Genomic DNA, 115,343 nt, shown 5'->3' on the forward strand with positions numbered 1-115,343 from the left:
GATTGTCCGCTCACTTGTAATTCCGACTCACGAGGCACGATGGCCGAAGGATTCTCAACCGTATTATCCGCATCCGGATTGGCAGACGATAGCTTGATACAGCGTCCGGCAGAAAGCGTTTCTTTCTTTTTCAACCCATCGAACTTCAACGTCAAAGGCTGAACCTTGTCCGAAGTATTTGCAACCTTGACAATGATTTCATCTTTCTGTTTATCATATACCGCACTGGCAAAAAGTCCGTTCTGCCCTTCGGCACCCGTGACGGGTACTTTGTTCATGGTCAGCGGCAGAACGTTCGTTCCTTTGTAAAGGGCATAAAGCTGTTGCACGTAGTAGCTTGCCGTGCGTACCGAATTCAAGTTATCGAACCAAATCATGTCCGGACGCCACTGCCACCCTTCCACATGCGCAAATAATGGCGCATAAGTAGCCATGTGTACAATGTCGGCGTTGCGTTCCAAGCCTGTCATGAAAGCTGCTTCCAACAAAGAAGCGTGGAAATGATTCCATTTTTTGCCTTTACCGTGACAAGCATATTCTCCTGCAAAAACCTTCGGCCCTTTGCGATCATAATTGTCATACCGCGCTCCCTGACTGAGAAACCATGTTTCCGGACGATAAAAATGTTCATCCACCAAGTCTGCTTTCAGCCGCTTCATTTCCGGCCAAAGATAATCGAACTGTTTCCCTTCGGAATCGGGACCCGAGCTACCCACAATCTTCATCTGCGGATATGCTCTACGAATAGCCGTTATAAACGGCTCCAGATGTTCGGGATATTCCTTGCCCCACTGTTCGTTGCCAATGCCAATGAACTTCAGATTGAAAGGAGCCGGATGCCCCATTTCGGCACGCACCTTACCCCATGGAGTATCTACACTTCCATTGGCAAATTCTATCAGGTCGAGTGCATCCTGAATGTAGCTTCCCAAGTCGCACACCGCCACATGGGCGTCGGCATCACTATTCTGAAATTGGCATGACAGACCGCAGCTCAATACCGGAAGCGGCTCTGCACCAATCTCCTCCGATAGTAGAAAGAACTCATAGAATCCCAAACCATAACTTTGATAATAGTCAGGAAAGAAACGATGAGAGAAGGTATATTGCCAACGATTTTCGTTCAACGGACGGTTCTCCACAGGGCCTACCGACTTCTTCCAGTCATAACGTGTAGCCAAATCCGTACCTTCCACGATACATCCACCGGGAAAACGGAAAATGCCCGGTTTAATATCCGCCAAAGCCTGTGCCAAATCCTTCCGCAATCCGTTCTCATGTCCTTTCCAGGTATCTGAAGGGAAAAGAGAAACATGCTCCAAATCCACAGTCGCACGAGAAGCAAGAAAGATGCGAAGCACCGCATTTGCGTCCGTAGCGGTAGGTTTCAGCAGTACCTGATATTTTTTCCACTCCTTAGAGTCTATCATCACAGTTTCTGTAGCAAAGGCTTGCTGTTCGCCCTTCGAAGCCGTATTCACCAGTTCCACCCGAATCTTTCCGGTTTCACCTCCCTCGGGTATGCGCGCCCATACGGAAAAGCGATATGCTTCCCCTTGCTTCACGCCGATACCGAAGAAACCTTCGTTGTCCAATCCCGTATGTTTGTGCGGATGGCCGGCATAGGACAGACGTACATAATGCGGATTTCTCTCAAAAGGCCCATCGTCTTTCAATGCAACCTTTCCGAAGCTTTTCCATCCCATCAAGTTCTGCGGAAACTCAAACGAGCGATTCTTCACAAGTTCGGCATACAAGCCACCGTCGGCGGCATAGTTGATGTCTTCAAAAAAGAGGCCATACATGGTGGGCTGAATTTCTGCCCCCACTTTCTTGGTCTGCACCACCAGTTCGTTGGTCTGTGCCCGAAGCCCCACACTCGCTGCAAAAGTAAATGCAGCCAATAGTCCGGTGTATCTTTTCATGGTCAAAACAAAATATTTAAATGTATCATTTGATTCTTTTTCCCCATACGGAACGTCCCCGACTGTCAAGTCCCGTGAAGAGTATCGTTTCCTTTTCATTCTCCCAGTCATGTCCCGCAAAGATAATCAATCCTTTCAGTTCCTCACCATCGAATGTGAAAGAAAGAAGTTGTTTTTCTTCCGTAAAGTTCCAATATCCTTTTTCATCAGTTGTCTTATTTCCTTTTTTGAAAGAAACCGTGCAAGATAAATTCCACTCTTCGTTCTTCAACTCCCCTTCGCCCCATAAAATCTGACCGGCTTCCAACCGGCGTTCATACAATGGCTCCCGCACCCGTAATACCTCCCATTCACCCAACAAGTCGGCCTCGGAAAACTTCTGCGGCTTGCTGCCGGCATAGCGTTGGGGCGAAACAACGGGCCAGCCCTCTTCCGTGAAAAAGACTTGACGCACATGTAAGTCCATCATCAGATTTTGTGGCGACAAACGCCCCTGATGCACCATGAAATACTCCCCTTTGTCCGAGGTCAACATGCCGCAGTGAGCGGTTCCCGCCCATCCTTGATGATTCTGAAAGCGATAGGGAGCTGTCAGGATGGGGAAGTTGTTTGTCGTATCTTTCAGTTCCTTTCCCCGGAAATCGGTAAACGGCCCTTCCGGCTTATCCGAACGTCCCACACGCACATTATAGGTAGTCATCAGGGGATCGTAAGAAACGAAAAGATAATACTGCTTCAAGTCAGCATTATAGATAATTTCAGGAGCTTCCAGGTTGTCTTTCCGATAATTGGCACGACGGGCGATCAGATGTCCCTTGTCTCCTTCGATGGCAGGAAAGCCGGTCAATGGATTCAACTCCACACAGTACAAACCGCCGAAGAATGATCCGTAGTGCATCCACCACTTGCCATCCGTACCGGCCACCACGCTGGGATCTATGGCATTCATGGCAGTGGTTTCGTCAGTCTTCACTACACAACCGGCTTGTGTCCAAGGGCCTTCAGGAGAAACCGATTCCGCCAATCCGATGTAAGAAGTTTTGCGCCCAAAGGCCGATACACAATAGTAAAGTCTGTAATTATCCCCGAAAGGAATGATGTATGGAGCCCAAATGTTCGTCGCTCCTTCTCCTCCGGCATGAGAGCGCACCCACTCCACCGCCTCTTGCGGAATCTCGGGGAACGCCCATCCACGAAATTCCCAATTCACCAGATCTTTAGAACGCCGCACCTGTATATATCCAAGGGGCACGCCTTTCTCCTCTGCCTCTTTCCTATTCTCCCGATAAATGGCATCCGTGGAATACATGTAATAATAGTCACCCAATTTGCGACAAGAAGGATCGTGCACATTATAAGTGCCCCACGAACGATAATTCTCCATCGTTGAAAACGAAGCATAATCATCTGCCCAAGGGTTTGGGAAAGGTGTCGGAGAAAAAGATGAAGCTGCCCCACAGCCGGACAACCACATCAGTACACAAAAAGCCGCAAACAATGATTGTAACGATTTCCTCATATTATCAAATTAAACAGACAGAAGACCTGAGCCTATTCATGCCCCCGATCATCTCTCAATGAAATTAATATGTATTGAAAGACATTGCAAATATACGCCCAAAGAATTTCGACGAGGTGTACAAACGAACAGACATGGTGGACAAACGAACAAAAAAGCAGATTTTGCATAGTAAAATCTTGGCTAATCGAACCATGGGCACTAACTTTGTCTCCGTAACCCAACAGTCATGCAACATGAGAAAATTCTTTATTGCCCCCTTACACTTTATCATGATACCTCTTTGGCTTTTTTTATTTCCCGGCTACGCACCGGCGCAAGAAGCGTTTGCCAAACACTACAATGCCACATACATCACCATGGACGAAGGCTTACCCGCCAATTTCATCGAAGATATTTTTCAGGACAGCCAAGGCTTCATCTGGCTTTCCTTGTCGGGTGGCGGCTTGTCGAGATACGATGGATATGAGTTTATCCACTTCAACTCCAATACCTCTCACCGCAAGCTGAAAAGCAACTTCGTGCATTGCGCGCGCGAAGACCGCTTCCATCGTCTGTGGGTTTCCTCCGAGGGGGGAGTGGATTTTATCGACCTCCGCACTTTGCAGGCCACTCGCCCCGACAAGCTGAAAGGATTTCCGGCCGCACTGCTGAATTCTCCTGCCTCGCACATAGAAGTGGATGCAGAAGGATGCATCTGGATGCACGACGGCAACCGGCTTCATCGCATAGCTTTTACCTCTACGGGAAATATCGAAAGTATTCACTCGCTCAGCCATACAGGGCTCCAAAAAAGCAAGCTCGTATTCAAAGATATTGAGCAAAAAGGAATGGTATGGATCAGCCTGAACGGACAAATATGCCGTGTAAGCCCGCAAGGAGAAGGCCGCCTGCAAGCCGCACCGGTGTCTCGCTGCCTGAACTTCGGCCCGAACATCACTTTCTCCGACTTCATAATCAAAGAACACGAAGTATGGATAGCTTCCGGTCAAGGGCTGTACAGATATGACCGTAACAACGACGTGGTGAAACATTATGAACACGTACCCGGCGACCCGAATTCCCTCTCTCAGAATTTCCTGACAGCACTGGCCGTCACCGAAAACAAGCAACTGATAGTGGGCACTCTGTGCGGATTGAATATATACAATCCACTGAAAGATAATTTTGAGCAAATCAGAAACGACTTGCCCGGCAACCGAACGACTCTGCTGAACAGCAACTTTGTGAATTGCATTGCCACGGAAGGAAGACACATCTGGATAGGTACTGAAAGCGGCGGCATCAATCTGTTGTCTCCCAAACGGTTGGCCTTGCAAAACTTCCGGTACGATAAGGAAAATACCGGCAGCCTAAGCCATAACCCCGTAAATGCCATCTACGAAGACGAAGCCGGCACTCTGTGGGTGGGAACTGTAGAGGGAGGCCTGAACCGCAAAGCAAAAGGCAGCCACAACTTTCAACATTATACGAACGAAAACGGCAGCCTGAGCCACAACTCCGTCAGTGCGCTCACCGCCGATACCAAAGGCCGCTTGTGGGTTGGTACCTGGGGAGGAGGAATAAACCTGCTCAACAAGAAAGAGCCGCAACGTAGGCTGCAAACACTCACGCCGGACAACTGCGACAACTATCCCATCTTCTTCATCGGCTCGCTGACCTACGACTCCATCAACAATGGCATCTGGGTGGGAGCCAACGAGGGACTCTACTTCTACGACTTGAAACAAGAAAAGATGACCACTCCCCTGCCCGATTCCATTTCCCGCAACATACACGGATGCATAGGCTCCGTCATAGACCATAGCGGTCACCTGTGGATAGGTTGTCTGGAAGGAACATACATCATCGACCTGCACTCGCCGCAAAGAAGCACACATGACAGGTTCCGATACCGACACTTGAAGTATAAGCTCGACCAACCTGAGTCGGGACTTGTTGAGAAGATTGTCTGTTTCCATCAGTCCGAAGACGGAACATTATGGATCGGCAGCAATGGATGCGGATTCTATCGACGTATCGTCGAAACCGATGGGAAGGAACGTTTTGAAGCTTATACCACCGATGACGGACTGCCCAACAACATGGTACGCACCATTTTGGAAGATGATAAAGGACATCTTTGGCTGGCTACCAACAACGGACTTGCCTGCTTTCTCCCCGAAAAAAAACATTTCATCAATTTCACGAAACAAGACGGCCTCGACTGCACTCAATTCTATTGGAATGCAGCCTGCCATTCGACCGACAACCTGCTGTACTTCGGACACGTGACCGGCATGGTGGCCATCCATCCCGACCTTCCTTCTTATTTCCCCACGCAGCCTGCCCCTCTCCGCTTTACCCGCTTATGGGCAGGCAACGAGGAAGTACACCCCGGCAAGGGAGTGTTGCCGCAAGATTTGCCTTTCATCCGCGAAATCAGCATACACGAAAGTCTGCAGTCTTTCTCGCTCGAATTTTCGGCACTTAACTACGAACCGGAACATGCAGGCAACTACAGCTACCGCCTCATTGGTTTTGACAAGCAGTGGATACCCGCTCCCGCCAACCATCGCTTTGCCCGATACACCAACCTCTCGCCGGGCAAGTATACCCTGCAAGTGAAGTACACCCCTTATCAAGAAGGAGGCAAAGAGCAAACTACGGAACTGGGCATTTTCGTCAAACCCTATTTTTACAAGACCGCCTGGTTCATACTGCTGGTCATTGCAGCGACGGGTATAATCGTGTGGCAATTCTACCAATGGCGTGTCCGCAACTTGAAACGCTACAGCGAACTGCTGCACCGCAAAGTGGAGCATCGCACCCGCGAACTGGAAAAGCAGAAACTGCTGCTGGAAGGGAAGACCGAAGAGCTCTCCCGCCAAAACAAATTGCTGACCGAACAGAACGAGAAAATCTCCATGCAGAAAGCCAAACTCGCGGAACTGGCACACAAGGTACACACGCTGACACTGGACAAGATTGCTTTTTTCACCAACATCACACATGAGTTCCGTACTCCCATCACACTCATCATCGGGCCCATAGAACGTGCCTTGAAGCTGAGCTATAATCCGCAAGTCATCGAGCAACTGCAATTTGTGGAGCGCAATTCCAAATACCTGCTGTCGCTCATCAATCAACTGATGGACTTCCGAAAGATAGAATCCGGGACATTGAAAATAGTCAACGTTCCCGGTGACTTCGGCAAATTTGTCAACGAACTGGCAGCGCCTTTCGCCGTTTTCGCCCGCGAACGTAACATCGACCTGAGGTTCTACAGCCGTCTCTCCGAAAGCAGACTGAACTACGATGAAGAAGCCATGCAGAAGGTGCTGACCAACCTGTTAAGCAACGCCATCAAATTTACTCCCGACGGTGGCAGCGTGTCGCTCTTCATTGCCCGAATTCCAAAGACGGAAAAGCGTGAGGAATCGCTCTACATCAGCATCAGCGATTCGGGAAGCGGCATTCCGCCCGAAGACCATGAGAAGATATTCAACCGTTTCTATCAAGTGCGAAACCAGCCCCAATATCCCATGTACGGACAATCAGGCAGCGGCATCGGACTTTACTTGTGCCGGCGCATCGTACAAGCCATGAACGGTGACATCGAAGTGCGAAATAATCGCACCGCCGGCTGCACATTCCGCCTGCTCATTCCCATATCGTCTTCTCCAACCGCCGGCGTACTTTCCTCCGACGGAAAGCCAAACACCTCCGACGTGCTGATACGACAGGCCGACAGTGCCCCCAAGCGCTTCAACATACTTGTAGCGGAGGATAATCCCGATATGCGCGGATACATCCGCTCCATCCTCCGCGAAAAATATCAGGTGACAGAAGCGGCCAACGGAGCAGAAGCCCTGAACGTACTGACTTCGCAACACGTGGACTTCATCGTCAGTGACCTGATGATGCCCGTAATGGATGGCATCGAACTGTCTCGCCGCATAAAAGAGAATCTCTCCATTTCGCACATCCCGTTCCTGATGCTGACCGCCAGAACCTCACAGGAAGCGCGCATAGAAAGCTACCGCATCGGTGTGGACGAGTATCTGCTGAAACCCTTTGACGAGACATTGCTCCTGACACGCATAGAGAACATTTTGGAGGCTCGGAAACGTTATCAGCGGAAATTTGCCGCCAGTATGGATCCTGAAGCCTTGCACATCAGCGAAGAATCGGGCGACAAAAAATTCATCTCCCGCATCATGGAGGCGATGAAAACGCGCTACAAAGACCCTACTCTGGAGGTCGGAGACCTTAGTGAAGCGGCAGGGGTCAGCAAGTCGCTGCTCAACCAAAAATTGCAAAGCCTGATGGGGCAATCGCCTAATCAGTTCATCCGCAGCTATCGCCTGAACCTGGCACGTGAACTGATTCTGAAAACTCGCGAAACCAAAAGCATGAACATTGCAGAAATAGCCTACGAAGTAGGGTTTAACGATCCGAAATACTTCAGCCGCTGTTTTGCCAAAGAGTTTAATATCAGCCCCGGAGCCTTGCTGAGCGAGCAGTCTCGCTCTTGAAAAAGCATCTCTCTGCCGAAACACACGGTCTTCAAAGCCACACTTCAACGCCGCCAACTCAATCGCAGTCGTCCGGGCGCCCTGTAGATAGTAGCTTTACTGTTTCCCTCATAATCCCATCTCTATGTCAAGGCCGTATCAACGCCCTATCTCCTCCGTACCCATAGGAGCGAAGGATATACGGAGATGATACGGAGGTGATACGGAGTTGATACGGAGATGATACGGAGATGATACGGAGATGATACGGAGGATATGCGGAGCAGGCAGAGCTTTCCTGATGTAAAATACACACTTGTTTACTCGTTTGTCCACCTCTAATGTTCATTTGTCCACCTCTATCAAAAGCCAATGTCATATCTTTGCATTGCTACTTAAAGCCTGCTTTGATTTTATCCGGCAAGTTTCCGGAATTCTCTTCAAAAGAAATTTTCAAACAGGCATCTTGTGAGTAGAGATAATTTGTTAAACTATTAATATCTGTATTATGAAGAAGACAAGAAAGAGTTCGTCTCTTATCATGGCGGCAATGGCCATTCTTTCATTTTCAGCTTGTGAAGATTGGGGACAGATGGATCCACCCGCCGGCACGGATGTCTACCCTAAACTGGAGCAGGTGGGAAACATTGACTTTGAAGCGCCCAAGAAGGAGGGTGAAGCCGGCTTCGACCCCACAAGTTTCAATTACTATGCTTACGAGGGAGGTGACATCGCTGTGGTGGAGCAAGACGAAGTGCACGGACAAGTATTGCATTTACCCAACGGTTATGCCCGTACTCTCAATCCGCTCGCCAAGTACAAAGCACAAGACGGTGTGTCACTGACTTTCTGGGTAAAACAAGCACTCCGCATCGACAAAGAAACGGAGAAAGAAATGGAACCGGACTTGAGTGGCGCACTATTCTCTTTTCAGAACAGCAACGGAACCCAGCGCATGTTTCTCACCGCCAATGGATGGCTGAAATATGAAGGCGCGGACGGCAAATATGAAGCCAATAATCCCGAAGCAAACAAAGTTGCTAAAAATCCGTTACTACTGCCTGCCGGAGAATGGCACTACATGGCAGTCACCGTGCGTAGCGACGGATACAGTATTTATGTAGACGGCAAGCAACGCATTGACAAGACCGTATTGAAATCAGACTTTGATTTCAACAAGATAGTACAGTTCATGGCAGCCACATCTTTTTTATATATAGGTAACGGTTCGGACACTCCCACACAAGAGATGTGGATAGACGACATCAAGATTTTTCGCAACCGGATAACCGACAGCGAATGCCAGATACCGAATGTAGGAGCCGAAGAAAATGCATTCGAATATATCATCGGCGCCCCCATCCTCACCGTAGGCGCGGAAAACAACTCGGCTGCCTGGTGGAGTGCATTCTCCAACTATTTCAGGATACCCGCTGAAGGACAGATGAAGTTCAAATTCACCAACCATACCAACGGAGCGAATAACTGGAACAACTGGAACCTTTGCCTCTGCACCGATGCCGACCGGGGCGGAAGCGGTTATGCCGAGTACTTCGTCATCCGTTCAGACCGCTTCGGATGGGGAAGCAGTTATGATGCGGGAACTTGGACCAGTGAAGGCTACGATGACTGGGGTGCTTTCCGCACCGACATGGAAGGCGCCGACGTGACGGTGACCATCCGCCGCAACAAAGCCACAGTGGTTGTAGAAGCCGTGGCCAAAGCCATTAACGGCAATGTGTATAAAGAAACTTTCACCAGCACATGCGATGACGGCGCACAAGTAATCAGAGCTTTCTTCGTGATGGATGGTTCACACATCGTATTCGATACCCAAGAAACCTCTGCTTTTACTCCACAGCCCGTAGCGAAAACCGCCATCGGATCCGAAGACTGCTCGACCGGTTGGTGGAAAGAATTTTCAGACTATTTCCTGATTCCCTCGGGACAGAATCTGCACCTTGAATTCGAGAACCACACCAACGGAACAGGCAATTGGAACAACTGGAATCTCTGTCTCTGCAACGATGCCGACCGAGGCGGAAGCGGTTATGCCGAGTACTTTGTCATTCGGTCCGACCTCTACGGTTGGGGTGAGAGCTATGCCGAAGGTACATGGAGCAATGAAGGCTATGGCGATTGGGATGCTTTCCGTGTTGACATGGAAGGAGCCAAAGTGGCCTTGGATATCCTACGCGAGGAGAGTAAAGTGACAACCACGGCAGTGGCCACCGCCCAAAACGGGAAGATATACAAAGAGACCTTTGTGACAAACTGTGGTGATGGCAACCAATCCGTAAGAGCCTTCCTTATCGTAGACGGCTCGCATCTCAAAATGGACAGTTCAAATTGCTATCTGTTCACTCCGTTACTCAAGTAATAATCTTTATAAATTCCAAGAATAATTATGAACAACAAAACAGTCACAATATCAACCGCCCCTCGCTTGGCGGGTATGGTGTTGGCCTTCGCCTTCCTGCTGACGGGACAATTTCTATTTGCCCAAAGCAAACAGGTGAGCGGTGTAGTGAACGATGCTTTCGGGCCCGTCATCGGTGCCAGTGTAGTAGAAAAGGGCACGGCCAATGGAGTGATTACCGATTTGGAAGGTAACTTCAAACTTACAGTAAGCGGAGAAAGTGCCATACTGCAAATCTCATACGTAGGGTATCAAACCCAAGAAATTCCCGTAGCCGGCAAAGCATCTTTCAGCATCTTGATGAAAGAAGACAGCGAAATGCTGGAAGAAGTAGTGGTAGTGGGATACGGTGCCCAGAAAAAAGAAAGCGTGGTGGGAGCCATCTCGCAAGTATCGAGCAAAGAATTGCTTGCTTCGCCTGCGGCCAACGTATCGCAAGCCATCGCCGGTAAGATTTCGGGCGTAATAACTTCACAAACTTCCGGTGCGCCGGGTTCGGACGATACAAAGATTTATGTACGCGGTCGCGCCACATTTGCCGGCGACGCGCAGCCATTGGTGTTAGTGGACGGAGTGGAACGTTCGTTCGCTCAGATTGCTCCGGACGACATCGAAACCATCTCGGTTCTGAAGGATGCTTCGGCCACAGCCGTCTATGGTGTACGCGGTGCCAACGGAGTAATGCTGATTACTACCAAACGAGGTAAGGAACAAAAACCGGAAGTCAGCCTGACCGCCAACTTCCAAATTCAAAGTCCCACACGCAAGGATACTTATTTGAACTCCTTCCAGTCGTTGACACTGCTGGAAGAAGCGTTGGCTAACGATGGCTTACCCTCGCAATTCTCCGCCGCCGACATGGAGATGTTCCGCAAATCGAGCGCAGGCCAGCTAAGCGGTATAGATGCTATGCTCTACCCCAATGTAGATTGGTATGACGAAGTGCTGAAAAGCAGTGCGCCGGCCCAACGCTACAACGTGAGTGTACGCGGCGGGACGAAACGCATGCGCTACTATGCATCGGCCGAATATTACAATCAGCAGGGATTGGTGAAAGACTTAAGCAATGATAAGTTTGGAAATTCTTCCAGCCCGGCTTTCACACGATATGCCTTCCGGGCCAATATGGACCTTTTCCTGACCAAAGATTTGACCTTCTCCGTCAACTTCGGCACACGTTTCGAGGAGCGCGGCGGCTCGAACAGCAACGAAAGCGCCACCTACAGCGAAATCTTCTATGAAATGAATCATACGCCGGGATGGCTCTTTCCCGTGAAAACCGAAGTACAGAACGGAGAAAAAAGACAAATCATCTACGGTGGCAGCTCGCAATATCAGAACAATATCGTGGGACGCCTGGCCGAAGCCGGTTTCTACCGTTCCACCAATACCATCAACGAAACCAATTTCATTGCCGACTACAAAATGGATTGGCTGACCGAAGGGCTCAGTGCCAAAGCAATGGTTTCATTCGACTACGACTCGTTCAACAAAAAGCTTTACAGCAAGTCGTTTGCCACCTACGAGCTGAATGACCGTAACAACCATGATGACATCGATGCTTACAACCGCTTCAATAGTGACGGTGAGCTGGCCGGATCACAGGAACGCAATGCCATCTACAAACTCTACATGGAGGCGCAAATCAACTATGCCCGCAAGTTCGGCAAGCACGATGTGACGGGTATGGTGCTCTACAACCAGAACGACTATCGCGTGAACGACGAACTGGCCAAACGCTATCAAGGCTTGGTGGGTCGCGCCACCTACGGCTACGACGACCGCTATCTGGCTGAAGTGAACTTCGGTTACAACGGTTCGGAAAACTTCATGAAAGGCAGACGATTCGGTTTCTTCCCGGCCTTCTCTTTGGGATGGCGCATCAGCAATGAAGAGTTTATGAGAAACACCTCCGGATGGTTGAACAACCTGAAACTACGCGCCAGCTACGGACAGGTAGGTAACGATGTCTATCAGGTGGGGGGAGTGACGCAACGCTTCCTCTACGAAGAGAACTGGCAGCAACATGGAAACGCTTACTACTTCGGAAATACCGGCATGAGCGGTATTTATGAGTCGCAATACCCCAACTACGGCGTCACTTGGGAACGTGCCCATAAATACAACGCGGGCATCGAATTCGGCTTGTGGAACGGACTGCTGAACGGTAACATCGACCTCTTCTACGAAAAGCGCAACGACATCCTGACCCAATTCCTCACCCGTCCGCAATGGGTAGGAACCACCATGGCTGCCGCCAACTTGGGAGAAACTGCCAATAAAGGCTTTGAAATAGAACTGAAGCATAGCAATCGTATCAACAAAGACTTCACCTACAACGCAGGCCTGACCTTCTCACATGCCAAAAATGAAATCAAGAACATGGACGAGCCTGCCCTGAAGACGGATTATCGCAAACGCGAAGGACATCCCATAGGCCAATACTTCGGCCTGGTCTGTGACGGATTCGTGACACAAGCCGACATCGACGGCGGACGGCTGCCCGTTTCTACTTTCGGCAACGTAAAAGTCGGCGACCTGAAATACCGCGACATGAATCAGGATGGATTCATCGACGAACGCGACGAGACCTTCATCGGCTATAGCGACATACCCGAAAACACGTATGCACTGACTTTGGGAGCCAACTACAAAGGTTGGGGGTTCAGCGTCATGTTTCAAGGTGTGGACCACGTAAGCCGCTATTACGACGCAGAGGCCATGTACGCCTTCGTCAATGGCGGTAAGGTGAAAGAGCACCATCTGCAACGTTGGAATCCGGCAAAAAGCGAAAACGAGAATCTGAGCAATGCCCGATACCCTCTGCTACACTATGACAGCTATGGCGACCACAATCAGCGCCAAAGCTCTTTCTTCCTGAAAAACGGCGCCTTTGTCCGTTTGAAGAACATCGAACTGAGCTATACGTTGCCCGAAAAATGGTCGAAAGTTGCAGGTATGAGTGATTGCCGTCTCTACGTCAATGCCAACAATCTTGTTACATGGGATCATTTGGACGACTTGGTAGATCCGGAAAGTAACGGTTCCAATCGCTATCCTATTATGAAGACAGTAAACTTTGGTGTAAACATTAAATTCTGACAGAGAACATGAAAAAGAAATTATTATACGGCATTTTCGCCTTGGGCATTGCCGCCACTACCCTCACCTCTTGCGAGGATATGTTCGGCGATTTCCTCGACAAACAGCCAAGCGGCGAACTGACAGGCGAAGAAGTGTTCGGCGATTGGGGAATGATGACACAATTCCATAACGATACATACAACTTCCTGCGTCACGGAGCATGCCGCATCAACCGTTCTTGGCTGGATGCCGCCACCGATTTGGGTGAGACCAGCTATGCCAACGGAGGCGTACGTACCACCTTCAACATCGGCAACTACTACGGCGGAGGCGGTGCAACCGAGCTCTCTGATACTTGGGAAGTATTCTATCGCGGCATTCGTAAGTGCAACATGATACTGACCCGCATAGAAAGCGTTCCCAGAGGAGCTGAACTGTCCGAAAGCGACTATTTAGTGAAGAAACAGAACTACATTTCGGAAGCTCGCTTCCTGCGCGCATGGTTCTATTGGGAGCTCTTCCTGCGCTACGGCCCTATTCCCGTGGTGACCGAAGTACTTGACCCGAACGGCGACCTGCTGGGCAACTACACCACCCGCCCCACCCTGAAAGAGTATGTAGTGGACTTCATTCTGAAAGAACTGAAAGAGTGCGAAGACGGATTGCAGCCCAATGATAAAAACTACAAAGAATACGGACGCATCAACCGACCTATGGCACGCGCGCTCCACAGCCACATCATGCTCTATATGGCCAGTCCGCGTTACAGCGCCGAATCGAGTATCACATGGCAACAGGCTGCCGATGCCAACAAGAGCTTTATCGACACTTACGGAGGCCTTTATTCGCTGATGCAAGGCGTAGACGCCAAAACGGCACTGACCAATGCCTGGCTGTTAACACCTGCCGAAGGAAACAAAGAAATGATTTTCTACCGCAACGACAATACGATAACCTGGAGCGGCATTTCCAATGACACTCCGGTAGGAGAAGGCGGAAACGGCGGTCTCTGCCCTTCGCAAAATCTGATAGACATGTATGACATGATAGATGGAAACGCCCCATTCCAAAGTTACGACGAAACGGGAGCACCCGTATATAACGGTATGCAGCCGATTGTCAACCCGAACGGGGGCTACAGTGATGCCAACATGTGGAGCAACCGCGACCGGCGTCTGAATGCTTCAATCCTTTTCCATGGGGTCATATGGGGAAACGGAACCATCAACGTAGTGAAAGGACAACGAGACAATCCGCTGGGAAATGCCAATGCCACTCCAACCGGTTATTATGTGCGGAAGCTGATTCCGGAATCCATTTTGAGCAACAATCATGGAGGTAAAGCTTACCGTATCTGGTCTTTCATCCGCTATTCGGAAATTCTGCTGAATTATGCCGAAGCCGTGAATGAAGTAGAAGGACCTTGTGAGGAAGTGTACAAAGCGCTCGATCAAATACGCCACCGCGCCGGTATAACGGGTAATGTGGCCGATCGCACCGACCTTGACACGAAAGAAAAGATGCGCAACTTCATCCGCAAAGAGCGCACCATAGAGCTGGCATTTGAAGAACATCGCCCATGGGATGTGCGCCGATGGAACGTAGCCGAGAAAGCGTTGGGACGCGACATCATAGGAATAGATGTAGCCGCCGACGGCAGCATCACCCGCAAAGTGGCGCAAAAACGCGTATTCAGTGAGAAAATGTACCTTTATCCCATACCCGAAGGCGAATATTGGAAAACCGGCATCAAGAACAATCCCGGTTGGTAACCTTAAACATGATAACAGCATATGTATAAAATGAATCATATCATAAAAAGAATGGCAAAAGCAGGCAAAGCCCTGCTGCCGGCAGTTTTGCTCTTTGTGGTCAGCACCATGTGGGCACAAAGCGAGCAAACATTGAAAGGCCGTGTTATAGACAGCGAAGGCAATCCTATTGTCGGTGCGGTAGTGAACATAGCGGAACAGAGTCGCATCGTCCTGACCGACAAAGAAGGGAACTTCATCCTGAAGGGTGTAAAACCAACCGATGAAATCTGCATCAGCAGCATAGGTTACAAAAATGCGCAAGTAGCCGTAGAGTTCAGTGATGACTTCAAAGTGGAACTGACATCCGATTTGGATGAGTACCTGCATACCACACCGGTGCCCTTCGGACGCAAGGCCAAGAAACTGTTGACGGAGGCCACCTCCGTGGTGACGGGAGAAGAACTCCAGAAGCACCCCATCACCGTGTTGCAGAATGCATTCACCTCCACCGTGAACGGTGTGCAGACCTATGAATGGTCCAGCGAACCGGGATGGACGGAATCGGCCATGTATATCCGCGGTATCCGCACCATGAACAGTAATGCCCGCGCACCGTTGGTGATGGTAGATAATGTGGAACGTGACCTCTCGTTTCTCGATGCGTTCCCCATTGAAAATATCACGATACTGAAAGATGCGGCCGCAACAGCCATCTACGGAATGAGAGGCGCTAACGGCGCCATCATCGTGACGACCAAACGAGGCGAGGCCGGCAAAACACGGATAGACTTTACTCAAGAGGCAGGCTTCCAGATGCTGAGCAACAAAATGGAAAACCAGAACGCTTACAACATGGCTCTGACCCGCAACCGGGTGAAGTATCTGAATGGTGACCAGCCGATGTATACGGACGAACAAATTGAGAAGTACCGCCGTGTATGCAACGGTGAAGAATTGGAGGGTATGGACAAATACAAATACTTCAACACCAATTGGTTTGACGAATTGTACCGGGAAACTGCACCTACTTACAAAACCAACTTGCAGGTAAGCGGCGGAAACGACCGTGCCCGCTACTATGTGTCGTTCTCATACCTGCGTCAAGAAGGTATGTGGAATGATAAATGGACAAACTATAACAAAGATTACAACACGGGGCATACACTAAACCGCTGGAACCTCCGTTCCAATCTGGACATCGATGTGACCAAATTCCTGAATGTGTCGCTGGACTTAGGCGGACGTATCGACAACATCCAACAACCACTGACCGGTGTGTTCAGCCTTATCACTTTCGGTGCCGTGGAGTGTGACCCCACCGCGCCTGTATTCTGTCCCAACGGAGAAATCTTCGCCAAAGCCGGCGTGGAAAATGCAGGAAAGCTGCTGGCCGCTTCCGGTAAGGAAAGCAACCGACGTCGTAACCTTTACTCTACCTTGAACGTCAATGGTGACCTGAGTGCCATTTTGAAAGGATTGAAAGTGAATGCTACCGTGAGCTTCGACTCTTACGAGGTATTTGAGACTTCTCAAGCCAACAACGTGAATTCATATAATTACGATTACCTGAATCTGGATGTGAACGATGTATCAGAAATCAAGTACAATAAATTCAGCTCATATCAAGCACTACATTATACTTCCGGAGCAAAAGGCAATCAGCGTGCTCATTACTACAACCTGAATCTGGCGGGCGGATTGAGTTATGAGAAAAGTTTGGGCAAGCACCATATCGGAGCCCGTGCTTTTGCGCGTGCTTATCGCAACCAAATCAACGTGCAAGAAGCCAACAACCCTCAGTATAACTCATCGAACCGCTATTTGTCATACAACGGACAAGTGAATTATAACTATGATAATCGTTACCTGCTCGCAGGCAACATCTCACGTATGGGTAGTGACAATTTCCGTGAAGACAACCGGTGGGGCACTTTCTATGGAGGCTCGCTCGGCTGGGTGGCTTCCGAAGAACCTTGGTTGAAAAACAACAAACACATCGGCCTCTTGAAACTGCGCACTTCTTACGGACGCTCGGGACAAGCTAATACCGGTTCAGGCCGCTATCCCTACCAAAACACGTATGGCACAGCCACGGGATACGGATTCGGCTACAACAACAGTACATCCATCAATGGTTTTGCAGAGACAAAAGCCGGAAACGCTAACAACATCTGGGAAATCTCCGACATGCTAAACATCGGTTTGGATTTCGACTTTTGGAAGAAAAAGCTCTATGGGCAGATAGACGTCTTCAAAGAATGGCGCTCGAACATCCTGGTGACACGCTCCGGCGTTCCCGGCATCTTGGGTATCTCCGTGGCCCAAGATTCTTATGGAAAAGCAGAGACTAAAGGTTTTGAAGTGACTTTGGGACATCGTAATCATATCCGCGACTTCAACTTCTACGTGGAAGGTATGCTGACATACAACACCAACAAAATCACAGAAATGGACGAGACGGAACCTAACGTGCCTTGGCAACGAAAAACAGGTAATCGCATTTTGGATTACACATCAGTGGCCAGTCTTTATGAAGCTCCGTTCAATAATACCATCGGTGGTTGGAACCGTTACAAATTTGTGCAATGGGCTGCTGACCCTAACCTGATAGCCACTAACCAACAAGATGCCATTGACCATCCGGAGAAGTATCCTTATCATACCTCTTCCAACGGCAACCAACGATTGGGAACCGCCGTGTTCAAAGACTTGAACGGTGACCGTCAAATTGATTCCAATGATATGATTCCGGATACCTATACCATCATTCCGGAACTCATCCCGACACTGAACTTCGGCTTTGAGTGGAAAGGCTTCGATGCCCGCGCCGTACTGACCGCATACCTGAACCGCGATGTATTTTTCTCGCCTGCCATCTCTTGGTCCGGATGGGGTAATCAAGGCACGCACGAGGTTGTGAAAAGTTGGGGCTATTACACCGATGACCCGTCAGACCCGCGCAACGTCAACGCCACTTATCCTCGCCCGGTATACGGCGGATACAATGCCATAGACTCCGACCGTGACAGCGGCACCTATCAGAATGACATCTGGATTGTGAATGGCAACTTCCTCTCACTGCGCAACATCGAGGTGGGATATTCACTTCCCAAAAAGCTGATAGCCAAAGCCAACCTCACGAAGTGCCGAGTTTACTTCAGCGGCTATAACCTCTATACGTGGGATAGCATGCCGGCTGGCATTGACCCGGAGAAACCGATGAGTTACTGTTGGTGGTATCCGAAGACTCGCACATTCACCTTCGGCATCAATGTGGGATTTTAAGTATTTGTTGATAACTTTAAAAAGAAACGACGTATGAAAAGATACATTAAATATATGACAGCCATCCTGCTGACAGCAAATTTCAGCGCTTGCAGCGACTTCCTCGACAAAGAGGTGGATTTAGCTCTGGGGCCGGAAGATGTATTCAATAAGTTTGAAAATACCCGGGGAAATCTGGCCAATATTTACAGCTACCTACCCGATGCCTTTGCGGGATATGGCGACGGACAGTTTTTAGGCGCATCACGCGATTGCATGACAGACAATGCCATCTCTTTCTGGAATGTACACCGTTATCATGCAGTGCTTGCCGACAGCTATTCGGCCACCAACCACTGGTTCGCCCAAAATTATTGGGAAAAGAATTTCAAGGCCATCCGTGCAGCCAACACTTTCCTGACGTATGCCAAAGAAAGCGTTATAAAAAACAAGGAAACAGACAACGACGATAATCGTTTGTACGACCGTTACATCGCTGAAGCCAAATTGCTCCGAGCCATCTTTCATTTCGATTTAGTGAGTTACTTCGGAGCTATTCCCGTATTGGGTGAAAATGAAGAGGGAAAGCCCATCATCTTTGATTACACTAACTCGGAAGCCATGAACCAGCCGCGTACGGATGCCGCCGAAGCCTTACAATGGATAGCCGACGAGTGTGACAAAGTGAAAGACGTACTCCCTTTCCGCTATAAGCAGGAAGACTTGAACTGGGGACGCCTGAACGGTGCCTCTGCATATGCATTGAAAGCAAGAGTCCTACTCTACAAAGCATCTGCTTTGAACAACCCCGCCAATGACAAAAGTCGATGGCAAGCAGCCGCTAACGCTGCAATAGCTTTTATTGAAAAGAATAATCAGCAGAGCAATCCGTATCGTCTGTATACAACGGCTGACAACAATCCGAAAAAGAATTATTACGAGTGCTTCGTATCAGACCCTACTCCCCCGCACCTGAACAATGAGTTCATCCTCTGCCGGTCGGAATGGACAAATACGCGAGAAATCGAATTGTTCTTAACTCCCTGTGGATTCAGTGGCTCTGCCAATGCCGTAGGACGCACCAACCCCACTCAAAATCTGGTGGACAGCTACGAAACAATCAATGGCAAGCCCATTGATCAAGATGCTTCTTATGACCCGCAGCATCCTTATGACAATCGTGACCCGCGTTTGGAGCAAACCATTCTGCATCATGGTTCGATATGGGGAGATGCCAACGAATCGGAGGAGCGTGCCGTAGATATCACTTATGGCAGCGGTAAAGACTACAAGGCACTGCATGGAGGTACGGTGACCGGATATTATACAAAGAAATTCCTGCACAACATGTCATTCAAGAGTCCCAAACTCTATACACATGCCTGCCCTATCTTTCGTTATGCCGAGATTCTGCTGAATGCTGCCGAGGCTATCAACGAAGCCGAAGGACCGGCTAATGCCTATCAGTATGTGAATCGGGTACGTGCCCGAGTGGATATGCCTGCCTATAAAGGCATGACACAGGAGCAACTGCGCGAACGCATACGCAACGAACGACGTATCGAGCTGTGCTTTGAAGACCACCGCTTCTTCGACGAACGCCGCTGGAAGCTGTTTGAAGGAAAGAACGCATCGAGCGAACGTAACGAGCCGCGCTATAAACAAGTGTATAACATATATGGTGTGCAGGTAAATCCGGGCAGCTCGAATATGTACACTTACGGAAGTTCCGACTTATACAAGGCTCGTGCTTTCAGCAGCCCGAAGAACTATTATTTCCCGATACCCGATGCGGAAATTAAGCGTCTGCCAAGGCTAAAACAAAACTCTGGCTGGGAGCTGACTACTTCTGAAACAGAAAGCACAACGACTAAACAATAAAAACAAGAAATTATGAAACTTATAAAATGGCTCAATCTCTTCACGTTGGGATGCACACTGTTTATAAGCATGGCATCCTGCGATGACGATGATAATAACTCCGGTGAACTGAAATTGGGCACACCCACTGTGACCGATATTGCAGTTCCCACGGCAACGGTTCTCTCGGAAGTAACAGCTTGCCGGGAAGATATTGACATGGGTAGAACACGGATAATGTCTTACGGTTTTTGTTATGGTACAACCGGCACTCCCACCATCCATGACGCTACTGTGAAAACAACTCCCGACAACGGAAAGATGACAGCAAGCTTAACAAGTTTGAAAGGTAATACAGAATATCATGTACGTGCCTTTGCCACCCTCTATCCAAATGGTATCATCTATTCCGATGACGTTTCATTTACAACCAATGCCCAAAGTACAATCTCCGAATTGAACGATTACGTTCCTCCGACTTATGCAGATAACTATACAGACATAGCCGACTGGAACCAACGCAATAAATGGAATTTGGCCAACGTACATGACCCCGGCATTGTTTTAGCTGAAGATGGTTATTACTATATGTATCAGACAGATGCTTCCTACGGCAACACGCACATTGCGGGCGGACACTTTCACGGACGGCGTTCCAAAGATCTTGTGAACTGGGAATATTTAGGAGGAACCATGAAGTCATTGCCGGCATGGATTATACCCCAACTAAATGAAATACGCAAAGCCATGGGATTGGTAGAAACCACTCCCGCCGAGAAAGACTTCGGTTACTGGGCACCCTGCGTACGTAAAGTGAAAGACGGGCTCTATCGTATGTACTACTCTATCGTGGTTCCCGGATATATCAATGGAACCGGAAGCTGGGGTGAACGCGCTTTCATCGGCCTGATGGAAAACAACAATCCGGCAAACAACGACGGTTGGGAAGATAAGGGCTACGTCATCACCAATGCTTCGGATAAAGGATTGGACTATATGGTAAAACCAGATGACTGGGCTAACTGCTACTTCAAATGGAACGCCATCGACCCCTCTTACATTATAGATAAAGATGGTAAACATTACTTGATTTACGGCTCTTGGCATAGTGGCATCGCTTCCATAGAAATAGATGCCAACACCGGAAAACCGGCAACGGTACTGCCCAAACCGTGGGGAACAGCGAATGAAATTGCACCTTACGGAAAACTGCTGGCAACCCGCCGGATGGGAAACCGTTGGCAAGGCTCGGAAGGGGCGGAGATAATCTATAATGCCCAAACCGGATATTACTATTTGTTTGTGGCTTACGATGCTTTGGATGTACCTTACAACACACGTGTATGTCGTTCGAAAGACATCAACGGCCCCTACATCGGCATTGATGGCACAGACCTCACCAACAACGGAGGAGACATGCTCCCCGTGGTTACGCATCCTTATAAATTCAGCAATAGCGAGGGATGGGTAGGTATTGCACATTGCGCCATCTTCGATGATGGCAAAGGTAATTGGTTTTATGCATCACAAGGCCGATTTCCCAAAGATGTACCCAACATCAATGCAAGTAATGCCATCATGATGGGGCATATCCGCTCCATCCGCTGGACAAAAGACGGATGGCCGGTGGTGATGCCCGAGCGCTACGGAGCGGTGCCACAAGTACCCATCACAGAAAAAGAGCTGGTGGGAAACTGGGAGCACATAGACCTCTCCTACTCTTATGGAAAACAAAAGACATCTGACAACATGACACTCTCTGCCGATCACAAAGTGACGGATGGAAGTTGGAAAGGCGCCACTTGGACGTATGATGCCGTCAACGAACGAATCAGTTTCAGCAATGGAGTGGAAGTATGTCTGCAACGCGAAGTAGACTGGGAAGCCAATCCAAGAACACATACAATTGTATATGCCGGATATGGCAGCAGTAAAACATACTGGGGCAAGAAGTCCCGCTAAGCATATTTTCCTATAGATGTCTTATTAGCTTCCTTACATCTCCCTTTTGAGGCTGTTTTTCTATCTTTGCCACATGGTGTGCCATGTCCTCCACCCAAATAGAAAAACAGCCTCAAATATAAATCAAAAGGAAGTTGCACAAACATAAGCCCGCACTTGAGAGAATGCAATCTCACACTCCAGGAAAGATAAGCCCATACTTTAAGGAAGATTCTTCAAGAGGGAATATAAACAGTAATACGAACTTTCCAAGCAACCTTATACTTTCAGCGTCAATAGATAAAACGTCCAGTCTTTCTGCAAAAAGATAGTTTTTAACAAGAAAAAACAGCTTTTATGTTGTATAACATGTGATGGTGTATATTGAACACCGGAACAAAGTGTTACTTTTACACCCCAAGAGAAGACAGATAACTTATTTACACCAAAACATTAAGTCATGAACAAACAAATCTTACTTACGGGAATAGCCGCTTTAATGCTGGCGTCCTGCAACCAGAAACCGGAGACCAGGCTAACCTTATCCGGCCTTAACCCCGCGGCTTTTAAAACGACCGTAAACAACGCCCAAACAGACCTTTACACTTTGAGAAACAAGGCCGGCATGGAAGTTTGCATCACCAACTTCGGAGGACGCATCGTTTCCATCATGGTGCCCGATAAGAACGGAACCATGCAAGATGTAGTATTGGGGTTCGACAGCATTGCCGACTACATCAACATTCCCAGCGATTTCGGCGCTTCCATCGGCCGCTATGCCAACCGCATCAATCAAGGTAAAATAGTGTTGGACGGCGACACCATCCAATTGCCGCAAAACAACTTCGGGCACTGCCTGCACGGTGGACCACAAGGCTGGCAATATCAAGTTTTCGAAGCTAAACAGATGGATGAAACCACATTGGAACTGACACGTTTCTCTCCGGATGGTGATGAGAACTTCCCGGGAAACGTTACGGCAAAAGTTCTTTTCAAGCTGACCGAAGAGAATGCCATCGACATCAAATATAGCGCTACCACGGATAAGAAAACGGTCATCAACATGACTAATCACTCTTACTTCAACTTATCCGGTAATCCGGCACAAGCCGCCACCGACCATATCCTGTATGTCAATGCCGACACTTATACACCGGTGGATAATACTTTCATGACCACCGGAGAAATTGCCCCGGTAAAAGATACGCCTATGGACTTTTCCACTCCCAAGGCCGTGGGGCAAGATATAGCCAACTTCGACTTCGACCAATTGAAAAACGGAAATGGATATGACCATAACTGGATACTGAATACACAAGGCGACCTCACCCACATGGCAGCCAAACTTACTTCTCCCGTAAGCGGCATCACATTGGAAGTTTATACCAATGAACCGGGAATTCAAGTTTACACCGGCAATTTCCTTGATGGAACAGTGAAAGGGAAAAAAGGAATCATCTACAACCAACGCGCTTCCGTATGCCTCGAAACACAACACTATCCGGACAGTCCTAACAAACCCGAATGGCCTTCGGCTATTTTGGAACCGGGACAGACCTACAACAGTGAATGTATCTTTAAATTTTCAGTAGAGAAATAAAACAACAACATTAAATCATAGTAGTATGGAAGTATTAGATTGGATAGTCATTGGAATTTTCTTCCTGGCTTTAATCGGAATTATCGTCTGGGTGGTCAGACAAAAACAAAATGACTCGGCAGACTATTTCTTGGGGGGCGTGACGCCACATGGATTGCGATAGGAGCATCTATCTTCGCCTCCAACATTGGTTCCGAACATTTGATAGGTTTGGCCGGTGCCGGCGCATCAAGTGGTATGGCAATGGCGCATTGGGAAATACAAGGCTGGATGATTCTTCTTCTCGGCTGGGTGTTCGTACCTTTCTACTCACGAAGCATGGTCTATACAATGCCCGAGTTCCTGGAGCGCCGTTACAATCCTCAGTCACGCACCATCTTGTCCGTCATCTCATTGATTAGTTATGTACTGACAAAGGTGGCAGTTACTGTATATGCGGGCGGACTGGTATTTCAGCAAGTGTTCGGAATTGACACCCTTTGGGGTATCGACTTCTTTTGGATTGCCGCCATCGGATTGGTGGTATTGACCGCTCTATACACCATCTTCGGCGGTATGAAGTCCGTGCTTTATACCTCGGTACTTCAAACACCTATTCTGTTATTAGGTTCACTGATTATTCTTGTACTCGGTTTTAAAGAGTTAGGAGGATGGGAGGAGATGATGAGCATTTGCGGTGCCGTCACAGTGAACGAATATGGAAATACAATGACCGAACTTATCCGCAACAATAACGACCCCAACTTCCCTTGGCTGGGTGCATTGGTAGGCTCTGCCATCATTGGTTTCTGGTATTGGTGTACAGACCAGTTTATCGTACAGCGTGTACTTTCCGGAAAAAATGAGAGAGAAGCGCGCCGCGGTACTATCTTTGGCGCTTACCTGAAATTGCTGCCGGTGTTCTTGTTCCTGATTCCAGGCATGATTGCCTTTGCCTTACATCAGAAATACATCGGCACCGGTGAAACAGGTTTCCTACCCTTATTAGCTAACGGAAACGCCAACGCAGATGCCGCCTTCCCGACATTGGTGGCAAAACTACTTCCGGCAGGAGTCAAAGGTCTGGTGGTCTGTGGCATTCTTGCTGCATTGATGAGTTCGCTCGCATCCTTATTCAACTCTTCAGCCATGCTCTTCACCATCGACTTCTACAAACGCTTCAAGCCGGATACATCTGAAAAGAGATTGGTAACTATCGGTCAGATGGCCACCGTCGTAATAGTGGTACTGGGTATTCTTTGGATTCCCATCATGCGCAGTGTAGGCGATGTACTTTATACTTATCTGCAAGATGTACAGTCGGTATTGGCACCCGGCATTGCAGCCGCATTCCTGCTTGGCATCTGTTGGAAACGGACATCTGCCAAAGGCGGTATGTGTGGACTGATTTCCGGTATGGTGATAGGTCTCACCCGCTTGGGAGCCAAGGTATATTACAGCAACGCCGGTGAGGCTACCGACAGCTTGTTCAAATATTTGTTCTACGACCTTAACTGGTTGTTCTTCTGCGGTTGGATGTTCTTATTCTGCATCATCGTTGTAATCCTTGTCAGCTTGATGACAGAAGCACCCAATGCAGAAAAAATACAAGGACTGGTATTCGGCACTTCCACTCCGGCACAACGAGAAACCACACGGGCAAGCTGGAACAAGTGGGATATCATTCACACTGTCATCATTTTAAGTATTACAGCTGTTTTCTACTGGTATTTCTGGTAACAGAAACATAGCGATAAAGATTATTAATCAACAAGCAAAATAATATGAGTAATTATTATGATTTAAATCCAAAGTTCCATGTAGGGATAGATTGCATTATCTTCGGTTTTTACAAATGGGAACTTCATTTGCTCTTATTAAAACGAAACTTCAAACCGGCAATGGGAGAATGGTCGTTGATGGGCGGTTTTGTACAAGAAAATGAAAGTGTGGACGATGCAGCCAAACGAGTTCTGTGTGAACTCACAGGATTGAAAGACGTCTATATGGAACAAGTAGGTACCTATGGTGCTGTAGACCGCGACCCGGGCGATCGGGTCATTTCCGTTGCCTACTATGCATTAATCAACATCAATGAGTATGACAAAGACCTGGTGCAGCAGCATAACGCCTTTTGGGTTGACATCAACCACTTACCCCCGCTTATTTTCGATCATCCTCTGATGGTGGAAAACGCCCGGTCACTGATACAACAAAAAGTATCGTCCGAGCCTATCGGGTTCAACTTGTTGCCCAAGCTGTTCACCTTGACACAACTACAGCTCTTGTATCAAGCCATCTACGGTGAAGAGCTCGACAAACGTAATTTCCGCAAACGCATAGCCGAAATGAACTTTGTGGAGAAAACAGATAAAATAGATAAAACCACTTCCAAACGAGGTGCGGCATTGTATCAATTCAATGAGAAAGTATACCGCAAATCTCCGAAGTTTAAATTATAAATCAAAAATCTTCTGATTATGCTGGAAACACTGAAAGAAGAAGTTTTTCATGCCAACCTTGAGTTGGTGAAGCACGGTCTGGTCATCTTCACTTGGGGAAACGTATCGGCCATTGACCGCACAAGCGGACTGGTGGTCATCAAACCCAGTGGAGTGAGCTACGATGAGATGAAAGCGAAAGATATGGTCGTTGTAGACCTTGATGGCAAAGTAGTGGAGGGAAAGCTGAAACCTTCTTCCGATACCCCTACTCATGTGGTACTCTATAAAGCGTTTCCCGAGATAGGAGGAATAGTTCACACACACTCCACCTACGCCACCGCTTGGGCGCAAGCGGGGTTGGACATTCCAAACATCGGAACGACCCATGCCGATTACTTCCATGATGCCATCCCCTGCACTGCCGATATGACTGAAGCTGAAGTAAAAGGAGCATATGAGCTGGAAACAGGCAATGTCATAGTAAAGCGTTTTAAAGGACTGAATCCGATACACACGCCGGGAGTTCTCGTAAAGAACCATGGCCCTTTCTCTTGGGGAAAGGATGCGCACGATGCCGTACATAATGCCGTGGTGATGGAGCAAGTGGCCAAAATGGCGAGCATAGCCTATGCAGTGAATCCTAAGCTGACCATGAACCCGCTGCTGGTGGAAAAGCACTTCAGCCGCAAGCACGGGCCGAACGCTTATTACGGACAGAAATAACAACTATTCAATTATTAAACCATTAAAAAGGAATTTGTATGAACAACTTATTTAATCAATACGAAGTATGGTTCGTCACCGGAGCACAGCTCCTATATGGAGGCGACGCAGTTGTAGCGGTAGATGCACATAGCAATGAAATGGTAAAAGGCCTGAATGAATCAGGCAAACTTCCCGTTAAAGTAGTATATAAAGGAACAGCCAACTCCTCAAAAGAGGTGGAATCAGTATTCAAAGCGGCCAACAACGATGAGAAATGTATAGGTGTCATCACTTGGATGCACACATTCTCACCTGCCAAAATGTGGATTCATGGTCTGCAGCAGTTGAAAAAGCCGTTGCTGCACCTGCACACCCAATACAACAAGGAAATCCCCTGGGACACCATGAACATGGACTTCATGAACCTGAACCAGAGCGCACATGGCGACCGCGAATTCGGACACATCTGCACTCGTATGCGCATTCGTCGCAAAGTGGTAGTGGGTTACTGGAAAGATGAACAAACACTGCACAAAATTGCCGTATGGATGCGTGTCTGTGCCGGATGGGCCGATGCTCAAGACATGCTGATTATACGCTTCGGCGACCAGATGAACAATGTGGCCGTGACCGATGGCGACAAGGTGGAAGCCGAGCAGCGCATGGGCTACCATGTGGATTACTGTCCCGTAAGCGAACTGATGTTCTATCAGAAGCAAGTGAAAGATGAAGAAGTAGAGGCGATGGTAGCCACATACTTCAAAGAATACGACCACGATGCCGAATTGGAAGATAAAGCATCAGAAGCTTACCGCAAGATATGGAATGCCGCCAAAGCCGAAGTCGCCTTGCGTGCCATCTTGAAAGCCAAAGGAGCCAAAGGCTTTACTACCAACTTCGATGACCTGGGCGATGTGGATGTTGACAAGACCGGTAACGGATTTGACCAGATTCCCGGATTGGCTTCGCAACGTTTGATGGCCGAAGGCTACGGCTTCGGTGCAGAAGGTGACTGGAAATCGGCCGCTCTCTATCGCACGGTATGGGTGATGAGTCAGGGACTGCCCAACGGATGCTCTTTCTTGGAAGACTACACACTGAACTTTGACGGTGAAAACAGTTCCATTCTTCAGTCGCACATGCTGGAGATCTGTCCGCTTATTGCCAATAGCAAACCCCGTTTGGAAGTACATTTCCTCGGCATCGGCATACGCAAAAGCCGGACGGCGCGCCTTGTCTTCACCAGCAAAGCAAAGAAAGGCTGCACGGCCACCATTGTCGACCTGGGTAATCGTTTCCGTCTCATCGTGAACGATGTGGAATGCATCGAGTCGAAGCCCTTACCCAAACTGCCCGTTGCCAGTGCACTTTGGATTCCGCAACCCAACTTCGAAGTGGGTGCAGGCGCATGGATTTTGGCAGGTGGTACGCACCACTCTTGTTTCTCCTACGACCTCACAGCCGAATATTGGGAAGACTATGCCGAAATCTCCGGCATCGAAATGCTACATATCAACAAAGACACCACCATCAACGAGTTCAAGAAAGAACTGCGCATGAATGAGGTGTACTACATGCTCAACAAGGCTCTTTGCTAATTATCCAATCAGCCTCATAAATAAAACAGGAAGTGCCGGTGGCGATGAACCACCGGACACTTTCAATTCCATGGATTTATAATAATTGTTGTATCTTAACATATTTGGTTCCAATGAAAACAGATGCAAAAACAACCATCGAAACAGGCAAAGCCATTCTTGGCATCGAATTCGGCTCAACACGCATAAAAGCTGTTCTAATCGACCAAGAAAACAAGCCCATTGCACAAGGAAGCCACACTTGGGAAAATCAGTTGACCGACGGACTTTGGACTTACAGCGTAGAAGCCATCTGGCATGGACTGCAAGATTGCTACGCCGACCTTCGCTCGAATGTAAAAAAATTATATGCCACAGAAATAGAGTCTCTGGCCGCCATAGGTGTCAGTGCCATGATGCACGGCTATATGGCATTTAATAAGAAAGAAGAGATTCTCGTTCCTTTCCGCACTTGGAGAAATACCAATACAGCCCGGGCGGCAGCGGATCTATCAGAACTATTCGTATATAATATTCCCTTGAGATGGAGCATTTCCCATTTATATCAGGCAATACTCGATAATGAGGAACATGTGAAGGAGATTGATTTTCTGACGACTCTTGCCGGTTTTATCCATTGGCAGATAACGGGACAAAAGGTACTGGGCATAGGCGATGCTTCCGGTATGCTCCCTATAGATTCCACCACCAAGAATTATTCGGCCGAGATGGTGGATAAATTCAATCGCCTGATTGAACCCAAAGGATATGACTGGAAATTATCGGACATTCTGCCTAAAGTATTGCTTGCCGGCGAAAATGCAGGCTTCCTCACAACAGAAGGAGCTGCGAGGTTGGATGTATCGGGACACCTGAAAGCAGGAATACCGGTTTGCCCTCCCGAAGGGGATGCAGGCACCGGCATGGTTGCTACCAATGCCGTGAAGCAACGTACCGGAAACGTATCGGCCGGAACATCTTCTTTCTCGATGATTGTTTTAGAGAAAGAATTATCAAAACCATACGAAATGATTGATATGGTTACTACTCCGGATGGAAGCCTTGTAGCCATGGTACACTGCAACAATTGCACCTCCGACCTCAATGCGTGGATCAACTTATTCAAAGAATATCAGGATTTGATGGGTATTCCCGTAGATATGAACCTCATATATGAAAAGCTCTATAACCATGCACTGGAAGGTGATGCAGACTGCGGAGGCCTCATATCCTATAATTATATCTCCGGCGAACCTATAACCGGGCTTGCAGAAGGAAGACCATTATTTATACGTTCGGCAAACGATAAGTTCAGTCTTGCCAACTTCATGAGAGCACATCTGCATGCTGCAGTCGGAGTACTCAAAATCGGCAATGACATCCTTTTCAAAGAAGAGAAAGTTGAGGTTGACAGAATCACGGGGCATGGAGGACTGTTCAAGACGAAAGGTGTAGGCCAAAGAATACTTGCAGCAGCCATCAATTCACCAATCTCTGTGATGGAGACGGCCGGTGAAGGAGGCGCTTGGGGCATTGCTTTGCTTGGTTCGTTCCTTGTCAACAATGAGAAGAAGCAATCTCTTGCCGACTTCTTGGATGAAAAAGTCTTCGTTGGCGACGCCGGCATTGAAATATCACCGACAGCCGAAGATGTGGCGGGCTTCAACACATACATCGAAAACTACAAGTTCGGATTACCTATCGAAGAAGCGGCTGTCACGTATAAGAAATAAGAATATTCACAACCAATAAAAAATTCTCATGAGAAACAAACTTATTATCAGCGGTCTTATGCTTGCCGCTTCGCTTACCGCATCAGCACAAGAAAGTGCCACTCTTACCTTGCAAGCCGATAAAGGGGAACAAATCATTCCAAAGGAAATCTACGGACAGTTTGCCGAACATTTGGGCACCTGCATCTACGGCGGACTTTGGGTGGGTGAGGCTTCTGACATTCCAAACATCAACGGTTATCGCACCGATGTACTCAATGCGCTGAAAGAGCTGAAGGTGCCCGTTCTTCGTTGGCCGGGCGGCTGTTTCGCCGATGAGTATCACTGGATGGACGGCATCGGTCCGAAAGAAAATCGTCCCAAAATGGTGAACAACAACTGGGGAGGAACGATTGAAGACAACAGCTTCGGTACGCACGAGTTCCTCAACCTCTGCGAAATATTGGGCTGCGAACCCTACATCAGCGGCAACGTAGGTAGCGGAACCGTGGAAGAACTTGCCAAATGGGTGGAATACATGACCTCGGAAGGCGACTCTCCGATGGCGCGTCTGCGCCGGCAAAACGGACGCGACAAAGCATGGAAGGTGAAGTATCTTGGCGTAGGTAACGAAAGCTGGGGTTGCGGCGGAAGCATGCGCCCCGAATACTATGCCGATCTTTATCGCCGCTACGCCACCTATTGCCGCAACTACGACAGCACCCGCCTCTTCAAGATAGCCAGCGGTGCCAGCGACTACGACTACAACTGGACCAAGGTGTTGATGGATCGCGTAGGCAGAGGGATGCATGGACTTTCTCTGCATTATTACACCGTCACCGGATGGAGCGGAAGCAAGGGGGCTGCCACTCAATTCAACAAGGATGATTACTATTGGACGCTCGGTAAGTGCCGTGAAATAGAAGATGTTCTGAAAAAGCACATCGCCATCATGGACGAATATGACAAACAGAAGCATGTTGCGCTGCTTCTTGATGAATGGGGTACCTGGTGGGACGAAGAACCCGGCACCGTACGCGGGCACCTCTACCAACAGAACACCTTGCGCGACGCTTTTGTGGCTTCTCTCAGCTTCGATATCTTCCATAAATATACCGACCGCCTGAAGATGGCGAACATTGCCCAGATAGTGAACGTACTTCAATCCATGATTCTGACCAAAGGCAAGGAAATGGTACTTACCCCAACTTACCATGTATTCAAAATGTACAACGTGCATCAAGACGCCACTTATATCCCTCTTGACGGAAGTTGCAAGATTATGAACCTGGAAGGTAAACGCAACCAAAACCGCAAGTTGCCTATGTTGAGCGCCACTGCTTCACGAGACAAGAATGGCAAGATACACATCTCCATGTCCAACATTGATGCCGACCAGGCTCAGGAAGTAACCATCAACCTGTCGGGTACAACTGCTAAAAAAGCGGTCGGAGAAATTCTGACAGCTCCCAACCTGACGGATTACAATTCTTTCGAGAAGCCCGATAACGTAAAGCCAGCCCCGTTCAAAGAGGTAAAAGTCAATAAAGGCGTACTCAAAATAAAACTGCCTGCCAAGTCTATTGTCACCCTCGAATTGCAATAAAGCACAACCGGGTTGCAATAAGGCAAGCCTGTTTAATGTGTTTTTGACATGAGGCAAACAAGGAGGTCTTCAAAAAAGGCCTCCTGACAATGTTGCCAATTGCACATAAAGAGTTATCTTTGCCCTTATTAAAATCCAGTAAGCTAAGAGCTGTCTGTTTCCGACATTCAAAAAAACTAATTATAAACGATATGAACGACAAAAAACTGATGAACCGTGCAGCGGATAACATCCGCATCCTTGCCGCCTCTATGGTTGAAAAGGCCAACTCCGGACACCCCGGTGGCGCCATGGGCGGTGCCGACTTTGTGAACGTACTGTTCTCCGAATTCTTGGTATACGACCCCGAAAATCCTGCTTGGGAAGGTCGCGACCGTTTCTTTCTCGACCCGGGACATATGTCGCCGATGCTCTATTCCCAATTGGCGTTGACCGGGAAGTTCACGTTGGACGAACTGAAAGAGTTTCGCCAATGGGAAAGTCCCACGCCGGGACATCCCGAACGCGATATCATGCGCGGCATCGAGAACACTTCCGGCCCGCTGGGACAAGGCCACACCTATGCCGTAGGTGCAGCCATTGCAGCCAAATTCCTGCAAGCCCGCTTCGAGGAAGTGATGCCGCAAACCATCTACGCATATATTTCGGATGGAGGCATACAAGAAGAGATTTCCCAAGGTGCGGGACGCATTGCCGGCACGCTGGGACTGGACAACCTCATCATGTTCTATGACTCCAACGATATACAGCTATCCACCGAAACAAAAGATGTTACCATCGAAGATACGGCCAAGAAATACGCAGCTTGGGGCTGGAAAGTCATCACGATTAACGGTAACGACCCCGACGCCATCCGTGGCGCACTGAAAGAAGCAAAGGCCGAAAACGAACGACCCACACTGATCATCGGTCAGACCGTGATGGGCAAAGGCGCCCGTAAGGCCGACGGTAGCAGCTACGAAGCCAACTGTGCCACTCATGGCGCTCCTTTGGGCGGTGACGCTTACGTCAACACCATCAAGAATTTGGGCGGTGATCCCACCAATCCGTTCGTCATCTTCCCCGAAGTGGCCGAACTATACGCCAAACGCACTGCCGAACTGAAGAAAATCATGACCGAGAAATATGCAGCCAGAGCCGCTTGGGCCAAGGCCAACCCGGAAAAAGCCGCCAAACTGGAACAGTTCTTCTCCGGCAAAACCCCTGAAGTCAATTGGGCTGCCATCGAGCAGAAAGCCGGCTCGGCCACACGCGCCGCATCGGCCACCGTGCTGGGTGCTCTTGCCACTCAGGTGGAGAACATGATTGTAGCATCCGCCGACCTCTCCAACTCCGATAAGACCGACGGTTTCCTGAAAAAGACCCACGCCTTCAAGAAAGGAGATTTCAGCGGCGCATTCTTCCAAGCCGGTGTGGCAGAGTTGACCATGGCATGTTGCTGCATCGGTATGGCATTGCACGGTGGTGTTATTCCGGCATGCGGTACATTCTTCGTATTCTCCGACTACATGAAACCTGCCGTACGTATGGCGGCTCTCATGGAAGTTCCCGTTAAGTTTATCTGGACACACGACGCATTCCGTGTAGGTGAAGATGGACCTACGCATGAACCGGTGGAACAAGAAGCTCAAATCCGCCTGATGGAGAAACTGAAGAACCACAAGGGACAAAACTCCATGTTGGTACTCCGTCCCGCAGATGCCGAAGAAACCACTGTAGCATGGAAACTGGCCATGGAGAACACCACCACTCCTACCGGACTTATCTTCTCTCGCCAGAACATTGCCAACCTGCCCGCCGGAAACGACTACGAACAAGCAGCCAAAGGCGCCTACATCGTGGCGGGCTCGGATGCCAATCCCGATGTAATCCTTGTGGCCTCGGGGTCGGAAGTATCCACTTTGGTGGCAGGAACCGAATTGCTCCGTAAAGACGGCATCAAAGTACGTATCGTGTCCGCCCCGTCCGAAGGTCTGTTTCATAGCCAGTCCCCGGGTTATCAGGAAAGCGTCATCTCACACAAAGCAAAAGTGTTCGGCCTGACTGCCGGATTGCCCGTAACGCTGCAAGGGCTGGTCGGCCTTCATGGCAAAGTATGGGGCTTGGAATCGTTCGGCTTCTCGGCTCCCTATAAAGTGTTGGACGAGAAACTCGGATTCACGGCCGAGAACGTTTATAAACAAGTGAAGGATCTGCTGCGATGAAGACAATAGGAATCTGCTGCGACCACGCAGGCTATGAACTGAAGCAGTACGTCAAGCAATGGTTAGAGGCCAAAGGTTGGGAGTACAAGGACTTCGGGACTTACTCTCCCGAAAGCGTTGATTATCCCGACTTCGCCCATCCGCTGGCATTGGCCGTCGAAGCCGGAGAATGCTATCCCGGCATTGCCATCTGCGGCAGCGGAAACGGCATCTGTATGACGCTGAACAAGCACCAAGGCATTCGTGCCGCTTTGTGCTGGCAGTCGGAAATCTCCGCTCTGGCACGTCAGCACAACGATGCCAACATTCTGGTCATGCCCGGCCGTTTCGTCACCAACAAAGAGGCGGAAGAAATCATGACCCGGTTCTTCACCACCCCGTTCGAGGGTGGACGCCATCAGCGGCGAATCGAGAAGATACCTGCCGAATGAAAGTACACATAAGAAGCTGCCAATAAAAAGGCCCACTTCAAAGCAGCTTCCAATCTTAGCATATCGAGGACTTGCAAATGTTTTCCATAATGTTTTGCAAGTCCTCGTCGTTACTCATGGTCACTTACCGTTATCGTTTTGTCTTTTCATTTCCCGGCATATATTTGTGCCACCGCACACTGCGAAACGTGCGGTTACATCTGTTCTTGCTTTTAAGTTTTAAACTGTAAGCATTTTGAGATACTCCTTTGTTTCGATGGTACTTTTTAAAGGTGACTCAAAGTTTGTTTTTGGAGGATTTATTTGTAACCTTGTCATTTGTTTCATTGAGGCCTGCCAATTTACAGTTCACACCGTACATCCTCCGCATCAGCTCCGTATCAACTCCGTATCAACTCCGTATATCCTCCGCTTCTATAGATACGGAGTTGATACGGAGAGGACACGGCTTTGATAAGGCCGAGGTATCAACAAGGGATTGAGCGCCTGTTTAAATGTTTGCCCGCAACATCGGCATCATCCGAGCCAAAGCTGTTACGGCTCTCACTTGTGTGGTATATACAACATATTCAGATATGTGCAAATCAACAAATACCGGCCGCAACTTATCGCCTCTTTGGGATAACTGTGTCACAACGTCAATAAATAAACTCAAATAAGTGGGTAAACGAACACTATAGCAATCCGGATCATACAGACATCCAAATCTGTTTGAAGTATCAGCCAGTTTGCAAAACAGATTGTTAACACCACAAAGATATCGACCTTACAACAAACTGTATATATAAGATTCTTTGCGGAGAATTATGTCATAAAGTGAGGAAAACATTACCGAAATTCATGCAAATGATGTATATTTGCAACGAAGAAGGCTACTTTCTCCTTACTCATTAGAGCCCATTTATTAGAGAGCTTAGTACACTCTAAAGATACAAATTATAATTGAACTTCGAGTCCGGAACAAGGCTAAAGTGAGGGGAGCGGTCTTCTTTTTTTATTATACAGGCATTAAAAACGCAGATATTTATCTAAATTTGAATGCTAACGCCAAGCGTCCGCCAAGACAGCTGCAAGCCGCCTTGGCGGTGCAAATTCACATACTTTGCCCGCAATGAAAACAGACTCATGACAAAGAAAAACGGAAACATCCTGATTGTCGATGATAATCGAGGCGTACTCACCGCCTTACAACTTCTGCTGAAGCCTCATTTTGAAGAAATCACCGCCCTTTCTTCACCCGTCACCCTGCCCGGTGCGTTGCGCGAAAAGAAGTGGCAGGTGGTGTTGCTCGACATGAACTTTACTTCAGGCATCAACAGTGGCAATGAAGGTCTTTACTGGCTACACGAGATAAAAAAACAGTGCCCCGCCTTGCCGGTGGTTCTTTTCACGGCTTATGCCGACATTGACCTTGCCGTGAGGGGCATCAAAGAAGGCGCCGCCGACTTCATTGTGAAGCCTTGGGACAACCGGAAGCTGGTGGAAGCACTGCTGAATGCCGCGTCCTCCCCGGAACAGAGACCTTCGGCAAACGGCAGGCACACGGGAAGCAAGGGCACCGCACCGGCCGACAGCCCCGGCATGTATTGGGGCAACAGTGGCGCCATGCAGCAACTGCGCCGGATGGTGCAGAAAGTAGCTTCTACCGACGCCAACATTCTCATCACCGGCGAAAACGGCACCGGCAAAGAGATGCTGGCCCGCGAGATACACCGCCTCTCGACACGCAGCGACCAAGAGATGGTAAGCGTGGATATGGGTGCAATCACCGAAAGCCTTTTCGAGAGCGAACTATTCGGCCATGTGAAAGGCTCTTTCACCGATGCCCATACTGACCGTCCCGGCAAGTTCGAAGCTGCCGGACACAGCACCCTTTTCCTCGACGAGATAGGCAACCTGCCTTACCACCTGCAAGCCAAACTGTTGACGGCCATCCAGCGCCGCTGCATCGTACGCGTGGGCAGCAACATCCCCATTCCCATCGACATCCGACTGATATGCGCCACCAACCGCAACCTCTCTGCCATGGTGGCCAAGGGGGAGTTCCGGGAAGACTTGCTATATCGCATCAACACGATACACCTTGAAATCCCTTCACTGCGCGAACGTCCCGAAGACATCCTTCCGCTGGCCGATCGTTTTATCCGGCGCTTCTGCAAACAGTATGACAAACCATCCCTCAGGCTGACGGACGACGCCTGCGAAAAGCTGAGGCTACATCCTTGGTATGGCAATATCCGCGAGTTGGAGCATGTCATCGAAAAGGCTGTCATCATCTGCGACAATGAGCTTCTTCCGGCCGAAATGTTCCAGTTGACCCGGCGGATGGAGCAACCCGAAGCCGCAGCATCCACATTGGAAGAAATGGAGATGCAGATGATAAGAAAGACCCTCGGCACATGCAACGGAAATCTTTCTGCCGTGGCATCGCAGCTGGGCATCACGCGGCAGACGCTTTACAACAAAATGAAAAAGTACGGACTTTGAAAAAGAATTTGCCATACACCGCATGAAATATAGAGATCCAAGACAATATTATTCGTTTCGTGTGACCGTCAGTACATTGACGGCACTCCTTGCGGGTGCAATGTGGACGTTTGTCTTTGTTGACTCTCCGAGTCTGACAGGGCTGCACGTCCCATTGTTCGGGGCCGTTCTGGTCAGCGCGCTTCTTCCCGCAACCATCCATTGGCAGAGGAAATTGTATCGCCGTCACGTACAGAAGGTGCTTTTCATGCTCGATGCCATCGAGAACAACGACAATGCCGTTCACTTTCCTGAAAAAGAAGTACCGGCAGAGACGCAACTCGTAAACCATGCCCTGAACCGAGTGACCCGCATGCTTTATAACGTAAAAAGCGAAACCGCCCAACAGGAGAAATACCATGAACTGATTCTCGACTGTGTAAATACCGGTATCTTGGTCTTAAACGACCAAGGCGCCATCTATCAGAAGAACAGTGAAGCCCTGCGGTTGCTGGGGCTCGACATCTTTACCCACATCAGCCAGTTGAACCGCATCGATGAGCAACTGTGCTCCCGGCTTGCCAACAGCCGTCCCGGCGAAAAACAGCAAGTGACATTCCACAACGAGCGGGGAAGCGTGAACATATCCATCCGCGTCAGCGACATCAGCGTGCGCAACGAGCACCTGCGCATCCTTGCCCTCAACGACATCAACAGCGAGCTGGACGAAAAGGAAATAGATTCGTGGAGCAGGCTCACCCGTGTGCTGACACACGAAATAATGAATGCCGTGACCCCGATAACCTCACTGAGCGACACCCTTCTGGAACTGACCGAAGGGCAAGCCTCGCATGACGAGATCAGGGACGGACTGCAAACCATCAGCAGTACGGGCAAGGGTCTGCTGTCTTTTGTAGAGTCGTACCGAAAGTTCACGCGCATCCCTACCCCCGAACCCTCTTTGTTCTACCTCAAGAGCTTCATCGAACGCATGGTAGAGCTTGCCCGCCATCAGCATCCCGATGCCCGAGTGATATTTCACACCGACATCGTGCCGGACGACCTCATTCTGCATGCCGACGAGCACCTGATATCGCAAGTGGTCATCAACCTGTTGAAAAACGCCATACAAGCCATCGGGTCGGACAACGACACGGACAAAGAAGGACGCATCGACATCCGCGCCTACAGCAATGAAGTGGAGGAAATACTGATAGAGATATCGAACAACGGTCCTGCCATCCCCGATGCCATCGCCGAACATATCTTCATACCGTTTTTCACCACAAAAGAGGATGGGAACGGCATAGGTTTGAGCATTTCGCGGCAAATCATGCGGTTGTCGGGCGGCAACCTTTCATTGCTACCCGGCAAAAAGACCACTTTTTCGCTAAAGTTCAATTGAACCTTTTTCAGAAGATGTTTGTTTGACACATAGCGATTTATGTACAGATATTTATCACAACTTTAACCCCAATAATACTCCGATTATGTTATTCACGGCAGGCAACATTCTACTTGTAGGTTCCGTCCTACTCTTCGTCAGTATCATCGTAGGCAAGACCGGCTACCGTTTCGGTGTTCCCGCCTTATTGCTTTTTCTCGTCGTCGGCATGCTGTTCGGCAGCGACGGATTGGGTTTGCAGTTTCACAATGCCGAAGAAGCGCAATTCATCGGCATGGCGGCTCTCAACATCATCCTGTTCACCGGCGGTATGGACACCAAATTCTCCGACATAAAGCCGATTCTGGCCCCCGGCATCACCTTATCCACCTTGGGGGTATTGCTCACGGCCTTATTCACCGGTCTTTTTATCCGGTGGCTGTCGGGCACGGACTGGAGCAACATTCAATTTCCGCTCACCACTTCTCTTTTGCTTGCCGCCACGATGTCGTCTACCGATTCGGCTTCCGTATTTGCCATTCTGCGTTCCCAAAAGATGAACCTGAAACATAATCTGCGCCCGATGCTGGAGTTGGAAAGCGGCAGCAACGACCCCATGGCCTACATGCTCACCATCGTACTAATTCAGTTTATCACTTCGTCCGCAGTCGGAGTTCCCCAGATAATAATCTCGTTTGCCGTACAATTCATCGTGGGCGCCGCCATCGGCTACTTCCTCGGAAAGCTTGCCGTGATAATGCTGAACCGTTTGAACATAGACAACCAGGCCCTCTACCCCATCCTGCTGCTTTCTTTCGTCTTCTTTATCTTCTCCATCACCGACCTGCTGAAAGGCAACGGCTACCTGGCCGTCTACATAGCCGGCATGATGGTAGGTAACAACAAAATCATGTATCGGAAGGAAATCTATACGGTGATGGACGGCCTGACATGGCTTGTTCAAATCATCATGTTCCTTTGCCTCGGCCTGCTTGTCAACCCCCATGAGATGCTGGAAGTTGCTCCCATTGCATTGCTCATCGGCATCTTCATGATCATCATCGGCCGTCCTTTGAGCGTTTTCCTCTGCCTGCTTCCTTTCGGCAAGAAAATAACGCTGAAGTCGCGCCTGTTCCTATCGTGGGTAGGGCTACGCGGTGCGGTTCCCATCATCTTCGCCACCTATCCCGTAGTGGCCGAAGTGCCCGGCGCATCCGCCATCTTCAACATTGTATTCTTCATAACGATTGTCTCTCTGCTCGTTCAAGGCACCACCATTTCCCGAGTAGCCCGCCTGCTGGGCCTCTCCACCCCCTTGGAAAAAACCGGTAATGAGTTCGGAATAGAGCTGCCCGAAGAGATAGATTCCAACTTGCACGATATGACCATCACGCAAGAAATACTGGACAAAGCCGACACCCTGAAGGATATGAACCTGCCTAAAGGAACATTGGTGATGATCGTAAAACGAGGTGATGAGTACCTCATCCCCAACGGCACACTGAAACTGCATCTCGGCGACAAGCTTCTGCTGATTTCGGAAAAAGGAGAGAAAGAAACTTTCGCTTGATTTACGCCACAACCGAATATATTGAAACATTCAAAACAAAAGAAGCAGCATCCGGCTAAAATGTCCACTAAAAAAGGTTACAGGGCTTGCATGGCATTGCTATAAGTTCTATCTTTGCGCAGTTTTAACTAAAGTGTGCATATTGCGAATGGAACAAGAACGCGGGTTCATTGATTATATAGAACAAAGCATTATAAACAACTGGGATAACAACGCCCTGACAGACTACCAAGGAATCACGCTGCAATATAAAGACGTAGCAAGAAAAATAGCAAAATTTCATATTGTACTGGAAAGTGCCGGCATACGGCCGGGCGACAAGATTGCCGTTTGCGGACGCAACAGCGCACATTGGGCGGTGACTTTTCTGGCTACGGTTACTTACGGTGCCGTCATTGTGCCCATCCTGCACGAATTCAAGGCCGACAATATCCATAATATCGTCAACCACTCCGAAGCCAAACTGCTGTTCGTGGGAGACCAAGTATGGGAGAATCTCAACGAGGAGGCAATGCCCTTGCTTGTGGGCATCGCATTATTGACAGACTTCAACCTCACGGTTTGCCGCAGCGAACGATTAAGAGAGGCTTCCGAACATCGCAATGCCATATACGGAAGACGCTTCCCAAAAAACTTCAGACCCGAGCATGTGAATTACCGCAAAGAGCGGTCATCCGAAGAGCTGGCCGTCATCAACTACACTTCGGGCACAACGGGCTATTCCAAAGGAGTGATGCTCCCCTACCGCAGCCTTTGGTCCAACCTGGCCTATTGCCACGAGATGCTGCCTGTGCGCCCCGGAGACCGCATGGTGTCCATGTTGCCTTTAGGGCATGTCTTCGGCATGGTATATGACTTCCTGTACGGCTTCTCGGCCGGTGCGCACCTGTTTTTCCTCACCCGCATGCCGTCGCCCAAAATCATAGCCCAATCGTTCTCGGAAATCAGGCCACGCGTCATATCGTGCGTGCCGCTCATTGTGGAGAAGATTATCAAAAAGAACATTCTGCCACGTGTGGACAATAAGATAGGCAAATTGTTGCTGCACGTACCCATCATCAACGACAAGATAAAAGCTTCCGCCCGCAAAGAGGCCATGGAAATATTCGGAGGTGATTTTGACGAAATCATTGTGGGTGGCGCCCCGTTCAATGCCGATGTAGAGCGCTTCCTCAAGCAAATAGGATTCCCCTACACCATTGCATACGGCATGACGGAATGCGGCCCCATCATCAGCTCGAGCCGCTGGGACACGCTGAAGCTTGCCTCGTGCGGTAAAGCCGCCAGCCGCATGGAAGTCAGGATAGACTCTCCTGACCCTGCAAACACTGCCGGTGAAATTATTTGCAAAGGCACCAACCTGATGTTGGGCTACTACAAAAACGCCGAAGCGACTTCGCAAATCATCGACATAAACGGATGGCTGCACACGGGCGACCTTGCAACAATGGATGCCGAAGGATACATCACCGTAAGGGGGCGCAGCAAAAACATGCTTCTCACCTCCAGCGGACAGAATATCTATCCTGAAGAAATCGAAAGCAAACTGAACAACATGCCCTATGTGGCGGAATCGCTCATCGTACTTCAGAAGGAAAAGCTGGTGGCACTTATCTATCCGGACTTTGACGATGCTTTTGCGCACGACATGAAACAAGCGGACATTGAAAAGGTGATGGAAGACAACCGTCGTGAGCTGAACCTCCAACTGCCTGCCTACTGCCAGATAACAAAAGTCAAGATACACTTTGAGGAATTTGAAAAGACTGCCAAGAAAAGCATCAAGCGGTTTATGTATCAAGAAGCAGACAAACCGGTTCAACAAGAGGGGTAGAAACAGGAACATCTTCTCACGCTACGCATAGGAAGGAAAGATTTTATCTACGCAGGCTTTTGCCCGTCCGTTCAATTTCCTAACTTTGTAATCTAAATCAAAATCAGGCAACCATGAATGATAAACCGTCGGTATGTACCACCGAAATCTCGCTTGAGCAATGGAACGAGCAGGCAAGCCACTCATTGATGGGCAATTTGGGCATTCGATATACCTACGCCGATGAAACCCGCATAGAAGCCACAATGCCCGTAGACCACCGCACGCGTCAGCCTTTCGGGATGTTGCACGGAGGAGCCACCCTTGCGCTGGCCGAGACGATTGCCGGACTGGGCTCCACGATACTTTGTCAACCGGACGAGGTTGCCGCAGGGATGCAGGTCAGTGGAAATCACATCTCTTCGGCACGTGAAGGAGACACTGTGCGTGCCGTGGGAACAATCATACATAAGGGGCGTTCGTCTCACGTGTGGAATGTGGACGTCTTTACTTCAACCGGCAAGCTGGTATCTTCCGTACGGGTGGTGAACAGTATCATGAAAAAGAGATGATTGACAAAGAAACTAATAAATTGCAAGCTGTCGATGCACTTATTGAGCGTAAACAGCCGTTCGCCGTCTTCCGCCTTCCGGAAGAGACTGTTCCCCGTCTGCTGACGCAGGAGGAAGGAACAGTGCGCCTGATATACGATTTGAAGGACTTGAATGGACAGAAAGGATTTGTCATCGCTCCGTTCCATGTCAGTGAGACATGTCCGATTGTGTTAATACGCCCCGACCGGCAAGAAGCATTGCCTGACGAAGATCGGAAAGAAAGCAAGGAAAGAGTGCTGGAAATGCAAAGACAAGAAAGGTTTCAGACTTCGCCCACAGAGGAATATACAGCCTGCTTTCAGTCTTTCATCGGTGCTTTGTGGCATAGGAGGTTCGACAAATTAGTACTTTCGAGGCACTTCACTATTGAAAGTCCACCGGGCTTCTCCCCCTCATCGGCTTTTCAGGCTGCTTGCAGGCAATACGTCCATTCATACATCTATTTATGCTATACTCCACAGACCGGCATATGGTTGGGAAGCACCCCGGAAATCATTTTATCGGGCGAAAGAAATGAATGGAACACGGTTGCCCTGGCGGGTACGCAACCTCTGCAAGACGACAAATTGCCACAGACATGGGATGAGAAAAACAAGAAGGAACAGGAGTATGTCACCTCTTACATTCGTCGGCAGTTCCGTTCATTGAATATCCGGTTTACGGAAAACGGCCCTTACCCCGTCTATGCCGGCACATTGTCGCATCTGAAAACGGATTTCGGGTTTTCTTTAAAAGACAACAAAGGATTGGGCGATTTGTTGAAAGTGTTGCACCCCACGCCTGCCATATGCGGATTGCCGAAAGAAGAGGCTTATCGGTTCATTTTGGAAAACGAAGGATATGACCGCCGCTACTATTCCGGTTTCATCGGTTGGCTGAATCCCGACGGTAAGACCGATCTATATGTGAATCTACGCTGCATGCATATCGAAGACGAGCAACTGACCCTGTATGCAGGCGGCGGACTGCTGGCTTCTTCAGAATTGAACGACGAATGGATAGAGACGGAAAAGAAGATGCAAACCATGAAACGGCTCACAGTGATGCCTCTTAATTCATAAACGACTAATCATTATCATCATCATGTACACAGACAAGAAGAACATACTTCAACTGGTGGCGTTGCTCAAAGCACACGGAATAACAAAAGTGGTTCTGTGTCCGGGCAGTCGCAATGCTCCCATCGTGCATACGCTGTCCAACCACTCGCATTTCACTTGTTATGCGATGACGGACGAGCGAAGTGCCGGCTACTTTGCCATAGGCCTTGCCTTGAACGGAGGCCAACCCGCCGCCATCTGCTGCACCTCGGGCACTGCATTGCTGAATCTTCATCCGGCCGTGGCGGAAGCCTATTATCAGCATGTTCCTTTGGTGATTATCTCTGCTGACCGACCGGGGGCTTGGATAGGACAGATGGACGGACAAACCGTTCCACAGCCGGAAGTGTTCCGGACGCTGGTGAAAAAATCAGTCAACCTCCCGGAGATTCATACCGATGAGGATGAATGGTATTGCAACCGCCTGATAAACGAGGCCTTGCTTGAGACCAATCATCATGGGAAGGGGCCTGTACATATCAACATCCCGATATCGGAACCCCTGTTCCGGTTCACAACGGAGCCCCTGCCGGAAGTGCGCGTCATCACCCGCTATCATGGATTGAATATCTACGACCGTGACTACAACACCCTGATTGACCGGATGAACAAATACAGGAAACGGATGGTCATTGTGGGACAAATGAACCTGATTTATCTGTTTGAAAAGAGATACACCAAGCTGCTATACAAGCACTTCGCGTGGTTGACCGAGCATATCGGTAACCGTACGACCCCGGGAATTCCGATAAAGAATTTCGATACGGCAATTTATGCCATGTCCGAAGAAAAGGCCGTTCAAATGGCTCCCGAACTGCTGATCACCTATGGCGGACACATCGTTTCCAAACGGCTGAAGCAGTTTCTCCGCCGCAATCCGCCCAAAGAACATTGGCATGTATCGGCCGATGGTGAAGTAGCCGACCTCTATGGTGCACTGACCACCGTGATTGAGATGGATCCGTTTGAGTTTCTGGAAAAGATAGCCGGATTGCTGGACAACCAAACTCCCGAATATCCTCGTATGTGGGAGAATGATTGCAAAACGATTGCCGAACCGGAATTTGCTTATTCGGAAATGGCGGCTATCGGTGCCCTGATAAAGGCTTTGCCCGAATCGTGCGCCCTGCATCTGGCAAACAGTTCGGTGATTCGTTATGCCCAGTTCTACACGCTGCCTTCCACGGTCGAAGTTTGCTGCAACCGGGGCACGAGCGGTATTGACGGTTCGCTTTCCACAGCCATCGGCTATGCGGCAGTTTCAGACAAGCTGAACTTCGTGGCCATAGGAGATTTGAGTTTCTTCTACGACATGAATGCCTTGTGGAATACCAACGTCCGCCCCAACCTGCGCATCCTTCTGCTGAACAATGGCGGAGGGGAGATTTTCCGGACATTGCCCGGACCGGATATGTCGGACTCCTCGTATAAATATATCACGGCCGCTCATGAGACATCTGCCAAAGGTTGGGCAGAAGAGTGCGGTTTTCTTTATCTGCGCGTGGACAACGAAGAACAGTTGCCGGAAGCGATGAAGACCTTTGCACAACCGGAAGCCATGGAGCAGCCTGTTCTGCTGGAAGTATTTACTGACAAGAACGAAGATGTCCGGATGTTGAAGGATTATTATCACCAATTAAAATAAACAGATTATGTCAACAAAAAGAGAATGGACAACCATCAGAGAATATGAGGATATCCTGTTCGATTACTATAATGGAATTGCCCGCATCACAATTAACCGCGAACGTTACCGAAACGCGTTTACACCGACCACTACCGCCGAAATGAGCGACGCTTTGCGCATTTGCCGTGAAGAAACGGATATTGACGTGATTGTCATCACGGGTGCCGGAGACAAGGCATTCTGTTCGGGTGGCGACCAGAATGTGAAAGGACGTGGAGGTTACATCGGCAAAGACGGCGTGCCCCGCCTGAGCGTACTGGATGTACAGAAGCAGATTCGCAGCATCCCGAAGCCGGTGATTGCAGCCGTGAACGGCTATGCCATTGGCGGTGGACATGTGCTCCATGTGGTTTGCGACTTGTCTATTGCCTCCACAAATGCCATCTTCGGTCAGACCGGCCCTCGCGTGGGTAGTTTCGATGCCGGATTCGGCGCATCTTATCTGGCACGTGTGGTAGGTCAGAAAAAGGCGCGCGAAATCTGGTTCCTATGCCGTAAATACAATGCGCAGGAAGCATTGGAAATGGGATTGGTGAATAAAGTGGTGCCCCCTGAGCAATTGGAGGATGAGTATGTGCAATGGGCGGAAGAGATGATGATGCTCAGCCCGCTGGCACTACGCATGATTAAGGCCGGGCTGAACGCCGAATTGGATGGACAGGCAGGTATTCAAGAGTTGGCAGGTGACGCCACATTGCTTTATTATCTGACAGACGAGGCGCAGGAAGGCAAGAATGCTTTCTTGGAGAAACGCAAACCGAACTTCAAACAGTATCCGAAGTTTCCTTAAAAGTCCTTCTGAGTTTATTTCAGTTCCTTTGCATTTGTAGATGTTCTGTCCGGTATCATCCGGACGTTTCTCTTCAAGGTTGCTTTTTGTTTTACCATTTATAAGCCATGGATTGCAGAATTAAAATAATCCCCCGGGTGCTTCATTTCAAAGAACCTGCCGGTACTTCGCGAGGGACGTATTCTACCCGCAAAGTATGGCATCTCCATTTCACCTCTTCCGCGTTTCCGAACCGGGTGGGAATAGGAGAATGCGCTCCTCTGCCCCAACTTAGTTGCGACGATGTACCCAATTACGAGGATGTGCTGCAAGATGCCTGCCGGCAAGTGGAAGAGCGAGGCGGCATCCTCGATACCGACGCTTTGCGCGATTATCCTTCCATCCTTTTCGGACTGGAGACAGCCATCCGCCATCATCACACGGGCAATTGGGGCTTATGGGATACCGCCTTCTCTCGCGGTGAAGCGGGAATACCCATCAACGGACTCATCTGGATGGGGAATTTCAATGAAATGCTTGTCCGGATAGAAGCGAAAATGAAGGCGGGGTTCCGTTGCATCAAACTTAAGATCGGAGCCATCGATTTTGAAGAAGAGCTGGCTTTGCTTCGCCATATCCGCACTCATTTCTCGTCCAAAGAGATAGAACTGCGCGTAGATGCAAACGGCGCCTTCTCTCCCACCGACGCCACGGAGAAACTGAAACGACTTTCCGAGCTGGACCTGCATTCCATTGAACAACCCATCCGGGCGGGACAATGGGAAGAGATGGCCCGGCTGACTTCCGAATCTCCTTTACCTATAGCCTTGGATGAAGAGTTGATAGGATGCAATACCCCGGCTGAGAAACGGAAACTACTTGCTGCCATTCAGCCTCAATATATCATCCTCAAGCCGTCTCTTCATGGTGGAATAGCCGGTGGAAACGAGTGGATTGAAGAAGCCGGAAGACAACAAATCGGTTGGTGGATTACATCGGCTCTGGAGTCGAACATCGGGTTGAATGCCATTGCCCAGTGGTGCGCCACCTACGACAATCCGTTACCTCAAGGATTGGGCACGGGATTACTCTTCACCGACAACGTGGAAATGCCTCTCGAGATAAGGAAGGATTGTTTGTGGTTCTGTACACAACAAGATTCTCAAAAAAAGATTCAATGATATACGACCGGAAAAAACAACATTTACTGCTCGATGGAAGCGTGTACACTCCTGAAGAAATAAGCAGGCATGTGGCTGAAGGAACTGAAAAAGACCCTTCTGCCATACGAGATTTATTTCTTTTCTTGAACGAATGGTTCAATGACTCTCCCGTCATTACGGTTCATACCTCCGGCTCTACGGGTACGCCCAAAGAACTGGCTGCAAACAAAGACCGGATGATGCAAAGCGCACGCCTGACTTGTGAATACCTGAACCTTCAACAGGGCGACACCGCTCTGCTGTGCATGAACCTCCGCCACATCGGTGCCATGATGATGGTGGTACGCTCTCTGGTGGCAAGCTTGAATTTGGTGGTGCGCCCTGCTTCTGCTCATCCGCTGGCCGCGGAAATACCGGGCTCTTTGAAGTTTGCCGCCATGGTACCCTTACAAGTTTATCATACGCTTCAAATCCCCGAAGAAAAGGAACGATTGGAAAGGACGGAAATTTTAATTATAGGAGGTAGTGCAGTCGATGAAGATCTGGAAGCAGAAATAAAGTCACTTCCCACAGCAGTCTATTCCACCTATGGCATGACCGAGACGTTATCGCACATTGCTCTGCGCCGCCTCAACGGTAGTTCTGCCTCCGGCCATTATCACCCCTTTTCATCAGTGAAGCTCTCTCTCTCCAGTGAAGGCACACTGATAATCGAAGCCCCCTTGGTCTGTAATGAAATCTTACAAACCAATGATATCGCCCACATCTATCCCGACGGAAGTTTCAGCATTTCGGGACGGAAAGATAATGTGATAAACAGTGGCGGAATCAAGATTCAGACAGAGGAAATAGAAAAGAAGCTACGTTCCCTGATTTCTGCCCCATTTGCAGTCACTTCTATTCCCGACCGACGTTTGGGGCAGGCTTTGGTCTTACTGGTTGCAGGTAGCCCGGATGTAAAAGAGATAAAAGATAAATTGCCGGCAATGCTCGAATCCTACCATCGCCCCAAACATATCTTTATGACAGCCTCCATTCCACAAACCGAGAATGGGAAAACGGACCGTGCCGGATGTCGCACTTTGGCATTACAAGAATTTGAACTGATGGAGCAGAAAGCAATTATTCAATCCCCAATAAATTCATAAAATATACTGATTACAAAAATATTTAAATCTTTTTATGGAACAACAAATTCAACTTAACGAGCATAATAAGCAGAAGCACCCTCCCATGCACACAGCCGAACATATCATCAATCAAACCATGATAAGGCTATTTGGGTGCGGCCGCTCTGTATCGGCACACATCGAACGAAAAAAAAGTAAACTGGATTATCAGCTTGCGGTATGCCCCACCGAAGAAGAGGTGAAGAGGCTGGAAGATGCCGTCAACGAAGTAATCACCAGACAACTGCCCGTGACGACAACATTCATCACGCAAGAAGAGGCACAAGGACGCTTCGACATGCAACGGCTGCCCGACCATGCCTCAGAAACAGTGCGCATCGTAAAGGTGGGCGATTACGACGAATGCCTCTGCATAGGCACGCACGTGGCAAATACGTCAGAAATAGGTAGATTTAAAATCATCAGTCACGACTGGGACGAAGAGACCAAACGTTGGCGAATGCGTTTCAAATTAGTATGAACGGCACTGCCACCGCAGTTTTTCGTCAGTCGATAATCTCAGCATCTTCTATATCGGCCGGCTTCTTTATGGAAGTCCCCGGCTCTTTAGGACGGCGGCGCATGAATTTAAACCAGTTCAAGAGTTCCGAAGCCGCATATACCAAACTGCTGACACCGATGATGATAAACGCCGTGGAGCGCACCCCCGTGGGGTTGAACAATGCAATCAGCCCGGCAAGCAGAATCAATACGGGCACCGCATAGAATCCTCCCGGCACGGGCATCCAACGGCGGGCGGTGAAAAGCGATGCTATTTGCTGTACCCCGCCCATCACGAGGATGAACCCCAACACAAAAGTCAGCAAATCTGCAAAGAAATCGGGCATGATGATGAGCCATGCACCGAACAGCAGGCTACCCACTCCTTCAATCGGAAAACGGAACCGCATCTCGGCCGACTGCACAAAATAGCCTATGATACTGATGAGCGAAGGCACCAAAAAGACCACGCCTATCGTAATCACAAGATAATCTCCGGCCTTATCGGGAAACATCACCAATATCAGGCCAATCACCAGCGCGCATATCGCACGCAAAAAAGAATAACTTAATCCTTTCATGAACCTCTCTGTTTTTTTGCGAAGATACATTTTATCCCAATAATTCTGAATAAAAAACGTAAAAAATATCTCCGTTTCTCCCTCTCCCCCTTCATAAAACAACGAATCAGGAAAAAACATGTTTTGAGGAAAAAGTAGGGGATATTTGGGAAGTAAACACAAAGTGATTATATTTGTCCCTACAAAAATCGAAGAGCCTTGCCGCACCAAGCGACGGGGCTTTTTTCCGTTTCACCGCCAAGAAGGGATTTATATTCAATGAAAATAGTAATCATAGACAATTATGACTCTTTCACCTACAATCTGGCACATCTGGTGAAAGAACTCGGCACAGAAACATACGTGCTGCGCAACGACCGATTCCGCCTCGAAGAATTACAGCCGTATGACAAAATCATACTCTCGCCCGGGCCCGGCCTTCCCCGCGAAGCCGGATTGCTGCCCGACGTCATCCGCACATACGCCGGACAAAAACCGATACTCGGCGTCTGCTTGGGAGAACAAGCCATCGGGGAAGCGTTCGGAGCAAAGCTCATCAATCTGAGCAACGTCTTTCACGGTGTGCAGACCGAAATAGCGGTCAGAGGAGAAGATGCTCCCGAAGAAAACTCATCGTTCATCACTCACCGTTCATTGCCGGCTCCCGATTATCTCTTTAACGGCCTGCCCTCCACCATCTTTGTGGGGCGCTACCATTCTTGGGTGGTTCACACCGAAGATTTTCCCCAAGAACTGGCCGTCACTGCCATCAGTCCCGAAGGGCAAATCATGGCGTTGAAGCACCGGAAATATGACGTCCGTGGCATCCAGTTCCACCCAGAGTCCGTGCTGACACCCGATGGCAAAAAAATCATGGATAACTGGCTGAAAAAGGTATAAACCCGCACTTCGTAGGAAACAAATCAGCAAACGAGAATGTAAAACTTCAAAGAGGGTGTTCAGACAGATTATTTCATAGGAACAAGATAAAAAATCAAAATATACAACTACTAATTGAATATTTTATTCTATCTTTGTGCCGACTAAGAGTAAAATAGCTCCTGAGGCAAGAAAGATTACAGATTAAAATAAACAACTTTATAAGCAAGAAGGGAGATGAGAGGAATCGGGTATAATTGCCCATCCCGACAAAAAAACTTGATTTATTCATCCAAACAAAACGGTTAAAAAAGGATAATAATTAAGCTTTTGCGACCTATTGATGAGAACATTAACTTTATTAATGTATATTTGTTCATAATAAGAAACAATACTGCAAGCATGGGAAAGAAAAACAAATACACATATCCTCCGCTTTTAATCTTATTCATCACGGTAGGATTGCTTTTTCAAGGATGCAAAGAGGACGTCTTCAATCCGGAAAAAGTAAAGGCTACTTATCAAGACAGATTTCCGGTAAAGGACATCGACCCCGAAATGGACTGGAAAACGACACGTGCCGTCCAGGTAGATGTGGCAGTCAATCTGGATGCCGATACAGATTACTCCATCCGTATTTATGACGATAACCCATTGACTGAGAACTCTGCCGCCCATCTGCTCTCTGAAGGAACAGCAAACAATAAGATGGCTTTTCTTTCGACCATGGACTGCCCCATCGATGTGACAGATGTTTATGTCTGCCTGACCGACGCCTCCAACCGCAGTGTCGTAAAATTATGCTCCATCGAGGACGGAAACCTACAGACATTGTTCGGCCTGTCACCATCGACCCGTGCCGCAACCCGAGCCGGCAATAACGGTATCACCATTTATACCCCCGACCGCACGGAAGCCGAAATCAAAGTGCTTGCCGCAACGGCCAAAGAACTAAACGAGAAAGTTGTCATCAAAAAGGGTGATGTGTATAAGATTTCCAAAGGCACTACCTATCAAGGAAAGATAACGAATCACGGAATCAACAATGGTACAGCCACTATAATAGTAGAAGGCACTTGGGAACCTAAAGGCAATATGTCCAAAATAAATACCGGTATAGACTTGATAGTGGCCGGTGACGGCAAGATTATTCTTCCAAAAGATGGAAACAGAAACAACGAAAAAGCATTATATCTTGTCGGTAGCAGCCGATTCATTGTTTTTCAGGGAGGTTCAATCGTTGGAGAAACGACCGGAACAGGCTGCATCTACCTATCCAATGCTTCGGGCGGCCGTTTCAATTATAATGCAGGCACCATCCAAGTCCACACACTCGAAATGAGTGTGGCCAACGGGACGTTCTATAATAGCGGGAAAATAGACGCAAATGAATTGATAATCAATAACAACGGCAGCAAGCTCATAAATCAAGGGGAAGCAAATTTAGTGACAGTTCCTCACTCCAATTGTCTCATTGAGAACGGTTGCCGTCTCACCGTCTCCCAAGATTTTTACGGAAGTTTGGTGCTGGGCGACAACTGCTCGGCCACCATAGGCAATTACGCTCCAAACGGAAACTGGGGTGGTAAATATATCACTATGGGCAGTAACTCCATGCTCACCATCAACGGAACGGCCAAACTGGCCGGTATAAAAGTCACCGGTCCGCAGAACGGCAACGCCTTGATAAAGATAGGTACACTGACCGATTTAAATGGATTCAAACACGAGAACGGGCATATCTATTACGAAGTGCAAACAGACCAAATAACCGATGTATGGATGCGCAAAACTTTTCTACACTACCTTCTCAACACAAACGGTACGCTCTCCAAATGGGGAGAAGCCCCCATCCATATTCCCGCCGGCGACTGTACCGGCAAAGGAAACATACCGGCTTCGGGCACCGGAACTTCCACAACAGACGAAGCCATCACCTACACCTATGCTTTCGAAGACAATTTCCCCATGGTGGGCGACTATGACTTCAACGACATTGTGCTTGACGTAAAAACCTCTTATAAGCGAGAGAAGCAAAGCAATGCCATAAAATACATACAACTCGACGTCACGCTGGTAGCCGCAGGTGCCGGTCACACCTTAGGCGCAGGATTGCGTATTGTCAACATTCCCAAATCCGCTATCCGAAGCATCCGTACCGGTGGAGACGACCGCCGTTTCCAAGAAACACTGACCTCGCCACGCACGGGCAAACTTTTTTTCGCCTATAACCCTTCCACCCACATGGAAAACGGTGACAATGACATCGTCATCCCCTTGTTCAACGACGAACATCAAGTATTCGGCGTAGAGCAAGGTACCCACGTCAACACAGCCAGTACAGCCGGTCTGCATGCCGATGGAAAGAAAGCCTACACTTACGAAATCATCATCGAATTGGCTGACCAAACCAAACAGTCTCCGCTCTTCTCCAAAGACAACCTCGACTTCTTCATCTGCTATCAATATCAGCAGATGCCGAAGCGCGTGGAAGTGCACCTTTATGAGTTTTGGAAAAACAAAACCACTGCCGGCGGCATGGCCATGGACACCAATCTTGATTTGGCAGGAAACAACACGTGGGCCATCTGCGTGCCCAATTTCCGTTATCCAAAGGAATTGGTCAATATCTCCATCTCTTCCAATCCCTCGGCCGGAGCTTACCCCTTGTTCCTTAATTGGGCAAAAAACCGCAACGCCAATACAGACTGGTATCTGTCTCCCAACGAAAATAAAGTATACAGATAAACAAAAAAGAAAAAGCATTTAATGGTTTAACTTATAGACGAGATAAGAAGAAAATGAAAAAGATATTGTTAGTAGATGATAAAGCAACCATCGGAAAAATACTTTCGCTATATTTAGAGAAAGAGTACGACTTCACTTATGTTGAAGACCCTTTGAAAGCAATCGAGTGGCTGCACGAAGGCAATGAGCCGGCTCTGATCATTTCAGACATCCGTATGCCCAACATGAGCGGAGAAGAATTTCTCCATTACCTTAAAAGCAACGAGCTGTTCAAACAGATTCCCGTCATCATGCTCTCCAGCGAAGACAGTAGCAGCAACCGCATCAAACTGCTCGAAGACGGAGCGGCAGATTATATCCTGAAACCTTTCAACCCGATGGAGCTGAAAGTAAGAATCAAAAAATTTATTTGAAACACTCATACTGCATAAAGGAATGTTCTACTACATCTATATAGGTCAGAATCGTACAGCCATCGCTCATTTACAACAAATGATCAAAGGAATGTTCATGGTTGTATCCGAAGCTACCAAAGCTCCCAAAATACTCGACGGCATCCGCGAGCGTTACAGCACGACCATCCTTTATGAAAAAATCTCTGCAGAAACCGATGTTCCTGCCATCACCCGCCTTCACGAACACTTTCCAAGGGTATACATCACATTGGTCACGGACAATATAGCTCCCGAAGAACGTATGCTCTACGTCAAAGCCGGAGTACAAAACACCCTCCCGCCGGAAACATCCGAAGAAAGCATCCAACAGATGTGCGACTATCTCAAGATACGTGAAGCCGCCAAACTACAGGAATTCCAAAAGCAACGGAGCCGGGACGAAATCTTTCACCTACCATTGTGGAAACGTCTTTTCGACCTGTTTTTTGCCGGCTTTGCACTCATGGCACTCTTGCCCCTGCTGATTATCACAGCCATTGCCATCCGTTTGGAAAGCAAAGGCAGCATCATCTACAAGTCAAAACGTGTAGGCACCAACTATAATATCTTTGATTTTCTTAAATTTCGTTCCATGTACACTGATGCCGACAAGCGCTTGAGAGAGTTGAGTAATCTCAATCAATACCAATCAGAAGAGCCGGAACAAGCGCCAACAGAAGAGACCAAAGACATTATCGGCGATAAGGCCGACATTCCCATTTCCAATGATTTAGTCATCTCCGATGACTTCATATTGGCGGAACAAGATTTCCGCAAACAGAAAGAAAAGAAAAAAAAGAACGCCTTTGTCAAGATAGAGAACGACCCGCGTGTCACACGTGTTGGCCGCATCATCCGCAAATACAGCATTGACGAACTGCCTCAGCTCATCAATGTGCTAAAAGGCGATATGAGCATCATCGGCAACCGTCCTCTCCCTCTCTACGAAGCTGAACTGTTGACCAGCGACGACGCCATCGACCGCTTCATGGGTCCTGCGGGACTGACCGGGCTTTGGCAGGTAGAAAAGCGCGGTGATTCCGGTCGTATGTCCGCCGACGAGCGCAAGCAACTGGACATCAAATATGCCAAAGAATTTTCTTTCGCATTAGACATGAAAATACTTTTAAAGACCTTTACGGCATTCATCCAAAAAGAAAACGTATGAAACAAAACAGACATATTCCATTTATCCTTTGCAGCATAACTCTTCTGGCACTGTTTTTACTGCCTTTTAAAACTGCCGCACAAGAAATGTCACGCGAAGACCGCCTTAAAATTTTGCAGGCATTGAAAGAAGGCGACGCCGCCTTGGAAGCAAACACCCTCGGACGGATTGACCAAGACATACCGGAAGAAATCACCTCAATGACACTTCCTCCACTTTCCATTTTTCTGGATGCGGTATTGGAAAATGCAATGGTGAAAAGTGCGCAGTCACAAGTGGCACAACAAGAAAATGCACTTCGGATGGAAAAAAGAAATTGGTGGAACTACATCCGCTTGAACAGCAACTATTCGTATGGGCGATTCAACACCCTGAACCAAAACAGCGACACGTATATAGACTGGTATCAAGTCACTTCCACAGGAACGCGTAGCACTTTTAATGTGGGAGCCAGCCTCAGTGTAGGTTTGGGCGATCTCATCAACCGCCCCCTTAAACTGAAAAATTATCGATACAACATCGAGCAATTGAAATATACACAAGAACAAGTGATGGAAGAACGAAGACTGAAAGTGATGGATGCCTACAATAATGTCACCGCACAGCTGGCCACCATCAAGGCCAAAGCCGAAAACGCCGCTCTATACAATGCGCAGATGAAGATATCGGAGAACAACTTCATTCAGGGAAAGATAGACATCATTGCACTGTCATTGGAACGTGCCCGCCGTTCGGGAGCCGTAACAACCTATGCCGAGGCACGCGTATCTTTGCACAATGCCATCACTTTGCTTGAGATGCTTACCAACGTAAAAATAGTAAAAGAAAAATAAGGTTCAAACAATTATGGATATCGTACAGTTCATTTCACAGTTCTTCTACCGCATACGCTATTGGTTGGTATGGGGCAGTCTTCTTGTAACCGGAGCTGTGATTTACTTCACACAGTTTCTGCCTTTCACCTATACAGTGAACAGCCAGATCTATGCAGGCGTAACCAACGAAACCAATCTTGACGGTAGCAGAGTGGTGAACGTGGGCAGCACCTTTGACAACCTCATAAACATAGCCAAGTCTAAAAGTACCTTGGAGAAAGTATCGTTGCGACTGCTTGCCACCAACTTGGTGCACGGCGAGGAGTGGAATGACAACCAATATATCAAGGCCAAACACTATCGTCAGTTGCTGCGATCAGCCCCGAAAGAAGTATTGTCTCTGGTAGACCGCAATTCCGTAGAAAAAACCACGGAAAATCTGCAAAAATACCGAAAGGAAAACGGTAGGAATTTTGTCTATGGCATGTTCAGCCGCCCCGTACCTTTCTATGGGCAAAATGCGCTTAAATCTATTGACATAAAACGATTGGATAACAGCGACCTGCTAAACATATCTTATACTTGCGAAGACCCGGGAATTGCCCAGCATACGGTAAAACTTGTGGAAGACGAGTTGCTGAAAGCATATGAAATTCTCCGCTTCAGTGCCACCAACAACGTGATAGCCTATTTTGAGGAACAGGTTAGGCTTGCCAAAGAGTTACTCACCAGAGAAGAAGATGATTTGATGAACTATAATGTAGCAAAACAAGTCATCAATTATAATGAACAAACTAAAGCACTTGCCATAACAAAATATCAAGTAGACGACCGTGAAGAATTAACCACACGTACTTATGAGAGCGCTGTGGCACTTCGCCAAATGTTGGAGGATAAAATGGATATACGGGCCAAAATAATCCGTGACAACACAAACTTGCTACAGCAGTTAGAAAAGGTTACCAACTTGAATCAAAAGATCTTGGAAGAAGAAATATTTACATCCGACAAAAATTACAATAACAATAAAAACTTAATCCAAAATAAAGCCGAACTTAAGAAAACGGAACAAGCTATTAGTCATTTATCTGACAATCTTAACGAATATAATTTCACAAAAGAGGGAGTCGGTATTGAAAATATGGTAATAGAATGGCTTTTAGCATGCGTCAATGAGGCAAAGGCAAAGGCAGAGTTGAAAGTTCTTCAAGAACGTAAAAATGATATAACTGACCAATTTCAAACATTTTCTCCCGTAGGCACCCAAGTGAAGCGCAAGGAGCGCGCCGTGGGCATAGCCGAGGATACCTACCGCCAGCAACTTCACGGTCTGTCAGAGGCTCACCTTCGCCTGCAGAATATCAAAATGACCACCGCCAACCTTCAGATCATCGCCCCACCCGATTTTCCACTTGAGGACAATGGGCGCAAACGCATGTTCTACATCATCGTGGCCTTTGTGAGCAGCCTTGTGTTCATCAGTGCCTATTTTCTTATTATAGAGTTGCTGGATCGCACGTTGCGCGACGCCGAACGCAGTCACCGGCTCACAAGACTTCCGGTCATCGCAGCTTTCAACGGCATCAGCAATCTCAAGTTCCGTGGCTTCCTGAAGGCTTGCAACCGGCGTGCGGCAGCCTATTCGTGTCGTCAGCTCAATAATTATCTGGCAGTGGGTCGTCCCACGGTCATCAACCTGCTCAGCATGGAAGAGCGAGAAGGGAAATCTTTCCTCGCCAAATATTTCATTGACTATTGGAGAACAGAAAACCTCAACGTGCGGTTGGTGAAAGCCGGGGTGGACTTCGAGACCAACACGCAGACCTACATACAGGCGCGCCGTTTGTCCGACTTCTGGCAGCTCAATGGTGCGGAACAAGCACCCGATATTATCCTTGTAGAATATCCTGCGGCCTCTGTCGCCACCCTTCCGTTGGCAGTGATAAAGCAGGCTGACTTTAATCTACTGATAGCCAATGCCGCCCGGTTATGGGGCAAGGACGACAACGTTCGCCTAAAGTCCATACGAGAGGCTTTGGATGAAACCCGCATGGCATTGTACCTGAACAACGCCGACCGTGATGTGGTTGAGAGTTTCACTGGTGAACTTCCACCGAGAACTCCGCTTCACAGTTTCTTCACTCGTCTGGCTCAATTGGGTCTGACCTCAAAACGTGCGGCTGTAAAATAAATAAAGCATGTTGACTTCAAACCGAGACATACCCATAGGGACAATCAGTTCCGCCATCGTAGCGGTCGGGTTGTTTACCATAGCCTACCATTGCATGCGTGGTCAGACTATCGGTGCCCTTGCCGTGGCAGGCATTCCGCTTGCCGCATTATGGTTCAGCGTATCGGTCCGCTACCCCATCATCAGCCTTTTCACCTATGGAGCCACAGCATGTTTTTGGGGAGCCATAGCCCGTAGGTTAGAACGCTTCACCAACATCAGCGCACTGCTTGAGGTGACATTGATCTACTTCTTCGCCTGCATGTTGTTTCATGCCCTCACCACACGCGATTTTCAGTGGAAACGGGCGTTCAATCCACTCACGGTTGGCTTTTTTGCATGGTTCGTATACTGTTTCGTCGAACTCATCAACCCCAGCGCACTAACCGAAGCTTGGATAAACTCGCGCAGTTTCTATCCTAATATGGTGCTTTTGGCCATATTCTGCTCCGTATTGTTCACCAAATACAATCACCTGAAGTATTTAGTAAATGGACTGGCCATATTCGTGATAATCACTTTCATCAAGATGATGATACAGAAAGAACTTGGTTTTGACGAATACGAAATCAGGTGGCTGATGGCCGGCAGCTACCGCACCCACCTGCTCTCGTCGGGTACGCGCTATTTCTCCACTTTTTCCGATGCGGGCAACTTTGGGTCAAACATGGGGGGCTTCGCATTGATGTATGCCATTCTGGCGATCTATACCGGTAGCAGGCGATTCAAACTATTCTATTTGTTAGTGTCCGCTCTTGCCATTGTAGGCATGTTCATGTCGGGCACCCGTGGAGCCATGATTGTACCGTTGGGAGGGATGATACTCTTCACCATCATTGCCAAAAACATAAAGATGACAGCCATTGTCGGTGTATGCGCCATCGTCATCTACCTCTTTTTCGCCCACACCTACATAGGCGAGGGCAACCAGTATGTGCGCCGCATGCGCACGGCTTTCAAGCCTTCGGAAGACGCTTCGCTCAACGTGCGACTCGAAAACCAGAAGCTCATAGCTGAATACCTTAAGGACAAACCTTTCGGCGAGGGCATGGGACTGGCCGGTGTGGAGTCGCGGAAATACGGCGAACGCTACATCACCGAAATCCCTGTGGACTCTTACTACGTGAAGATATGGGTGCAGACCGGCATCGTGGGTATACTGTTACACGTGGGCATATTCGTGCTACTCATCCTATGGGGCTGCTATGTCATCATGTTCAAAGTGAAAGACAAAAAGATACGATACATTCTTTCGGGAATGATTTGCTCTCTGTTCGGATTGATGCTGAGCGCCTACGGCAACCAGTTCTTCGGACAGCCCAACACGCAGTTCCTTTTGTTCACTTTCATGGCCTGCATACTTAACGGCTCCTACATAGACCGCGATTTTTCAGAAAGCAGGCAAAAAAAACAATCAGTTAAAACCCTAAAAACAATATCCGTATGATGGACATTTTTTCCATATTCAATCCCGACTGGTGGATGGACGAGAACAACAATGCACTGCAAATTGCCGACGCTGTGCTGTTTCTATTTTTATCTATTCCGGTAATTTATTTGTTTATATGTTCTCTTTTTTCCTTGGGCAAGTATAAGAACCCCTATCCCAAAGCTGCAATAGAACATCGCTTTCTGGTATTGTTCAGTGTATTACGCAATGGCAAAGAAGTGATTGAGTCCATCAACTATTTTTTGGATACGCAAAATTATCCGCGCGAGAAATACGACATAGCCGTGGCTGCAACACAATTGTCCGAAGAGGATTTGATTACCTTACTGCAAATGCCGGTCAACATCGTTGTGCCCGATCGCGAGCAATGTACTAAGGTCTATGCCATCCAGCAGGCCATGGAACGTTATTCTCCGAATGAATACGACATGGTAGTCATCTTCAATTCAGATAACCGCATTGTGCCCAATGCGCTCAATCTGTTCAACAACGCATTTTATTCAGGTTGTGATGCCATTCAAGCGCATCGCATGACGGAGAACCTCACCACCAGCATTGCTATTCTCAATGCCGCCAGTGAGGAAATCAATAACAACCTTTTCCGTAAGGCACATACCCGCATGGGATTCTCTTCCGCACTGATCGGTTCGGCCATGGCATTCGAATTCCAGATGTTTCATGGAATTGCGCCCACCCTATCCGGTTCGGACTTGACAAAATCCATGGAAACGGCCCTGCTAAAGCAAAACATCTATACCGAATACATGGAAGAAGTAGTGTGTTACAGCAAGAAAGAAGATAATGCCGATAGTTATGAGGCACGCAGGCAGGAATGGATCGAGACTCAATACAGCACTACTTTCCATGCCATAAAGAAGCTTCCTTTGGCCATGCTGAAAGGAGAGTGGGATTATGTAAACAAGCTGTTCCAATGGTTGCTTCCTTCGCGCTTCCTGCTCATTGCCCTTATTACTTTCTGTACCTTCATCGTGACCATACTCGATTGGACTATAAGCCTAAAATGGTATATGCTGTTAGCTTGCATCACATTGACATTTATCATGGCCTTGCCAGAAGGTGAAATAGCCCGGCGCTTCAAAAATGCTTTCTGGGCATTACCTGTCCTTATTTTTGCCTCTCTATTCAGTCACATTAAACAGTTTAAGAAGAAAAAAAATAATAATAACGTTTCAGCAGATACAAAAACTGAAAAAAAATGAGAATAGCCATTGAAGCACAGCGCATCTTCCGATGCGACAAGCATGGGATGGACTTTGTTATTTTAGAGGTTCTGAAGGAGCTTCAAAGCCGAAAAGGTGACAATGAATATTTTGTGTTTGTTGCACCTGGCGAAGACCGTTGCCTGCACGAATCGGCCAATCTTCATATCATCGAATTGAAATGTCCCATCTATCCACTATGGGAACAGATAGCTTTGCCCTTAGCCGTCAGACGTTTAAAGGTCGACATGCTACATTGCACCTCCAACACAGCACCATTGTATTCGGACGTACCCATTGTACTGACACTTCATGACATCATTTTTTTGGATAAAGAGAAGCCTGGAGGGATGTCACGTTATCAACAATTAGGTCGGTACTACCGTCGTTGGAATGTTCCGAAAATTGTAGGGCGTTGCCGTCACGTCATTACAGTGTCTGAAACGGAGTGTAGCAATATTTTAAAAGAATTCCCCATGTTGGAAAACCGTCTCAGTGTGGCATATAACGGATACAGCAATCAGTACCGCACATTGTCGAAAGACGAGACGGTTTCCGTCACCCGCAAATACATAGCGGAAGACGAATACCTTCTGTTTCTGGGAAACACCGATCCGCGCAAGAACACAAGGGGCGTATTACGCTCCTACCATGAATATCTGAATCGGTCGCAAAGAAAAATGAAACTTATTGTAACCGGAACGGAACAGGCTTACGTAGAAAGCATGTTAATCGATATGGGCATTGACAGTTGTGCGCCCAATATCATTTATACGGGTTATGTGCCCGGTGAAGATTTACCGGCCCTATATAACGGTGCCTTCACCTTTCTTTTTCCTTCAATCAAGGAAGGATTCGGCATTCCCATACTCGAAGCTATGGCATGCGGCACGCCGGTTATCACAGGAAACGCCTCTGCCATGCCCGAAGTGGCAGGGCCGGGTGCCATTCTCGTCAATCCGCAGAAACCGCAAGAGATAACAGACGCATTGCTGCGCTTGGAAACCGATAACCTCTTCTACAAGCAACAAGTACATTACGGTTTGAAACGCGTGGAGCAATTTTCTTGGAAAAACACAGCTGAAGAGTATGTAAAAATTTATAATGATATATTAGTAAAATAGCAACAAACTTGTATGAGATAATCATGTGTGCATACTTTAACTTCAAAAGGCTATGAAAGACTTCATCATTACCAGCCTGCAATCGTGGGACATTGAGATAGGAAGCACCATTAAAAACACCGCTTTGGAGATTTCAAAGCAGAATCGAGTGATCTACGTCAGCACACCGCTTGACATTACCTCTCGCTTGAAAGGCGACAAGCAATCAGCCGCTTATCGTCACCGGATGAAGGTGCTTAAAGGAGAAACATCCGTCTTGCGGAGAATCAATGAAAACATGTGGATATTGGATTGTCCCTTTACGCTACTTCCCGTGGGACAGCTCCCTACTCCGTTGTTCAATCTCTTCAACCGGATGAACAACAGAAAGCTGGGACACTGGATAGTGAAGATGGCCGACGAATTGGGATTTAAAGACTATATCCACCTGATTGACACCGATATTTTCCGCAGCCGCTATCTGAAAGAGTACATCCACCCCACCATCAGTATCTATTACCGGCGCGACTATGTCATCGGCGAAAGCTATTGGCACAAACATGGTGCACGGTCGGAATACGCATTGGCGGCATCCGCCGACATTGTATTGGCCAATTCCACCAATTTTGCAACCGAGCTGCAAGCCTATAACCCCAAAACCTACCCGATTGAAACCGGTGTAAACCTGTCTCTCTACGATGCCTCTAAAAGATATGAAACGCCGGAAGACATAAAAAACATCCCCCATCCCATCATCGGATACTTGGGTACCGTGAACAGTACACGCCTGGACGGAGACTTACTCCTGACTTTGGCCAAGCAACGCCCTCAATACAGTTTTGTGTTCACCGGCCCCGAAGATGCAGGTTTTCAAGCGCACCCCATCCACCATGTGCCTAACGTGTATTTTCTCGGGAAGAAAACGGTGGACGAACTGCCGGCCTATTTACGTGCCTACGATGTGTGCATCAATCCGCAAATGGTCAACCCGATAACTGATGGTAATTACCCTTTGAAGATTGACGAGTATCTGGCTATGGGCAAACCCACAGTAGCTACCGCCACCCATACCATGCGCGATGTCTTCGCAACCCACACGCATCTTGCCGGTAATCAAGAGGAGTGGCAGGCTGCCATCGATACCGCCGTGAAAGAAATCGGCAACAAACAGCTGGAACAGAAACGCGTGGCCTTTGCCGAGACGCATAGCTGGGGGCACAGCGTACAGAAAATTTATGGAATCATCAAAGACTATCAGGAGGAGAAAAAATGAACTATCGCAACATAAACGACCTGAACGAAATCATTCTGAAGCGGCTCTACATCCTGCCGCGCGATTTCGACCTCATTGTGGGCATTCCGCGCAGCGGCATGTTTCCAGCCAATCTGCTGGCACTTTACCTGAACCGTCCAGTAACAGATTTAGATTCTTTCCGGAACGGCCATATTTATAAGTCGGGAGAACGTGGCCGTTTTTTCGACATGCATCAATTCAAAAAAATTTTAATAGTAGACGACAGTCTGGCAACCGGATCGGCCCTGAATAAATGCAAGGAGTTGCTGAAAGAGCTGCAAGGAGACTTTGATATCAGCTACTGTGTGGTATATGCTGCTCCGGAGAAGACAAATATGGTGGATTACTATTTCGAGGCAGTTCCTCTTCCGCGCTATTTTCAGTGGAACATCATGAATCATACCGGCATCAGGAAAGCTTGTTTCGATATTGACGGTGTGTTGTGCGTAAACCCCACTCCAGAAGAAAACGATGACGGCGAGCGCTACCGTCATTTCCTGCTCCATGCCAAGCCCCTATTCATTCCCGGCGCTCCCATCGGCACATTGGTAACTTCACGGTTAGAGAAATATCGCCCCGAAACGGAAACATGGCTGTCCAAGCACCATGTGAAATACAACAAACTTCTGATGCTCGACTTACCCGACATGGCCACTCGCCAACGCACCAATTGCCACGCCGCATTCAAAGCTGAAGAGTTTGCTTCGTCTATAGACTATATGCTGTTTGTAGAAAGCAACCTCCGACAAGCTATTGAAATAAACCGTATCACCAAGAAACCGGTGCTCTGCACTGAGAATTTCCAAATGATTTACAATTCCAAGTCATTGATATACAACCTAAAGTCGGGACAAAGCCTACCCCGGCTGCGCAACTTTCTTTTAGATATCCGCAATTACATCCGGCGAACGATGAGAAAGGAATAGGATAACAGATCGAAAATAAGCTCGGCAGGTGCCAATAAAACTTTAAAAAGAAGATCAAAACAATCTCTTAATGTTTAAAATGCACCCACCTCCTGATCCTCTTTTTCACTTGCAAGGCCTTTCCTAAAGTCACTACACCGTATTTCAGTGTCATGGGCAGGGAAAAAAAGGTGCGAAGAAAAAGGTATTTGGCTGTCCGTTTTCCTCCGTGCAGGCGAGTGGGAGAGGCAAAATGTGCCGACAAAATCTGCCGTATCAGCTCTTTCCTCAATGCAGTAGATAGCAGATGCGAGTCTGCGATGCGATAGGCATGGTAGAGACTCATCTCCATGATGTCCACCAACAGACTGCAATAGAATGTCTCAGCAGTGAGGGGACTGATATAATTACTCTTCAACTGCTGTATCTCAACGTATTGGCGCGCTATTTTCTCCGTATATCCCCGTGAGGCCGAGAGACCGGACACGGATTCGGGATTGTAAGTGTAGTACAGCGTAGAATCGGGAATGAGGTGGCAGGAACGGGCATTCAGGATGACTTGATAGGTGAACCATGGGTCTTCATTGCAGTGTCCAGGTTGGCAGCGTATGTTATGTTTTTTCAGGAAGTCAAGCCGATAGAGTTTATTCCACGAGGCCACAAACAGCTCTTTGCCCTCTCCGTAACGATAGCGCGCCACAGGATAGGTGCCACCTTCTACCAGTGTGTCTTCATAGCGGCAACCTTTGTAGGTCTTTCCGTTCATGTCCACACGCACAAACGAGGCGGCCACGAAGTCCACCGGATGGTTCTGCATTTGGTTGTAAAGAATTTCTATGCATTCAGGCACAATCACGTCGTCGCAATCCATCGTGAAGAGATACACACCCTGCGCATGGTCCAAAATGGTGTTCCGGGCCACGGCTATACCCCGGTTGCGTTGCTGGTCGATGATGTGTACGGCTCTGCCGCGCGGATGCCCGGCCACCACACGACGCACGATATCCATGCTGTTTCCTTTGTCATCTACAAAAAGATATTCAATGTTCGGATAGGTTTGGTTCAAGGCAGACAGCAGGGTGCGTTCTATCAAGTCTACGGCATTGTATACAGGTATTCCGAAAGATATCAAAGGATAGTTGTTCTGATCCATTTTCATAGGGTAATTACGCTTCCAATATTGAAAACACAAAGATAGGTTTTTTGAGCGAAAAACGGCATTCTTTAGTACAAAAACAAAGGAGTGGGGGTCTATAAAGACAAGGCAAGACAAGGCTGGTTCTCCACTTTCAGACACTGATGCCGCTGTAACACAAATTCATCTCTTCATCCCTTGACGAGTGAGGAGGAGAATTATTATAAATCCTTATTCAGGAGTCACATTAAAAGGTAAAAATTCTTTCTCCGCACGACAAATAGATAGAATCTCATTAAAAATATCTATCTTTGCATCAGGATACTTTCAAAGTATCAGGAAATGACAAACCAAGCACTCGGATAATCCTATGCCTGAAGCCTCGCGACTAAAAAAATCATTGCTCAATGCCCGGGTCAACCTCATCTTCTACTTTTTGAATCTGGCTTTGTCTTTCTTCTCAAGAAAGATTTTTCTGGATACGCTGGGAGCCGATTTCATGGGACTGATAGGCACCATGAACAACCTGCTGGGTTTCCTTAACCTTGCCGAACTGGGCATCAGCACCGCGATAGGCTATGTGCTGTACAAACCACTTTTTGAACACAACGAGCCTAAAATCAATGAAATAATCTCCGTATTCGGATTCATATACCGCCGCATCGGATTCATCATTCTAAGCGCAGGCTGTGTGCTTGCGTGCTTCATGCCACTTATCTTCCCCAACAATGTATTCGACTTGGAGAGTGTCTATTTTGCTTTCTTTTCATACCTCACCACCTCGCTGATAGGCTATTTTGCCAACTATAAACAAACGTTGTTGGGAGCAGACCAAAGAAATTATGTGGTGACAGCTTATTACCAAAGTGCCATAATTGTGAAAACACTCTTGCAAATGGCATTGGTGTATTATACAGGCAATTATTACTTATGGATAAGCATGGAACTTCTGTTGGGAGTCACCTACTCCATCATTCTGAATTGGAAAGTGAATCAAGTATATCCTTGGTTACGAAGTGAAATAAAGCAAGGAAAGCTCCTTTTCAAGAAATATCCGGAGGTGATAAAATATACCAAGCAACTGTTTGTACACAAAATAGGCGGCTTCGTACAGTTTCAAACCACTCCTTTTTTAGTGTACGCCTTCGTCTCATTGAAAACAGTGGCCTACTATGGCAACTATACGCTCATCATTGATAAAATCAGCATCTTCATCAGCAACCTGCTGGGAAGCACCAATGCCGGTGTGGGAAACCTTATTGCAGAAGGCAACCCTAAACGCATCTTACAGGTTTTCTGGGAACTGATGGGAATACGTTTTTTGATAGCCGGGACGATTTCGTTCGCTCTGCTCCAACTGACCGACGCCTTTATCTCACTGTGGTTAGGAAATGAATATATCATATCAAGACATATATTATACCTGATAATCCTGAACTCCTTCATCGGCTATACGCGCGGCGCCACAGACCAGTTTATCTACGGATATGGATTGTTTCAAGACACATGGGCACCTGTCGCAGAGGTAAGCATCAATTTGATTGTAGCCATCGTAAGCGGCTACTTTTGGGGATTGCCAGGAATATTGATGGGCAATATCACCAGCCTGCTGCTGATTATCGTTTTGTGGAAACCTTATTTTCTTTACTCGAAAGGCTTCAAAATGCCTATTGTACATTATTGGATAGGCTACATCAAACATTTGATAATCATATCGCTGCCAGCCATAGCGTGCTATTTTCTCTTGCCAAGCAGTAGCTTTACTCCCGAAAAATCATTTGCGCATTGGATTATCTACGGAGCGGCGATAAGCTCCGCCTACGGGATTATGACCTATGCCCTGCTCTTTTTCCTGACCCCAGGCATACGTGCGTTTACTTACAGAGCCATAAAAAGAAAGCGTTAGTGACCCTTATCTTTCAATCGATTGAAAACTTCTTCCCATTTATCCGCAACATTCTGTATGTCAAAGCATTTTACATACCGAGCGCATGCCTTGGACATGCTTGAACGCAGTTCCTCGTCTGCCATCAATACTTCCAGCTTCCGGGCAAACTGTTTGCGTGAGAAAGGCGGAACCAGCATACCGGTCTTCCCGTCTTCTATGATATCCGTCACAGAGGCAAACGACTCGAAAGCCACCGGAATAGTTCCAAACGTCATGGCCTCGGTCAGCACCATTCCCCATCCCTCAAAATCACTTGTCAGGCACAAAATACTTGCATTCCGATAGAACGACTCGGGATCTTGCCAACCGGTAAAGATAATCCGCTCCATCCTCAAAGCTTTCTTCTCCAAGTCTTCTCTGATAGGGCCATCACCCACAATAACCAATTCCCAGTCCGGAAACTTTCTATATACACACCTCCAAATATCTATGAGACGGCCGACTCGCTTTTGATACCATTCTATACGTCCGACATACAACAGTTGCTTCTTTTTTGAATATCCTGTCTCCTTTTGGACCGGGTATGTATTCGGATTGGGAACGGCAATCACACGCTCCAAATTCTTTGAACAAATTTGCTTCAAGTCCGGAATGAACTTAAGCGAAAGCAGACAAAGCAAATCTGTATAAGCAAAAATATTCTTATAATCAGCTTTTAATGTCCGTTTAAAATTATACTTTATGAAAGGCGCCTTTATGATACGGGCTCCCCTTCTGAGTTTTCCCATCAAGGTGTTTTTACCCTTTTTCCACATTATAAGCTCGAACAAATGGTTATAAATGCCAAGAGGATATTGATGAATCACCGATATGGTATGTACCCCGCAAATATCTTTAGAGTAATGGCATAATTTGTTATAAGCCAACGGATCCTGATTTATGACTATATCGATATGATGCTCATGTAGAAAATCGCGATAAAACAATCCATTTTTTTCTGTTTCCTGAATAGAGTTAGGGAAAAAATGCAATGGGGTAGGATAAGCGTAATCCATGCGGGTTTCATCCCGCACATTGTGCAGGCAAAGCACATGATGCCCTCGCCTCAGAAATTCGCGGGATAAGAGGTCGCTCACTCTTTCAATTCCTCCTCTTTGGGGATGGAACATAACGGGATGTAAAAACAATATATTCATGATACCCTCCTCTATTTCCCTCCAAACCTTTTTTTAAATTTTATACCCGACAAAAAAAGCATCCATACATCAAAAACAGATATACTTATATTGCAAAGCAAGAACTTACCCAACACATCTGCCTTATATTGCGGAAAGAAATGCTTCTTTATCCATTCCTTATCCGATGAAAGTACTCGGCGTAAAAAAGCGATGCGTTCCCTATGGATATAATCATTCTCCGCCTTATATATGGCCAAAACTACTTTGTGAAAAAAAATGGTCAATGAACTCCATGTCTTATTCAGAGAATCATCCTCCAAATCAAACTTCTTTTGATACGTATGTACTCGTTTTAGATAATTGGAAAAAGCCGCATATTCCGCATCAAAACTATTTATCCGCACAGACAACGCATCAGTAGAATATCCTACTCTATATATGTAGTTATTATAATCACGGATAAGCATAAAATCAGCATAAAGAAGATAGTCTAACAAAAACAACATATCCTCCAAACCCGAAACGAAAGGAATAAAACTTATTTTATGCTGTTTAATGATTCGGTTATCATAGAGCTTATTACCGGCATAGGTAACGTATTTATCTATCAAATCTGTCAATATAAGAAAGACTTTCTCTGACGTAATTTCCTTTTCGGGCACATGAAGTATTTGAAAATCCTTATTCGGTAAATATCGTTCAAGCGAGCCTGCAATGACTCCCATCAACGTTTTATCAGAAGGCAATGAATCGTATAAGTCTTTCAGGTAGTTCTTTTTCACATAATCATCAGAATCGACAAACGTCACATATCGTCCATAAGCATTTATCAGGCCTATATTCCGGGCGCAACTCAAACCGGCATTCTCCTGATGAAACACCCGTATTCTTTTATCTTTCCGGGCATATTCCTCGCATATTTCTCCACAATTATCAGGACTTCCATCGTCTATCAGCAACAATTCAAAATCGGTGAATGTCTGCACAAGAATACTTTCAACACATTGTGATAAGTGCTTCTCTACTTTATAAACGGGTACTATTACTGATATTCGGGGAATATTATTCATTTTTCTTTATTTTATGTGTAAAAGCCTTTTTACTTTTATAGGTAAAACTAATAAATAATAGGAGAACTTCACAAAAAACTTAAAATATAAATATCCCAAATGAATAGGAAAAGCATAATGTAAATTACGTAAAAATAAACTCAAATGTAGATGAAAACAAAGAAAAGCCTTTAAATTCGATATGTATCTCCGTTGTCGAAAAGATTGATAGCTTTTATAACGGAAAGATTCATCTTTCGTAAAATATAGAATACGATCAAAATATTTTGCTTTTGTTTCTTCAAATGTTACATATACATATTTATTTCTCATCAACTTGGCATCAGACAAAATATAATTATACATCAAGTCAACAATAAAGACTCTGCATTGCAAATTCCACAACGAAGGGTTTCCTGTTATGGAATTGGAATGAGTATAATAATAGTAGGTCGTTTTATTACAAAAGTAAGCAGAACCGGCTTTACAAGCCAATTGAAAAGTCCATAAATCATCTTCATGCACAATTCCTTCCTTAAAAAAAAGTTCTTCAGAAAGAAGAAAATTTCTGTTTACTAGAATATTACATGCCATTCTTGGCCAAAGAAACATTGAGTAAGATGACAATATTTCCTCATTTGAATGGAGTCCTCTTTTCCCCATCTTATGAGAATGAAGAGAACGTGACTGGCCGGTTATCTCATAATCACCAAGCACAAAATCATATTTCTTAGTTTGTAGCTCCAAAGATAGAATAGCCAAACTATCTAAAGGCAAATAATCATCACTATCCAAAAAAAATAAATAATCACCTGTTGCGGCATGTATTGCTAAATTTCTTGTTGCAGATAATCCTTTATTCTTTTCATTAGCTCTAAAAAGGACATCTTTTCCACGCGGATGTGCTTTCACCACCCTCTCCGCTATCTCCATCGAGTCATCTGGTGTGCAATCATTCACCAAAATCACCTCCAAATCTTGCCAGGTCTGGTTCAAGACGGAGAGTAAACAACGTTCTATGTATTTGGAAACGTTGTAAACGGGGATGATGACGGACACTTTCATAATTTCACCTCTCTATTTTCTACAAACTCTTCCCACCACGTGACAAGCGTCAACAGATTGAAATATTGCAATGCCTTGTTTTGACGATGCCAGAACCAACTATTTTCCTGCCCTACCTCGCGGTCATAGCCAGTAAGAAACTTCTCCACCACGTCTTGACGAAGGAATGTACAGTATATACCGGAAGAGAGAATGAACTCCTTGAAGCGGGCACGTTGCGCATTGTCACGGAAGAACAGGGGCATGGGAGCAAAACCTCCCTGCTTTTTACACGAGGTGACGGCTTCGGGTAGCAAAGGCTTGTAGTGATGCTTCAGCAGGAATTTCGACGTGCAACGCCCACGGGCAATATCCGTCACGCTATCGCCCTTGCACTTCAACTCCACCGGCAAGTTTTGCAAGAAGCGGTAGAGTTTCAAGTCCATAAAAGGAAATGTCAGGTTGTTATGAAACATACGAGCCATGCGAGAGGCTTTGAATAGGATGATGCGATCGATGACAATCTCCAAGTCAGAAACTCTTGCATGTTGCGTGTAAAGATGTCTAAAACTGCGAAGGTCCGACCGGGGGGGGGCTGCCGGATGAAAATCAGAAGGACGGTACATAAAGGTACGCAATGCCGAGTTAGAAAATCCGAAACGCTCGCCCTCCAAAATGTGGACTATCTTGTCCAGATGGAAACGGATGCGCGAAAACTTGCCTCCGGTATCGAAAAACTCGCATTCCAGCAAGCGCCCCACTCCCTTCATCAATGGGAGCAACCCTGCACGTGCGGCAAGATAGTGCAACGCCACTTCACGACCGGAAGTTCCGAAATACTGATCGTTGCCATCGCCGCCCAGAATGACGTCGGGCTTGTCATCGCCTATCATGCGCATGGCGCAATAGTTCACCATCAGCCCGCCTTCAACAAAAGGTTCGCCTAGAAAACGAACGATATCGGGCAATGCACGGATTTCCGTACCGTCAATCTCGTACTCATGGTGCCGAGTACCAAAAGTCTCGGACATCAAACGGGCCATGGGGAGCTCCGTCCACGCATCGCCTTTGAATCCCACTGAATAGGAGTCGATCTGTCCATCGTAGATGCTGCGCAGAGCAGCAAGGTTGGAACCGGAATCATAGCCTCCGCTTAAAAGCACACCCACACGGCGACTGTCTCCAATGCGTCTTCTAATGGCCTCTACATGCAGTTCTCCATACCGTTTAGAAAGAGCTTCCACATCCGAATCCCTGTCCCAGACAACTTTATAGTCAGTGGAAAAGGGCGAACCCGCATTCAGAATGCCGATTCTTTCCTTCACTTTTTCATACAGAGAAGGAAAAGAATGTTTCAGCATCTCCAAAGTGGGAAAAGAGTCGTTTATGTTTTGGTTGTATTTAACTTGTATTATAAAAGATCTTATAACTCCTGCCTCTGTCATCAGGCAGATTTTCTCACCTGCAGGCAAAGAATACATCTCATACCAACAGCTTTTTCCGTATCCCAAAATGCCTCGCTGAAGAAAGCCTATCAATGCGGCATCGTCATAAGATAGGTATTTCCTGGTATTCATCCTCCTCCGCTTTTCCAATTCCTGCCAGGAAGAGGAGAAGCTTCCATCAGCCATGCAGTATATAGGATAATGCGTGCCATGATGATCACGTACCACTCCACACTCGTTTTCAGAGTAGTAAACGATTGTAAATGAACCGTCCAAGAGGGAAAAAGCCGACCTTTGATCGCGCAGAAAAGCATCAGCGACAAGCTTGGCATTGGTGTCATCGGGGGTTGCCTGAAGTGTATCCCGATTATACAGCGTGCCATAGAAGAAAACCCGCAGATTGCAGCTCTCAAAGGAAGATTCCGGTTCTTCACCCTCTAAAAGGATAGTGCGCCAATTTTCTAATGTAATTTTTCCGTATATCATAATTCTCAATATACAAGTTTATTCTTCATTTCCCTATCACTCCATGTTTGGTATGGATAAAACTCTTGTTGGCTCCACGCAGTTTAAAGAGATTTCCCACCATCAGCCAGAAAGTATGGGGTAACTTCTGAAGAGCCATGCCCAGACGGCTGGTGCACAGCCTGCGAGGAACAGCCAGCAACAGTGCCACAAGCAGCAACGTCAGCAACAGCCACCATTTCATCCCCCATTGCCAACTGTAAAAGGTGACAAGTACAGACAAAAGAAATGTGAAGCCCAACAGCAACAAGCGGGGGATGGAAAGCTGCTGGAAGAATTTGTCACAGAAATCCCAGTTGCGGTCGATGATAGCTTTGCCCAAATGGCCTGAAAACTTCCGGCAATAGTGCCATTGCGCCGAAAGCCAACGACGGCGCTGACGGGAAAAGTCATCGACGTTTTGAATCTTTTCATCGAACACAAACGTGTCAGGCAAATAGTGAAAACGCTTACCTCTATAGAGCAAAGTCAGCTCCAGCTCACGATCGAAACCACCCACCGCCTTAATACGAGTCATGGTGTCGCAAAATAAGTCGTAACGAAAAGCCATACCCGACCCTATCAGGGCTGCGGAGAGTCCCAGATTGGCGTGTCCGAGACGAAAGATGGAGTTATTTATCTCTTCACTGATGGCATCCAGAAAAGCCATGTCGCTGTTCAGGTTCTTGGCAATGCGATGCGTCTGCACCACCTCCACCTGCGGTTGGGCAAAGAGATCGTTGATGTCACTCAAATAGTTATAGGGGATTACATTATCGGCATCGAGCACGAGAGCAATGTCATATTCGTTGCCAATGGCAGCCATACCGGTATTCAAAGCTTTGGACTTGGTGCTATGCTCGAAATTGACTTCAATCAAACGAATGGGCATCGAGGCGAGGGAAGCATTGGTTTCGGGCTGCATGCGATCGGAAATGACCACGATATCGAAACTCTCAGGGGGATAATCTTGCTCCAAACAGGAATGAACACATTCGTGTATCACTGCGTCTTCGCGATAAGCGGGAATGAGGATGGCAAAACGCTTCCACAGCGACGCTTTGGAAGATAAAGGAAAGGAGCGACGACAAGAAGCCACGCTGTAGACTAATAAATACAATACGTTTATTCCAAAAACTATGTATAGAAACCAATCTATTATATGCAGAATGTATGCCAAATTATATACAAATTAAACTGTTCAGAGGAAATTAAAAACCCTTGTCTATATATTAGGAAACAAATATAGGGAAAAGAATGCAAACACCACTCAAACATTCAAAGAAACTTCATGTATATAATAAAAAACGAGAAAATTCTCACGAACTCCTCGCCACTATAAGAAAAGCCTTAAAGGCTTTTCTTTTTTATTACATCAAAAAATGTTACCTAAAATCAATCTTTCTTTTTACCTAAAAACAAACTATACAACCTATTCAAAAAAACAAAAGTCACTTTCTCTTTACCTTAACTAATTACCTGTTACAAAACTAAAAATCATTACTTACAAATTTTAAAACAATACAGTTTCCCAACTGCATTGCAAAAGTAAGATTATTTTTCGTGTGCGGAAACGACAAACATGCTTTTCATTCATTTTATAACATTGTTTTACGCATAAATATCACTATTTACACTTATAAACATTTTCAGTAAAAAAAGCAACTCTCTCTCATCAAAAAACGAACCACCGAAATGCCGAAGCACTTCGATGGTCGCCTCCCTTTAAACACCTTTAAACAAAATGATTCTCATTCAATCACGGAAACCCTGTATCTCCGGATTATTTTCTTGCTTCGGCAATATATCCCAGCGCTTCCCTGCATTTTTCCGTAACATAAGTCCAATCTTCGGCTGCCACCTTTTCGTTCGGGAAAAGTTTGGAACCCATACCTACACAAAACACACCGGCCTTCACCCATGAAGTGAGATTTTCCCGCGTGGGTTCCACACCACCGGTCACCATCAGCTTGCTCCATGGCATCGGAGCCAGCAGTCCCTTCACCAGTTTGGCGCCGAGCACATCGCCGGGGAATATCTTGCAAACATCGCAGCCCACTTCTTGAGCAAATCCCACCTCAGACACGCTGCCGCATCCCGGAGTGTACGCCACCAGACGACGGTTGCATACTTTAGCAATCTCCGGATTAAACAGCGGGCCTACCACAAAACATGCCCCCAATTGCAAATACAGGGCTGCCGTTGCAGGATCGACGATGGACCCGACGCCCATAGCCATTTCGGGACATTCTTTTGCCGCGAACTTAACAACTTCCGCAAAGACTTCGTGTGCAAAGTCACCGCGATTGGTAAACTCGAAAGCGCGAACACCGCCATCATAGCAGGCTTTCACCACTTTCTTTGCTACTTCCGCATCTTTATGATAGAAAACGGGCACCATTCCGGTAGAGCCGATTTTATTCAATACGGCTATTTTGTCAAATTTTGCCATCTTATTTATATTTTTAAGGATTATCTTTGCACGCGTCCACTTGCATCTCCATCCGCCAATGCCTCTACTTCCTCAATAGAAACAAGATTGAAGTCTCCGTTGACGGTATGTTTCAAGGCCGAAGCAGCTACGGCGAATTCAAGAGCCGCACCTTGATCGGCTTTCGTCAGCAGGCCGTGGATGATGCCGCCGGAGAAAGAATCGCCACCGCCTACACGGTCGATAATCGGATTGATATCATAACGTTTCGATTCATAAAAGTTTTCTCCATTGTATATCATGGCCTTCCAACCGTTGTGCGTGGCCGAGAACGATTCTCGTAAGGTGGAAATGACGTACTTAAAACCAAATTCCTTAGCCATTGCCTTGAAGATTCCTTTGTAACCTTCGGCATCGGTTTTACCGCCTTCCACATCAGCATCGGGTTTGAAGCCGAGACAGAGTTCGGCGTCTTCTTCGTTGCCGATACAAACATCGACATATTGCATCAATGGTTTCATGATGGACTGTGCTTTTTCTTTCGTCCAGAGTTTCTTACGGAAATTGAGGTCGACAGATACCATGACGCCATGACGCTTGGCAGCTTCGCAAGCCAGACGGGTCAGTTCGGCAGCCTTATCGGAAATGGCAGGTGTGATGCCTGACCAATGAAACCAATCGGCCCCTTCCATAATGGCATCGAAATCAAAATCCGTCGGCACAGCTTCGGCGATAGCAGAGTGAGCACGGTCGTATATCACCTTGCTGGGACGCATAGAGGCTCCGGTTTCAAGATAATAGATACCCACACGGTCACCGCCGCGCGCAATAAAGTCCGTCCTCACGCCATACTTGCGCAATGCATTCACGGCCGACTGACCGATTTCATGCTTCGGCAACTTGGTTACAAAATAAGCGTCATGTCCGTAGTTGGCACAGCTGACAGCCACATTGGCTTCGCCACCGCCATATACTACATCAAAAGAATCGGACTGCACGAAACGAGTATTTCCCGGTGTGGACAGTCTCAGCATGATTTCACCCAATGTAACTACTTTCTTTCCCATAATCTTTTTATGTTTTTATTTTAATATGAATTTATTTCATTTCCTTCCAGATTATCATTTCAGAGCCGTATAACAGCTTAAAGCACTGTAAACATGAAGAATAAACTAAAACATATACCTGCTGTACATACTCTTCGTGTGCGAGCACAAAGATACAACAATTTTTGAAATACAAAAAATTATCATATATTTGTCTCCAGAAGTTACGAAAAGAGTGTAATTTATTGGAACTGAGCGTAGGTTAATTGCTCATGATAGTAATAGGTTACGATTTAGTTAGTTATCTACTGCATCATCCTTCTGCGCGTTGCGTAACCTTCAAAGAACTCTTCGTATGCAAAAGTAACAATAAAACGGGAGATTTTGAAATGAATCTCCCTAATTTTTTCTTCTCATACAAGTTTTTCCGTAAAAGCGGTTTTGTCCGTCGGCACACCATCGCCCAAAAGGATTTTGGTCGAACGTATGCCGACTACGCATAAGCGGAGAAAAGGGCTTTGCCTCACGCCTAAACAACAGTTTAGACTAATGATGCAAGGCCCATTTCTTTTGTGCTTATGCCAAAGAGGTGCTTTTACGGGTTTCTGACGATTTTTCTTTTTCCACTGTTCCTTTGAGCCGTAAGCGGAAAGCCGTGTCTGACCGCCCGATCCATAAATGGAACAAGCCGTCACACACGGCAGGCAAACCGGGAAGAATGATTTTATCCGTCCGACCGTACACGCTCGGCCAGACATATAAAATCATACTTCCTTGCCGGTGGTTTGCCCGGTTTCACGCCTCCGGCTATGTCCCTTTTCCTTTTGGCGTTTTCCCTTTTTTACGGATTTCTCTTTTGAAGTTTTCCTGTCCAATCTGCCTCCACTTCCGTTTACCTCCATTTTCGCGTCTTTCAGTGAGCCGCATCAGATAGTCATTTCCGTTCTGGGCGCAAAGGTAATTCCGGGATTGGACGGGAATGCAAGGTCAAGCCTCCTGTTTTCGGAAAAAATCTCCAGCCCTGCGGGTAGTATTTTTCCCGAAAAACCTTGCATTCCCTAATCCCTACCTTTTCAAGCACCCGAAACGAAAACGACCGATGCGACAGAAAGACGCATAAAAAAAATGTCGGATAAACGAGAGGCAGATAAGATAGTTTGAAACTCAACTCCCTCAGCTCTTGAATCCGCATTAAAAAACAAAAAAATCAAAAACAGCGAAGATATGACGGCAACGGCAAATTTCAGACAAATGGCGCAGTACATAGGGCTTGCGATATGCGGCTTGATGGTACGCACCGCCTTCGGGATGTTCGGCATCTTTTGGGGCATTATTAGAGAGATTGTAAACGGAGTGTTCCGAGTGGCGATAGGTGTAATCGTGGCTATCCTTTCCACTATTGCCTTCTTCGGCTTCATCCTTTGGTTATTCACCCTTTAACCCCTACTGACATGGCAAAGAGAAGCAGCAAAACGGCAGCGCAGCAGTGCAGATACTACGAGGTGGACAACATCTTCGTGTACATGGTGGAAACGTACATCAACGGCAACATATCCGTGTTCCGTGAACTCTACCGAGAACTGAACAAGGACGCACGGAGGGACTTTACAGACTTCCTTCTGAGCGAGGTAGAGCCGACCTATTGGAGAGAAATACTGAAACAGACAATCTAAAAAAGACAGCGATATGAAAGGAACAGAACATTTCAAGAGAACGATACAGATGTATCTGGAGCAGCGTGCAGCGGAAGATACGCTCTTTGCGAGGAACTACCGCAACCCTGCCAAGAACATAGACGATTGTGTCACCTACATTCTCAACTACGTGCAGCGGAGCGGTTGCAACGGCTTCACGGACGGGGAGATATTCGGGCAAGCCGTCCACTACTATGACGAGAACGAGATAGAGGTAGGCAAGCCCATTCAGTGCCAAGTGGCGGTGAACCACGTTGTGGAACTCACGGCAGAGGAAAAGGCGGAAGCACGGCAGAACGCAGTCCGCAGATACCAAGAGGAGGAACTCCGCAAGTTGCAGAACCGCAGCAAGCCGAGAACCGCCACCAAAGCGACCGCACAAGAAGTACAACAACCCAACCTATTCAATTTCTGATTATGAAACCGAGAACACCCATACAGCAGGAAGTCGCACGATTGAGCGAGCGACTGCCGAAATTGACCGCCACACAGAGGGCTTACGCTTTCCGCCATTGCTTCAAACATTACGCCATCAAGAGGGCGGACGGCACGAACATCTGCACCGAGTGCGGACATTCGTGGAGGAGTGAACACAACCTTGCGGACACCGTTTGCGGATGCACCTGCCCGCATTGCGGCATGGAGTTGGAAGCGTTGCGCACCCGAAAGAGCGTGTTCAGCGAGAACGAGTATTTCTGCATCATCACCACCTGCAAGCAGTACCAAGTGATACGCTTCTTCTTCGTCAAGTCCCAATACAAGGCAGGGCAGGCAGCCGGGTATTCCATTTATGAAGTGGTGCAAAGGTGGATTTCGCCCAAAGGCACAACCGTCACCATTGCCCGACTGCGTGGAATGTCCATACTTTACTACGACCTATGGGCGGAATACAGCGACATGGAGGTACGCAAGAACAACAAACTCCGTGCATACGATATAAACCCCGTCTGCACCTATCCCCGACAGCGTTTCATACCCGAACTGAAACGCAACGGCTTCAATGGCGAATACCACAACATACTGCCTTACGACCTTTTCACGGCTATCCTTTCCGACAGCCGAGCCGAAACGCTGTTGAAGGCAGGGCAATACCCCATGTTGCGCCACTATATCCGCAGTTCCTTTGACATAGAGAGGTATTGGGCATCCGTAAAGATATGTATCCGCAACGGCTACACCATTGCTGACGGCTCCATGTGGCGTGACACCATAGACCTCCTGCGGCATTTCGGCAAGGACACGAACAGCCCGAAGTACGTCTGTCCCTCCGACCTCAAAGCCGAACACGACAGACTTATGCACAAGCGCAACAAGGAGATAGAACGCAAGAAGTTGGAGGAACGCATCCGCCAAGCGAAGAAACACGAGAAGGCATACCGCAAACTCAAAGGCATATTCTTCGGCATCGCCTTCACGGACGGCACTTTGCAGGTGCGTGTGTTGGAGAGCGTTGCGGAGTTTGCAGCGGAAGGGACGGAACTGCACCATTGCGTGTTTTCCAACTCCTATTTCCTTGAAAAGAACTCTCTTATCCTATCCGCTACCATTGACGGCAAGCGCATAGAAACGGTGGAGGTTTCCTTGAAGACATTGGAAGTGGTGCAAAGTCGTGGCTTGCACAATTCCAATACCGAGTACCACGACCGCATTGTAAACCTTGTGAACAGCAACGTGAACCTTATCCGCCAGCGGATGGAAGCGGCATAGTATCAACCTATAATACCCAATAGTATGGAAGTAAAAATTGAAAGCATGGTTTGTCTGTGGGACGATAAAATCCCCACGATGTTCCTTGAATTTGTGAACCTCCTCACTCTTGCAACGAGTGAGGAGCAGTTAAGACGGAGTGTAAAGAACTTTGCCGAGAAGCACGGACTTGACAGGTTTTTCCTTTACGGCTTCGGTTCCCACCATTTCTACCTGCACCAACGCTACACGAGCGACCCCGAAATGGTGATGAAGAACAGAGTTTTGTCAGTACATTTTTAACCACCCTAAAATCAACGATTATGGCAACACGGATGACCATCAACGGAGTAAGCACCTGCACGGAAGCAGGTACGGAGAAATACGAGCGTTTCCAATTAGGTATCGGCAGACGCAAGCGGACACTTGTGCAGTACGACTACCGCCACCCCACAGACGGAGAGTTGTTCTCTTGTGTCAAACCCACATTGGACGAGTGCCGAGAAGCACGGGATGAGTGGCTCACGGCAAAGGAAGGAAAGGAGGACAGACGATGAACGCAGCCTATCAAACGCTGATAGTGAAGTTCAGTGAGCCTATCAAAGTATTGGACGGCATCTTTGACGATGCCGAAGCGTGGGGAGTTGATACCCTAAAAGGGTGGATAGACGACTACGAGAGCAGCAGGTTTACCGCCATCAACAGCCATACGGCAGTCATCACAAGCGAGTACAATATGGAGTGCCTGATGGAATGGTTGAAACGAAACACACCCATTGCCGAGATAACAGAATGTTAAACAAGTTGGCGGTGTCCGCACCGCCAACCTACAACCAAGAAAAGCATGATAGCGAAGACTATTTTACAGCAGATAGGCGGCAGACGCTTTGCCGCCATGACGGGAAGCAAGGACTTTATAGATATGGGTAACGGACTGCGCATGAGCCTTGCGAGGAACAAGACGAGTGCCAACCGCCTTGACATCATCTACGATGCCGGCTTAGACCTCTACAATATGCGTTTCTACCGCAGGACGTTCAGCAAAAAGACATTCGAGTGCAAGACGAAGGACATCGAAACACACGATGGCATATATTGCGATATGCTGGAAGAAATGTTCACGATGGTAACAGGACTCTACACCCATTTTTGAGTGGCGGCGGACAAAGCCGCCCTACTTTCTTTCGGTGAGCATGACGGCGGACAAAGAAAGTAGCAAAGAAACCGCTGTCCCAATCTACGATAGTATTCACAAAAACAAGTTTCAATCATGGAAGAAATCAGACAGAACGGAAAAATCATCCTGCACAGCGATGACGGAACAAGCATAAGGATGATTTTCAAAAACCTCACGGGCAGGATTTTTCAAGGTCAGGAATATGTGGAGTATATCCGGCATATCGCAATCGGGGAGATGGGATTTTCGCCCGGCATCATAGAGCATTGCAGGGACGGTGAAGTAATCGGCAAAGGAAAAATCCCGAATGTATGAAAAGCGGAAACTCCGATGAAGTTGCGGCTTCATCGGAGTTTCATTTGTCAGGCATTTGCCATGTTACGGAATGTACAGCAGCGCAAACTCCGCCTTTCTCCGTTTGAGCAGCATGGCGTGCCGTTTCCCCTTGTAGTTGCAGAAAGCGATATATTCCCGGTAAATGTTCCTGTCGCCCGCCTCCAATTTTCGGATCAGCGTGCTTTTGGGTATCTTCCCGCTCCCCAAAAGCCGGTATGGACCGACATTGTAGGCGAGCGTGGCAAGGAGCAGACTGTCACGCCCGAACTTACGGAACATGGCGCAGAACTTACGCAAGTCTTTCCGCAGGAGTGCGTCCGCCTGCCGCTTCGTCATGGTGCGTGCCGAATACCTTTCCCCCGGCTGCACCTGATGACCCCAGCCCACGTATGGGTGGTGTTTCTCCGAGTGCCAGCCTTCAAAATACTTCGTACAGCGAACCGCCCGCTCAAAAGGCGGCAGGCGGTAGATTGCCGCCTGCCTGTCCGTCCCCTTCCGACGGCTGTCCCGTGCGGACACGGAGCAGACCGCCAGCAGCGAACAGAGGATAGCCATGAATACACGCATCATCTTGGCAGAGGTTTGTAATTGCCTATGGGGATGACGGTCTGAATGTCGTCCTTCACGTTCCGGTTGTTGAAGTCAAATTCCAATTCGTAGGAATTTTTGAAATTGTCCTCCACCACCACGATGAAGTTGTGCGCCTCGTCGCCCTCAGCCGTATAGTACAGCCGGAACTTCTCGTTTTCGAGCAGGTAGCGGTCATTGGGCAGAAAAGTAATGCCGCCCGCCATTTTCAGCGTGCCTTCCCCTTCGAACTGGAAATACCGGATGGTGTAGAGCGTGTTGGCGTAATCGCCCGTCCTTTTCAGTTCACAGCGGATTTCCACCGTCTGCCCCTTTGTGACCTTGTTCGGTACGGGCATCGTTTCCACCGTGAACGGATAGGATTGCTGGATGTCCATGTCATCGTCACACGATGCGAGCGTGAGCGACACGGCGGCGAACAGGCAGAGTGCCAACGCCTTGAAGATGGATATTCTCTTGTTCTTGTTGTTCAGTATGTTCATTGTCCTTTGATTTTTAAGTTATTGTTCATTTCTTTTTTGCTGTCAGTTGCAGATACTCGTTCAAGTCCTTGCAACCGTCATAGAGTGCGGAACAGTTACAGACACGTCCGCCGTAGTGTCCTTTGAGGGCTTCCAGCGTCCTCCGCCCGGCTTCGTCACGGTCGAGGAAGCAGTCGATGCGCCCGTACCCGTCTAAGTGTTTTACCGCCTTACCCACGTTGGCGACGGAGTTCAGCACAAGGCTGTCGCCTGTTTCCAATCCAAGCGTGGCAGCGGAAAGGAAGTCCATAAATCCTTCAAATAAACTGCACACGCCAGTCGGAGAACTTTCCATTTTGACCAGCGACACATCCTTCGGCGGCACGCAACCCTTGAAATAACGGCTCCGGATTTCATAGCCGCCAACCACGTTCTGGAAACCGATTGCGAAATACCGTTTTCCACGCACGCCGTAGTTCAAGCGGCAGCAGTGACGGGATGCAACGGCATAAGGGATGCCCCGTTCCGCCAGATACTCTGTTAATGGTGAGCGGAGCAGTGGGACGGCTTCCACCCCCTCAAAGGCAGGTTCGGACGGTTCCGGCAGGTACAACGGCTTTTCCGATGCGACAAACGGCATACGGGCGGTTTCCGCTATGAATCTTGCCTGCGCCATGAAGTCACCGCTTCGGGCAAACTCCCCGGCAAGCGTGAAGATGTCACCGCCCTTGCCCAAACCGAAGTCGTACCAGAGCCGTTTCGCCACGTTCACACGGAAAGAGGGCGTGCGCTCACTGCGGTACGGCGCACGATACCAAAGTTCGTTTCCGCTCCTTCGGACAGGCTCATGCCCCAACCGCGCGAGAAAGTCCGCGAGGGATATTTGCCTCATGGTGTCTATATCCGTCCGTTCCATGCCGCGTGTCAGTTGATGACGAACTTGATGCCCACCCCGAATTGGGTATGGAACTTCTTCGTGTCGCCACCCCACAGGCAACGCTCCCGGAGGTTGGCGAGCAGGGCGATACGGTCAGCCACGTAAAACTCTACATCGAGCGTCAGCGCACCGCCGTAGATGAAGGCGTCCCGGTCGTGCAGTGTCGAACCGTCATGCAGCACTTTTTCGCCCCAATTCACCGATTCATACCCGGCGAGAGCCGAAGCCCCCGCATAGACGAACACGATTTTACGGGCATCGGAAAGTATCTTGAAATAGTAGCCGCCTTCCGCCGTGAACTGCGCCACAGGTATGGCGGTGTCCTTGTACGGGTTGTTTTTCAGGAGATACTCACCTCCGAACACCCATTTGTTCCCCTTCTTCGTGTAGGTGGAGAGAGCCGCCCCGAAACTGTACCCGCCGTCGTTGCCGCCGGGTTTGAAGCCGTCCGCCAGATTCGCCCTGACCTCGATGCCCTGCATCTTCGGCAGGCATCGCTGGGCGTGCGCCTGCCCCGTGAACAGGGCAAGCGACGCGATGATTATTGCGATGTACTTTCTCATGGTCAGCGCACTTGAAGTTCGTTGATGGTATTGGCGCGCACCAAGTCCTCGTTCTCGATCACGAAGGACTGGTGACGGCTGGAAAAGCCACTCTACTTTGACCCTTTTGGCCAAACAGGATTGCCCACCTTGGCCATAATATGATTGCCCCTTTTGGCCAAAATAACATTAACCACTTAGTACAAGTGTCGTTAGAGTTTTTTTTGTGTAGATTTGAGAACCCGAGTCCTGGTGTAAGGGGTAATAATAAAATCTATGCAAATGAATAAAAGAATCAAGAACATTTTAAGATGTTATGCGGCAGGGATGGGTATCAAGGAAACGGCATCCACGTTCCATACTTCCCGTAACACTGTCCGCAAGTATGTCCGTCTGTTCCTTTCAAGTGGGAAAAGCATCGATCATCTTCTCTCCCTTTCCGAGGAGCAGTTGCATGAGATGTTTGGCGGTACGGAATCCCGACGTCGGGAGCCTTCTTCCAAAAGGATTGAATTAGAGGCTTTGCTTCCCGGATATGTATCCCGCCTGACACGCAAAGGGATGAGTGTCAGAAAACTGTTTAAGGAGTATCATGCTGAATATCCTGACGGTCTTCAGCTGTCTTCCTTCAAGCGGGCAGTCCGCCAGTACAAGTTCCACATCAAGGTCGTCGGCCATGTCGAGCACTATGCCGCCGACCAGATGTATGTTGATTTTGCCGGTGACAGGCTTGAAGTTGTCGATGAGATGACAGGCGAGACGAAGAAGGCCGAGGTCTTTGTCGCTGTCCTGCCGTTCAGTCATTATACCTACTGTGAGGCCGTATGGTCACAACGCAAGGAAGACCTGATAAGGGGATGTGAGAACGCCATGCAATATTTTGAGGGTGTCCCGGCGGCCATCGTTCCCGACAATCTGAAAGCAGCTGTCACACGGAGCGACCGTAACGAGCCGGTCATCAATGATGATTTCGCCGCCTTTGCCGAGCATTACGGTTGTGCAGTCTATCCTGCCCGTGTACGCCACCCCAAGGACAAGGCCCTGGTTGAGAATACCGTGAAACTTCTCTACCGTTCCGTTTACCTTGACATAGAGGGGATGACATTCTCCAGCCTGGACGGTCTCAATACCGCCATCCGTATTTCCCTGCTTGATTTCAACGAAAAGGTGATGGCCGGTCGGGAGGCGTCACGTAAGGAGATGTTCCTGCGTGGAGAGAAAGACTATCTCCGTCCGCTTCCTAAGAAACGCTACGTGATGAAAGAGAGAAAACTCATGACCGTGGGCAAGAACTCCTACGTCTCGTTGTTCAGGCACCATTACAGTGTCCCGAAGGAATATGCAGGAAGGCGTGTGACGATTCTCTATGATGCCGATACGGTGGAAATATACTGTAGCATGAACCTTGTCGCCATCCACGACCGCTGTGACATACCCTACACCTATTCATGGAAAAAGGAGCACAACCTGCCGGGGCACTATGGTCCTTATGACAAGGATCTTGAGGAACTCTTCCGACGTGCCTCGGAAATAGACAATATCGTATTGAATTATCTCCGGGAAGTGGAGCGTGTCATGCAATATCCTCCAAAAGCGTTCAGATCCTGTCGGGGCATACTGACGCTGGAGAAAAAATACGGCCGTGACCGTTTGGTCGCTGCCTGCGCCTGCGCAGAACAGAAGCTACAATACGGGTATCAGGCCTTACGCGAGGTGCTTGAACTGGGAGAAGACGCGGATTTCCTTCCTGATGAGGACGGGAGGATACAGCCTGACATGACATCCCCGACACCACTGACCCACAAGAATATACGTGGACGTGACTATTACAGAAAAGACAAACAGGAACAATAAAGCTAAAATTATGGAAATAAATAATAAGACAGCTCCCGTAACGGGACAACAAGACCAGAACACCATATCACTGGATTTGATGAGCCGCATGAAATTACACGGTATGGCGGAGGCTTTCAGGGAAAGCCTTGCCGGCACCACTCCACAGTCCATGACCGCGGACACCTTCCTTTCCATGCTCCTTGCACGCGAATGGGATTACCGTGCCCAGGCTGCCATAGTGCGGCTTACTAAGAATGCGGCGTTCCGATACAAGGCTTATCTCGAACAGATTGACTATGCCACAAACCGGGGCCTTGAGCGCAATCAGATGGAACGCCTCGCCACCCTTGACTTTGTACATAAGGGGCAGAACCTCTTCATTACCGGCTCTTCAGGTACAGGGAAAAGCTATCTGGCATGTGCCCTTGGCCACGAGGCATGCAAAAGGGGATTCCGTACTTTCTATGCCAATGCACCCAAACTGCTTGGTGCACTGAAGGTTGCCAAAGTCAAAGGTACACTTGAAACTGAGCTCAAGAAGATTGAGCGTTGCCAGTTACTCATCCTTGACGACCTGTTTCTTGTACCTCTTGATGCCAAGGAACGTCCCATCCTGCTCGAAATTATTGAGGACAGGCATGAAAGGAAATCCACTATCATAACCTCGCAGTACCCATCGTCCAACTGGTATGACATGGTTGGTGATCCGACAATAGCCGACGCCATCCTTGACCGAATCATTCATACGGCCCATACCATTGAGTTGTACGGTGAAAGTATGCGCAAGTTAAGGTCTAAGAAAAACTAGAGAATCAAAAGGATAAAATAAAATTGACCCCTATCACCAGGACTTTAAAGGGGCAATCATATTATGGCCAAGATGGGCAATCCTGTTTGGCCAAAAGGGTCAAAGTAGAGTGGCTTTTCCAACGGCCGCCGTTCTTCTCGTTCAGCTCCACCACGAGGCACTTGCCGTCGGGTATGGTGAACTTCGCCATCGTGAAGACCGTGCGTTCGCTTTTTTTGCCCGGCACGAGCGTGGCGTAGTTCTGCGCGCGGAGCGGCAGGATGATACGCTCCTGCACGGCGGTACGCTTCGCCACCTTCTTGTCCACGATTTTCCATGTGATGTAGTCCACATCGAAAGGCACGTTGCTCTGGTTCTTGATTTCCGTGTGGAAATACAGAAGCCCGTTGTGCGTGTAGATGCCTTTCAGAAGGTACTGGATGCCGAAACGCTTGCAGCCGATATGCTTCACCTCACGTTTGTTCTGCTTGTGGATGGACTTCATGATAAGGCGCACCAGCATCGGACTTTCGCTGCCTAATTCTTTCAGGTAGATTTCCTGCGCGTTGTTCGGACGGTTCACCGCCTCGCCGTCATGGATGAAGTCGCACATCTCCACGTTGAGCAGCAGCGGTTCGGCGGCGTATTTCACGTTGAAGGTGTAGAAACTCCCGTCCTCCGTGATGACGGACATGTTGGTTTCGTTCGGGAAATTCCTCACGGTAGCCTTCACACGGATGACGTTCTCCGCTCCGTCGGCTTTGCCCGCAATCAGGTCGGGCGAGCCTAAATCGACATAGCGCACCTCCGCCGGGAAGATGACATGCACGGTCTTGTCGTAGGTCACTTCCAAGCCGTGCGGGGGAACCATGCGGTCAAAGCCCAGCTTTCTCGTCAGACCGTGATACAGGTCGCCGTCCGCCTCCTTCTGCGGATAGACCTCTTTTGTCAAGGTCAGTTCTTCACTTCCGTTGGTCGTTTCAACGGTTACGTTTTCCTGCGCGTTGGCAGTTGCGATGCCCATAGCGAGGGCAAACATCATGATTACTTTTCTCATTTTACTTTGAATTTAGTGGGTTGTTGTTATTGATTGGATTTCTTATGATTATACATCAGTTCTTCTCCTGATAGAGCATGACCCTGTACCCGGCTTTCAGATGCACTTTGACGGTGCGCATCTTCTTGGCAATGTACTGGCTCGTGCCTTGTATCAGCCCCTTGCCCAAGTCGGAGGCGAGCTGCGCCCCGGCATTGGTGGAGATGTTGATGCTACTGCCGAGCGAACCGCCCATGTTGGCGGCAACCTCCCTGACGGCGTTCATCTCCATCGAGTTGGGGATGAATATGCCGGGCTGCCCGTCCGTGTCATAGACCTCCAACTCCACCGGGATAACCGTACCGTCGTGTTCCAGCGAGGTGATTTCGATGCCGAGCCGTTCACCCTGAATCTTGGCTGCGCCGACCACCACCGCATTACGGGGGATGATCCGGTCTGCTACCGCCATCGGCTCCAACAGCCGCAACCTGACCGCCTGCCCGTCCGTCACGCTCTGCGCCCCATAGACGCATGCCGGTATGGTGTTCCTGTCCGGTACGGTTGTAACGCCCACCGCCGTGTTGAAACTGCGGTTGCGTTCCTGCGAGAAGGAAGCGACAAATTCGGCATTGCTCATGGGCTGTCCGAGCGAGGACACCACCTGATGCGTCACTTGCCTGACGGGTTTTGCCGTGTTCTTTCCGGTTTTCTGCACGGGGGACGGCTCTGCGGTCTGTCCCGCTGCCGCCTGCGTGCCGTTCTGACCGCCCATGTACTTCGCCGCCAGTTCGTAGGATTTTTCCATGAGTGCCACCTGCTCGTCCATCGTGGAGCTTCTCTCTTTTCCGCTTTCCAGTTCGGATTCGAGGGTGGCGATGCGTTCCAGCAGCTCGTCCATCTCCGCATTGTCGTTCTTCGGCTGCTCGTAGAAGTTGCCGAGCGTGGCATTGAGGTCACGGTAGGCGGCTGCCGAGGACTGGATGGTCTTCGGTGCTGGCTTCACCGCCTCTTCCGTTCCGCCGGGATTGGCAAGGTCGAAGTCGCTGTCCCCATCCGCTTCCACCGTTTCGCGGTCGAACAGGTCGCCCAACTGCTGCATGGCGCGGCTGCGGTTCTCCTGCCGTTCCTCCATTGCCCCCTGCTCGTAGGCTTTCGCCTTGTCACCGATAATCCGGCGGTTCTCCTTGTCCGCATCGGGCATCTCGATGTTGTAGCCGCTTGTTCCCGGCTCCTGCTCCTTGCCGGAGGACGGGGCGAATATCAGCCACATAGCCCCGATGAATACCAGCACCATAGCGGGAAGCACTATCATTTTCTGGCGTTTCAGCCGTTGGGCTTCGGTCAGCGGCTTGCGCTCCTTTTTCGGCTTGTCGTTGCCGGGAGCCGCCTTGTTTTCGTTCTTGGGTTCATTCTTCGTCTGTTCCATATAAATAAGGTATTACATTGTGATTGTTATCCGGCTTCACGGACAGTTCCACCTGTCCGGCATGGTCTATCTCCATCCGGCTGCCGTCATTCCTGCCGATGTCATAGACGGCTTTACCGAAGGTGTAGAGGGCAAGTGCGGCGAATGCGATGAGCATCGCCAGCACGATGCGCCTGCGTGTCTTCGGCGGCAAGCCGTCCAGATACCCTTTGAGCCGTTCCACCAGCATTTTCTTTTTGTCGTGGAGTTTCCAGTACGCACTCCACAGTGATTTCTTGATTTTCTTCATGTCCGTTTACCTTTTGATGGTTTGTAAATCTTTGTTCTCGATGATGGTGAATCCCTCGATGGTGAACCCGTTGGGGTTGTCGTCCGAACGGGACGAGTTCAAGAGGCGGCACGTGGTCACGAGGCTGCGCTCTGTGACGTTGCTCTGCCGGATGATTTTCTGCGTGGCGTAGGTCACGGTGCGGTAGGGATAGCCGTTGAAGTCGCACACCACGCTGTCCACCTTCAGCACTTGGTTGATGTTACCGGCGATGATGCGGTTGTAGTACCCCTTCTCGGCGAAGTCCGAATAGTAGTTGTACACGCTCTTGTCTGCCAGCAGCAACGCACGCTTCACGTTGTGTTCTATCGCGCTCTTTTCGGGCGAGAGCGTGAAGAACAGCTCGTGGAAGCGGCGCACATGCTCCCTCGCTTCCGCCGGACGGTTCTGCGAGAGGTCCTGCGAGAGTGCCAGCATCAGCGACTTGCCGTTGTCCAGCACATAGATCTTTTCCCGCTGCCGCTCCGCGAAGCGGTAGGAACTCCACACGCTCCATACCGTTATCACTGCGCACAGCGAGAGGAAGACGATACCGAACAGGCGTATCTGCCTGAACGATGATTCGATGTTTTTGAGTGACTTGAATTCCATTTTACTTTTTCCGTTTATAATTCCACATTGATTATTTCAGCAGTTTCCCGGCACGTCCGACCATGTTGCCTGCGGTAGCACCCGCCACGCTTCCCGCCATGCCTCCGGCGCGTCCCGCCATCTGGTTCACGTTGCGCCCGTAGCCGCCCATGCCCCCGGCTTGGATGATCCAGCCCGCCACCGTCGGAATGGTGAAGTAGCCGATGATGCCGATTATCATGAACACGATATACACCCCGTCGCTGGAATCCAGCGAGAAGTTGGGGTCGGTCTGCATGCGCTCGATGTCGCTCTGGAGCATCAACACCTGAATCTTGGCGAGTATGGTGCTGAATATGTCCGACACGGGCAGCCACAGATAGACCTGAATGTAGCGGCATATCCACTGCGTGAGCGTGCTTTGGAAGCCGTCCCACACCGATATGGCGAAGGCTATCGGACCGAGTATCGCCAGCACCACGAGGAAGAAGGTGCGGATGGTGTCTATCACGAGGGCGGCGGCTTGGAACATCAGTTCCAGTATCTCGCGGAAGAAGTCGCGGATGCCCTTCTTCATCTTGTACATCCCCCGGTCGATATACATCCCCGCCATCGTCACCATGTCGGAGGGCGACCAGCCCAATTCCTCCAGTTGCTTGTCAAACTCCTCGTTGGACACGAGGTAGGCGGTTTCGGGGTTGCGCACCATCGCCTCGTATTCCAGCCTGTCCTTCTGCTCCCGGTACTTGTTCATGTCCAAAGTCTGCGTTTCGAGCAGTTTCGCCGTACCCTGCACGACGGGCGAGAGGACGCTGTTTATCGTGCCAAGCACCACCGTAGGGAAGAACATGATGCACAGACCGACGGCAAAGGGACGGAGCATCGGGAAGACGTCTATCGGTTCGGCTCTCGCCAACGACTGCCATACCCGGTAGGCGACATAGAAGAGCGCGCCCAGCCCGGCGATGCCTTTCGCCACGCCCGCCATGTCGGCGCACAGCGGCATCATCTGCTCGTAGAGCGAGCGGAGAATCTGGTGAAGGTTGTCGAACTCCATAGGCTACCAGTATCTTTCGTTCATGCTCCCGTACAGCCCCATGATGCGGTCAAGGTCGTTTTTCTTCTTCGCACGCAGGTAGCTCACGCTGATATTCTTGTTGGTGTAGTAGCTCACGAGGTTGCGGTAACGCTTCATCTTGGAGTGGCAGCGTTCCACCACGTCCATGCGCTCCTTGTCCGTCATGGAGAGCGTGGTGATGTTCACCACGTTCTTCAACTCCGTAAGCACGTCATTGGATTCCTCCAGCAGCTTCGTGTACCCGAAGGCGATGGCTCCGAGTTCCTCCACCGTGAAGTTGTCGTCGCGCAGCATCTTCTGGAAGCTGGTCACGTAGATGTCCGTGATGTCGCCTACCATCAGTATGGTCTGCTGCACCTTGCGGGCGTCCTTGACCAGATTGTTCACGGATTTGAGGGCGTCGTAATACTTCTTGCCCTGCTCGTAGATTTTCACCGTTTCCTGAAAGTTATTCACCATGTTCGTGGCGGTCTTCGAGGTGTGGATGATGTTCTTCGAGGCATTGATGATGCCCTGCGCCAGATTGCCCGGATCGCTCACGACCCATTGGGCGGAAGCCCTGCCCGCGAGAAGCAGGCACAGGCAGATGACGAATGTTATTCTTGTTCTCATGTTTCTTTGGATTTTAGCGGTTCTTATTTTCCTGCCGGAGTTTCCGGCTGCGGCTTCACACGCACGTAGTCCCCGTTCGGTGAGAAGGTCAGCACGTCGGTGGCTTCGTTATACGCCACGTCGATGCGGAAGCCGGTGTTCATGAACAGGTTGCCGTTCTCCTCCTGCAAGAGGTAGGTTTCCGGTTTCAGCCTGCGGCGGATGCCGCTCCGTTTGAATACCGTCACCTTGTAGGCTTCGCCCTCCTTGTAGATAAGCACGTCGGGCTTGCCCTCCACGCTTTCCCAATTCCCGCACAGCAGGTCGCGGCGGTTCTCCGCCACGTCGCAGGATTGCAGCACCATGACCGCCAATCCGATCAGACACTTGCTGACTTGCAGCATCTTCATTCTTGATATGCTCATACGCTTTTCTTTTTTCGTTGATAAATCTGTTTTACCGATTATTGATTACTTACTGCTTGTTTCTCCGTCTTTCGGCAAGCTGTCGGATGGCGGCTTCGATGTCGCCGCCCAATTGCTCCGCCAGACGGTACACCTCCACCTTTTCCGTTTCCTCGGTGGTGTACGCCAGATACTCTTCCGCGCTCACCTCGGTGGCATAGACCGCCGACTGCGTGCCGCCCAAGCCTATCCACACCTCCTTGTAGAGCCGTGAGGGGTTGTTCGCCATGTTGATGGAGAGTATCTGCGACTTCTCCTTCTCCGTCAGTCCGAGCAACGCCTGAATCTGGTCGAACTTGTTCATGTACTTGCGCTGGTCAAGCAGGATTTTACAGTCCGAGTTGTTGATGATGCTCTCCTTGACGACGGGCGAGGAAATGATGTCGTCCACCTCCTGCGTCACCACGATTGCCTCACCGAAGTATTTGCGCACCGTCTTGTACATATAGCGCAGGTAATCAGCCATGTTCGCCGACGAGAGAGCCTTCCAAGCCTCTTCCACGATAAGCTGCTTTCTCACACCTTTCAGACGCCGCATCTTGTTGATGAAGGCTTCCATGATGATGATGGTCACTACCGGGAACAGTTCGCGGTTGTCCTTGATGGAATCGATCTCGAAGACGATGAACCGTTTGCCCAGCAGGTCGATGTTCTCCGCCGAGTTGAGCAGGAAGTCGTAGCGTCCGCCCCGGTAATACTGCCGCATGGTGGTGAGCATGTTGTCGATGTTGAAGTCCTCCTTCTCCACCTTGATGTCGCGTTCCGCCAGTTCCCTGCGGTAGTCGTCGCGCATGTACTCGTAGAAGGTGTTGAACGAGGGGACGATGCTCCGGTCAGCCCTGATGCGCTCGATGTAGGCACTCACGGCACTGCCCAATTCCCCGCTTTCGGTTTTCGTCACCTTGTCGTCCTCCGACTTCCAGAGCGTCAGCAGCAGCGTCTTTATGCTGTCCTTTTTCTCCACGTCGAACACGTAGTCGTCGGTATAGAACGGGTTGAAGCTGATGGGCTTCTCCTCCGTGTAGGTAAAATACACGCCGTCCGTGCCGCCCGTCTTGCGCCGTATCATCTCGCATAGCCCTTGATAGGAGTTTCCCGTGTCCACCAATACCACATGCGCGCCCTGCTCGTAGTATTGCCGCACGAGGTGGTTCATGAAGAACGACTTGCCACTGCCCGAAGGACCTAATACGAACTTGTTACGGTTCGTGGTGATGCCCCGCTTCATCGGCAGGTCACTGATGTCGAGGTGCAGCGGTTTTCCCGTGAGCCTGTCCACCATCTTGATGCCGAAGGGCGAGAGCGAGCTGCGGTAGTTGGTTTCCTCCGTGAAGAGGCACACCGCCTGTTCGATGAAGGTGTGGAAACTCTCTTCCGCCGGAAAGTCCGCCGCGTTGCCGGGCATAGCCGCCCAATAAAGTGTCGGGCAGTCGATGGTGTTGTGGCGCGGCACGCACTCCATGCTTGCCAGCTGGCTGCCCACGTCGTTCTTTATGTGCTTCAGCTCTTCCGCGTCGTCGCTCCACGCCATGACGTTGAAGTGCGCCCGCACCGAGGTCAGCCCGTAGGAGTGCGCCTCGTTCAGGTAGCGGTCTATCCACTCGCGGTTGATGCTGTTGCTCCGGCTGTATCGGGATAACGACTGCATATTCCTTGCGGACTTCTCGAATTTTTGAAGGTTCTCCTCGCTGTTGTCGATAATCACGTACTGGTTGTAAATGTGGTTGCAGGAGAGCAGCAGCCCCACCGGGGAGGCGAAGGAGAGGCGGCAGTCCGAGCGGTCGGTGGAGAGTTTCTCATACCGTGTGTCGGTAGCCACCGTGCCGGGAAGGTCTTCCGCGTCGGACAGGGTGTGCAGGCACAGGCGATTGTCGCCGATGCGCATCTCCCGTGCCGAGAGGTCTATGTCCTGTAACGTGGCGTCGCCTTCGGGCATGAGCGAGAAGTAACGCTCTATCAGTCCGGCTTTGCCGTCTGTCCCCACGATCTCGTCGGTGGAGAGGCGGCGCAGCCTGACAAAGCCGCTGTCGTTGATGATGCGCTCGAACTGTTCCGCAGCCTCCATGAACTTCGCGGCTGTTTCCTTGTCCAGTTCCTTCGGGATGATATGCCCCCGGCACAGCGTGCTGAAATTGCTCTGCATCCGGTTACGCTCCTTCGTCGTCTTGGTCAGGTAGAGGTAGCACGTGTGCTTCAGGTACGGTCGCTCGTTGAAGTGCCGCTCGAAAGAGCGGCTCAAAAAACTCATGTCGTCCTTGTGAAGTTCCGGCGTGTACTTCTCCTTGATGAACCAGTCCTGCTTGTGGACGACGGAGAAGTCCGGCAGCACCTTGATCGCCTTGCACCAGCAGCCGTGTATAGCCTCGTACTCCGCACCCGTCACGGTATAAAGCTCCGGCAGTTCCACCTCGAAAGCCACCGTGATGTCGGCGTCTTTGGAGATGATGCAACCTTGCTCCACCGCCAATAGCGGGAACTTGTTTTCCAGTGTTGTCATTTTGGATGTATTCCTCATGTCGTTTCTTCCTTTCGTTTCCGTTTGAATAATCGGGTGATCCGCCGCCGGTTGATAAGGTATCGGGGATGGCTCCTTGTTGCCCCTAATTTCATCAGTCCGTGTTCGCCGTACCGGGCGTTCAGCGCGAAGGTCTGCCATACGAGGATGGAAGACGATGCCACGCCGAAGCCGATACATACCCACTGGTCGATGCCGACCATGTAGAGGATGACGAACAGGACGAAGAGAGCCAGCAGACCTCCGCAGAAGATGAAGAGGTACTGAGCCTTCAAACCCTTGAACTCTACCGGACGGCCGATACCCTTGTTTATCGGGTATTCAGCCATACATTGTTTATTAAAGGAAGAATGAGCGCAGGATGGTGGCGGCGACAATCAGGAAGATGCACGCCCCGAACCACGAGGCGGCAGTCTTGGATGTGTCGGGATCGCCGGACGAGAATTTCCCATACACTTTCACGCCCCCGATAAGCCCGACTACCGCGCCGATGGCGTAGATGAGTTTCGTGCCGGGGTCGAAGTACGAACTCACCATAGAGGTGGCTTCGTTGATGCCCGCGATGCCGTTTCCCTGCGCGAAGGCGGAGGCGGTTGCGGCAACCAGAAGTGCCGCAGAGAGGATAAGTTTCTGTCTGTTGTTCTTGTTCATAAACTGTTCTTGTTTTGTGCCGTCCAAAGGGTGGATGGTCCTTTGTCGGGCGGTTGATACTCGATTACTTTACTTTGGTTTAGTGGGTTGCCCGTTTGTTTCTACGGACTTGGGTGTGTCCGTTGCGAATTGGCTGTACCTTGTACCGCCGTGCGCGTGGGTGATGCCGTCTTACGTTTTCATTCTCATTCTTTTTTAGTCGTTATACATAGTTGCGGATGTCGAAGTTCTCAATACTGTCCGGGACGACAAAATCCTTTTTCGGTTTATTCTTCTTCAGCCGGATTTCGATAAGTCCCTTGATGCGGATGCTCATTTCAGACGAGCCGGTCATCAGCTTCTCGTACAGCTCCGTCCCTTCCATGTCGGTGAAGACCTTTGCCGCCCGCTCCCGTTCCGTCGTTGTCGCTTCCGGGTTCTTGGCGGTTCTGACCGCATCGTCTATCTCGTCGAAACTGCTTCCCGATGCCCTCGGCGCGTCGGGCGTTTCTTCCTCCGGCTCGTCCTCCCCGAACTCCAGTTCCGAAGGCGTGAGGCTCGTGAAGGTTTCGTCGAGTTTATCCTCCGGGACTTGTGCGGGACGGGACACGGTTTCCGTGTTTCCGTCGTCAAAAGTAGTCTCTTCCTCCGTCAGCTCAATGCCTTTTTCCGAAGTGGCGGCTTCTTGCGTCGGTATGGCAGCGGTTGTCCGGGGCGATGCCATCCTGAAACGGCTCTTGCCGATGATGTCCGGGGTGTCTGCGGGCGGTGTGTCCCTTACCGTTTCGGGCTTTGCCGCCGTGCCGCCCAACGACCGCCACACTCCGGCTATGCTTCTTAGGAAGCGGACAAGTCTGGTTTCCATGATCCTGTCATAAAGGAGCAGGAACAGGAACCACAGGTTGCAGCCGACCGATACGGTCAGCAGAATATCAGTCATGCTTATTGTTTCACTCATGCACGTTCTCTTTTTGAGGGTTAAAATACTGCGTCGTAATTCTGGGCGTAAAGGCTCTTTATCGCCTCCTCGCACTGGTTGAAGTGGTGCGTAAGCACATGGTCGATGTAGGCGGACAGCGACAATTTGTCATGCCCGATCACACGGGTGATGCGCATGATGCGGTCGTGGTACTCCGGACGCACATACGCCATCTTTCCCTCGCGTGCCTTCACTTCGGCTTCACGGATGAACAGCCGTTCATAGTCCTTTTCACCGCATTTGCCGCCTAACGGCACGGGGGATAGGATTTCCACACTCGCCTGCACTTGGGCAAGCATACCGCCGCCGTCATGCTGCGGACTTCTGTTTTTCTGGTTCTTTTCCATATTCAAATCAAGTCTTCACGTTGTTTCTTGTACAGTTCGTTTATTTTCTCCTTGTGCTGTTCCAGATGTTGGCGCAGCACGGTGTCCACGTAGCCGCCTACCGAGATTTCACGCCCGGCGATGTCGTTCACGATTTTGAGAATCTTGCTGTGGACATCGCGGCTGATATAGACGCACTGGCGCGTCTTTATCTCGTTGCGGCGGAGGAACAGCCCGGAATAGTCGTCCTCCTGCCGTTTGCGGCGGACAGTGTCCCTCTGCGGTTTTTCCTTTGCCGTGTATTGCGCGGGCGGCGGTTCCGTTTCAGGGACGCTTTTTTCTTCGGGAGCAGGCGCGGGCGGCTCCTGCGCGTGGTACAGGGTCCCGTCCTGCCTGCGTCTGCCGATGGAGGCTATCAACAGTTCCTCGTCAATGCCTTCGGTGTTCACTTTCCTGCTGCCCATGATTATTGAGGTCTGATGATACGGCTTATCTCTTCCGAGAACTCACGGATGCCGCTCCCTTTCAGCAGGGACGCATCCATCGGGAAGATGGTCGAGCGGAACACGCTCTTGCGCTCTTCCGAGAGGTCGCGCCGGAACTTCTTGCTGTCGGGCAGGCGGGTGGACAGCACCGGCAGCCCCATCTCGGCGATCACATCCTCATACAGGTCGTAAAGCCCGTTCTTCTCCCTGCCGTCCACCATCGTCCAGAACAGGTACAGCCCTTTTGTTTTCGCCTGTCCCGTCGTCATGAGGTTGTCACGGAACATCACAGCGAATTGCAGGGTGCTTTCCACGACAAAACGGTCGGCACTCATGGGCGCGAAGATGTAGTCCATCTGCGAGAGGGTCTTGACCACGCCGTTGCTTTTCAGGGTTCCCGGCATGTCGAAAAACACGATGTCGGGTTTCACCTCTTCTTCGGCAAGCATCCTTTCGGCATCATCGAGGGCGTTAAGGGCGTCGCTTGCGATGACCGGGTAGGCGTTCTTCCTTATCTTGCGGAAGTGGTCACACGCGAGTGCCTTGAAATAGAGGCTCCCGCCGATAAGTCCCGTTTCACGTTCACGCAACCCGTGTATGCTGTGCTGCGGGGTGTCGCAGTCTATGACTGCGACATTGTGTCCTTTCACGTTGTGGAGGTAGTTGGCGGCAAGTGCCGTGACGGTGGATTTGCCGATACCCCCTTTCTGTGTTGCGAATGCAACGAATGTTTCATTACTCATGGTTCTGTTGGTTTTAATGGTTGATGAATTGTTTTCCTGCTCCGATACGGAATCGGTGACATGTATATCCGCGTCCGCGAATCTCTGACTGTCCGGTTCGTCACGTATCCGCTTCAACGGTGGGGCAGGGATTCGGATAACTGATGAATGACGACATTGCGTCATGAAGTCATTGAATCCGTGAATCACCGCGTCATTGTAAAACCGGGTATCCGAAGGTTCGGGTATCCGGTCAGGCAAATAGCCGCCGAAGCGGTTTGCCGGGTATTTGAAAGCCTCATTTTTCATATCTTCAAATCGTTCGTTTCTTGAATCATGCTGCAAATAAACAAGGATATTTTTGAACCTGTATCACTTCCCCGACAAGTGGCGGCATGTTGCGCCGGTTGGCACTGATTGTCCGGGTCAAGCCTCTGTCCGATACCGCTTTAAGGGCGTAACTTTGCACCCGAACGGCAGGGTTCGCCGCAGGTGGCGCAGCCCGGAGTTTGAAAGGCATTCCCCCAATCCGGCCCCGACGGATTTTTATGTTCGCCTGAACATAGCAAGATGTCTTTTCAGCCGCTCAAAACGTTTTGAGCAGCCACGAAAAGCACTTGCCCTTGCAGGGGGCGGGCTTCCTCTCCGAAGTCGGGAAGCTTTTCAAACCTGCGGTGTCTGTGACCCCAAGCGGCGGCTTATGCCGTCCATCCGCTAAATCCAAAGTTTATATGAAAGAGAAAAGAAACAAGACCGGGAGAAATCCCAAACTTGATCCGGCGGTATTCCGCTACACCGTCCGTTTCAACGAGGAGGAACACAACCGTTTCCTCGCCATGTTCGAGAAGTCGGGCGTTTACGCCAAGTCGGTTTTCATCAAGGCGCACTTCTTCGGGCAGCCGTTCAGGGTGCTGAAAGTGGACAGGACGCTGGTGGATTACTACACCAGACTGTCCGATTTCCATGCGCAGTTCCGCGCGGTAGGCACGAACTACAACCAAGTCGTGAAGGAACTCAGGCTGCATTTTTCCGAGAAAAAGGCAATGGCGTTGCTCTACAAGCTGGAGCAACAGACCGTCGAACTCGTGAAACTGAGCCGTCAGATTGTGGAACTTTCAAGGGAAATGGAGGCGAAATGGTCGCAAAAATCAGTGTAGGAAAGTCGCTGTACGGCGCACTTGCCTACAACGGGGAAAAGATCAACGAGGCGAAAGGGCGTCTGCTCACCACCAACCGCATCTACAATGACGGCACGGGGACGGTGGACATACGCAAGGCGATGGAGGGTTTTCTCGCCTGTATGCCGGAGCATACGAGGGTGGAGAAACCGGTACTCCATATCTCGCTCAACCCGCATCCCGACGATGTGCTGACCGATACGGAATTGCAGGACATCGCACGCGAGTATCTGGAAAAACTCGGCTACGGGGACCAGCCGTATCTTATTGTAAAGCACGAGGACATAGACCGCCACCACCTGCACATCGTGACAATCAATGTGGACGAGAAAGGCAGGCGGCTCAATCAGGATTTCCTTTTCCGCCGCAGCGACCGCATCCGGCGGGAACTGGAACAAAAGTACGGGCTGCACCCGGCGGAACGTAAGAATCAACGGATAGAGAACCCTCTGCGAAAGGTGGACGCTTCGGCGGGCGACGTGAAAAGGCAGGTCGGGAATACCGTCAAGGCTCTGAGTGGACAGTACCGTTTCCAGACGATGGGCGAATATCGCGCCCTCCTTTCCTTATATAATATGACGGTGGAGGAAGCGCGGGGAAACGTGTGCGGGCGTGAGTATCACGGGCTGGTCTATTCCGTCACCGATGATGCCGGGAACAAGACGGGCAACCCGTTCAAGTCCTCGCTTTTCGGGAAGTCCGCAGGCTATGAAGCCGTGCAGAAGAAGTTTGCCCGTTCCAAGCAGGAGATTAAGGACCGGAAACTCGCCGACATGACAAAACGCACCGTCCTTTCCGTGCTTGAAGGCACGTATGACAAGGAGAAGTTCGTTTCGCGGCTCAGGGAGAAGGGTATCGACACCGTGCTGCGCTACACGGAGGAAGGGCGCATCTACGGAGCCACGTTTATCGACCATCGCACGGGCTGCGTGCTGAACGGCTCGCGCATGGGCAAGGAACTTTCCGCCAACGCTTTGCAGGAACACTTCACGCTGCCTTATGCCGGACAGCCACCGATTCCGCTTTCCGTTCCGGTGGAAACAGTAGAGGATATGCGCGAACAGACAGCATCCGACCACGAGAACACGGCGGGAGGTATCGGTCTGCTCACTCCCGAAGGTCCGGCTGTGGATGCCGAGGAGGAAGCCTTTATCCGGGCGATGCAGCGCAAGAAGAAAAAGAAAAGGCGCAAGGGTTTGGGAATGTAATCGAGGTATCAACATCAAAATTTTTCAATCTATGTCACAACAAGAAGACGATTTGAGGGCATTGGCGAAAATCATGGATTTTCTGCGTGCCGTGAGTATTATTTTAGTGGTCATGAACGTGTACTGGTTCTGCTATGAAGCCATACGGCTCTGGAGCGTGGACATCGGCGTGGTGGACAGAATCCTGATGAATTTCAACCGCACGGCGGGGCTGTTCCGTTCCATCCTCTACACGAAACTGTTTGCCGTCCTCCTCCTTGCCCTGTCCTGTCTGGGAACGAAGGGCGTCAAGGGAGAGAAAATTACTTGGGGACGGATCTGGACGGCTCTTGCCGCAGGGTTCGTACTGTTCTTCCTCAACTGGTGGATACTGGCGTTGCCGCTACCGGTTGAAGCGGTGACGGGGCTTTACGTGCTGACCGTAGGCACGGGCTATGTATGCCTGCTGATGGGCGGTCTGTGGATGAGCCGCCTGTTGAAACACAACCTCATGGATGACGTGTTCAACAACGAGAACGAGAGCTTCATGCAGGAAACACGGCTCATCGAAAGCGAGTATTCGGTCAATCTGCCCACCCGCTTTTATTACAGGAAACGTTGGAACAACGGCTGGATTAACGTAGTGAATCCCTTCAGGGCTTCCATCGTATTGGGTACGCCGGGCAGCGGAAAGTCATACGCGGTGGTAAACAATTTTATCAAGCAGCAGATTGAGAAGGGCTTCTCGATGTATGTTTACGACTTCAAATTCAGCGACTTGTCCACGATAGCCTATAATCATCTGCTCAACCACCCGGAGGGATACAAGGTGAAGCCGAAGTTCTACGTGATAAACTTCGATGACCCGCGACGCTCGCACCGTTGCAATCCCATTCACCCGGACTTCATGGAGGATATTACGGACGCTTACGAAAGCGCGTACACCATCATGCTCAACTTAAACAAGAGTTGGGTGCAGAAGCAGGGCGACTTCTTTGTGGAATCGCCCATCATCCTCTTCGCGGCTATCATCTGGTATCTTAAAATTTTCCAAAATGGCAAGTATTGCACGTTCCCCCATGCCATCGAGTTCCTGAACCGCCGTTACGAGGATATCTTCCCGATACTGACATCTTACCCGGAATTGGAGAACTATCTCTCACCGTTCATGGACGCGTGGCTCGGAGGGGCTGCCGAGCAGTTGATGGGGCAGATTGCATCGGCGAAAATCCCGCTGTCACGCATGATTTCCCCGCAGCTCTATTGGGTGATGTCGGACAGTGAGTTCACGCTGGACATCAACAATCCCAAAGAGCCGAAAATACTCTGCGTGGGCAACAATCCGGACCGTCAGAACATTTACGGGGCGGCTCTCGGTCTGTATAATTCCCGTATCGTGAAGCTCATCAACAAGAAAGGGATGTTGAAGTCGTCAGTTATCATCGACGAGCTTCCGACGATATATTTCAAGGGGCTGGACAACCTTATCGCCACCGCACGAAGCAACAAGGTTGCCGTATGTCTGGGATTTCAGGATTTCAGCCAGTTGGTGCGTGACTACGGGGACAAGGAGGCGAAAGTGGTGATGAACACCGTCGGCAATATTTTCTCCGGTCAGGTGGTGGGCGAAACCGCCAAGACGCTCTCGGAACGGTTCGGAAAGGTGTTGCAGAAACGGCAGTCCATTTCCATCAACAGGCAGGATGTTTCCACCTCCATCAACACGCAGATGGACGCGCTTATCCCGCCGAGCAAGATTTCCGGCTTGACGCAGGGAATGTTTGTCGGTTCGGTGTCCGACAACTTCAACGAACGTATAGAACAGAAGATTTTCCACTGTGAGATTGTCGTGGATGCCGAGAAGGTCAAGCGCGAGGAGAAAGCCTACAAGCCGATACCCGTAATTACTGACTTCACGGACGAGGATGGCAAAGACTGCATGAAGGAAACAGTGCAGGCGAATTACAGGCGTATCAAGGAGGAGGTGAAACAGATTGTCGCCGACGAGCTGGAACGCATCGCGGGTGACGAAAATCTGAAACATCTGTTGCAGCAGAAATAGTATATCCGTTTATATATGGAAAATCCGTAGCCGACGACCGGTTACGGATTTTTATTTTCAGATTGGAGATGCTTGTTGATGGTGGTAATGACAAGCATGAGCAGATAGTTTTTCAGTTCTGTATCATCTTTTAGTAGTATGCTGTATTCTTCGGCGAAGATTCTCAACAGTCGGATTCTGAGTTTCGACATTTCCTCACCGAAAGGTATCTGCCGGTTTTCTTTCCAATACTCTATTGTTATAGAAGACGCCAACCATTTGAACTCCGCTTTCATTTCCTTGCGGAGTTTCTTGAAACGGGTTTGCTCGGTGACAGGCGGGTCATTGTATGGCATCATATCAACCGGGTCATAAATGGATATGCAACCGATGCCGTAATCCATGATTACAGGCAAGTCTGCATCTGAATCTTTCTTATGTTTCTTCTTAGCCATCCTTCCTGTTGCCTTTTGACAAAATGATTTTTCCAGCTTCAGTAAGCCTGTATTTTTGGTTGCGGTGCTTGGGATTTTCCGGATGGGTTTGTTCGACAAGTCCCTCTCTCAATGCAGGATTTAGGTAACTGGTAAGGAAATTATCACGTCCCCTCAAAGATAAACGCTCCATGATTTCTTTCAACGGCAAAATATCATTTCCCAAAGCTGATACAAGCGACATTACTTGTCCTGCTACTTGTCCTGCTACTTGTCCTGTTTCTTGTCCTGTTTCTTGTCCTGCCACCTTATATCTGAAGACAAGTTTCACTTCATTGGTTGTTATTTGATATTCAGGCTCCGGCAAATTAACCTTTTGACATTCTTCTATTATGAGATTTATGCCGCGTCCCCAGCTCTCCAATACTTTTCGCACATAAAGCGTGTCTGCAATTAAAGGATTATGGGGCTTTGAACCATGTTCGGATTTGATTTTATTCATATCCCATTCGGACGGAAACGAACCGGGATTCTCTATTTCAACACGGTCATCATAGATGGCTATGGCTACCGAACCTCCAATATCACGGTAACTCCTGTGACATAGGGAGTTGATTACAGCTTCTCGTATAGCCTTATGCGGTATTTCCAAATGTTCCTCACGCTCCAATGCGTCCGTTGTTCCGGATAATGAAAGATGTCTGAACACAAAAGCCATTGCCTCGTCAAGCAGATGGAACAAGTTCCCGTGTACCCGTTTGTTGTCTATAAATACGGTTTTGTCTGTACCTCTGAATCGGGCAAGTCGCAGCAAGTTCTGCGGATAATGTACCAGTTTCTTTTTGGCGAACAATACGGCGGCTGCATTTTTAAGTACACCGCCTTCAAGAAGATTCAGTTTTTCAAGTATGATAGGAACTTCGTCACCTGTCGATTCGGGTAAACGTCCGTACTCTATTCCTAAACGTACCGTCTTGTGGATTTCCTCTTCATCCAAATCCGTAATCTTCAAATCGGTATTCGGGTAGGTTTCCCAGCTATGCCAGACTTTTTCATGCTGCAAAAGAAGTTCATTATACTTTGATTGTGGCATCGTTGTGGTCGCACTTTCCACCCGCATATATGGTCTTCCTTTATAGCAGAACGGACGGTTGAGCCTTGAATCTTCAACACGAAAAACAATTACTTTCTTCTCACTGTCCGGCAGCGGTGCATAAGATATTTGTACCATTGCCACAGGCTCCAACCGGTTGATCGCGTCCGCTATATCCCTCTTGGTCTTGTCGCTCACGTCTTGTCCGATGATTTTTTCCTTGTCGGTAACACCGAACAATACCGTGCCGCCTTCTCCGTTAAGGAAAGCGCAAAGCGTTTCCATGCCACGCTCCAACTGTCCGGTGGTTTCCTTGAACTCCACCCGTCCGCATTCTTTTTCGGCTATCAGCCGTTTTACTATGTCGAGGTTGTCTATGCTCATATACAATTCTGTAAGGTGGGTACAAAGATAGTGCTTTTCGCTGGTTTTCGGGCGAATAGATAACGAAATGTATCTGCACGGCAGGTACAAAACCTACAAAAAATCAGAGAGTGGCATAACGTCACCCCCTGATTCATCATTGGTACAGGATTATTTTCTCAAACGTTCCATTTCCTCGTCGCGGAGCATCTTCTCGTTCAGTTTCTCCTGCATCCTGTCAAGGAAGTAGGTGCGGCTTTCGTTCTTCCGTCGTTTGATGTCGATATAGAAGCGGTAGCAGTCCTTTGATTCGACACCGAAAATCTTGTAGAGGAGCGGGGCGAGCTGTTTGAGCGGCATGTTGCCGTTATTGATGCAGCCCATCTCGTTGATGCCGTAGATAAGTTCCACGAGGTCGATGGCGTTGCCCGTCCATTGCAGGGGTGAGGCGGGATTTTCGGTTGTGTTGTCGGAGGATGTACGGATGGGGATTAGTGGTGACACTTGGGGAGCGGCAAGGAACTTCTGCATCTTCCTAACGAAAGAGAGTGCCTTGCTGATGTAGGCTGCAACCTCCCTCTTTTCTTCGGGAAGATTGCGCACGGGATGGTGCTGCAACTCGATTTCAATGTAAGCCAGCGCGATGATGGTGCGGGTGGTGTCCACATTGCCGTTGCATAGTTCGATCACTTGCGTGGCGAAAGCCGTGTATGCCGTTTCCATATTGCAGTCCCCGGCTTCGTTTATACGGCGGAAGAACTCTGTTTCCGTCAATAAGAAATAATTCATGTCCTGTCAATTTTGAAATTTTACACTCTGTTTTTTCGGTATGCGCACATGAATATGATTGGCAAAAAGCGTGTCCATAAAATAAAAAATCCGGCACGCTCTCTGCAAGGTGCTGGATTTCAGAGTGATAATTTCGCGATTTATTTATCTGAAAGGAATTGTATTCAGCTTAAAGTGTTCATTTACTGAACATTCGTCCATTTTATGGACATCAAACGCACGCTTTATAGATATGGCGGACCACTCCGTTGCGGTACACCTTCTGTGAGGTCAGCGTCCATTGTTCCTGCGGCAAGGCGGATTGGAAGAAACGCTTTCCCGTTCCGGCAATGAAAGGAATCGTGTAAAGTATGATTTCATCCACCACACGCATACGCAGCAGCCCGTTGATGTAGTCCGCTTTTTCAGGAGTGACTTCCGCCAGATAGCAGATGTCTGTTGTGGATTTCCGCCATTCGTCAAGCATGGAGATGGAATAATCCGGTGTGATATGATAAAGGGCGTTTTCCCTTATCTCATTGATGCCGCAATCTTCAAGGCGCAGTTCCTTATACGCTTTGCAATATAACTCGGAGCTTTGACAACCGTCTATCGTGAGGACGGCAAGAATCTGTACTTTACCCATTATCGTTTCCTTTCGTTGGGCAAGGGCAAAAAAGTAGCGTGCAAATCACACTACTTTCAAGCGACGGCTCTGGTAAAGCCTTTTACGGAGAGTACGTGAATGCACGCTATGCGTAGGCATAGCATAAGCATCACGCAATCGTCTCCGTAGTGTCAATTTACCAGATTTTCGCTCGAAACGCCTTGCGGTCTTATGTTATATATAGGCGGCAAAAGGCTCTGCCAGTCGCCGTTACCTTCTAATATGTCATGCAAAGATAGCCATTTTCAGCGAATTGCGGGCTATGGTTGCTCAAATTTATACTTCAATCCATATTCTTCCAGTTTATTATAGAGTGTTGTCCTGCCTATTCCAAGCAATTCGGCAGCAACCTTCCGGTTCCCGCCAGCCTGCTTCAAAGCACGTATAATCCGCTCTTTATCTTCCTCTTCGTTGCGTAGGGAGAAGCCGACAACAGAGGTTGTTTCGGTTATTCCAAGTTCCAGATGCTCTTTCGTGACAAGTCCCGTCTGAGCCTGCAACACCGCACCCATGATTTTCTGCCGAAGTTCGCGCACGTTACCCGGCCATGAATGGATCAGTAACACTTTCCGCGCTTCGGAACTGAAGCCACTAACATTGCATTCCAATTCCTTATTGGCAATCTCACGGAAGAACTCCGCCAGCGGCATGATGTCCTCCTGACAGTCACGTAAGGGCAGAACGGTTATCTCGAAGTCATGTAGGCGGTATAACAAATCCTGTCGGAAACGCTTTTCATTGACCGCCTTTTCCAGATCCTCGTTGGTGGCGGCGATGATGCGGACGTTGAAACTGCGGTCGGACTTGTCGCCAACGGGACGGAACCGCCGTTCCTGTATGGCACGGAGTAACATCTGTTGGGTTTCCGGTGCGAGATTACCCACTTCATCCAAAAACAATGTGCCGCCTTCCGCCTCGTGGAAATAGCCTTTCTTTGTGTTTTCAGCACCAGTGAACGCTCCTTTAACGTGTCCGAAGAACGCCGATGGCGCAAGTTCTTTGGTGAGTGAGCCGCAGTCCACCGCCACGAAAGGCTTGCCTGAACGCTTGCTTTTATCGTGCAGTAGATGGGCAATATGCTCTTTGCCAGTACCGTTCTCCCCGAATATCAGTACGCTCATGTCGGTAGGAGCTACCAGCCTTATCCGGTGCATGATTTTCTGAAAGGCTGAACCGTCACGGGCAAATACGGGCATGCGGCTTCGCCCGATATTCCGCTCTTTCAGTATGGTGCGGAGCAAAGGCACGAGTTTGTCCTCCACGAGTTGCTTGGGTATGTAGTCCAGCGAACCGAGTTTCATGCTTTCAACCGCCGTATGTACTTCGGCATAGTCGGTCATGATGATGAACGGCTGCGTCATGCCTTCTTTGCGCATCCAGCGCAATAGGTCGATGCCGTCACCGTCAGGCAAACGCAAATCAGAAACTACTATATCATTGTCAGCGGCTTGTTGCAGAAGTTTCTTCGCTGTCGAGAGGTGGAAAGCCTGCACGGTACGGAATTTCTCCCGTGCCAGCAGGTTGCAGACAAACTCGCAATATACGATGTTGTCCTCCACCACGATGATTTTTGTTTTATCCATTTTCGTATTTTCTCCTTTCTTCTTTTGCCAGCCGGATTATCTCCGAACCCTTATCCAATACGGCAGTCACGGCGTTGTTCAATGCTTCATAATCGGGAACGGCACTCCCATGAAGCTGTTTATAAAGTTCCCTTAATGGTTGGTCGGCACGCAGTATCTCCCACGAACTACGTAGGTGGTGTGTCAGGGCGTCCAGTTCTTGAAAGTCTTTCCGTTGTTCCCCATCCCTGACCGACTGCATTTCCTTTTCGGTTTCCGCTATCAGTTTATCCAACATGACGGATTCATTGCCGTAAGACAGTAGGGAGGAGAAATCAGGCTTTTCATTTTGTTTACCTTTCATGGCGCACTTGTCGGAAACTTCCATCAGCTCCGATATGGAAAACGGCTTGAGAAGGCAATCAGAAAATCCACGTTCTAAAAGTTCCTCTCTGTTGCAACTGCCCGAAGCGGTTGTTACAATAATCGGAATGATCCTTGAATTGCCCACATTGGAGGTGCGTAGCAGTTCCAACAGCTCGAAGCCGTTTATATCCGGCATATTCAAATCGGTCAGAAGCAGACTGTATTCTTTCCGGCGTATCATTTCCATCAGTTCCGCCGCATTGGTACAGGTATCGCAATGTATCCCTTCTTGTGCATACATTTCTTTCAGCATTAGGAGAAGTACCTTGTCATTGTCGATGGCAACAATATCATGGAGTGTTCGGTTATGATGAATCTGTGTTTTATTTATCCGTTCCGGCAATTCCTCGGCTGACTGCATGGGTATCTCCACCGTGAAACGGCTGCCCTTGCCTTTCTCGCTCTTCAGCTGGATTGTGCCGCCGAGCATTGTCACAATGCGCTGAACAATGGAAAGACCTAATCCGAAGCCGTCCTTTGCGGCAGCGTTTGACAAACGTTCAAACGCACCGAACACACGTTGCTGTTCCTCTTCGGTCATACCCGAACCCGTATCTTTGACGATAAGTTTCAGCATACCGTTATCATACCCCATTGTCAGAGAAACGGCACCGTTCTCAGTGAACTTGATGGCGTTTGACAGCAGGTTATTTCCAATTTGTAGAATGCGTTCCTTATCGGTCAGTACAACAGCATCCGTGTGATTCGTCACAGTAAGAGCAAGTCCCTTGTTTATGGCAATTGGCATAAACTCTGATTCGAGCGTATGCGCTATTGATGAAATCCTACACGTGGAGAAATTAGGTTGTTCCTTGCCGTCGTCCAGCCGGAAGAAACTCAGAAGAGTATTAAGCATTTCACGCATACGGTCGGAGGATTGCTGAATATTTCGGATATACATCCCGGTTTTATCCGCATTGAAGTTTTTTTGTATCAGTCCGGCATAGCCCGTTATTGCAGTCAGCGGTGTGCGTAATTCATGGGTAATGGTATGTACGGCTTTCTTGCGGGAGGTTATCAGTGCCTCGTTTCGCTTTGCCATTTGTTGCAGTCGCTCGATTAAATCTGCGGTTTCCTGTTTATATCGCTTGATGCGGTTGGCATTTCGGTGTATGATGATATATGATATGACCAGTAGCAGTATAACGAACCCTGTCAAGCCCCCAATCTGAATGAACGACCGTTCCCGCATGGCTGTTATCTCGGCTTCCCGCTTTTGTAGGTCAGTTTGTACTTTCCCGTCTATTTGAACAACCAGTCCTTGCAGTTGCCTGTTAAGTTCCGCATTTCGTGCGGCAAGGCTATCGGCATGAACCGATAAGCGGCGGCTTTGCGCCTGTTGTTCGGTTCTCATATTCCGGTTAAAGGAACGGTGCATCGTGGTAGTCACAGTTGGTTTCGCTTCTTCCTTTTTGCCGAAGATGCCCAAGAAACCTTTGCGCTTGGACTTCTTGGGCTGTTCCTGCACACTCTTCTGCACGATTACAGGTACTTGACTGGTTATCTTATCGTTGATGGCTTGTTGTTGTTCAAGTATTTGAACGATTTGGCACATCTGCCGTTCCTTATCTTCGAGAAGATGGCGTACGCTGTCTATACGCTCTGCCGGATAGGTAGCTTTGAAACGGCAGAGCATACTATCCATTGCCATACGCTGTGCATGGTAATGTTCGATATCTTTATCGTTCCATTCCAGTATTGTTTCACCAAATAGAGAAAATTTTATCATTTGAATATTGATATTGTTTATCTCTTTTCGGAACTCGTCTATTTTTTTATTGTCAAGTTCTAATGCTTCTATCTCCTGCCATTCATAGAAGCTATTATATGCTATACATCCGATAAGAACGGAGATAAGTATATACCCCAACCGTATTGTCTTATAGAAATTCCTGGATCGTTCCATTATTTTGATGATACTGATTTTTCAAACATGAATAAAAGTTTATCCTTTTCTTCCATACGGGTATTATCAGAATAACCGCCTTTTGTTATTTGATACCCACACGGCTTAACCATAAAAGTGCCTAAGCCTTTAGTGTATGAACTTACTTCTGAAGCATAGTCTTTACTTGTATTTAATGGAACTTTCCCTTCAATAAGACACCACTCTTTATTACAACTGATACCTTTAATCTCAGACATCATTTTTTGCAGATCTGTAATAGCTTTGGAACTTGCTACTTGTGGTATCTGTAACTCAAAATAGAGCATCGGTTCGAGAATATCCACTCCTGATTGTTGCAAAGCCAACCTGAAGACATAAGGAGACAATTGTCTAAAATCGGCAGGGGTACTTATCGGACTATAATAAAGGGCATAAGTAAAGGTTACTTTCAAATCCGTCACTTCCCATCCATGCAATCCCGATTGGCAAGACATACGGATTCCTTCAAAAACGGCATTTTGAAAAGAATGGTTCAGATAACCAAAGGAGATTTCACTTTCGATTTGCACCCCTGACCCTATCGGTAAAGGTTCCAGAGTCAGTCCTATTGAGGCCCAGTAAGGGTTGGGAGGGACTTCGATATGGATAATCTTATTCACCTTCTTTTTAGGTCGTTCTTTGTAGATAGTCTTGATTTCATCAAAATGGGTCTTTACGGAGAATCGTTCTTCCAGCAATGTTTGTATGATTTCTTTTTGGGTTAAACCATATAACGAGATTTCCAATTCATCACTATATGAATTTATGGAAAAGGACAGAGACGGGTCTTCAATAAACAATACATTTAGAGCGGATATCAACTTGCTTCTCTCTTCGGGCTTGTCTGGTCGGACAGAAGATTTGAGGGCGGGATGCTGATGAGATAATCCTTGAATCAGACAAGGTTTAACACCTAAATAATCTCCGATTCTTAATTCTTCTATATCTTCTATAATTGCGATATCATTAGCAACCACTTCATCAACATTTATCTCTTTGCCCTGATAAATGGTTTTTAGATTTTTAATCTTGATGAATTTTTCCGAATCATTGACTTTTATAACGGTTCGAAGTCTCAGACTTCCGTCAATAATTTTTAGAAAACTTCTTTTATGCCCTTTGGGGTCATGTTCTATTTTATAAAGATAAGCTGAAAGTCTATTTGGGACTGATGCCGGAGGAAATATAAAAGAAATGATGGCGTCTAACAACTCATTGATGCCAATATTGCACATTGCTGATCCATGCAAGACCGGATAGGCTTTGGCTTTTGCCACAAGAGCGATTATCGCATTCCAATAATCTGCCGGTAAGATTTCTTTATCCGCCAAATATAGTTCTAATATATCGTCGTCATGGTTGCATACAAATTCTTTGTGTTCTGCCCTTATATCTGTTGAGGTGCAAATCGGGTAAACTACTCCATCGACAACCGTTTGCATAAACAAGACGTCTTGCGACAGATTTGTTTTTATGTCCAGATATAAACGCTCAAGATTTACGCCGGCACGATCAATCTTATTGATAAATATAATTGTCGGGATTTGCAGTTTTTGCAAAGTCTTGAACAGCAACTTTGTTTGTGCTTGTATGCCTTCCTTTGCCGATAATATGAGGACTGCTCCATCAAGCATTTTGAATGTCCGCTCCACCTCTGCAATAAAATCCATGTGTCCCGGAGTGTCAATGATATTGCATTTCACACCATTCCAAACAATAGATGTCGTAGAAGCCCGAATAGTAATTCCTCTACGTTTTTCTATATCCATAGAGTCTGTTATGGTGTCACCTTTATCAACACTGCCGCGCTTTTCCGTTGCTCCGCAGGCAAATAGCAGATTTTCGGTTACGGAAGTTTTTCCTGCATCAATGTGAGCAAGAATTCCTAAATTTATAATGTTCATTTGATTAAGCAATAATATACTACAATAGATGCATTGCCGAAACGCACCTTTTAATACCTCCTCGTAGCATGTGGAAAACTACAGGATTCTTAACTCGTATTAATATGTATATTATTACTGCCGCATAATTGAACGCAAATTTACGAAAAAAAAGTTCCCTGACAAAAGCACAAAGAACTTTTTTAATCTATACGTATTTTTATTTGGTATTATTAATTTGTTATTTGATGATGAGGGCTATTCATATAAATGTAGGTTAAATTTTTCTGACCATTTCAAACTGTTGTCCTTTTGGGGTAAGTCCTAATGATGACAAGAAACCAGTGACTGATTCACAATCGCAATCAACATTAGTAAATTTGAGTACATCGCTTTGAAAATGACTGACAGCACTTTTAAGCAAGGACTTGCCTATTCCTTTACGCCGGTAATCTTTTGCAACTGCGAGGGATGAAATATCGCCTGATGCCGGTTCAAAGATAACAAATCCGACAAGTTCTTCTCTTTCATAAGCTCCCAATATGTCCAAATTGTCGATTCCGCGTTCCAGTGAAGCCCTGTCATTTTGCCATGAAGGATGAAAATCGAACCAGGCCGTTTGGTTAAGGCAGTTTTTTAAATCCGATGGGAGTATGCGACATGCAGTATGGTTTACTTGCAATACAGGAACAATATCGCTCAGTTTGGCAGAGTAGTAGTTGAAATTTCTCTGTGTTTCAAAGCCTAATTTGCGATATATTTTTATTGCTTTGTGATTGTGTTGCAAAACTTCCAGTACATATTGCCGAACTCCTTGTTGATATATCAATTCGAGGCTGAAAGTGAATATTTTTTGGGTTAGGTGTAATCCCCGGAATGAAGGTACGGTTCCCGTCCCTGTGTCATAAGCCGTCAAGATGTTGTTGTACATGCCTGTTCCGTTAAACACAAAAGAAATCAGCCGTCCTTCGAAAAATGCTCCGAAAGATAGTTGTGGATTGTATCCTCGTCGGTCGAGCATGCGTCGCAATTCATCCGCATTCAAAGAGAAATCATAATCTTTGAATGCGGATGAGAATGCCGCATACAAATCTTTGAAAGAAACGGACTCTAAAGAATGAATGATGATTCCCATATCGGACGGTGTTATGTGTTTGGATTTTTATCACTATTCTCTACGGTTAAACCGTGCTGTTTGAGAAAGCTGAGCTTATCCCAATAACCTCTTTGGAAAACGATTTTATCGTTTTGCACATGGAAGAATCCGCATCCTCGCAACCCGAGCGGATCTTTCCATTCCATGATAGCCCATTCTCCATCCTCGAATATATGCTCAACAATACAAACCATTTTTGAGGTTGCAAATTCATTTACAAACATTTTATGGATAGCTGTTTTTCCTATAACCGGGGTGTTTGCGACTTGATGGTTTATGGCATCCTGAGCGTATAAGTTTGCCAAAGCGACTGCATCGGCGGCGTTGAAGCAGTCAATCCATTCTTGTAGTATCTCTTTTGGCGTCATATTTTTCGTATCTTTTATTCTTTAATATTTAATTGTTGCTTTTTCCTCTATAAGTTAGAATTAGATATTTTTCTAATTCCTTTTGAAATGATCATCAAAAACAAAATTAGTATTTTTTTCTGTTTTACTGATGATTCTGTAGAAATATTCTCGTTCATATTATTGTGTCATAAGGAACGTGTCAAAAAAGCGGTTTCCACATTACAGCTTTATGGTAAAATGAGTTTAACCAACTACATAACGCAATCTGTTGTCGGTACTGTTATCTATTTCCCATTCGTATTCTATTTAGCCCCTTATTGTGGGTATGCAGCAAGTTATCTTATCGAATTCACTCTCTTTGGGAGTCAAATATGGTTGTGCAAATGGTGGCTGACAAAACATAAACAAGGTTAGTTGGAATATTTTTTGGTATAATGTTTATAAACATAAATCAAGAAAGAATAAATAAATTTAATAGAGGCTGCCCAAAAAGAAAGAAATCCTTACAATCACTCTTCTACAGATACTTGCAGAGGGGATAAGATTTACTTTTAGACCTTTTGGATAGCCCCTATTAATATTTTATATAAAATTCATAATTTTAAATTTTTATCCCTTTCGATCGGTTTTCATCCTTAAACTGAAAACCCGGACGCCCGATAATGATATGATTGGCAATGAAATTGCCAGACGGACTTCGTTTATCCATCGGGCTGCGTATCGGTGGTGCATCATCGGTTTGTTGTGGCGATATGCTCCGTACACCTTCCGAAACAGGCTTGACCTCCTGTCCGTCGTTCTCCTTTTCGGCGACATCGGGTGTAGGCGGCGCAAGCTCTAACTGTATTTTGCGGTCAAGCGCGGCAAGTTCGGACTTCAACTGTTTCAGTTCGTCCTCCTTTTTCCATACCTTACTTGCTATCTCCTGCAACTGTGGGACTTCCTTTTCCAGCACCTCGTTCTTTCCCTTATACTGGTCGATGATGGACGGAATCCTCTCCAATGCGTTCAGGAAATTACGTGCGGCGGCTACCGGATCAGCCATCGCCAGATGCCCGTTATTGTAAGTGTACTTGTAGTTTCCCTCCACCACGAAACGGTTGTCGGTAAACTCCAGCCCCTCTTTGAGTATTCTCTCGCTGACCACCTTTATCGGAAAACCGTAAAGTTCCCCGACAGGCTTGTACAAACCGCCCGTCGTGGCGTTCTTGGCGATTTCCTGCAAACGCTTTCCGATAACCTTTTCATCGGTAGAATCCACACCGTCCACCTTGACAGCATTCTGGCGATTGCCCTCCTTATCGGTCTTGACAACGGAAAGAAAGCGGTTCCAATCTTCCGTCATGGCTTCGATTACCGCCGTATTGTTGCGCAGTTCCCCCGTCTTGGCTTCCAGCTTGAACTCCGAATCGCGCTTGCCCTTGTTGAACGACTTGCGTTCCCCTTCGAGCGAGGCGATACGCTTTTCCAGTTTCGCCTTGTCCAAAAGGTCGGTATTGCCGGAGAGCAACGCCATGTACTCCGAGAAGTTCATGCCCGATTTCTCGTCCATAGCCCCCTCGTCGATGGTACGCGCGCCCATCGCCCCGCTTTTGAGCTGCGAGATGAATGTCTGCTTGCAGTGCAGCAGGTTGAACTTGTAGCTGTCCAGCGACTTTTCCACAGCGTAGATGATGACATCCACGTTGTTCCCGGCAAAATGCTTGGCAATCTCGTTGCCTGCCCTGACTCCCCGTCCGTCACGCTGTTGTAGGTCGGACGGACGCCACGGCGTATCCAAATGATGGATTGCGACACACCGTTTCTGCGCGTTCACACCCGTTCCGAGCATGGAGGTGGAGCCGAACAGCACGCGCACCGTTCCGGCGTTCATGGCGTCTATCACCCCCTTGCGTGCCTTGTCGGTCTTGCACTCCTGAATGAAGCGCACCTCGCCTGCCGGGATGCCGTAGTCCTCCGTCAGTTTCCGCTTTATCTCGCTGTACACGTTCCACCCGTCGCCCGGCTGGTACGTTCCCAGATCCGAGAACACGAACTGCGTGCCTTTCTGCGCGTCATACCTGTGGTAATACTCCGCAATCGTCTTGGCGCAGTGCGAAGCCTTGTTGTCGGGGTGGTCTTCGTAATGCGGGTCTATCATGCGCATATCGAGAGCCATCTTGCGGGCGTAGTCGGTGGCGATAAGCATCTTCGCCTTCTCCTCCGTTTCCGACAGGGGTGGTCTGCCCAGCAGCGTGGCGTCACCCGTCTTGGCGAACTGCATCAGCTTTTGGATGAAGTCCTCCTGCTCCGGCGTCGGCGGTATGTGGTGCAGTATCTCGTTCTTGTGCGGACGGTCCACGCCCACGTCCTCCGCCGTGCGGTAGTCGGTTATCTCGTTGTAGAAGGCGGCAAGCTCCGGCACTTTGATGAAGTAGCGGAAACGCTCCTTCTGCACCACGTTGTTCGTCACGTTGAACTCGAAGTCGGTCGTCTTCTTGGCAAAGATAGCCGCCCAAGCGTCAAAGCAACGAATATCCTGCCGTTCCAGTTCCTTAGGGCGAAGGTACTTGAAGAGCAGGTACAGCTCCGTCAGCGAGTTGCTGATGGTCGTACCGGACAGGAACGTAGCCCCCAAGTCCTTGCCCGTGCGTTCCTGTATGGTACGTATGGCAAAGAGCATGTTCAGGGCTTTCTGGCTTCCTTCCGAGTTTCCCAATCCCGCCACACGGTCGTGCCGCGTGTTGAAAGTCAGGTTCTTGAATTGATGGCTCTCGTCAATGAAGATATGGTCGATGCCCATCTGCTTGAAGTCCACCACATCATCCGTGCGCGATTGGATGGCATGTTCCACCTTCTCCAACTTCGCTTCAAGGTTGTGCTTGCGCTTTTCCAGCCCTTTCAGCATCGCCCTCGACACGTTCTTGCCCTGTTGCCGCAGGACTTCGAGATTTTCCTCCACCGTGTCAAGCTCCGCTTGCAGGATGCGCTGCTGCAACTCCGGCGACTGCGGAATCTTGCCGAACTGGTCGTGCGACATGATGACGCAATCGTAGTCGTTGTTCTTGATGTTGTTGAAGAAACGCACGCGGTTGGCGGTCGAGAAGTCCTTCTCCGAGGCATAGAGAATCCGCGCGTTGGGATATGCCGCCTGATAGGTGGCGGCAATCTCCGCGACATTGGCTTTCAGCCCGATAATCATCGGTTTGTGCGCCAAGTTCAGGCGCTTCATCTCATGCGCTGCAATACACATTATCAGCGTTTTACCGGTTCCCACCTCGTGGTCACAAATGCCACCGCCATTCTGTTTGAGCATCCAGACGCAATCCATCTGTGACGGATAGACGCTCTTGATACCCCGGCTTGCCAGCCCTTTGAGGTTGAGGTCGGGAAATGTCTGGTGAGAGCCGTCATACTTTGGGCGCACGAAACAGTTGAACTTGCGGTTGTACATCGTCGTCAGCCGTTCCTTGAACTGCGGCGACTGCTCTTCCAGCCATTCCGAGAACCCGTTGCGGATTTCATCAATCTTGGCGTTGGCGAGCTGTATGCCCTCGCTGTCACGCACCTTGATGTCATTGCCATGCTCGTCCTTACCGATGGATTTCATCATGTCCGGGCAGGTGTTGTGCAGGGCGTGTTTCAACAGGTGCATGCCGTCATAGTTCCGGTAATAGCCCTTCACTAAAAACTCGTCCGTGATTTTCATGGTGCGGCAGCCGCACGCCACCGAAAACTCATCCATGCTTGCGGAGTAGGCGATTTTCACGTCCGTGTCGAAAAGATGGCTCATATAGGCGGCATACACGCCCGTCGGAATCCAGCGTTCCCCGAAATTGAAGTCGAGGTCCTC

90 protein-coding genes and 4 pseudogenes (2 of these 94 cut by a window edge) are annotated in these 115,343 nt (G+C 48.6%); 55 read left to right on the plus strand and 39 right to left on the minus strand.

All coding sequences use genetic code 11. The annotated features are described in order from the left end of the window. Both C4H11_RS02760 and C4H11_RS02765 read right to left on the minus strand, forming a co-directional pair. Positions 1–1,925: the 5' portion of an alpha-L-arabinofuranosidase C-terminal domain-containing protein gene (locus tag C4H11_RS02760; protein WP_106043072.1), read on the minus strand. Its footprint begins 55 nt before the window's first position; the window shows 1,925 of its 1,980 coding nt (coding positions 1–1,925); it begins with the start codon at positions 1,923–1,925; the stop codon falls past the left edge of the window. Between the two features lie 25 nt (positions 1,926–1,950). Continuing rightward, entirely contained in the window at positions 1,951–3,399 is a 1,449-nt protein-coding gene (locus C4H11_RS02765; RefSeq protein ID WP_234819899.1) for an arabinan endo-1,5-alpha-L-arabinosidase, read from the minus strand. A 281-nt stretch (positions 3,400–3,680) separates the two neighbouring features. Here C4H11_RS02765 and C4H11_RS02770 point away from each other — a divergent pair, with 281 nt between their 5' ends. The 28 genes and pseudogenes from C4H11_RS02770 to C4H11_RS02905 all read left to right on the plus strand — a co-directional run bounded on the left by C4H11_RS02770 (position 3,681) and on the right by C4H11_RS02905 (position 48,736). Beyond that, the gene (locus C4H11_RS02770) at positions 3,681–7,961 is read left to right on the plus strand and encodes a hybrid sensor histidine kinase/response regulator transcription factor (RefSeq protein ID WP_106043074.1); all 4,281 of its coding nucleotides are present in this window, start codon (positions 3,681–3,683) and stop codon (positions 7,959–7,961) included. Positions 7,962–8,448: 487 nt separating this feature from the next. Next, the gene (locus C4H11_RS02775) at positions 8,449–10,320 is read left to right on the plus strand and encodes a LamG-like jellyroll fold domain-containing protein (protein ID WP_106040397.1); all 1,872 of its coding nucleotides are present in this window, start codon (positions 8,449–8,451) and stop codon (positions 10,318–10,320) included. A gap of 75 nt (positions 10,321–10,395) precedes the next feature. After that, positions 10,396–13,461: a SusC/RagA family TonB-linked outer membrane protein gene (locus C4H11_RS02780; protein WP_317045996.1), complete on the plus strand. Its 3,066-nt coding sequence runs from the start codon at positions 10,396–10,398 to the stop codon at positions 13,459–13,461. Positions 13,462–13,469: 8 nt separating this feature from the next. Further along, complete coding sequence (locus C4H11_RS02785; protein WP_106040399.1) at positions 13,470–15,215, plus strand: RagB/SusD family nutrient uptake outer membrane protein; 1,746 nt, start codon at positions 13,470–13,472, stop codon at positions 15,213–15,215. 21 nt (positions 15,216–15,236) lie between these two features. Next, positions 15,237–18,482 carry a SusC/RagA family TonB-linked outer membrane protein gene (locus C4H11_RS02790; RefSeq protein WP_106040400.1) on the plus strand — a complete coding sequence of 1,082 codons (3,246 nt, stop codon included), beginning with the start codon at positions 15,237–15,239 and terminating at the stop codon, positions 18,480–18,482. A 33-nt stretch (positions 18,483–18,515) separates the two neighbouring features. Continuing rightward, positions 18,516–20,342 (plus strand): RagB/SusD family nutrient uptake outer membrane protein, encoded by a 1,827-nt coding sequence (locus tag C4H11_RS02795; RefSeq protein ID WP_106040401.1) that lies wholly within the window; start codon positions 18,516–18,518, stop codon positions 20,340–20,342. Between the two features lie 12 nt (positions 20,343–20,354). Continuing rightward, positions 20,355–22,283 carry an arabinan endo-1,5-alpha-L-arabinosidase gene (locus tag C4H11_RS02800; RefSeq protein WP_106040402.1) on the plus strand — a complete coding sequence of 643 codons (1,929 nt, stop codon included), beginning with the start codon at positions 20,355–20,357 and terminating at the stop codon, positions 22,281–22,283. Positions 22,284–22,722: 439 nt separating this feature from the next. Further along, positions 22,723–23,862, plus strand: a complete 1,140-nt coding sequence (locus C4H11_RS02805; protein ID WP_106040403.1) for an aldose epimerase family protein — start codon at positions 22,723–22,725, stop codon at positions 23,860–23,862. Between the two features lie 25 nt (positions 23,863–23,887). Then, positions 23,888–25,581 (plus strand): annotated as a pseudogene (locus C4H11_RS02810) (sodium:solute symporter). 44 nt (positions 25,582–25,625) lie between these two features. Then, complete coding sequence (locus tag C4H11_RS02815) at positions 25,626–26,303, plus strand: NUDIX hydrolase (RefSeq protein WP_106040404.1); 678 nt, start codon at positions 25,626–25,628, stop codon at positions 26,301–26,303. A gap of 18 nt (positions 26,304–26,321) precedes the next feature. Beyond that, positions 26,322–27,008 (plus strand): L-ribulose-5-phosphate 4-epimerase, encoded by a 687-nt coding sequence (locus C4H11_RS02820; RefSeq protein ID WP_106040405.1) that lies wholly within the window; start codon positions 26,322–26,324, stop codon positions 27,006–27,008. 38 nt (positions 27,009–27,046) lie between these two features. Beyond that, the gene (araA, locus tag C4H11_RS02825; protein WP_106040406.1) at positions 27,047–28,588 is read left to right on the plus strand and encodes an L-arabinose isomerase; all 1,542 of its coding nucleotides are present in this window, start codon (positions 27,047–27,049) and stop codon (positions 28,586–28,588) included. Between the two features lie 113 nt (positions 28,589–28,701). Continuing rightward, positions 28,702–30,300 (plus strand): xylulokinase, encoded by a 1,599-nt coding sequence (locus C4H11_RS02830; protein ID WP_106040407.1) that lies wholly within the window; start codon positions 28,702–28,704, stop codon positions 30,298–30,300. Between the two features lie 28 nt (positions 30,301–30,328). Then, entirely contained in the window at positions 30,329–31,885 is a 1,557-nt protein-coding gene (locus tag C4H11_RS02835; protein ID WP_106040408.1) for an alpha-N-arabinofuranosidase, read from the plus strand. A 191-nt stretch (positions 31,886–32,076) separates the two neighbouring features. Beyond that, entirely contained in the window at positions 32,077–34,089 is a 2,013-nt protein-coding gene (locus C4H11_RS02840) for a transketolase family protein (protein WP_106040409.1), read from the plus strand. After that, entirely contained in the window at positions 34,086–34,520 is a 435-nt protein-coding gene (gene rpiB, locus C4H11_RS02845; protein WP_106040410.1) for a ribose 5-phosphate isomerase B, read from the plus strand. The genes C4H11_RS02840 and rpiB overlap by 4 nt, the downstream gene beginning before the upstream one ends. Positions 34,521–35,017: 497 nt before the next feature. Continuing rightward, a pseudogene (locus C4H11_RS14280) lies at positions 35,018–35,145 on the plus strand (IS5/IS1182 family transposase); the annotation flags it as partial. A 500-nt stretch (positions 35,146–35,645) separates the two neighbouring features. Next, on the plus strand, positions 35,646–37,007 hold the full coding sequence (locus tag C4H11_RS02855; RefSeq protein ID WP_106043076.1) for a sigma-54-dependent transcriptional regulator: 1,362 nt from the start codon (positions 35,646–35,648) through the stop codon (positions 37,005–37,007). Between the two features lie 22 nt (positions 37,008–37,029). Then, entirely contained in the window at positions 37,030–38,391 is a 1,362-nt protein-coding gene (locus C4H11_RS02860) for a sensor histidine kinase (RefSeq protein ID WP_106040411.1), read from the plus strand. 85 nt (positions 38,392–38,476) lie between these two features. After that, entirely contained in the window at positions 38,477–39,940 is a 1,464-nt protein-coding gene (locus C4H11_RS02865) for a potassium/proton antiporter (protein ID WP_106040412.1), read from the plus strand. Positions 39,941–40,088: 148 nt separating this feature from the next. Continuing rightward, positions 40,089–41,774, plus strand: coding sequence for a long-chain fatty acid--CoA ligase (locus tag C4H11_RS02870; protein ID WP_106040413.1), 1,686 nt, complete (start codon positions 40,089–40,091; stop codon positions 41,772–41,774). A 140-nt stretch (positions 41,775–41,914) separates the two neighbouring features. Further along, a pseudogene (locus tag C4H11_RS02875) lies at positions 41,915–42,325 on the plus strand (PaaI family thioesterase); the annotation flags it as partial. Continuing rightward, the gene (locus C4H11_RS02880; protein WP_106040414.1) at positions 42,322–43,428 is read left to right on the plus strand and encodes an isochorismate synthase; all 1,107 of its coding nucleotides are present in this window, start codon (positions 42,322–42,324) and stop codon (positions 43,426–43,428) included. The pseudogene C4H11_RS02875 and the gene C4H11_RS02880, both read left to right, overlap by 4 nt. Positions 43,429–43,450: 22 nt before the next feature. Further along, positions 43,451–45,112, plus strand: a complete 1,662-nt coding sequence (menD, locus tag C4H11_RS02885) for a 2-succinyl-5-enolpyruvyl-6-hydroxy-3-cyclohexene-1-carboxylic-acid synthase (protein WP_106040415.1) — start codon at positions 43,451–43,453, stop codon at positions 45,110–45,112. A gap of 7 nt (positions 45,113–45,119) precedes the next feature. Next, positions 45,120–45,944 carry a 1,4-dihydroxy-2-naphthoyl-CoA synthase gene (gene menB / locus C4H11_RS02890; protein WP_106040416.1) on the plus strand — a complete coding sequence of 275 codons (825 nt, stop codon included), beginning with the start codon at positions 45,120–45,122 and terminating at the stop codon, positions 45,942–45,944. 107 nt (positions 45,945–46,051) lie between these two features. Beyond that, positions 46,052–47,104 (plus strand): o-succinylbenzoate synthase, encoded by a 1,053-nt coding sequence (locus C4H11_RS02895; protein ID WP_106040417.1) that lies wholly within the window; start codon positions 46,052–46,054, stop codon positions 47,102–47,104. Continuing rightward, complete coding sequence (locus tag C4H11_RS02900; RefSeq protein WP_106040418.1) at positions 47,101–48,234, plus strand: AMP-binding protein; 1,134 nt, start codon at positions 47,101–47,103, stop codon at positions 48,232–48,234. The genes C4H11_RS02895 and C4H11_RS02900 overlap by 4 nt, the downstream gene beginning before the upstream one ends. A gap of 34 nt (positions 48,235–48,268) precedes the next feature. After that, positions 48,269–48,736, plus strand: coding sequence for an alanyl-tRNA editing protein (locus tag C4H11_RS02905; RefSeq protein WP_106040419.1), 468 nt, complete (start codon positions 48,269–48,271; stop codon positions 48,734–48,736). Positions 48,737–48,761: 25 nt separating this feature from the next. Here the strand turns inward: C4H11_RS02905 and C4H11_RS02910 are convergent, their stop codons facing one another. Further along, the gene (locus C4H11_RS02910) at positions 48,762–49,337 is read right to left on the minus strand and encodes an HdeD family acid-resistance protein (RefSeq protein ID WP_106043078.1); all 576 of its coding nucleotides are present in this window, start codon (positions 49,335–49,337) and stop codon (positions 48,762–48,764) included. 258 nt (positions 49,338–49,595) lie between these two features. On the opposite strand from C4H11_RS02910, the gene C4H11_RS02915 reads away from it, so the two are divergent. The 11 genes from C4H11_RS02915 to C4H11_RS02965 all read left to right on the plus strand — a co-directional run bounded on the left by C4H11_RS02915 (position 49,596) and on the right by C4H11_RS02965 (position 63,583). After that, complete coding sequence (locus C4H11_RS02915; protein WP_106040420.1) at positions 49,596–50,216, plus strand: anthranilate synthase component II; 621 nt, start codon at positions 49,596–49,598, stop codon at positions 50,214–50,216. A gap of 381 nt (positions 50,217–50,597) precedes the next feature. Beyond that, a complete protein-coding gene (locus tag C4H11_RS02920; RefSeq protein WP_106040421.1) occupies positions 50,598–52,943 on the plus strand; it encodes an LruC domain-containing protein in 2,346 nt (781 codons plus the stop codon). A gap of 53 nt (positions 52,944–52,996) precedes the next feature. Then, a complete protein-coding gene (locus C4H11_RS02925; protein WP_106040422.1) occupies positions 52,997–53,356 on the plus strand; it encodes a response regulator in 360 nt (119 codons plus the stop codon). Positions 53,357–53,378: 22 nt separating this feature from the next. Beyond that, the gene (locus C4H11_RS02930) at positions 53,379–54,545 is read left to right on the plus strand and encodes a sugar transferase (protein WP_106040423.1); all 1,167 of its coding nucleotides are present in this window, start codon (positions 53,379–53,381) and stop codon (positions 54,543–54,545) included. Continuing rightward, complete coding sequence (locus C4H11_RS02935; RefSeq protein WP_106040424.1) at positions 54,542–55,378, plus strand: TolC family protein; 837 nt, start codon at positions 54,542–54,544, stop codon at positions 55,376–55,378. The genes C4H11_RS02930 and C4H11_RS02935 overlap by 4 nt, the downstream gene beginning before the upstream one ends. Before the next feature lie 13 nt (positions 55,379–55,391). Beyond that, a complete protein-coding gene (locus tag C4H11_RS02940; RefSeq protein ID WP_106040425.1) occupies positions 55,392–57,551 on the plus strand; it encodes a GumC family protein in 2,160 nt (719 codons plus the stop codon). Positions 57,552–57,558: 7 nt separating this feature from the next. Beyond that, positions 57,559–59,037, plus strand: coding sequence for an O-antigen ligase family protein (locus C4H11_RS02945; RefSeq protein ID WP_106040426.1), 1,479 nt, complete (start codon positions 57,559–57,561; stop codon positions 59,035–59,037). Beyond that, positions 59,034–60,260 carry a glycosyltransferase family 2 protein gene (locus C4H11_RS02950; RefSeq protein WP_106040427.1) on the plus strand — a complete coding sequence of 409 codons (1,227 nt, stop codon included), beginning with the start codon at positions 59,034–59,036 and terminating at the stop codon, positions 60,258–60,260. Before C4H11_RS02945 ends, C4H11_RS02950 begins: the two co-directional genes overlap by 4 nt. Next, a complete protein-coding gene (locus C4H11_RS02955) occupies positions 60,257–61,384 on the plus strand; it encodes a glycosyltransferase family 4 protein (protein ID WP_106040428.1) in 1,128 nt (375 codons plus the stop codon). Before C4H11_RS02950 ends, C4H11_RS02955 begins: the two co-directional genes overlap by 4 nt. A 52-nt stretch (positions 61,385–61,436) precedes the next feature. Further along, on the plus strand, positions 61,437–62,636 hold the full coding sequence (locus tag C4H11_RS02960; protein WP_106040429.1) for a glycosyltransferase: 1,200 nt from the start codon (positions 61,437–61,439) through the stop codon (positions 62,634–62,636). Continuing rightward, on the plus strand, positions 62,633–63,583 hold the full coding sequence (locus C4H11_RS02965; RefSeq protein WP_106040430.1) for a phosphoribosyltransferase: 951 nt from the start codon (positions 62,633–62,635) through the stop codon (positions 63,581–63,583). The genes C4H11_RS02960 and C4H11_RS02965 overlap by 4 nt, the downstream gene beginning before the upstream one ends. Before the next feature lie 67 nt (positions 63,584–63,650). Here C4H11_RS02965 and C4H11_RS02970 read toward each other — a convergent pair whose 3' ends face one another. After that, on the minus strand, positions 63,651–64,721 hold the full coding sequence (locus tag C4H11_RS02970; RefSeq protein WP_234819860.1) for a glycosyltransferase family 2 protein: 1,071 nt from the start codon (positions 64,719–64,721) through the stop codon (positions 63,651–63,653). Positions 64,722–65,067: 346 nt separating this feature from the next. On the opposite strand from C4H11_RS02970, the gene C4H11_RS02975 reads away from it, so the two are divergent. Then, positions 65,068–66,603 (plus strand): lipopolysaccharide biosynthesis protein, encoded by a 1,536-nt coding sequence (locus C4H11_RS02975; protein ID WP_106040431.1) that lies wholly within the window; start codon positions 65,068–65,070, stop codon positions 66,601–66,603. On the opposite strand, the gene C4H11_RS02980 is transcribed toward C4H11_RS02975, so the two are convergent. The 7 genes from C4H11_RS02980 to C4H11_RS03010 all read right to left on the minus strand — a co-directional run bounded on the left by C4H11_RS02980 (position 66,600) and on the right by C4H11_RS03010 (position 75,303). Continuing rightward, positions 66,600–67,781 (minus strand): glycosyltransferase, encoded by a 1,182-nt coding sequence (locus C4H11_RS02980; RefSeq protein ID WP_106040432.1) that lies wholly within the window; start codon positions 67,779–67,781, stop codon positions 66,600–66,602. The genes C4H11_RS02975 and C4H11_RS02980 overlap by 4 nt on opposite strands. A gap of 11 nt (positions 67,782–67,792) precedes the next feature. Then, entirely contained in the window at positions 67,793–68,833 is a 1,041-nt protein-coding gene (locus C4H11_RS02985) for a glycosyltransferase (protein WP_106040433.1), read from the minus strand. 6 nt (positions 68,834–68,839) lie between these two features. Further along, positions 68,840–69,877, minus strand: a complete 1,038-nt coding sequence (locus C4H11_RS02990) for a glycosyltransferase family 2 protein (protein WP_106040434.1) — start codon at positions 69,875–69,877, stop codon at positions 68,840–68,842. Next, positions 69,874–71,787 (minus strand): asparagine synthase-related protein, encoded by a 1,914-nt coding sequence (locus tag C4H11_RS02995; protein ID WP_106040435.1) that lies wholly within the window; start codon positions 71,785–71,787, stop codon positions 69,874–69,876. Before C4H11_RS02995 ends, C4H11_RS02990 begins: the two co-directional genes overlap by 4 nt. 25 nt (positions 71,788–71,812) lie before the next feature. After that, a complete protein-coding gene (locus tag C4H11_RS03000; RefSeq protein WP_106040436.1) occupies positions 71,813–72,985 on the minus strand; it encodes a glycosyltransferase in 1,173 nt (390 codons plus the stop codon). Positions 72,986–73,588: 603 nt separating this feature from the next. Then, a complete protein-coding gene (locus C4H11_RS03005) occupies positions 73,589–74,257 on the minus strand; it encodes a bifunctional 4-hydroxy-2-oxoglutarate aldolase/2-dehydro-3-deoxy-phosphogluconate aldolase (protein WP_106040437.1) in 669 nt (222 codons plus the stop codon). 20 nt (positions 74,258–74,277) lie between these two features. Further along, positions 74,278–75,303 carry a sugar kinase gene (locus C4H11_RS03010; protein WP_106040438.1) on the minus strand — a complete coding sequence of 342 codons (1,026 nt, stop codon included), beginning with the start codon at positions 75,301–75,303 and terminating at the stop codon, positions 74,278–74,280. Positions 75,304–76,506: 1,203 nt separating this feature from the next. On the opposite strand from C4H11_RS03010, the gene C4H11_RS03025 reads away from it, so the two are divergent. The 9 genes from C4H11_RS03025 to C4H11_RS03065 all read left to right on the plus strand — a co-directional run bounded on the left by C4H11_RS03025 (position 76,507) and on the right by C4H11_RS03065 (position 80,154). Next, positions 76,507–76,722, plus strand: a complete 216-nt coding sequence (locus C4H11_RS03025; protein WP_007366490.1) for a hypothetical protein — start codon at positions 76,507–76,509, stop codon at positions 76,720–76,722. 11 nt (positions 76,723–76,733) lie between these two features. Beyond that, positions 76,734–76,955, plus strand: a complete 222-nt coding sequence (locus C4H11_RS03030; protein WP_007366491.1) for a hypothetical protein — start codon at positions 76,734–76,736, stop codon at positions 76,953–76,955. Between the two features lie 13 nt (positions 76,956–76,968). Next, a complete protein-coding gene (locus C4H11_RS03035; RefSeq protein ID WP_007366492.1) occupies positions 76,969–77,391 on the plus strand; it encodes a PcfK-like family protein in 423 nt (140 codons plus the stop codon). 2 nt (positions 77,392–77,393) lie between these two features. Beyond that, entirely contained in the window at positions 77,394–78,683 is a 1,290-nt protein-coding gene (locus C4H11_RS03040) for a PcfJ domain-containing protein (RefSeq protein ID WP_014224642.1), read from the plus strand. A 24-nt stretch (positions 78,684–78,707) separates the two neighbouring features. Further along, positions 78,708–78,965 (plus strand): hypothetical protein, encoded by a 258-nt coding sequence (locus C4H11_RS03045; protein WP_007366494.1) that lies wholly within the window; start codon positions 78,708–78,710, stop codon positions 78,963–78,965. 20 nt (positions 78,966–78,985) lie between these two features. Next, positions 78,986–79,219, plus strand: coding sequence for a DUF3873 domain-containing protein (locus C4H11_RS03050; RefSeq protein WP_007366495.1), 234 nt, complete (start codon positions 78,986–78,988; stop codon positions 79,217–79,219). Continuing rightward, on the plus strand, positions 79,216–79,461 hold the full coding sequence (locus tag C4H11_RS03055; RefSeq protein WP_007366496.1) for a DUF6956 domain-containing protein: 246 nt from the start codon (positions 79,216–79,218) through the stop codon (positions 79,459–79,461). The genes C4H11_RS03050 and C4H11_RS03055 overlap by 4 nt, the downstream gene beginning before the upstream one ends. Positions 79,462–79,506: 45 nt before the next feature. Continuing rightward, on the plus strand, positions 79,507–79,815 hold the full coding sequence (locus tag C4H11_RS03060; RefSeq protein ID WP_007366497.1) for a hypothetical protein: 309 nt from the start codon (positions 79,507–79,509) through the stop codon (positions 79,813–79,815). 117 nt (positions 79,816–79,932) lie between these two features. Then, positions 79,933–80,154 (plus strand): DUF7688 family protein, encoded by a 222-nt coding sequence (locus C4H11_RS03065; protein WP_007366498.1) that lies wholly within the window; start codon positions 79,933–79,935, stop codon positions 80,152–80,154. 63 nt (positions 80,155–80,217) lie between these two features. On the opposite strand, the gene C4H11_RS03070 is transcribed toward C4H11_RS03065, so the two are convergent. Genes C4H11_RS03070 through C4H11_RS03085 form a run of 4 tightly spaced genes read right to left on the minus strand, consistent with a single transcriptional unit; the run spans position 80,218 to position 82,724 of the window. Continuing rightward, positions 80,218–80,745, minus strand: a complete 528-nt coding sequence (locus C4H11_RS03070) for a glycoside hydrolase family protein (RefSeq protein ID WP_007366499.1) — start codon at positions 80,743–80,745, stop codon at positions 80,218–80,220. Beyond that, a complete protein-coding gene (locus C4H11_RS03075; protein ID WP_007366500.1) occupies positions 80,742–81,245 on the minus strand; it encodes a DUF3872 domain-containing protein in 504 nt (167 codons plus the stop codon). The genes C4H11_RS03070 and C4H11_RS03075 overlap by 4 nt, the downstream gene beginning before the upstream one ends. Positions 81,246–81,270: 25 nt before the next feature. After that, a complete protein-coding gene (locus C4H11_RS03080; RefSeq protein WP_007366501.1) occupies positions 81,271–82,140 on the minus strand; it encodes a toprim domain-containing protein in 870 nt (289 codons plus the stop codon). 8 nt (positions 82,141–82,148) lie between these two features. Next, complete coding sequence (locus C4H11_RS03085; RefSeq protein WP_007366502.1) at positions 82,149–82,724, minus strand: conjugal transfer protein TraO; 576 nt, start codon at positions 82,722–82,724, stop codon at positions 82,149–82,151. Positions 82,725–82,985: 261 nt separating this feature from the next. Here C4H11_RS03085 and istA point away from each other — a divergent pair, with 261 nt between their 5' ends. Next, on the plus strand, positions 82,986–84,557 hold the full coding sequence (gene istA / locus C4H11_RS03095) for an IS21 family transposase (RefSeq protein ID WP_106042995.1): 1,572 nt from the start codon (positions 82,986–82,988) through the stop codon (positions 84,555–84,557). 10 nt (positions 84,558–84,567) lie between these two features. Further along, entirely contained in the window at positions 84,568–85,347 is a 780-nt protein-coding gene (istB, locus tag C4H11_RS03100; RefSeq protein ID WP_106040164.1) for an IS21-like element helper ATPase IstB, read from the plus strand. A gap of 61 nt (positions 85,348–85,408) precedes the next feature. On the opposite strand, the gene traN is transcribed toward istB, so the two are convergent. From traN to C4H11_RS03170, 14 genes are all read right to left on the minus strand, one after another. Next, positions 85,409–86,383 (minus strand): conjugative transposon protein TraN, encoded by a 975-nt coding sequence (traN, locus tag C4H11_RS03105; RefSeq protein ID WP_106040439.1) that lies wholly within the window; start codon positions 86,381–86,383, stop codon positions 85,409–85,411. A 55-nt stretch (positions 86,384–86,438) separates the two neighbouring features. Beyond that, entirely contained in the window at positions 86,439–87,788 is a 1,350-nt protein-coding gene (gene traM / locus C4H11_RS03110) for a conjugative transposon protein TraM (protein ID WP_007366504.1), read from the minus strand. Then, positions 87,769–88,077, minus strand: coding sequence for a TraL conjugative transposon family protein (locus C4H11_RS03115; RefSeq protein WP_007366505.1), 309 nt, complete (start codon positions 88,075–88,077; stop codon positions 87,769–87,771). Before C4H11_RS03115 ends, traM begins: the two co-directional genes overlap by 20 nt. A 6-nt stretch (positions 88,078–88,083) precedes the next feature. Continuing rightward, positions 88,084–88,707 (minus strand): conjugative transposon protein TraK, encoded by a 624-nt coding sequence (gene traK / locus C4H11_RS03120; RefSeq protein ID WP_007366506.1) that lies wholly within the window; start codon positions 88,705–88,707, stop codon positions 88,084–88,086. A gap of 31 nt (positions 88,708–88,738) precedes the next feature. After that, positions 88,739–89,743, minus strand: coding sequence for a conjugative transposon protein TraJ (gene traJ / locus C4H11_RS03125; RefSeq protein WP_007366507.1), 1,005 nt, complete (start codon positions 89,741–89,743; stop codon positions 88,739–88,741). A gap of 3 nt (positions 89,744–89,746) precedes the next feature. Beyond that, on the minus strand, positions 89,747–90,376 hold the full coding sequence (locus C4H11_RS03130) for a DUF4141 domain-containing protein (protein ID WP_007366508.1): 630 nt from the start codon (positions 90,374–90,376) through the stop codon (positions 89,747–89,749). A 23-nt stretch (positions 90,377–90,399) separates the two neighbouring features. After that, on the minus strand, positions 90,400–90,780 hold the full coding sequence (locus C4H11_RS03135) for a DUF3876 domain-containing protein (protein ID WP_007366509.1): 381 nt from the start codon (positions 90,778–90,780) through the stop codon (positions 90,400–90,402). A gap of 49 nt (positions 90,781–90,829) precedes the next feature. After that, entirely contained in the window at positions 90,830–93,334 is a 2,505-nt protein-coding gene (locus C4H11_RS03140) for a TraG family conjugative transposon ATPase (RefSeq protein ID WP_005850488.1), read from the minus strand. Next, complete coding sequence (locus tag C4H11_RS03145) at positions 93,331–93,663, minus strand: DUF4133 domain-containing protein (RefSeq protein ID WP_007366512.1); 333 nt, start codon at positions 93,661–93,663, stop codon at positions 93,331–93,333. Before C4H11_RS03145 ends, C4H11_RS03140 begins: the two co-directional genes overlap by 4 nt. A gap of 10 nt (positions 93,664–93,673) precedes the next feature. Further along, positions 93,674–93,985: a DUF4134 domain-containing protein gene (locus C4H11_RS03150; RefSeq protein WP_009016663.1), complete on the minus strand. Its 312-nt coding sequence runs from the start codon at positions 93,983–93,985 to the stop codon at positions 93,674–93,676. A 202-nt stretch (positions 93,986–94,187) separates the two neighbouring features. Then, positions 94,188–94,922: a hypothetical protein gene (locus tag C4H11_RS03155; RefSeq protein WP_007366514.1), complete on the minus strand. Its 735-nt coding sequence runs from the start codon at positions 94,920–94,922 to the stop codon at positions 94,188–94,190. A 20-nt stretch (positions 94,923–94,942) separates the two neighbouring features. Further along, positions 94,943–95,290, minus strand: a complete 348-nt coding sequence (locus tag C4H11_RS03160) for a DUF3408 domain-containing protein (protein ID WP_028899187.1) — start codon at positions 95,288–95,290, stop codon at positions 94,943–94,945. A gap of 2 nt (positions 95,291–95,292) precedes the next feature. Then, positions 95,293–95,733, minus strand: a complete 441-nt coding sequence (locus C4H11_RS03165; protein WP_007366516.1) for a DUF3408 domain-containing protein — start codon at positions 95,731–95,733, stop codon at positions 95,293–95,295. A gap of 2 nt (positions 95,734–95,735) precedes the next feature. After that, on the minus strand, positions 95,736–96,785 hold the full coding sequence (locus C4H11_RS03170; RefSeq protein WP_007366517.1) for a ParA family protein: 1,050 nt from the start codon (positions 96,783–96,785) through the stop codon (positions 95,736–95,738). Positions 96,786–97,207: 422 nt separating this feature from the next. On the opposite strand from C4H11_RS03170, the gene mobA reads away from it, so the two are divergent. Genes mobA through mobC form a run of 3 tightly spaced genes read left to right on the plus strand, consistent with a single transcriptional unit; the run spans position 97,208 to position 100,903 of the window. Further along, on the plus strand, positions 97,208–97,633 hold the full coding sequence (gene mobA / locus C4H11_RS03180; protein ID WP_005944180.1) for a conjugal transfer protein MobA: 426 nt from the start codon (positions 97,208–97,210) through the stop codon (positions 97,631–97,633). Next, positions 97,612–98,862, plus strand: a complete 1,251-nt coding sequence (gene mobB / locus C4H11_RS03185) for a conjugal transfer protein MobB (protein WP_007366518.1) — start codon at positions 97,612–97,614, stop codon at positions 98,860–98,862. Before mobA ends, mobB begins: the two co-directional genes overlap by 22 nt. Positions 98,863–98,893: 31 nt before the next feature. Further along, complete coding sequence (mobC, locus tag C4H11_RS03190) at positions 98,894–100,903, plus strand: conjugal transfer protein MobC (protein ID WP_007366519.1); 2,010 nt, start codon at positions 98,894–98,896, stop codon at positions 100,901–100,903. A gap of 41 nt (positions 100,904–100,944) precedes the next feature. Here mobC and C4H11_RS03195 read toward each other — a convergent pair whose 3' ends face one another. The 9 genes from C4H11_RS03195 to C4H11_RS03235 form a co-directional block, all read right to left on the minus strand. After that, a complete protein-coding gene (locus C4H11_RS03195; protein ID WP_007366520.1) occupies positions 100,945–101,337 on the minus strand; it encodes a hypothetical protein in 393 nt (130 codons plus the stop codon). Then, positions 101,330–102,793, minus strand: coding sequence for a Fic family protein (locus tag C4H11_RS03200; RefSeq protein WP_007366521.1), 1,464 nt, complete (start codon positions 102,791–102,793; stop codon positions 101,330–101,332). Before C4H11_RS03200 ends, C4H11_RS03195 begins: the two co-directional genes overlap by 8 nt. Positions 102,794–102,943: 150 nt before the next feature. Next, a complete protein-coding gene (locus C4H11_RS03205; protein WP_007366522.1) occupies positions 102,944–103,561 on the minus strand; it encodes an RteC domain-containing protein in 618 nt (205 codons plus the stop codon). 211 nt (positions 103,562–103,772) lie between these two features. Then, entirely contained in the window at positions 103,773–104,186 is a 414-nt protein-coding gene (locus tag C4H11_RS03210; RefSeq protein WP_007366523.1) for a dihydrofolate reductase family protein, read from the minus strand. A gap of 281 nt (positions 104,187–104,467) precedes the next feature. Continuing rightward, positions 104,468–105,790, minus strand: a complete 1,323-nt coding sequence (locus C4H11_RS03215; RefSeq protein ID WP_007366524.1) for a sigma-54-dependent transcriptional regulator — start codon at positions 105,788–105,790, stop codon at positions 104,468–104,470. Then, positions 105,783–108,101, minus strand: coding sequence for a hybrid sensor histidine kinase/response regulator (locus tag C4H11_RS03220; protein ID WP_007366525.1), 2,319 nt, complete (start codon positions 108,099–108,101; stop codon positions 105,783–105,785). The genes C4H11_RS03215 and C4H11_RS03220 overlap by 8 nt, the downstream gene beginning before the upstream one ends. Next, a complete protein-coding gene (tet, locus tag C4H11_RS03225) occupies positions 108,101–110,026 on the minus strand; it encodes a tetracycline resistance ribosomal protection protein (protein ID WP_007366526.1) in 1,926 nt (641 codons plus the stop codon). The genes C4H11_RS03220 and tet overlap by 1 nt, the downstream gene beginning before the upstream one ends. A 256-nt stretch (positions 110,027–110,282) precedes the next feature. Then, positions 110,283–111,140: a GNAT family N-acetyltransferase gene (locus tag C4H11_RS03230; protein ID WP_007366527.1), complete on the minus strand. Its 858-nt coding sequence runs from the start codon at positions 111,138–111,140 to the stop codon at positions 110,283–110,285. Positions 111,141–111,151: 11 nt separating this feature from the next. Continuing rightward, positions 111,152–111,529, minus strand: coding sequence for a nuclear transport factor 2 family protein (locus C4H11_RS03235; RefSeq protein ID WP_007366528.1), 378 nt, complete (start codon positions 111,527–111,529; stop codon positions 111,152–111,154). 117 nt (positions 111,530–111,646) lie between these two features. Between C4H11_RS03235 and C4H11_RS03240 the strand changes: the two are divergent. Beyond that, a pseudogene (locus C4H11_RS03240) lies at positions 111,647–111,925 on the plus strand (DUF418 domain-containing protein); the annotation flags it as partial. A 187-nt stretch (positions 111,926–112,112) separates the two neighbouring features. On the opposite strand, the gene C4H11_RS03245 reads toward C4H11_RS03240, so the two are convergent. After that, positions 112,113–115,343 carry the 3' portion of an N-6 DNA methylase gene (locus C4H11_RS03245; RefSeq protein ID WP_007366530.1) on the minus strand. It continues 2,634 nt past the right edge of the window, so the window shows 3,231 of its 5,865 coding nt (coding positions 2,635–5,865); the start codon falls outside the window, past its right edge; the stop codon is at positions 112,113–112,115.

This window comes from Bacteroides zoogleoformans, from assembly GCF_002998435.1.
GTDB lineage: Bacteria > Bacteroidota > Bacteroidia > Bacteroidales > Bacteroidaceae > Bacteroides > Bacteroides zoogleoformans.

Coding starts and splice junctions, on each gene's coding strand:
- C4H11_RS02995 (WP_106040435.1), bottom strand. CDS start 71,787: ATGATATACGGAAAAATTACATTAGAAAATTGGCGCACTATCCTTTTA.
- C4H11_RS02970 (WP_234819860.1), bottom strand. CDS start 64,721: ATGAAAATGGATCAGAACAACTATCCTTTGATATCTTTCGGAATACCT.
- C4H11_RS03195 (WP_007366520.1), bottom strand. CDS start 101,337: ATGGCTAAGAAGAAACATAAGAAAGATTCAGATGCAGACTTGCCTGTA.
- C4H11_RS03140 (WP_005850488.1), bottom strand. CDS start 93,334: ATGAGGAATACATCCAAAATGACAACACTGGAAAACAAGTTCCCGCTA.
- C4H11_RS03010 (WP_106040438.1), bottom strand. CDS start 75,303: ATGGGAAAGAAAGTAGTTACATTGGGTGAAATCATGCTGAGACTGTCC.
- C4H11_RS02985 (WP_106040433.1), bottom strand. CDS start 68,833: ATGAATAATATTCCCCGAATATCAGTAATAGTACCCGTTTATAAAGTA.
- C4H11_RS02785 (WP_106040399.1), top strand. CDS start 13,470: ATGAAAAAGAAATTATTATACGGCATTTTCGCCTTGGGCATTGCCGCC.
- C4H11_RS02865 (WP_106040412.1), top strand. CDS start 38,477: ATGTTATTCACGGCAGGCAACATTCTACTTGTAGGTTCCGTCCTACTC.
- C4H11_RS02945 (WP_106040426.1), top strand. CDS start 57,559: ATGTTGACTTCAAACCGAGACATACCCATAGGGACAATCAGTTCCGCC.
- C4H11_RS03060 (WP_007366497.1), top strand. CDS start 79,507: ATGATAGCGAAGACTATTTTACAGCAGATAGGCGGCAGACGCTTTGCC.
- araA (WP_106040406.1), top strand. CDS start 27,047: ATGAACAACTTATTTAATCAATACGAAGTATGGTTCGTCACCGGAGCA.
- C4H11_RS03165 (WP_007366516.1), bottom strand. CDS start 95,733: ATGGGCAGCAGGAAAGTGAACACCGAAGGCATTGACGAGGAACTGTTG.
- C4H11_RS02990 (WP_106040434.1), bottom strand. CDS start 69,877: ATGAAAGTGTCCGTCATCATCCCCGTTTACAACGTTTCCAAATACATA.
- C4H11_RS02905 (WP_106040419.1), top strand. CDS start 48,269: ATGGAACAACAAATTCAACTTAACGAGCATAATAAGCAGAAGCACCCT.
- C4H11_RS02835 (WP_106040408.1), top strand. CDS start 30,329: ATGAGAAACAAACTTATTATCAGCGGTCTTATGCTTGCCGCTTCGCTT.
- C4H11_RS02920 (WP_106040421.1), top strand. CDS start 50,598: ATGGGAAAGAAAAACAAATACACATATCCTCCGCTTTTAATCTTATTC.
- C4H11_RS03155 (WP_007366514.1), bottom strand. CDS start 94,922: ATGAGTGAAACAATAAGCATGACTGATATTCTGCTGACCGTATCGGTC.
- tet (WP_007366526.1), bottom strand. CDS start 110,026: ATGAACATTATAAATTTAGGAATTCTTGCTCACATTGATGCAGGAAAA.
- C4H11_RS02830 (WP_106040407.1), top strand. CDS start 28,702: ATGAAAACAGATGCAAAAACAACCATCGAAACAGGCAAAGCCATTCTT.
- mobB (WP_007366518.1), top strand. CDS start 97,612: ATGGTCGCAAAAATCAGTGTAGGAAAGTCGCTGTACGGCGCACTTGCC.
- C4H11_RS03130 (WP_007366508.1), bottom strand. CDS start 90,376: ATGAGAACAAGAATAACATTCGTCATCTGCCTGTGCCTGCTTCTCGCG.
- C4H11_RS02950 (WP_106040427.1), top strand. CDS start 59,034: ATGATGGACATTTTTTCCATATTCAATCCCGACTGGTGGATGGACGAG.
- C4H11_RS02880 (WP_106040414.1), top strand. CDS start 42,322: ATGATTGACAAAGAAACTAATAAATTGCAAGCTGTCGATGCACTTATT.
- C4H11_RS02955 (WP_106040428.1), top strand. CDS start 60,257: ATGAGAATAGCCATTGAAGCACAGCGCATCTTCCGATGCGACAAGCAT.
- mobA (WP_005944180.1), top strand. CDS start 97,208: ATGAAAGAGAAAAGAAACAAGACCGGGAGAAATCCCAAACTTGATCCG.
- C4H11_RS02765 (WP_234819899.1), bottom strand. CDS start 3,399: ATGTGGTTGTCCGGCTGTGGGGCAGCTTCATCTTTTTCTCCGACACCT.
- C4H11_RS03235 (WP_007366528.1), bottom strand. CDS start 111,529: ATGACGCCAAAAGAGATACTACAAGAATGGATTGACTGCTTCAACGCC.
- C4H11_RS03030 (WP_007366491.1), top strand. CDS start 76,734: ATGGCAAAGAGAAGCAGCAAAACGGCAGCGCAGCAGTGCAGATACTAC.
- C4H11_RS03230 (WP_007366527.1), bottom strand. CDS start 111,140: ATGGGAATCATCATTCATTCTTTAGAGTCCGTTTCTTTCAAAGATTTG.
- C4H11_RS02870 (WP_106040413.1), top strand. CDS start 40,089: ATGGAACAAGAACGCGGGTTCATTGATTATATAGAACAAAGCATTATA.
- C4H11_RS03045 (WP_007366494.1), top strand. CDS start 78,708: ATGGAAGTAAAAATTGAAAGCATGGTTTGTCTGTGGGACGATAAAATC.
- C4H11_RS03115 (WP_007366505.1), bottom strand. CDS start 88,077: ATGAAGAAAATCAAGAAATCACTGTGGAGTGCGTACTGGAAACTCCAC.
- C4H11_RS02975 (WP_106040431.1), top strand. CDS start 65,068: ATGCCTGAAGCCTCGCGACTAAAAAAATCATTGCTCAATGCCCGGGTC.
- C4H11_RS03050 (WP_007366495.1), top strand. CDS start 78,986: ATGGCAACACGGATGACCATCAACGGAGTAAGCACCTGCACGGAAGCA.
- rpiB (WP_106040410.1), top strand. CDS start 34,086: ATGAAGACAATAGGAATCTGCTGCGACCACGCAGGCTATGAACTGAAG.
- C4H11_RS03025 (WP_007366490.1), top strand. CDS start 76,507: ATGACGGCAACGGCAAATTTCAGACAAATGGCGCAGTACATAGGGCTT.
- C4H11_RS02805 (WP_106040403.1), top strand. CDS start 22,723: ATGAACAAACAAATCTTACTTACGGGAATAGCCGCTTTAATGCTGGCG.
- C4H11_RS02855 (WP_106043076.1), top strand. CDS start 35,646: ATGACAAAGAAAAACGGAAACATCCTGATTGTCGATGATAATCGAGGC.
- C4H11_RS02910 (WP_106043078.1), bottom strand. CDS start 49,337: ATGAAAGGATTAAGTTATTCTTTTTTGCGTGCGATATGCGCGCTGGTG.
- C4H11_RS02775 (WP_106040397.1), top strand. CDS start 8,449: ATGAAGAAGACAAGAAAGAGTTCGTCTCTTATCATGGCGGCAATGGCC.
- C4H11_RS03040 (WP_014224642.1), top strand. CDS start 77,394: ATGAAACCGAGAACACCCATACAGCAGGAAGTCGCACGATTGAGCGAG.
- C4H11_RS03085 (WP_007366502.1), bottom strand. CDS start 82,724: ATGAGAAAGTACATCGCAATAATCATCGCGTCGCTTGCCCTGTTCACG.
- C4H11_RS02820 (WP_106040405.1), top strand. CDS start 26,322: ATGCTGGAAACACTGAAAGAAGAAGTTTTTCATGCCAACCTTGAGTTG.
- C4H11_RS03200 (WP_007366521.1), bottom strand. CDS start 102,793: ATGAGCATAGACAACCTCGACATAGTAAAACGGCTGATAGCCGAAAAA.
- C4H11_RS02800 (WP_106040402.1), top strand. CDS start 20,355: ATGAAACTTATAAAATGGCTCAATCTCTTCACGTTGGGATGCACACTG.
- C4H11_RS02795 (WP_106040401.1), top strand. CDS start 18,516: ATGAAAAGATACATTAAATATATGACAGCCATCCTGCTGACAGCAAAT.
- C4H11_RS02915 (WP_106040420.1), top strand. CDS start 49,596: ATGAAAATAGTAATCATAGACAATTATGACTCTTTCACCTACAATCTG.
- C4H11_RS02780 (WP_317045996.1), top strand. CDS start 10,396: ATGGTGTTGGCCTTCGCCTTCCTGCTGACGGGACAATTTCTATTTGCC.
- menD (WP_106040415.1), top strand. CDS start 43,451: ATGTACACAGACAAGAAGAACATACTTCAACTGGTGGCGTTGCTCAAA.
- traM (WP_007366504.1), bottom strand. CDS start 87,788: ATGGAACAGACGAAGAATGAACCCAAGAACGAAAACAAGGCGGCTCCC.
- C4H11_RS03215 (WP_007366524.1), bottom strand. CDS start 105,790: ATGGATAAAACAAAAATCATCGTGGTGGAGGACAACATCGTATATTGC.
- C4H11_RS03055 (WP_007366496.1), top strand. CDS start 79,216: ATGAACGCAGCCTATCAAACGCTGATAGTGAAGTTCAGTGAGCCTATC.
- C4H11_RS03005 (WP_106040437.1), bottom strand. CDS start 74,257: ATGGCAAAATTTGACAAAATAGCCGTATTGAATAAAATCGGCTCTACC.
- C4H11_RS03210 (WP_007366523.1), bottom strand. CDS start 104,186: ATGGGTAAAGTACAGATTCTTGCCGTCCTCACGATAGACGGTTGTCAA.
- C4H11_RS03145 (WP_007366512.1), bottom strand. CDS start 93,663: ATGGCTGAATACCCGATAAACAAGGGTATCGGCCGTCCGGTAGAGTTC.
- C4H11_RS02790 (WP_106040400.1), top strand. CDS start 15,237: ATGTATAAAATGAATCATATCATAAAAAGAATGGCAAAAGCAGGCAAA.
- C4H11_RS02965 (WP_106040430.1), top strand. CDS start 62,633: ATGAACTATCGCAACATAAACGACCTGAACGAAATCATTCTGAAGCGG.
- C4H11_RS02840 (WP_106040409.1), top strand. CDS start 32,077: ATGAACGACAAAAAACTGATGAACCGTGCAGCGGATAACATCCGCATC.
- C4H11_RS02935 (WP_106040424.1), top strand. CDS start 54,542: ATGAAACAAAACAGACATATTCCATTTATCCTTTGCAGCATAACTCTT.
- C4H11_RS03080 (WP_007366501.1), bottom strand. CDS start 82,140: ATGGAACGGACGGATATAGACACCATGAGGCAAATATCCCTCGCGGAC.
- C4H11_RS03170 (WP_007366517.1), bottom strand. CDS start 96,785: ATGAAAAATGAGGCTTTCAAATACCCGGCAAACCGCTTCGGCGGCTAT.
- C4H11_RS03160 (WP_028899187.1), bottom strand. CDS start 95,290: ATGGAAAAGAACCAGAAAAACAGAAGTCCGCAGCATGACGGCGGCGGT.
- istB (WP_106040164.1), top strand. CDS start 84,568: ATGGAAATAAATAATAAGACAGCTCCCGTAACGGGACAACAAGACCAG.
- C4H11_RS02960 (WP_106040429.1), top strand. CDS start 61,437: ATGAAAGACTTCATCATTACCAGCCTGCAATCGTGGGACATTGAGATA.
- C4H11_RS02930 (WP_106040423.1), top strand. CDS start 53,379: ATGTTCTACTACATCTATATAGGTCAGAATCGTACAGCCATCGCTCAT.
- C4H11_RS02860 (WP_106040411.1), top strand. CDS start 37,030: ATGAAATATAGAGATCCAAGACAATATTATTCGTTTCGTGTGACCGTC.
- C4H11_RS03205 (WP_007366522.1), bottom strand. CDS start 103,561: ATGAATTATTTCTTATTGACGGAAACAGAGTTCTTCCGCCGTATAAAC.
- C4H11_RS03075 (WP_007366500.1), bottom strand. CDS start 81,245: ATGAACATACTGAACAACAAGAACAAGAGAATATCCATCTTCAAGGCG.
- menB (WP_106040416.1), top strand. CDS start 45,120: ATGTCAACAAAAAGAGAATGGACAACCATCAGAGAATATGAGGATATC.
- C4H11_RS03070 (WP_007366499.1), bottom strand. CDS start 80,745: ATGATGCGTGTATTCATGGCTATCCTCTGTTCGCTGCTGGCGGTCTGC.
- C4H11_RS03035 (WP_007366492.1), top strand. CDS start 76,969: ATGAAAGGAACAGAACATTTCAAGAGAACGATACAGATGTATCTGGAG.
- traN (WP_106040439.1), bottom strand. CDS start 86,383: ATGAGAAAAGTAATCATGATGTTTGCCCTCGCTATGGGCATCGCAACT.
- C4H11_RS02815 (WP_106040404.1), top strand. CDS start 25,626: ATGAGTAATTATTATGATTTAAATCCAAAGTTCCATGTAGGGATAGAT.
- traJ (WP_007366507.1), bottom strand. CDS start 89,743: ATGGAGTTCGACAACCTTCACCAGATTCTCCGCTCGCTCTACGAGCAG.
- mobC (WP_007366519.1), top strand. CDS start 98,894: ATGTCACAACAAGAAGACGATTTGAGGGCATTGGCGAAAATCATGGAT.
- istA (WP_106042995.1), top strand. CDS start 82,986: ATGAATAAAAGAATCAAGAACATTTTAAGATGTTATGCGGCAGGGATG.
- C4H11_RS03150 (WP_009016663.1), bottom strand. CDS start 93,985: ATGAACAAGAACAACAGACAGAAACTTATCCTCTCTGCGGCACTTCTG.
- traK (WP_007366506.1), bottom strand. CDS start 88,707: ATGGAATTCAAGTCACTCAAAAACATCGAATCATCGTTCAGGCAGATA.
- C4H11_RS02900 (WP_106040418.1), top strand. CDS start 47,101: ATGATATACGACCGGAAAAAACAACATTTACTGCTCGATGGAAGCGTG.
- C4H11_RS02895 (WP_106040417.1), top strand. CDS start 46,052: ATGGATTGCAGAATTAAAATAATCCCCCGGGTGCTTCATTTCAAAGAA.
- C4H11_RS03065 (WP_007366498.1), top strand. CDS start 79,933: ATGGAAGAAATCAGACAGAACGGAAAAATCATCCTGCACAGCGATGAC.
- C4H11_RS03135 (WP_007366509.1), bottom strand. CDS start 90,780: ATGAGCATATCAAGAATGAAGATGCTGCAAGTCAGCAAGTGTCTGATC.
- C4H11_RS02770 (WP_106043074.1), top strand. CDS start 3,681: ATGAGAAAATTCTTTATTGCCCCCTTACACTTTATCATGATACCTCTT.
- C4H11_RS02925 (WP_106040422.1), top strand. CDS start 52,997: ATGAAAAAGATATTGTTAGTAGATGATAAAGCAACCATCGGAAAAATA.
- C4H11_RS02980 (WP_106040432.1), bottom strand. CDS start 67,781: ATGAATATATTGTTTTTACATCCCGTTATGTTCCATCCCCAAAGAGGA.
- C4H11_RS03220 (WP_007366525.1), bottom strand. CDS start 108,101: ATGGAACGATCCAGGAATTTCTATAAGACAATACGGTTGGGGTATATA.
- C4H11_RS02940 (WP_106040425.1), top strand. CDS start 55,392: ATGGATATCGTACAGTTCATTTCACAGTTCTTCTACCGCATACGCTAT.